Annotated in this window: 122 protein-coding genes and 1 pseudogene (1 of these 123 cut by a window edge); 80 read left to right on the top strand and 43 right to left on the bottom strand. The window is 66.7% G+C overall.

The window, feature by feature from the left end:
• Positions 1–1,088 carry the 5' portion of a phenylacetic acid degradation bifunctional protein PaaZ gene (gene paaZ, locus BST27_RS05735; protein WP_069422056.1) on the bottom strand. Its footprint begins 955 nt before the window's first position, so 1,088 of the gene's 2,043 nt are visible here — the first part of the coding sequence; its start codon is at positions 1,086–1,088; the stop codon falls past the left edge of the window.
• A 63-nt stretch (positions 1,089–1,151) separates the two neighbouring features.
• Positions 1,152–1,766 (bottom strand): TetR/AcrR family transcriptional regulator, encoded by a 615-nt coding sequence (locus BST27_RS05730; RefSeq protein WP_069422061.1) that lies wholly within the window; start codon positions 1,764–1,766, stop codon positions 1,152–1,154.
• Between the two features lie 103 nt (positions 1,767–1,869).
• Between BST27_RS05730 and BST27_RS05725 the strand changes: the two genes are divergently transcribed.
• The 7 genes from BST27_RS05725 to paaK are packed head-to-tail and all read left to right on the top strand — an operon-like array spanning position 1,870 to position 7,710.
• A complete protein-coding gene (locus BST27_RS05725; RefSeq protein WP_069422055.1) occupies positions 1,870–2,676 on the top strand; it encodes an enoyl-CoA hydratase-related protein in 807 nt (268 codons plus the stop codon).
• Positions 2,677–2,680: 4 nt separating this feature from the next.
• Complete coding sequence (gene paaA, locus BST27_RS05720; protein ID WP_069422054.1) at positions 2,681–3,586, top strand: 1,2-phenylacetyl-CoA epoxidase subunit PaaA; 906 nt, start codon at positions 2,681–2,683, stop codon at positions 3,584–3,586.
• Positions 3,583–3,879, top strand: a complete 297-nt coding sequence (paaB, locus tag BST27_RS05715; protein ID WP_069422053.1) for a 1,2-phenylacetyl-CoA epoxidase subunit PaaB — start codon at positions 3,583–3,585, stop codon at positions 3,877–3,879. The genes paaA and paaB overlap by 4 nt, the downstream gene beginning before the upstream one ends.
• Before the next feature lie 15 nt (positions 3,880–3,894).
• Complete coding sequence (gene paaC / locus BST27_RS05710; protein ID WP_069422052.1) at positions 3,895–4,800, top strand: 1,2-phenylacetyl-CoA epoxidase subunit PaaC; 906 nt, start codon at positions 3,895–3,897, stop codon at positions 4,798–4,800.
• Positions 4,801–4,804: 4 nt separating this feature from the next.
• Positions 4,805–5,311 carry a 1,2-phenylacetyl-CoA epoxidase subunit PaaD gene (paaD, locus tag BST27_RS05705; RefSeq protein WP_069422051.1) on the top strand — a complete coding sequence of 169 codons (507 nt, stop codon included), beginning with the start codon at positions 4,805–4,807 and terminating at the stop codon, positions 5,309–5,311.
• A gap of 1 nt (position 5,312) precedes the next feature.
• Complete coding sequence (paaE, locus tag BST27_RS05700) at positions 5,313–6,383, top strand: 1,2-phenylacetyl-CoA epoxidase subunit PaaE (protein WP_069422050.1); 1,071 nt, start codon at positions 5,313–5,315, stop codon at positions 6,381–6,383.
• A 22-nt stretch (positions 6,384–6,405) separates the two neighbouring features.
• Positions 6,406–7,710 carry a phenylacetate--CoA ligase PaaK gene (paaK, locus tag BST27_RS05695; protein WP_069422049.1) on the top strand — a complete coding sequence of 435 codons (1,305 nt, stop codon included), beginning with the start codon at positions 6,406–6,408 and terminating at the stop codon, positions 7,708–7,710.
• Here paaK and BST27_RS05690 read toward each other — a convergent pair.
• The 8 genes from BST27_RS05690 to BST27_RS05655 are packed head-to-tail and all read right to left on the bottom strand — an operon-like array spanning position 7,685 to position 15,049.
• Positions 7,685–8,620: a DUF1028 domain-containing protein gene (locus tag BST27_RS05690; protein WP_069422048.1), complete on the bottom strand. Its 936-nt coding sequence runs from the start codon at positions 8,618–8,620 to the stop codon at positions 7,685–7,687. The two genes, paaK and BST27_RS05690, sit on opposite strands and share 26 nt — an antisense overlap.
• Before the next feature lie 4 nt (positions 8,621–8,624).
• Positions 8,625–9,011, bottom strand: coding sequence for an SCP2 sterol-binding domain-containing protein (locus BST27_RS05685; RefSeq protein ID WP_069422047.1), 387 nt, complete (start codon positions 9,009–9,011; stop codon positions 8,625–8,627).
• Entirely contained in the window at positions 8,971–11,382 is a 2,412-nt protein-coding gene (locus tag BST27_RS05680; RefSeq protein WP_069422046.1) for a xanthine dehydrogenase family protein molybdopterin-binding subunit, read from the bottom strand. The genes BST27_RS05685 and BST27_RS05680 overlap by 41 nt, the downstream gene beginning before the upstream one ends.
• Positions 11,379–11,876 (bottom strand): (2Fe-2S)-binding protein, encoded by a 498-nt coding sequence (locus BST27_RS05675; RefSeq protein WP_232007433.1) that lies wholly within the window; start codon positions 11,874–11,876, stop codon positions 11,379–11,381. Before BST27_RS05675 ends, BST27_RS05680 begins: the two co-directional genes overlap by 4 nt.
• Positions 11,873–12,742, bottom strand: coding sequence for an FAD binding domain-containing protein (locus BST27_RS05670; protein WP_069422045.1), 870 nt, complete (start codon positions 12,740–12,742; stop codon positions 11,873–11,875). Before BST27_RS05670 ends, BST27_RS05675 begins: the two co-directional genes overlap by 4 nt.
• A 10-nt stretch (positions 12,743–12,752) precedes the next feature.
• Positions 12,753–13,556: an alpha/beta fold hydrolase gene (locus BST27_RS05665; protein WP_069422044.1), complete on the bottom strand. Its 804-nt coding sequence runs from the start codon at positions 13,554–13,556 to the stop codon at positions 12,753–12,755.
• 25 nt (positions 13,557–13,581) lie between these two features.
• Entirely contained in the window at positions 13,582–14,022 is a 441-nt protein-coding gene (locus tag BST27_RS05660) for a YybH family protein (RefSeq protein ID WP_069422043.1), read from the bottom strand.
• A gap of 40 nt (positions 14,023–14,062) precedes the next feature.
• Complete coding sequence (locus BST27_RS05655) at positions 14,063–15,049, bottom strand: LLM class flavin-dependent oxidoreductase (protein ID WP_079220120.1); 987 nt, start codon at positions 15,047–15,049, stop codon at positions 14,063–14,065.
• Positions 15,050–15,221: 172 nt separating this feature from the next.
• Here BST27_RS05655 and BST27_RS05650 point away from each other — a divergent pair, with 172 nt between their 5' ends.
• The 3 genes from BST27_RS05650 (at position 15,222) to BST27_RS05640 (ending at position 18,243) form a co-directional block, all read left to right on the top strand.
• Complete coding sequence (locus BST27_RS05650; RefSeq protein ID WP_069422041.1) at positions 15,222–15,851, top strand: TetR/AcrR family transcriptional regulator; 630 nt, start codon at positions 15,222–15,224, stop codon at positions 15,849–15,851.
• Entirely contained in the window at positions 15,848–17,071 is a 1,224-nt protein-coding gene (locus tag BST27_RS05645; protein ID WP_069422040.1) for a metal-dependent hydrolase family protein, read from the top strand. The genes BST27_RS05650 and BST27_RS05645 overlap by 4 nt, the downstream gene beginning before the upstream one ends.
• A 110-nt stretch (positions 17,072–17,181) precedes the next feature.
• Positions 17,182–18,243, top strand: a complete 1,062-nt coding sequence (locus tag BST27_RS05640) for a Glu/Leu/Phe/Val dehydrogenase family protein (RefSeq protein ID WP_069422039.1) — start codon at positions 17,182–17,184, stop codon at positions 18,241–18,243.
• 24 nt (positions 18,244–18,267) lie between these two features.
• On the opposite strand, the gene BST27_RS05635 is transcribed toward BST27_RS05640, so the two are convergent.
• Positions 18,268–18,741, bottom strand: a complete 474-nt coding sequence (locus tag BST27_RS05635) for an Lrp/AsnC family transcriptional regulator (protein ID WP_069422038.1) — start codon at positions 18,739–18,741, stop codon at positions 18,268–18,270.
• A gap of 144 nt (positions 18,742–18,885) precedes the next feature.
• Here BST27_RS05635 and BST27_RS05630 point away from each other — a divergent pair, with 144 nt between their 5' ends.
• From BST27_RS05630 to BST27_RS05620, 3 genes are read left to right on the top strand one after another with little or no spacing between them, the layout of a single operon-like run.
• Positions 18,886–20,010, top strand: coding sequence for a thiamine pyrophosphate-dependent dehydrogenase E1 component subunit alpha (locus BST27_RS05630; protein ID WP_139805028.1), 1,125 nt, complete (start codon positions 18,886–18,888; stop codon positions 20,008–20,010).
• Positions 20,007–21,011, top strand: a complete 1,005-nt coding sequence (locus BST27_RS05625; RefSeq protein WP_069422037.1) for an alpha-ketoacid dehydrogenase subunit beta — start codon at positions 20,007–20,009, stop codon at positions 21,009–21,011. Before BST27_RS05630 ends, BST27_RS05625 begins: the two co-directional genes overlap by 4 nt.
• Positions 21,008–22,219 carry a dihydrolipoamide acetyltransferase family protein gene (locus tag BST27_RS05620; RefSeq protein WP_069422058.1) on the top strand — a complete coding sequence of 404 codons (1,212 nt, stop codon included), beginning with the start codon at positions 21,008–21,010 and terminating at the stop codon, positions 22,217–22,219. Before BST27_RS05625 ends, BST27_RS05620 begins: the two co-directional genes overlap by 4 nt.
• Positions 22,220–22,232: 13 nt before the next feature.
• Here the strand turns inward: BST27_RS05620 and BST27_RS34435 are convergent, their stop codons facing one another.
• Positions 22,233–22,970, bottom strand: a complete 738-nt coding sequence (locus BST27_RS34435; protein WP_069422036.1) for a PE family protein — start codon at positions 22,968–22,970, stop codon at positions 22,233–22,235.
• Between the two features lie 122 nt (positions 22,971–23,092).
• Positions 23,093–24,706: an MFS transporter gene (locus BST27_RS05610; RefSeq protein WP_069422035.1), complete on the bottom strand. Its 1,614-nt coding sequence runs from the start codon at positions 24,704–24,706 to the stop codon at positions 23,093–23,095.
• Positions 24,707–24,804: 98 nt separating this feature from the next.
• On the opposite strand from BST27_RS05610, the gene BST27_RS05605 reads away from it, so the two are divergent.
• On the top strand, positions 24,805–25,458 hold the full coding sequence (locus BST27_RS05605) for a TetR/AcrR family transcriptional regulator (protein WP_069422034.1): 654 nt from the start codon (positions 24,805–24,807) through the stop codon (positions 25,456–25,458).
• Here the strand turns inward: BST27_RS05605 and BST27_RS05600 are convergent.
• Together BST27_RS05600 and BST27_RS05595 are read right to left on the bottom strand one after the other, a co-directional pair.
• The gene (locus BST27_RS05600) at positions 25,424–26,674 is read right to left on the bottom strand and encodes a cytochrome P450 (protein WP_069422033.1); all 1,251 of its coding nucleotides are present in this window, start codon (positions 26,672–26,674) and stop codon (positions 25,424–25,426) included. The two genes, BST27_RS05605 and BST27_RS05600, sit on opposite strands and share 35 nt — an antisense overlap.
• Positions 26,675–26,782: 108 nt before the next feature.
• Positions 26,783–27,169: a hypothetical protein gene (locus BST27_RS05595; protein WP_139805027.1), complete on the bottom strand. Its 387-nt coding sequence runs from the start codon at positions 27,167–27,169 to the stop codon at positions 26,783–26,785.
• Positions 27,170–27,613: 444 nt separating this feature from the next.
• On the opposite strand from BST27_RS05595, the gene rpsJ reads away from it, so the two are divergent.
• The 11 genes from rpsJ to rpsQ are packed head-to-tail and all read left to right on the top strand — an operon-like array spanning position 27,614 to position 33,123.
• Positions 27,614–27,919, top strand: coding sequence for a 30S ribosomal protein S10 (rpsJ, locus tag BST27_RS05590; RefSeq protein WP_003873519.1), 306 nt, complete (start codon positions 27,614–27,616; stop codon positions 27,917–27,919).
• A gap of 14 nt (positions 27,920–27,933) precedes the next feature.
• Positions 27,934–28,587: a 50S ribosomal protein L3 gene (gene rplC / locus BST27_RS05585; RefSeq protein ID WP_079220145.1), complete on the top strand. Its 654-nt coding sequence runs from the start codon at positions 27,934–27,936 to the stop codon at positions 28,585–28,587.
• The gene (gene rplD / locus BST27_RS05580; protein WP_069417617.1) at positions 28,587–29,258 is read left to right on the top strand and encodes a 50S ribosomal protein L4; all 672 of its coding nucleotides are present in this window, start codon (positions 28,587–28,589) and stop codon (positions 29,256–29,258) included. Before rplC ends, rplD begins: the two co-directional genes overlap by 1 nt.
• On the top strand, positions 29,258–29,560 hold the full coding sequence (gene rplW, locus BST27_RS05575) for a 50S ribosomal protein L23 (protein ID WP_069417616.1): 303 nt from the start codon (positions 29,258–29,260) through the stop codon (positions 29,558–29,560). The genes rplD and rplW overlap by 1 nt, the downstream gene beginning before the upstream one ends.
• A 30-nt stretch (positions 29,561–29,590) precedes the next feature.
• Positions 29,591–30,433, top strand: a complete 843-nt coding sequence (rplB, locus tag BST27_RS05570) for a 50S ribosomal protein L2 (RefSeq protein WP_069417615.1) — start codon at positions 29,591–29,593, stop codon at positions 30,431–30,433.
• 33 nt (positions 30,434–30,466) lie between these two features.
• Complete coding sequence (rpsS, locus tag BST27_RS05565; RefSeq protein WP_003925848.1) at positions 30,467–30,748, top strand: 30S ribosomal protein S19; 282 nt, start codon at positions 30,467–30,469, stop codon at positions 30,746–30,748.
• The gene (gene rplV / locus BST27_RS05560) at positions 30,745–31,251 is read left to right on the top strand and encodes a 50S ribosomal protein L22 (RefSeq protein WP_069417614.1); all 507 of its coding nucleotides are present in this window, start codon (positions 30,745–30,747) and stop codon (positions 31,249–31,251) included. The genes rpsS and rplV overlap by 4 nt, the downstream gene beginning before the upstream one ends.
• Positions 31,251–32,084 (top strand): 30S ribosomal protein S3, encoded by an 834-nt coding sequence (gene rpsC, locus BST27_RS05555; RefSeq protein WP_069417613.1) that lies wholly within the window; start codon positions 31,251–31,253, stop codon positions 32,082–32,084. The genes rplV and rpsC overlap by 1 nt, the downstream gene beginning before the upstream one ends.
• A gap of 3 nt (positions 32,085–32,087) precedes the next feature.
• Positions 32,088–32,504: a 50S ribosomal protein L16 gene (gene rplP / locus BST27_RS05550; protein WP_069417612.1), complete on the top strand. Its 417-nt coding sequence runs from the start codon at positions 32,088–32,090 to the stop codon at positions 32,502–32,504.
• Positions 32,504–32,758, top strand: coding sequence for a 50S ribosomal protein L29 (rpmC, locus tag BST27_RS05545; protein WP_069417611.1), 255 nt, complete (start codon positions 32,504–32,506; stop codon positions 32,756–32,758). Before rplP ends, rpmC begins: the two co-directional genes overlap by 1 nt.
• The gene (rpsQ, locus tag BST27_RS05540) at positions 32,758–33,123 is read left to right on the top strand and encodes a 30S ribosomal protein S17 (protein WP_069417610.1); all 366 of its coding nucleotides are present in this window, start codon (positions 32,758–32,760) and stop codon (positions 33,121–33,123) included. Before rpmC ends, rpsQ begins: the two co-directional genes overlap by 1 nt.
• An 80-nt stretch (positions 33,124–33,203) precedes the next feature.
• Here rpsQ and BST27_RS05535 read toward each other — a convergent pair whose 3' ends face one another.
• Positions 33,204–33,791 (bottom strand): TetR/AcrR family transcriptional regulator, encoded by a 588-nt coding sequence (locus BST27_RS05535; RefSeq protein ID WP_069417609.1) that lies wholly within the window; start codon positions 33,789–33,791, stop codon positions 33,204–33,206.
• A gap of 94 nt (positions 33,792–33,885) precedes the next feature.
• On the opposite strand from BST27_RS05535, the gene BST27_RS05530 reads away from it, so the two are divergent.
• The 7 genes from BST27_RS05530 (at position 33,886) to BST27_RS05500 (ending at position 42,338) form a co-directional block, all read left to right on the top strand.
• A complete protein-coding gene (locus tag BST27_RS05530) occupies positions 33,886–35,226 on the top strand; it encodes an oxygenase MpaB family protein (RefSeq protein ID WP_069417608.1) in 1,341 nt (446 codons plus the stop codon).
• A gap of 113 nt (positions 35,227–35,339) precedes the next feature.
• A complete protein-coding gene (locus BST27_RS05525) occupies positions 35,340–37,706 on the top strand; it encodes an arylsulfatase (protein ID WP_069417607.1) in 2,367 nt (788 codons plus the stop codon).
• Positions 37,707–38,357: a hypothetical protein gene (locus BST27_RS33520; RefSeq protein WP_232007173.1), complete on the top strand. Its 651-nt coding sequence runs from the start codon at positions 37,707–37,709 to the stop codon at positions 38,355–38,357.
• Complete coding sequence (locus tag BST27_RS05515; protein ID WP_372515489.1) at positions 38,354–39,283, top strand: DUF4436 domain-containing protein; 930 nt, start codon at positions 38,354–38,356, stop codon at positions 39,281–39,283. Before BST27_RS33520 ends, BST27_RS05515 begins: the two co-directional genes overlap by 4 nt.
• Positions 39,284–39,480: 197 nt before the next feature.
• The gene (locus tag BST27_RS05510) at positions 39,481–40,440 is read left to right on the top strand and encodes a DUF4436 domain-containing protein (RefSeq protein WP_069417606.1); all 960 of its coding nucleotides are present in this window, start codon (positions 39,481–39,483) and stop codon (positions 40,438–40,440) included.
• Positions 40,441–41,340, top strand: coding sequence for a formylglycine-generating enzyme family protein (locus BST27_RS05505; RefSeq protein WP_069417605.1), 900 nt, complete (start codon positions 40,441–40,443; stop codon positions 41,338–41,340).
• 56 nt (positions 41,341–41,396) lie between these two features.
• Entirely contained in the window at positions 41,397–42,338 is a 942-nt protein-coding gene (locus BST27_RS05500) for a DUF4436 domain-containing protein (protein WP_232007172.1), read from the top strand.
• Between the two features lie 46 nt (positions 42,339–42,384).
• Here BST27_RS05500 and BST27_RS05495 read toward each other — a convergent pair whose 3' ends face one another.
• On the bottom strand, positions 42,385–44,931 hold the full coding sequence (locus BST27_RS05495; protein WP_083148399.1) for a PE family protein: 2,547 nt from the start codon (positions 44,929–44,931) through the stop codon (positions 42,385–42,387).
• A 624-nt stretch (positions 44,932–45,555) separates the two neighbouring features.
• Here BST27_RS05495 and rplN point away from each other — a divergent pair.
• From rplN to rplO, 10 genes are read left to right on the top strand one after another with little or no spacing between them, the layout of a single operon-like run.
• The gene (rplN, locus tag BST27_RS05490) at positions 45,556–45,924 is read left to right on the top strand and encodes a 50S ribosomal protein L14 (RefSeq protein ID WP_003403649.1); all 369 of its coding nucleotides are present in this window, start codon (positions 45,556–45,558) and stop codon (positions 45,922–45,924) included.
• Positions 45,925–46,242: a 50S ribosomal protein L24 gene (gene rplX, locus BST27_RS05485; RefSeq protein WP_069417603.1), complete on the top strand. Its 318-nt coding sequence runs from the start codon at positions 45,925–45,927 to the stop codon at positions 46,240–46,242.
• The gene (gene rplE, locus BST27_RS05480) at positions 46,242–46,805 is read left to right on the top strand and encodes a 50S ribosomal protein L5 (protein ID WP_069417602.1); all 564 of its coding nucleotides are present in this window, start codon (positions 46,242–46,244) and stop codon (positions 46,803–46,805) included. The genes rplX and rplE overlap by 1 nt, the downstream gene beginning before the upstream one ends.
• Before the next feature lie 4 nt (positions 46,806–46,809).
• Entirely contained in the window at positions 46,810–46,995 is a 186-nt protein-coding gene (locus tag BST27_RS05475) for a type Z 30S ribosomal protein S14 (protein ID WP_069417601.1), read from the top strand.
• Positions 46,996–47,016: 21 nt separating this feature from the next.
• Positions 47,017–47,415: a 30S ribosomal protein S8 gene (gene rpsH / locus BST27_RS05470; protein ID WP_069417600.1), complete on the top strand. Its 399-nt coding sequence runs from the start codon at positions 47,017–47,019 to the stop codon at positions 47,413–47,415.
• 12 nt (positions 47,416–47,427) lie between these two features.
• Positions 47,428–47,967: a 50S ribosomal protein L6 gene (rplF, locus tag BST27_RS05465; RefSeq protein WP_069417599.1), complete on the top strand. Its 540-nt coding sequence runs from the start codon at positions 47,428–47,430 to the stop codon at positions 47,965–47,967.
• 2 nt (positions 47,968–47,969) lie between these two features.
• A complete protein-coding gene (gene rplR, locus BST27_RS05460; RefSeq protein ID WP_069417598.1) occupies positions 47,970–48,338 on the top strand; it encodes a 50S ribosomal protein L18 in 369 nt (122 codons plus the stop codon).
• Positions 48,339–48,357: 19 nt separating this feature from the next.
• Positions 48,358–49,035 (top strand): 30S ribosomal protein S5, encoded by a 678-nt coding sequence (gene rpsE / locus BST27_RS05455; RefSeq protein WP_069417597.1) that lies wholly within the window; start codon positions 48,358–48,360, stop codon positions 49,033–49,035.
• 2 nt (positions 49,036–49,037) lie between these two features.
• Positions 49,038–49,220: a 50S ribosomal protein L30 gene (gene rpmD / locus BST27_RS05450; protein ID WP_069417596.1), complete on the top strand. Its 183-nt coding sequence runs from the start codon at positions 49,038–49,040 to the stop codon at positions 49,218–49,220.
• Positions 49,217–49,657: a 50S ribosomal protein L15 gene (gene rplO / locus BST27_RS05445; protein WP_069417595.1), complete on the top strand. Its 441-nt coding sequence runs from the start codon at positions 49,217–49,219 to the stop codon at positions 49,655–49,657. Before rpmD ends, rplO begins: the two co-directional genes overlap by 4 nt.
• Before the next feature lie 72 nt (positions 49,658–49,729).
• Here rplO and BST27_RS05440 read toward each other — a convergent pair whose 3' ends face one another.
• On the bottom strand, positions 49,730–50,674 hold the full coding sequence (locus BST27_RS05440) for an LLM class flavin-dependent oxidoreductase (protein ID WP_069417594.1): 945 nt from the start codon (positions 50,672–50,674) through the stop codon (positions 49,730–49,732).
• Positions 50,675–50,715: 41 nt separating this feature from the next.
• Here BST27_RS05440 and sppA point away from each other — a divergent pair, with 41 nt between their 5' ends.
• Entirely contained in the window at positions 50,716–52,473 is a 1,758-nt protein-coding gene (sppA, locus tag BST27_RS05435) for a signal peptide peptidase SppA (RefSeq protein WP_069417593.1), read from the top strand.
• 8 nt (positions 52,474–52,481) lie between these two features.
• Here sppA and BST27_RS05430 read toward each other — a convergent pair whose 3' ends face one another.
• Together BST27_RS05430 and BST27_RS05425 are read right to left on the bottom strand one after the other, a co-directional pair.
• The gene (locus tag BST27_RS05430) at positions 52,482–53,396 is read right to left on the bottom strand and encodes a class I SAM-dependent methyltransferase (protein ID WP_069417592.1); all 915 of its coding nucleotides are present in this window, start codon (positions 53,394–53,396) and stop codon (positions 52,482–52,484) included.
• Positions 53,397–53,419: 23 nt separating this feature from the next.
• Positions 53,420–54,376: a class I SAM-dependent methyltransferase gene (locus tag BST27_RS05425; RefSeq protein WP_069417591.1), complete on the bottom strand. Its 957-nt coding sequence runs from the start codon at positions 54,374–54,376 to the stop codon at positions 53,420–53,422.
• A gap of 135 nt (positions 54,377–54,511) precedes the next feature.
• Between BST27_RS05425 and BST27_RS05420 the strand changes: the two genes are divergently transcribed.
• Positions 54,512–55,294 carry an SDR family NAD(P)-dependent oxidoreductase gene (locus BST27_RS05420; protein WP_069417656.1) on the top strand — a complete coding sequence of 261 codons (783 nt, stop codon included), beginning with the start codon at positions 54,512–54,514 and terminating at the stop codon, positions 55,292–55,294.
• Positions 55,295–55,419: 125 nt separating this feature from the next.
• Here the strand turns inward: BST27_RS05420 and BST27_RS05415 are convergent, their stop codons facing one another.
• Positions 55,420–56,067, bottom strand: a complete 648-nt coding sequence (locus BST27_RS05415) for a class I SAM-dependent methyltransferase (RefSeq protein WP_372515488.1) — start codon at positions 56,065–56,067, stop codon at positions 55,420–55,422.
• 74 nt (positions 56,068–56,141) lie between these two features.
• Between BST27_RS05415 and BST27_RS05410 the strand changes: the two genes are divergently transcribed.
• The 3 genes from BST27_RS05410 (at position 56,142) to BST27_RS05400 (ending at position 58,849) form a co-directional block, all read left to right on the top strand.
• The gene (locus BST27_RS05410) at positions 56,142–57,005 is read left to right on the top strand and encodes a helix-turn-helix transcriptional regulator (RefSeq protein ID WP_069417589.1); all 864 of its coding nucleotides are present in this window, start codon (positions 56,142–56,144) and stop codon (positions 57,003–57,005) included.
• A gap of 84 nt (positions 57,006–57,089) precedes the next feature.
• Positions 57,090–57,632: a TetR/AcrR family transcriptional regulator gene (locus BST27_RS05405; RefSeq protein WP_069417588.1), complete on the top strand. Its 543-nt coding sequence runs from the start codon at positions 57,090–57,092 to the stop codon at positions 57,630–57,632.
• Positions 57,629–58,849 carry a cytochrome P450 gene (locus BST27_RS05400; protein WP_069417587.1) on the top strand — a complete coding sequence of 407 codons (1,221 nt, stop codon included), beginning with the start codon at positions 57,629–57,631 and terminating at the stop codon, positions 58,847–58,849. Before BST27_RS05405 ends, BST27_RS05400 begins: the two co-directional genes overlap by 4 nt.
• Here the strand turns inward: BST27_RS05400 and BST27_RS05395 are convergent.
• The 3 genes from BST27_RS05395 to BST27_RS05385 are packed head-to-tail and all read right to left on the bottom strand — an operon-like array spanning position 58,829 to position 61,400.
• Positions 58,829–59,764: an MBL fold metallo-hydrolase gene (locus tag BST27_RS05395; RefSeq protein ID WP_069417586.1), complete on the bottom strand. Its 936-nt coding sequence runs from the start codon at positions 59,762–59,764 to the stop codon at positions 58,829–58,831. The genes BST27_RS05400 and BST27_RS05395 overlap by 21 nt on opposite strands.
• Entirely contained in the window at positions 59,761–60,414 is a 654-nt protein-coding gene (locus BST27_RS05390; protein ID WP_069417585.1) for an L-fuculose-phosphate aldolase, read from the bottom strand. Before BST27_RS05390 ends, BST27_RS05395 begins: the two co-directional genes overlap by 4 nt.
• Positions 60,414–61,400: an NAD(P)-dependent oxidoreductase gene (locus tag BST27_RS05385; RefSeq protein ID WP_069417584.1), complete on the bottom strand. Its 987-nt coding sequence runs from the start codon at positions 61,398–61,400 to the stop codon at positions 60,414–60,416. Before BST27_RS05385 ends, BST27_RS05390 begins: the two co-directional genes overlap by 1 nt.
• A gap of 30 nt (positions 61,401–61,430) precedes the next feature.
• On the opposite strand from BST27_RS05385, the gene BST27_RS05380 reads away from it, so the two are divergent.
• Positions 61,431–62,771, top strand: coding sequence for a xylulokinase (locus BST27_RS05380; RefSeq protein ID WP_069417583.1), 1,341 nt, complete (start codon positions 61,431–61,433; stop codon positions 62,769–62,771).
• Between the two features lie 43 nt (positions 62,772–62,814).
• Positions 62,815–63,480 carry a GNAT family N-acetyltransferase gene (locus BST27_RS05375; RefSeq protein WP_069417582.1) on the top strand — a complete coding sequence of 222 codons (666 nt, stop codon included), beginning with the start codon at positions 62,815–62,817 and terminating at the stop codon, positions 63,478–63,480.
• Positions 63,481–63,638: 158 nt separating this feature from the next.
• Here the strand turns inward: BST27_RS05375 and BST27_RS32305 are convergent, their stop codons facing one another.
• From BST27_RS32305 to BST27_RS05365, 3 genes are all read right to left on the bottom strand, one after another.
• On the bottom strand, positions 63,639–63,776 hold the full coding sequence (locus tag BST27_RS32305; protein WP_156789246.1) for a hypothetical protein: 138 nt from the start codon (positions 63,774–63,776) through the stop codon (positions 63,639–63,641).
• 81 nt (positions 63,777–63,857) lie between these two features.
• Complete coding sequence (locus tag BST27_RS05370) at positions 63,858–64,751, bottom strand: class I SAM-dependent methyltransferase (RefSeq protein ID WP_069417581.1); 894 nt, start codon at positions 64,749–64,751, stop codon at positions 63,858–63,860.
• 55 nt (positions 64,752–64,806) lie between these two features.
• A complete protein-coding gene (locus tag BST27_RS05365; RefSeq protein WP_139805025.1) occupies positions 64,807–65,742 on the bottom strand; it encodes a class I SAM-dependent methyltransferase in 936 nt (311 codons plus the stop codon).
• Between the two features lie 209 nt (positions 65,743–65,951).
• Between BST27_RS05365 and secY the strand changes: the two genes are divergently transcribed.
• The 13 genes and pseudogenes from secY to BST27_RS33515 all read left to right on the top strand — a co-directional run.
• Complete coding sequence (gene secY / locus BST27_RS05360) at positions 65,952–67,277, top strand: preprotein translocase subunit SecY (protein WP_069417580.1); 1,326 nt, start codon at positions 65,952–65,954, stop codon at positions 67,275–67,277.
• Positions 67,274–67,819, top strand: a complete 546-nt coding sequence (locus tag BST27_RS05355) for an adenylate kinase (protein ID WP_069417579.1) — start codon at positions 67,274–67,276, stop codon at positions 67,817–67,819. The genes secY and BST27_RS05355 overlap by 4 nt, the downstream gene beginning before the upstream one ends.
• 2 nt (positions 67,820–67,821) lie before the next feature.
• On the top strand, positions 67,822–68,622 hold the full coding sequence (gene map / locus BST27_RS05350; RefSeq protein ID WP_069417578.1) for a type I methionyl aminopeptidase: 801 nt from the start codon (positions 67,822–67,824) through the stop codon (positions 68,620–68,622).
• A 76-nt stretch (positions 68,623–68,698) separates the two neighbouring features.
• On the top strand, positions 68,699–69,232 hold the full coding sequence (locus BST27_RS05345; protein WP_079219830.1) for a sigma-70 family RNA polymerase sigma factor: 534 nt from the start codon (positions 68,699–68,701) through the stop codon (positions 69,230–69,232).
• A 58-nt stretch (positions 69,233–69,290) separates the two neighbouring features.
• Entirely contained in the window at positions 69,291–70,031 is a 741-nt protein-coding gene (locus BST27_RS05340; protein WP_069417577.1) for an anti-sigma factor family protein, read from the top strand.
• A 50-nt stretch (positions 70,032–70,081) separates the two neighbouring features.
• Positions 70,082–71,833: a thiamine pyrophosphate-binding protein gene (locus BST27_RS05335; RefSeq protein WP_069417576.1), complete on the top strand. Its 1,752-nt coding sequence runs from the start codon at positions 70,082–70,084 to the stop codon at positions 71,831–71,833.
• Positions 71,805–72,461: a hypothetical protein gene (locus BST27_RS05330; RefSeq protein ID WP_069417575.1), complete on the top strand. Its 657-nt coding sequence runs from the start codon at positions 71,805–71,807 to the stop codon at positions 72,459–72,461. The genes BST27_RS05335 and BST27_RS05330 overlap by 29 nt, the downstream gene beginning before the upstream one ends.
• 4 nt (positions 72,462–72,465) lie before the next feature.
• The gene (locus BST27_RS05325; RefSeq protein WP_069417574.1) at positions 72,466–73,485 is read left to right on the top strand and encodes a 3-oxoacyl-ACP synthase III family protein; all 1,020 of its coding nucleotides are present in this window, start codon (positions 72,466–72,468) and stop codon (positions 73,483–73,485) included.
• Positions 73,485–74,528, top strand: coding sequence for a pyridoxal phosphate-dependent aminotransferase (locus tag BST27_RS05320; protein WP_069417573.1), 1,044 nt, complete (start codon positions 73,485–73,487; stop codon positions 74,526–74,528). The genes BST27_RS05325 and BST27_RS05320 overlap by 1 nt, the downstream gene beginning before the upstream one ends.
• 2 nt (positions 74,529–74,530) lie before the next feature.
• The gene (locus BST27_RS05315; RefSeq protein ID WP_069417572.1) at positions 74,531–75,712 is read left to right on the top strand and encodes an FAD-dependent oxidoreductase; all 1,182 of its coding nucleotides are present in this window, start codon (positions 74,531–74,533) and stop codon (positions 75,710–75,712) included.
• A gap of 23 nt (positions 75,713–75,735) precedes the next feature.
• On the top strand, positions 75,736–76,308 hold the full coding sequence (locus BST27_RS05310; protein ID WP_069417653.1) for a DUF4389 domain-containing protein: 573 nt from the start codon (positions 75,736–75,738) through the stop codon (positions 76,306–76,308).
• Positions 76,286–76,921, top strand: a complete 636-nt coding sequence (locus BST27_RS05305; RefSeq protein WP_276014547.1) for a class I SAM-dependent methyltransferase — start codon at positions 76,286–76,288, stop codon at positions 76,919–76,921. Before BST27_RS05310 ends, BST27_RS05305 begins: the two co-directional genes overlap by 23 nt.
• Before the next feature lie 80 nt (positions 76,922–77,001).
• Positions 77,002–77,529 (top strand): annotated as a pseudogene (locus BST27_RS33515) (PPE family protein); the annotation flags it as partial.
• Between the two features lie 418 nt (positions 77,530–77,947).
• Here BST27_RS33515 and BST27_RS05295 read toward each other — a convergent pair.
• A complete protein-coding gene (locus BST27_RS05295; protein ID WP_069417570.1) occupies positions 77,948–80,467 on the bottom strand; it encodes an FtsX-like permease family protein in 2,520 nt (839 codons plus the stop codon).
• Positions 80,464–81,189, bottom strand: coding sequence for an ABC transporter ATP-binding protein (locus BST27_RS05290; RefSeq protein WP_372515487.1), 726 nt, complete (start codon positions 81,187–81,189; stop codon positions 80,464–80,466). The genes BST27_RS05295 and BST27_RS05290 overlap by 4 nt, the downstream gene beginning before the upstream one ends.
• Before the next feature lie 59 nt (positions 81,190–81,248).
• On the opposite strand from BST27_RS05290, the gene BST27_RS05285 reads away from it, so the two are divergent.
• Positions 81,249–81,749 (top strand): MarR family winged helix-turn-helix transcriptional regulator, encoded by a 501-nt coding sequence (locus tag BST27_RS05285; protein ID WP_069417569.1) that lies wholly within the window; start codon positions 81,249–81,251, stop codon positions 81,747–81,749.
• A 247-nt stretch (positions 81,750–81,996) separates the two neighbouring features.
• Positions 81,997–82,491 carry a hypothetical protein gene (locus tag BST27_RS05280; RefSeq protein WP_139805024.1) on the top strand — a complete coding sequence of 165 codons (495 nt, stop codon included), beginning with the start codon at positions 81,997–81,999 and terminating at the stop codon, positions 82,489–82,491.
• 6 nt (positions 82,492–82,497) lie between these two features.
• Here BST27_RS05280 and mmsB read toward each other — a convergent pair whose 3' ends face one another.
• Genes mmsB through BST27_RS05265 form a run of 3 tightly spaced genes read right to left on the bottom strand, consistent with a single transcriptional unit; the run spans position 82,498 to position 86,100 of the window.
• Positions 82,498–83,391 carry a 3-hydroxyisobutyrate dehydrogenase gene (gene mmsB, locus BST27_RS05275; protein WP_069417567.1) on the bottom strand — a complete coding sequence of 298 codons (894 nt, stop codon included), beginning with the start codon at positions 83,389–83,391 and terminating at the stop codon, positions 82,498–82,500.
• A gap of 9 nt (positions 83,392–83,400) precedes the next feature.
• Positions 83,401–84,561 carry an isobutyryl-CoA dehydrogenase gene (locus tag BST27_RS05270; RefSeq protein ID WP_069417566.1) on the bottom strand — a complete coding sequence of 387 codons (1,161 nt, stop codon included), beginning with the start codon at positions 84,559–84,561 and terminating at the stop codon, positions 83,401–83,403.
• A gap of 18 nt (positions 84,562–84,579) precedes the next feature.
• A complete protein-coding gene (locus BST27_RS05265; RefSeq protein ID WP_069417565.1) occupies positions 84,580–86,100 on the bottom strand; it encodes a CoA-acylating methylmalonate-semialdehyde dehydrogenase in 1,521 nt (506 codons plus the stop codon).
• A 70-nt stretch (positions 86,101–86,170) separates the two neighbouring features.
• Between BST27_RS05265 and BST27_RS05260 the strand changes: the two genes are divergently transcribed.
• Positions 86,171–87,034 carry an LLM class F420-dependent oxidoreductase gene (locus tag BST27_RS05260; protein ID WP_069417650.1) on the top strand — a complete coding sequence of 288 codons (864 nt, stop codon included), beginning with the start codon at positions 86,171–86,173 and terminating at the stop codon, positions 87,032–87,034.
• A 48-nt stretch (positions 87,035–87,082) separates the two neighbouring features.
• On the opposite strand, the gene BST27_RS05255 is transcribed toward BST27_RS05260, so the two are convergent.
• Positions 87,083–87,370 (bottom strand): hypothetical protein, encoded by a 288-nt coding sequence (locus tag BST27_RS05255; RefSeq protein ID WP_069417564.1) that lies wholly within the window; start codon positions 87,368–87,370, stop codon positions 87,083–87,085.
• 188 nt (positions 87,371–87,558) lie between these two features.
• Here BST27_RS05255 and BST27_RS05250 point away from each other — a divergent pair, with 188 nt between their 5' ends.
• A complete protein-coding gene (locus BST27_RS05250) occupies positions 87,559–88,275 on the top strand; it encodes a maleylpyruvate isomerase N-terminal domain-containing protein (protein ID WP_069417563.1) in 717 nt (238 codons plus the stop codon).
• Positions 88,276–89,273: 998 nt separating this feature from the next.
• Here BST27_RS05250 and BST27_RS05245 read toward each other — a convergent pair.
• The 6 genes from BST27_RS05245 to BST27_RS05220 form a co-directional block, all read right to left on the bottom strand.
• A complete protein-coding gene (locus BST27_RS05245) occupies positions 89,274–91,157 on the bottom strand; it encodes a PecA family PE domain-processing aspartic protease (RefSeq protein ID WP_069417562.1) in 1,884 nt (627 codons plus the stop codon).
• A 145-nt stretch (positions 91,158–91,302) separates the two neighbouring features.
• The gene (locus BST27_RS05240; RefSeq protein ID WP_069417561.1) at positions 91,303–91,800 is read right to left on the bottom strand and encodes a lipoprotein LpqH; all 498 of its coding nucleotides are present in this window, start codon (positions 91,798–91,800) and stop codon (positions 91,303–91,305) included.
• Between the two features lie 67 nt (positions 91,801–91,867).
• Positions 91,868–92,476, bottom strand: a complete 609-nt coding sequence (gene rfbC, locus BST27_RS05235) for a dTDP-4-dehydrorhamnose 3,5-epimerase (RefSeq protein WP_069417560.1) — start codon at positions 92,474–92,476, stop codon at positions 91,868–91,870.
• Between the two features lies 1 nt (position 92,477).
• The gene (rfbB, locus tag BST27_RS05230) at positions 92,478–93,473 is read right to left on the bottom strand and encodes a dTDP-glucose 4,6-dehydratase (RefSeq protein WP_069417559.1); all 996 of its coding nucleotides are present in this window, start codon (positions 93,471–93,473) and stop codon (positions 92,478–92,480) included.
• A 10-nt stretch (positions 93,474–93,483) separates the two neighbouring features.
• On the bottom strand, positions 93,484–94,341 hold the full coding sequence (locus tag BST27_RS05225; protein WP_069417558.1) for an LLM class F420-dependent oxidoreductase: 858 nt from the start codon (positions 94,339–94,341) through the stop codon (positions 93,484–93,486).
• 9 nt (positions 94,342–94,350) lie between these two features.
• Positions 94,351–95,211 (bottom strand): LLM class F420-dependent oxidoreductase, encoded by an 861-nt coding sequence (locus BST27_RS05220; RefSeq protein ID WP_069417557.1) that lies wholly within the window; start codon positions 95,209–95,211, stop codon positions 94,351–94,353.
• 245 nt (positions 95,212–95,456) lie between these two features.
• Between BST27_RS05220 and infA the strand changes: the two genes are divergently transcribed.
• The 8 genes from infA (at position 95,457) to truA (ending at position 100,452) form a co-directional block, all read left to right on the top strand.
• A complete protein-coding gene (gene infA / locus BST27_RS05215) occupies positions 95,457–95,678 on the top strand; it encodes a translation initiation factor IF-1 (protein WP_003418601.1) in 222 nt (73 codons plus the stop codon).
• Between the two features lie 36 nt (positions 95,679–95,714).
• Positions 95,715–95,828: a 50S ribosomal protein L36 gene (gene rpmJ, locus BST27_RS05210; RefSeq protein ID WP_003886927.1), complete on the top strand. Its 114-nt coding sequence runs from the start codon at positions 95,715–95,717 to the stop codon at positions 95,826–95,828.
• A gap of 459 nt (positions 95,829–96,287) precedes the next feature.
• The gene (gene rpsM / locus BST27_RS05200; RefSeq protein ID WP_069417556.1) at positions 96,288–96,662 is read left to right on the top strand and encodes a 30S ribosomal protein S13; all 375 of its coding nucleotides are present in this window, start codon (positions 96,288–96,290) and stop codon (positions 96,660–96,662) included.
• 3 nt (positions 96,663–96,665) lie between these two features.
• The gene (rpsK, locus tag BST27_RS05195; protein WP_036352831.1) at positions 96,666–97,082 is read left to right on the top strand and encodes a 30S ribosomal protein S11; all 417 of its coding nucleotides are present in this window, start codon (positions 96,666–96,668) and stop codon (positions 97,080–97,082) included.
• 22 nt (positions 97,083–97,104) lie between these two features.
• Positions 97,105–97,710 (top strand): 30S ribosomal protein S4, encoded by a 606-nt coding sequence (gene rpsD / locus BST27_RS05190; protein ID WP_069417555.1) that lies wholly within the window; start codon positions 97,105–97,107, stop codon positions 97,708–97,710.
• 84 nt (positions 97,711–97,794) lie between these two features.
• Positions 97,795–98,838: a DNA-directed RNA polymerase subunit alpha gene (locus tag BST27_RS05185; RefSeq protein ID WP_069417554.1), complete on the top strand. Its 1,044-nt coding sequence runs from the start codon at positions 97,795–97,797 to the stop codon at positions 98,836–98,838.
• A gap of 113 nt (positions 98,839–98,951) precedes the next feature.
• On the top strand, positions 98,952–99,611 hold the full coding sequence (rplQ, locus tag BST27_RS05180; protein ID WP_069417553.1) for a 50S ribosomal protein L17: 660 nt from the start codon (positions 98,952–98,954) through the stop codon (positions 99,609–99,611).
• The gene (truA, locus tag BST27_RS05175; protein WP_079220108.1) at positions 99,550–100,452 is read left to right on the top strand and encodes a tRNA pseudouridine(38-40) synthase TruA; all 903 of its coding nucleotides are present in this window, start codon (positions 99,550–99,552) and stop codon (positions 100,450–100,452) included. The genes rplQ and truA overlap by 62 nt, the downstream gene beginning before the upstream one ends.
• Here truA and BST27_RS05170 read toward each other — a convergent pair.
• Positions 100,449–101,087, bottom strand: a complete 639-nt coding sequence (locus BST27_RS05170) for a cutinase family protein (protein WP_069417551.1) — start codon at positions 101,085–101,087, stop codon at positions 100,449–100,451. The two genes, truA and BST27_RS05170, sit on opposite strands and share 4 nt — an antisense overlap.
• 32 nt (positions 101,088–101,119) lie before the next feature.
• The gene (locus tag BST27_RS05165) at positions 101,120–101,845 is read right to left on the bottom strand and encodes a cutinase family protein (RefSeq protein ID WP_079220109.1); all 726 of its coding nucleotides are present in this window, start codon (positions 101,843–101,845) and stop codon (positions 101,120–101,122) included.
• Between the two features lie 171 nt (positions 101,846–102,016).
• Between BST27_RS05165 and eccB the strand changes: the two genes are divergently transcribed.
• Positions 102,017–103,390 carry a type VII secretion protein EccB gene (gene eccB / locus BST27_RS05160; protein WP_069417549.1) on the top strand — a complete coding sequence of 458 codons (1,374 nt, stop codon included), beginning with the start codon at positions 102,017–102,019 and terminating at the stop codon, positions 103,388–103,390.
• Between the two features lie 102 nt (positions 103,391–103,492).
• Here the strand turns inward: eccB and mycP are convergent, their stop codons facing one another.
• On the bottom strand, positions 103,493–104,818 hold the full coding sequence (mycP, locus tag BST27_RS05155; RefSeq protein WP_139805029.1) for a type VII secretion-associated serine protease mycosin: 1,326 nt from the start codon (positions 104,816–104,818) through the stop codon (positions 103,493–103,495).
• 31 nt (positions 104,819–104,849) lie between these two features.
• The gene (eccD, locus tag BST27_RS05150) at positions 104,850–106,010 is read right to left on the bottom strand and encodes a type VII secretion integral membrane protein EccD (protein WP_069417548.1); all 1,161 of its coding nucleotides are present in this window, start codon (positions 106,008–106,010) and stop codon (positions 104,850–104,852) included.
• A 92-nt stretch (positions 106,011–106,102) separates the two neighbouring features.
• On the opposite strand from eccD, the gene eccCb reads away from it, so the two are divergent.
• The 5 genes from eccCb to BST27_RS05125 form a co-directional block, all read left to right on the top strand.
• On the top strand, positions 106,103–109,585 hold the full coding sequence (eccCb, locus tag BST27_RS05145) for a type VII secretion protein EccCb (protein WP_069417547.1): 3,483 nt from the start codon (positions 106,103–106,105) through the stop codon (positions 109,583–109,585).
• A complete protein-coding gene (locus BST27_RS05140) occupies positions 109,582–110,811 on the top strand; it encodes a type VII secretion-associated protein (RefSeq protein ID WP_069417648.1) in 1,230 nt (409 codons plus the stop codon). The genes eccCb and BST27_RS05140 overlap by 4 nt, the downstream gene beginning before the upstream one ends.
• 49 nt (positions 110,812–110,860) lie before the next feature.
• Entirely contained in the window at positions 110,861–111,169 is a 309-nt protein-coding gene (locus tag BST27_RS05135; RefSeq protein ID WP_069417546.1) for a WXG100 family type VII secretion target, read from the top strand.
• Positions 111,170–111,185: 16 nt separating this feature from the next.
• A complete protein-coding gene (locus BST27_RS05130; RefSeq protein ID WP_069417545.1) occupies positions 111,186–111,482 on the top strand; it encodes a WXG100 family type VII secretion target in 297 nt (98 codons plus the stop codon).
• Between the two features lie 226 nt (positions 111,483–111,708).
• A partial coding sequence (locus BST27_RS05125; protein WP_139805022.1) for a PE family protein occupies positions 111,709–113,113 on the top strand: 1,405 nt, incomplete at its 3' end.

Below are 113,113 nucleotides of genomic sequence, written 5' to 3'. Positions count from 1 at the left end.
TCCGGGTCGCCGCTGACCAAAGTCGCGGCGTCGGTGAGGAATTTCAGCGCCCGTAGCACCTCGTCCCGTTGGGCGATGCTGGCCAAGGCGCCCATGGTCACGCCCTCGGCTTCGGGGTGGCCTACGACGACGGCGGCGAGGCGGGCGGCCGTGGCGTCCACGACGTCGGCGACGAGGTCCCGCGGCACCAACGCCCGGCGGATCGCCGTACATTTCTGACCGGCCTTGACGGTCATCTCCGTGACGAGTTGCTTGACGTAGAGCTCGAATTCGGGGGTGCCGGGGGTGGCGTCGGGCCCCAGTATGGAGCAGTTCAGGGAATCGGCTTCGGCGTTGAACCGCACCCCGTTGTCGACGAGGTTGGGGTGTACGCGAAGCCGGGCCGCGGTGGCAGCCGAACCGGTGAACGCGACCAGATCGTGCTCGTCGAGTTCGTCGAGCAGTCCGTGCGGGTGGGCGCAGGCGAGTTGCAACGCGCCTTCGGGCAACAGCCCGGATTCGATGATGCGCCGCACCAATTGCTCGGTGAGATACGACGTTTGGTGGGCCGGCTTGACGATCGTCGGCACGCCGGCGAGGAACGCGGGTGCCAGCTTTTCCAGCATGCCCCAGACCGGGAAATTGAAGGCGTTGATCTGCACCGCAACACCGGGGCGCGAGCTGTAGATGTGCTGTGCGACGAAAGTTCCTGCACGACCTATGCTTTCGGTCGTACCGTCGAGGTAGATGGTGTCATTCGGCAGTTCTCGAACGGCCTTGCCGGCGTAGCTGAGCAGGGTTCCGATCCCGCCGTCGATGTCGACGGCGGAGTCGCGCCGAGTGGCGCCGGTGGCGAAGGACAACGGGTAGAACTCGTCCTTGCCGGCCATCAACAGCTTGCCCAGGGCCTTGAGGCAGCTGGCGCGCTCGGGGAAGGTGAGCGCACGCAGCGCCGGCCCGCCGACCCGACGGGCGTAGCCGACGGCCGCGGCATAGTCCAACCCCTCGGTGGAGTACCGCGCCACCTCCACCCCGGTGCTCGCGTCGGTGAGCGGGATGCCAGCGTCATCGGCCGAGGTCCACCGACCGGATACGAAACTTTGTAGCATTACCAACCGTCCATTCGTTCGGTTATTAATCGCTGCAACTTTGGCAGTCGTGGTCGGTCGCCGTCAAGAGGGGTCGATGCGCAGGCCGTCGAAGAGCACGTTGACGACGGAGTCGGCCAGTTGGTCGGCGTCGAGATCGCGGGATGGCCGGTACCACTCGATCAGCGAGTTCACCGTGCCGAAGATGAGGCGACTGGTCAGCATCGGGTCGATGTCGGGGCGCACGCTGCCTTCATCGCAGGCTTGCTGGACCAACTGGCCGACGATGTGGTCGAACTCGCGCCGGCGGGCGAGCGCGCGACGCTCGACGGGCGTGTTGCCCCGGATCCTGAGCAACACCGTGACATACGGCAGTTGCTCGACCAGGACGTGAATGCTGCGCCGCACAAGGTGTTCCAGCCGATCGATGGCCGGTCCGGTGGTTGCCTGGGGTTCTTTGGTCGCCGCGAACAAGGCGTCCAGCGCCCGATTGACCGCCAACTGCAACAGTTCGGACTTGCCGCGCACGTGGTGATAGATCGAGGATTTGCTGATGCCCAGGCGGGCGGCCAGGTGCTCCATGCTGGTGCCGTCATAGCCGCGCTGGTTGAACACCGAAACCGCGACGGACAGCAGTGTGTCGAGGTCGTAGCCGGGTCGACCGACTCGACCGGTCGAGCGCGCAGGCGGGGCAGCCATGGACACCATCATCGCATCACGGCACTGCGCGGCGGTGCACACTCGCCGCGGGTGAGTCGTGCCGCCTTGATTACCGAACGAATGGTCGGTTAATGTGGCCGACATGACTACGCACATCACCGGACACACGACGATCAGCTACGCGGTCGACGGCGGCGTCGCCGCCATCGTGTTGGATCGTCCCGGAGCCTCCAACGCCCTGAACCGCGAGCTGAAGGAGGAACTCCTGGCGGCGTTGACGCGGGCGGGCTCCGATCCTGCGGTGCGAGCGGTGACGCTGACCGCCTCGGGTCGAAACTTCTGTGTCGGCCAAGACCTGGCCGAGCATGTTGCGGGGCTACGTGCCGATCCTGCGCACGCCATGAACACCGTGGCCGAGCACTACAACCCGATCGTGTTGGCGTTGACCGCGATTGAGGTCCCCGTCGTGGTGGGCATCAATGGCGCCTGCGTCGGTGCCGGACTCGGGATTGCGCTGGCGGCCGACATCCGCGTCGCCGCACGCGGCGCCAAGTTCGGCACCGCGTTCTGCGGCATCGGGCTGGCCAGCGACTCCGGGCTGAGCGCGTCGTTGCCTCGATTGGTCGGCCGGGGCCGCGCGACCGGTTTGTTACTGCTCGGCGACACCATCGACGCCGACACGGCCCACGCGTGGGGAGTGGTGCACCGCGTGGTGCCAGACGCCGATCTCGCCGCCGAAACCGCCGCGCTGGCAGGCCGGCTGGCCGCCGGCCCGACCGCCGCGTTCAAGGCCGTCAAACAACTCCTCGCCGGCAACGCCGGCGCTGAGCTCGGCGATGTTCTGGACCGGGAAGCCGAAGCGCAGCGACGGCTCGGTGCCTCGATCGATCACTCCACCGCGGTGGAAGCCTTCGTGGCCAAGCAGCGTCCGACGTTCGTGGGTCGCTGACCCCGTGGCATCCACTGCAGTCGGAGAGCGGGTCGAGCCGCGAGACCCCATGCCGGACGGATATCGCAGCACACTGATCCGACAGATCAGCCAGCATGCGCATTCGGAGATCATCGGCATGCAGCCGGAAGGCTCCTGGCTGACCCGGGCGCCTTCGTTGCGCCGTAAGGCGATCCTGATGGCCAAGGTCCAGGACGAGGCCGGCCATGGGATCTACCTGTACTCCGCGGCCGAGACGCTCGGGGTAGACCGGTCGGAGCTGACCGCGAAGCTGATTGCGGGCCAACAAAAGTACTCGTCGATCTTCAACTACCCGACCCTGAGCTTCGCCGACGTCGGGGTGATCGGGTGGTTGGTCGATGGCGCGGCGATCTGCAACCAGGTGCCGCTGTGCCGCAGTTCCTACGGTCCCTATGCCCGCGCCATGATCCGGGTGTGCAAGGAAGAGTCGTTTCATCAGCGGCAGGGTTTCGAACTGCTGCTGACCATGATGCGCGGGACCGATGCCCAGCGGGCCATGGTGCAAGACGCCGTCGACCGATGGTGGTGGCCCACGCTGATGATGTTCGGCCCGCCCGACGACCAATCACCCAACACCGAGCAATCCATGGCTTGGGGGATCAAACGCCACACCAATGACGAACTGAGGCAACGATTTGTCGACATGACGGTGCCCCAGGCCGAGGTGCTGGGGGTACACCTTCCCGACCCGGACCTGGCCTGGAACGAGGGGCGCGGCTGCTACGACTTCGGTGCTCCCGACTGGTCGGAATTCTTCGCCGTCATCGGCGGTAACGGGCCCTGCAACGCCGAACGACTGGCCACCCGCAAGGCCGCGCATGACGACGGCGCGTGGGTGCGAGAGGCCGCCCTCGCCCACGCGCGACGGATCGCAGGGGAGGACAGATGACCGGCTTTGTCGACGCCGCGTGGCCGCTCTACGAGGTGTTCGTGCGCGCCAAGCGCGGCCTGAACCACGTACACGTGGGCTCGATACACGCACCGGACGACGCCATGGCGTTGCGGCACGCGCGGGATGTGTACACCCGCCGCAACGAGGGCGTCAGTATCTGGGTGGTGCCGTCGGCCGCGATCACCGCCTCCACTGCGGACGAGAAGGAGTCGTTCTTCGCACCGTCCAACGACAAGGTGTATCGCCACCCAACGGCTTATGCCATTCCCGACACTGTTCCGCACATCTGAGTTGGAGACCGGCGAATGAATGATCACGAGTCGGCGTATGCGGGGCTCGTCGACGTCGACACCCACGACCAGTGGGCGTTCGGGACGGGCTTCGACGACCCGCTGGCCGGGGTTGACCTCACCTTTCCGGCCGGGATCGACGGGACGGATCTGGCCACCTACTGCCTGATGCTCGGCGACGACGCCCTGATCGCCGCGCAGCGCCTGGCCGAATGGAACTGCCGCGCACCCGAATTGGAGGAGGAGGTCGCGCTGGCCAATATCGGGCTGGATCTGCTTGGGCAGGCCCGACTGCTCCTCGCGCGGGCGGCGGCCGCCGACCCCGGTCTCGTTCCCGTCTTGCCCAGCGGTTCCCCGGTGCCCGCCGAGGACGCGCTGGCGTTCTTCCGCGACGGACGGGATTTCCGCAACGTGTGCCTGGTCGAGGCGGACAACGGTGACTTCGCGGTGACCGTGTTCAGGTTGCTGGTCTTCGCCACGTTCCGTCTCGCGGTGCTACAACGGCTGCGCGGGTCAAGCGATCCGGTGCTGGCCGCCGTGGCCGACAAGGGCGCGAAAGAGGTTACCTACCATCGCGATTACGCCGCACGTTGGCTGATCGCGTTGTCGCTCGGCACCCCCGAATCCCGCCGCCGCACCGAGCTGGCGCTGCATACGGTGTGGCCGTTCGTCGCCGAACTGTTCGCCACCCACCCGGTGGAAGCCCGCATTGCGGCCGCCGGCGCGGGAGTGGACCCGGCCACGATTCGTCCCGAATTCGATGCGGTGCTGGCAGAGGTGTTGGATGCCGCCGCATTACCGGTCCCGGAGACTCGTGACGGCGTGACCGCCGGCCGCGGCGGCATGCACACCGACGCCTTGGTGGAACTCCTGGCTGAAATGCAATGTGTTGCCCGCGCACATCCCTCGGCGCGGTGGTGACCGGATGAACAGCCACACCCTGGAGCTTGCCCGGCAAGCCGCCGCCGAAGTCCGCGATCCGGAATTGCCCATGCTGACCCTCGCCGACCTCGGAGTGCTTCGCGACGTGTGTTGCCGCCACGGCCGGATCGTCGTCACCATCACGCCGACCTACAGCGGTTGTCCGGCCATGTCCGCCATCCGCGCGGATGTGGCGAAAGCGCTGTCGGCGGCCGGATTTGCCGACGCGGAGATCCGCACGACACTCAGTCCGGCCTGGAGCTCGGATTGGATCACCGCGACCGGACGGCGAAAACTCGCCCGGCATGGCATCGCCCCGCCGGGGGCGGCGCCCGCCCGCAGCAAGGGGCCGATACCGCTGACCCTCAAGACCCGCCGGCACGCCGTGCCGTGCCCGCGCTGCGCATCCGCCGACACCGAGCCGGTATCCGAGTTCGGTGCGACGCCGTGCAAGGCGCTGCACCGCTGCCGGTCGTGTCGCGAGCCCTTCGAGCGGGTGAAGGAGATCTGACGTGACCACGCTCCAACCGTCGTCCTTTCACCGGCTGCGGGTGGCAGCCGTGCAACCGCTCTGCGATGACGCCGCCGCGGTCACCTTTGCGGTCCCCGACGCTCTGAAGTCCGAATTCGCCTTTCGCCCTGGGCAATCGGTCACGCTGCGCAAGAGCGCCGACGGCAGGGAACACCGGCGCTGCTACTCCATCTGCTCACCGGCGGGCGGAGCGCTTCGCATCGGCGTGCGCGAACTGCCCGGTGGCGTCATCTCCGGCTGGTTGGTCCGCGACGTCCGCCCCGGCGACGAGGTGGAGGTGCAAACCCCGTCCGGAAGCTTCGTCGCACCTCCGGGCAAAGGCGGCCGCCATGTGCTGATCGCGGCGGGGTCGGGGATCACACCCATCCTGGCGATCGCCACTGCGGTTCTGCAGCAACCCAATTCGCACGTAGTGATGGTCTACGGAAACCGACGCGCTGATTCGGTCATGTTCGCCGACGAGCTCGCCGACCTCAAGGACCGTCACGGCTCACGGCTGGAACTCATCCACGTGCTGTCCCGCGAACACCGGGTGGCGGATTTGTTCAGCGGCCGCCTTGATGCCGAACGGATCCGTCGGCTGCTCGATGCGTTCGTCCCCGTGGCCGACGTTGACCACTTCTGGCTGTGCGGCCCGCTTGGCATGGTGCTCGACGCCCAGCAAGTCCTGGGCGAGTACGGAGTACCCGACGACCGCATTCACCGGGAACTCTTCTTCGTCGAAGAGGTTGCCCCGGCGCCGGTGAGCCGGACCGAGCCCGGCCGCACCGGGCCGCGGAGTCAGGTCACCATCGTGCTCGACGGCCACGCGAGCACACTCGACCTGCCGCGCGACACCACGATCCTCGACGCCGCGCAACGCTTTCGGGACGACCTGCCGTTCGCGTGCAAGGGCGGGGTGTGTGGCACCTGCCGGGCCAGGGTGACGGCCGGCGAGGTGGACATGCGCCGCAACTATGCGCTCGACACATCGGAATTGGCAACCGGTTTCGTGCTGACCTGTCAGTCGCTACCCACCAGCGACACCGTAACCCTCGATTTCGACGCATGAGCGCGGAAACGGAGGATCAGCGATGACGAAGCTGATCGATCGCCCCGGCTTGGACCCTATCGAAAACGCCTCGCGCGACGAGATCCAAGCGCTGCAGCTGAGCAGACTGCGGTGGTCGCTGCAGCACGCCTACGACAATGTGGCGCACTACCGGTCGGCTTTCGACGCCGTCGGTGTGCATCCTGCCGACCTGAAGGAACTGGGTGATCTCGCGCTGTTCCCGTTCACCGGCAAGGCGGATCTGCGGGCCAACTACCCGTTCGGGATGTTTGCGGTCGCGCAGTCTCGGGTGTTGCGCCTGCACGCCTCGTCCGGCACCACCGGCCGGCCCACCGTCGTCGGCTACACCGCCGCCGACCTGGAAACCTGGGCCAACCTGGTGGCGAGGTCGCTACGGGCCGCCGGGGTGCATCCCGGCGACAAGGTCCACATCGCTTACGGCTACGGACTTTTCACCGGCGGTATGGGCTTGCATTACGGCGCCGAGCGGCTCGGCTGCACCGTCATACCGATATCGGGCGGCATGACCGAGCGCCAGATTCAGCTGATCGCGGACTTTGCCCCCGACGCGATCATGGTCACGCCGTCCTACATGCTGACCATCGTCGACGCCATGTACGAGGCGGGCATCGACCCGCGCGCGTCCTCCTTGCGGACCGGAATCTTCGGTGCGGAACCGTGGAGTGAGGAAATGCGCGCCGAACTGGAAGGCACTTGCGACATCGACGCGGTCGACATCTACGGCCTCTCGGAGGTCATGGGTCCCGGCGTCGCCCAGGAATGCGTGGAAACCAAAGACGGCCTGCACATCTGGGAGGACCACTTCTACCCCGAGGTCATCGACCCCGATACCCAGGCGGTGCTGCCCGACGGCGTCGAAGGAGAACTGGTCTTCACCTCACTGACCAAAGAGGCGTTTCCCGTCATCCGGTACCGGACCCACGACCTGACCACGCTGCTTCCCGGGACAGCGCGTTCGATGCGGCGCATGCGACGGATCACCGGCCGCAGCGACGACATGATCATCCTGCGCGGCGTGAACGTGTTTCCCAGTCAGATCGAGGAACACATCCTGACCCAGCGCGCCCTCGCACCGCAGTTCCAGTGTGTTCTCGACCGCCGGGGACGGCTCGACCGGCTCACCGTTCGGGTGGAGGGTCGCCGCGGGGCCACCGCTGAGCAATGCCAGGTGGCCGCGGACGAGCTGACCCGGCAAGTCAAGAACCGCGTCGGCGTCAGTGTCACCGTGGAAGTGGTGCAACCGGGCGCGGTCGACCGGTCGACGGGCAAGGCGAAACGGATTATCGACCGGCGTCCCGCAACCTAGCCACCTCGTCGGGTGTCAGGATGCCCGCCTCGCCCAGCTGTCCCACGAACCGCCCCAGGCGCGGATTGAGTTGCGACGCTGCGGAAAACAGCCGTTGTGCCGATTCGGTTCGTCCCCACCGGGCATGCAGCACCGCGGACCAGAACGTCGCCTCTGGATTGGAATCCAGCGCCCGGGCGGCATATGCGAGCTCACCGGCGCCCGCACCGAAACCTTGTTCGCAGCGGCGTTCACCGACCACGGCGCCGTCCGGGTCGAAAACCACCCGCGACATCCGATCGAAGCCGTCGCTCAAACTCACCAGCCGGGACAGCTCACCCACGGGATCGCTGTGGTCCTCCACCCGCAAGTCGCGGATGACGCCGTCCCACGGCGCGTCGCCACCGGCGCTGCCACCACGGCCGGCGACCACCAGCAGCGCCGCGGACTGGCTGCCGCGAATGTCACCGCCGGCGTTCTCCGCGTTGGTCAAGCCGGCGACCAGGCGGTGGGAAAGATCGCCGTCGGCGTCCTCGTGGCCGCGCAGCAGGGCGGAGACCACGTCGTCGTTGTCCAGCATGTTGCCCAGGGCGACCGCTTGATCGCCAACGGCAACCCCGAACGCGCCGACGCAGCGGCGTCCGCAGTGAATCCCGATGCGTCCCTCGGCATCCAGAAAGGCGACCTGGCGCACTTCGGGGTGGGTGTCCTCATCGAGCAACTGGTCCAGTGCGTCGCCCGGCGTAAAACCCGCCCGCATCAGCGCCAGACCCCGGGGACCGTAGGAGCGCAGCGCGAACGCTTGCGTGGCCACCACTCCGACGCCGGCCTCGGCCCACGTCACCACCGAGCCCACGCCCAGGTAGTGCGACTGCGATGCGACGCCGAGCTGTCCCGTAGCGGCGTCGCGAGCCAGCAGGGAAAAGGTCACCGCGTCAGAATTCGGTTTCCGCGCAGAGCTGTTCGTAATGCCTCTTGTACTCGGCGGTCTGAGTGAGCGGCATCAGCGCGGCCAGCTTGGCGACGTTGCCGGTGACCTTGACCCGGCCCTCCATGAAAGCCGCCGTCGGGGCGAGCTCGCCGCGCAGCATCGCGATCGAGTCGGCGTAGGAGGCCGCCATGGTGCCGTCGGCAGACGGGTCGTCGCCCAACGACTGTTCGACCATGCGGCCGTCCTGAACGTCGGCGTAGTAGCGGATCTCGCCCCCGCCCGGTGCCTTGGTCAGGCGGTACTGCACCCGGACCGACGCCCCGGGGCGCGGGGTGAAGGCCTGCTGCAATTCACACTGCCGGCTCAGCCATTCCTGTGACACGTACTTCACGTGTGTACTCCTTCCTTGGATCCACTGGCGGGGCGATCTGGTCCACGACGGCGAGTAGCCGCTCCGCGGTGATCGGCAGGGTGTCGACGACCGAACACGCTCGCTCGTCGCCGAATTCGGTGCTCAGGGCGTCCCGGATGGCGTTGGCCAGCGCGGCGGGGACCGGAATGATTCCGCTTTCCCCGACGCCCTTGGCGCCGTTGGGGGAGAACGGGGTCGGCGTCTCGAGGTGGACCAGCTCGACCGGGGGCACGTTGGCCGGCAGCGGGGGGAAGTAGTCCCACAGTGACTCCACCACCGGCCGGCCGTCGTCGGTGTACGGAAGTCTCTCGTAGAGGGCCGCGCCAATGCCCTGCGCGACGCCACCGACGATCTGGGCTTCGACGTTGCCCGGGTTGAGCTGTACGCCGCAGTCGTGTCCGAAGACGAGTCGCTGAATGCTGACCGTCCCGGTGTCGCGGTCGATGTCGACCACCGCGGCCGCGGCACCGTAGGAGAACGCGAACGCGCGCGGATCGTGGGTATACGACGCTTCCAGGGACGGCTCGAAGTCGGGCGGCAGGTCCTTGGCGTGGTACGCAGCCGCGGCGACGTCCGGAAGGGAGATGCTGGCCCCGGATCCGTTACTGAACAGACCGTTCGCTTCCTCCAGGTCCGCGACATCGACCTCCAAAAGGTGTGCGGCCAGTACCCGCAGCCGGTCACGAAGCTTGCGTGCGGCCAACATCACCGACGATCCGGCGACGCCGGCGCCCCGGCTGCCGCCGCTGCCGTATCCGGTGTACGGGCAGGCCAAGGTGTCTCCGTAGACCACCGACACCGCGTCCAGATCGACGCCCACCTCGTCGGCGGCGATCTGGGCGAGCACTGTCTCGAGTCCCTGTCCCATCGGCACCTGGCCGGTCAGCACGGTCACCAATCCCGAAGCGTCCATGCGAATTACGGCTCGATCATGACCGGCGTTGTTGATCCCCATCATTGCCGCGGTGAGCGACGGGCCGAAATTGCTGGCCTCCAGATAGCACGCGACGCCGGCACCGACGAGGTGCCCGGCAGCGCGGGCGCCGGCCAGGTCATCCTGCAGTCGCGCCCAATCAACCTCGGCGGCGACCAGGTCGAGCAACTCGCCGTAACGTCCGCTGTCCAGGCACATCATTGCCGCGGTCCAATACGGCAACTCGTCGGGACGCAGCAGGTTGCGCCGGCGGATTTCGATCGGATCGATCCCCAGCCGCCGCGCGCCCTCGTCCATCGCCCGTTCGATCGCGAAAGTGGCCTCGGGCATACCGAATCCGCGGTACGCCCCGATGGGTGTCTTGTTGGTGACCACGCCCACCAGTTCGGACAGCGCGTCCGCGACGCGGTACGGGCCCAGGACCATGGCCGCGGCGACGACGCCGGTGCCCAGGCCCACCATGTACGGAGTGGCGCCGCAATCCAGCAGCACGGTAGCCCGAATCCCGGATATCGTTGCGTCGGAAGCGAATCCCACCTCCAGATCGATCACCGTGCCGCGGCCGTGCACGGTGGCGGTGAACGCCTCCGCGCGGCTCTCCACCCACCGGACGGGACGGCCGACGGCCCGTGCGGCGAACGCCACCAGTGTCTCCTCGATATAGGCGCACGCCTTGTTGCCGAATGCGCCGCCGAGGTCGGGACACTGCACCCGGACCCGGCTTTCGGGGATCCGCAGGGTCGCCGCCAGCGACGCCTTCACCTGATGCGGCGACTGCGTCGAGGTCCACACCGTGACCGACTCCCGGGCGATATCCCAGGCTGCACGCACCCCGCGGGTCTCCAGCGACATGCCCGCCACCCGGTCGTTGACGTAGCGGCCGCGGACCACCACCGCCGCGCCGTCGAGGGCCGCCACGACATCGCCGGCTTCAAAGCGGGTGCGGCCGAAGACGTTGTCGGGCCAATCGTCGTACAGCACCGGCCGGCTGGTGGCGGACGGTTCCACGATGGGCGGCAGAGTCTCGTAACAGACGTCGACGAGTTCGGCGGCGTCCTCGGCGAGATAGGCGTCGTCGGCAATGACGGCGGCGATGGGCTCGCCGACGTAACGCACCCGATCCGTGGCCAGGCACCAGGTGGGCGCCTCGCGCTGGATCTGCGCGCTCCACATCATGCCCATCGGGTCGGTCGCCGCGCGCACCTCCGCTCCGACGAGGACGGCGCGCACGCCGGGGGCCGCGGCGGCTCGCGCGGTGTCCACCGAGATGAACGCGTGCGGCTCACGGGATCGAACTATCACCAAGTGCAGTTCGCCGGAGAGGCTTTCGTCGGCAAGATAGCGGCCGCCACCCGCGGCCAACCGGGGCAGGTGCAGCCCGGGTGCCGATCTGCCGACGTGGCGTGGGCGGTTCATCGGCTCTGCTCGACGATCGCGGCGGCGACCAGTTCCTCGGCCGCGGCCAGGATGGGCGTGTAACCCGTACAACGACACAGCGACGCGGCCAGCCGATCACGCAGCTCCGCTCGCGTCGGCCGGGCACCGGCATCGACTTCGGCGAGCAACTCTTCCAGTAGCACGACAAACCCCGGCGTGCAGAAGCCGCACTGCAACGCTCGGTGCCGCACCAGACATTCCTGCACGGGCGACGGTCCCGGCGAGTGATTCAGACCTTCGATCGTGACGACGTCACAGTCCGCGGCCTGCACCGCCAACGTCAAACATGCTCGCGCGGAGCGCGAATCGATCAGCACGTTGCAGCTGCCGCACAGCCCCTGGCCGCAGCCGACGTGTGTGCCGGTAAGGCCGAGCCGATCCCGCAGAAAATCGACGAGCGACATCCGCGCTGGCACGCACGCCCGCACTGTGCGCCCGTTCACCCGCATTTCGATGTCCAGGTCACTCGTCACGGCAACTCCTGTCGGACTCGCGCCAACAGCCGAGCGATCACCCGACTCGCCAGCCTGCGGCGATGCTGCGCGGAACAGTGTGCATCGCTGTCGAATTCGAGGTCTTCGGCGAAGGCGCGGCCGGCCTCCGCCACGGCGGTGTCGTCGAGCCGTCCGCGCAGGGCGGCGGTGACCGGCTGGCCCGCCAGCACCGGCACCTGGCCCGCACCACCGACGGCGATGCGAATGTCGACGACTTCACCGTCGGTGATGCGCGCGTTGACCGCGGCGCTGAGCAACGGGGTATCGCCGGCACCCCGCAGGGTGACCTCGTCGAAGAATCCGATGCCCATGGGCCGGTGGAAGATCGCCGTGTGCAGCAACTCGTCGGGCCGTAACGCTGTTCGATGCGGACCGAGAAAGAACTCTTCCGCGGGAATCCGTCGGAATCCGGTCTTGCATCCGGCGATGGCGGCGGCGACGATCTCGCCGCCGAGAGCGAGCAGACACACACCGAGTTCGGCGGCGGGGTTGGCGTGGGCCAGGCTGCCACAGATGGTGCCGCGATTGCGGGTGGTCACCTTGCCGACCCGGGGGAGCGCTTGCGCCAGGATGCCGAATTCGCCTATCTGGGCGTACTGTTCGGCGCAGCGTTGGGTGACCGCGGCTCCAACCTGCAGGCCGCTCGGCGTCGCGTACAACCCGTGCAGGCCGGTGATGCCGGTGACGCAGACCAGGCGTCGCGGCCGGTCAAGCCGCCGAACCAACAACGGGAGCAGGCTCTGGCCGCCGGCGAGAATGCGTGTCCCCGAAGGGTCCCGGGCCAGCGCTGCGCATGCCTCGTCGACGGACTTGGCCGCCAGATAGTCGAATGAGGCCGGGTGCACTGTCAGCTCGTCACTGGCCGAGGCAGGCGTCTGCTGGATCGGTGCAAGGCAGGTGTTCGGAGATCAGGTGTGCGATCAGGCCGGGGTCCTCGAGGTGGGCCAGGTGGCCCCGCCCAGCCAGCACTTGGCAGCTGGTACCGAGCGAGTCCGCCAGCGCCGCGGCACGGTCCGGCGGACAGGTGAGATCGTGTTCGCCCGTCAGTACCAGGGCGGGTGCGCGCACTTGCCCGGCGATTTCGGTGACATCGGTGGAAAATGCCTCGCGCAGAATCGATTCCGCGACAGCCGGGTCGTTGCGTGCGGCCAGTCGCGCGGCTTCGTCCAGCAAGACGGCGTCGGTGCCGGGCGCGAAGCTGACCGCGGCCATTTTCCGAAAGAACGCCAGGCTTCCGAGGCTGCGTAGCTCGGCGGCAACCGCCTCGGGGTCGATCAGGTCCGCGACCGTCAGTGCGCCGCCGATCAACGACAACGATCGGATCCGGTACGGAGCCTCGGCGGCTAGGGCGAGACACACCGAAGCGCCGAACGACGCCCCGACCAGGTGCACATAGTGGATGTCCAACCCGTCCATGGCCGCCTCGACGTCGGCGGCGTAGTCGTCGACGCCGTACGAAGTGCCGGGTTGGGAGTTCCCGTGCCCGCGGAGATCCACGGCGACGGTCGTGCGTCCGTGCATGCGATTCATGACCGGAGCCCATTGGTGGGCTTCGCCGTTGATGTGGTGGATGAACACCACCGGTTCGGCTTCGCTGTCCTGCACTCGCCGCAGGCCCGAAAGAGTACCGGCCGGGCCGGGTATCGAAAAACGTTCCATCTCAATCACTTCCCGGGCGCCAATCTCACCGACCGCCCATCTGGTTGGGCACGTGGGTGGAGAAGTGGGCGTGCACGAGTTCCCACTTTCCGTCGCGCCGGCGCCAGATCTCGGTGGCGCGCATGCCGGCGTTGAAGCTGCCAAGGTTTCCGAAGTCGGCCTGATAGCGGCTCAGGTAGGTGACCCAGGCCGCGTCGCCGACCACCTCGACGCGTTCGTCGCGCAGGTCCGCGCTCAACGCCTGCCCACCCATCGCGGCGGACAGCATGTCCCACAGCGCGGCGATGTGGTCTTGGCCGATGTACACCGAGCCGTTGAGGTTGTACCAGACCAGCTCGTCGGGCACGGCCGTCACATGGTCGCGTAGATAGCTCGAGTCGAGTGGGCCGTTCGCATCGACGAATTCGCGATGCAGCCGCAGCACCTCCTGAGCGTCGTGATCCAGCACGGTGTTGATGTCGGTCATCTCGGTTCCGTCCTTCGGGTCAGGGCTTGCCTGTGACTACCTATGACTTGGCGGCGAGTAGGGGGCGACACTCGGACAGCTGCCGAATCAGCTCAGGCAACTGCTCGGGCGGCGCGAACGGCGCGATGGCGATCTCGTCGATGCCGGTCTCGGCGTACGCCTGCAGCGAGTCTGCGAGTCCATCGGGCGGACAGACCATCGCGACCGCGTCGACGACCTCGGGAGTGAACACCTTGATCGCTTCGAACGGACCACCCCGGTCGATCGCATCCACCAGTGCGCCGGCCGGAATCGCCCCCGCGGCAAGGTATTCGGTGGTCGCAGCGTCAAAGGTGGACAACAGCGCGGCAACCTGCGTACGGGCCTTCGCCGTGTTGTCGGTGATGAATGCGGCAACCACCGCAGAGATCCGGAAGCTCTCCCGGGGCCGCCCGGTCTCGGCGAGAATCGCTTCCACCCGCCGCACGGTGTCGGTCAGATATTTCCGGGAGGACCCGGCGCTCAGGCAGACGCCGTCGGCGTAGCGCGCGGCGGCTTCGACCATGCGGGGACGGACCGCCATGATGTCCAGCGGCGGGGGAGCGGCCAGCGGGTTGAGTTTGTACTGCTCGAACCGAAACCCCGGGAAGTCGGCGGTGAGGTCGCCGCCGGCCAGTGCGGTCGACAGCGCCCGGTGCAGCGCAACCGTCGAATTGACCGGCTTCTCAATCGATTTGCCGAGCTTGGCGATCATGTCGGGAACGCCGGTGCCGATCGCGGCGCGCACCCGGCCCGGCGCGATCTCGGCCAGTGAGGCGAGCTCCATGGCCGTCAGCCCGGGATGGCGGCCCGCGGCGCTGATGCCCATGAGCACCACCTCGAGGCGCTCGGTTTCACGCAGGAACACGGTCGCCGGCACCACCGCGTCGTGTGCGCAGATGTGCTCGGCGTACCAGAGGCCGTCGAACCCGCACTCGTCGGCGGCGCGGACCGTCGGCAGGCTGGCCAGGATCCCGCCAAACCCGGTGAACGACAAGCTAAGTCGCACGGTGACAAACCTCTGTTTCTGGGGTTTCGGGGGCTTCTCTTAGCGTTTCGAAGCTCACGTAACTACATGTGTGACATGATGTCAACAATATTGTTCCAATTAGCGTCGCGAACGTGTAAAAATAGGGTGAACATCGCGTTGTTCGACTTGATCGCGGAAAGAGGCGCCCGATTTGGCCAACCGACAGAGCGATCTGCAGGCGCGTCGGCGCGCGAACCGGCGAGACGCTCGCCGCCGGTTGCTCGACGCCGCACATAGCCTGCTGGAGCAGCGGCCGTGGGCGGAGATCTCGCTGGACGACATCACCTCCGCCGCGGAGGTGGCACGCACCGCGTTCTATCGCCACTTCGAGGACCGCCAGCACCTGCTGATGGCGATGCTCGACGACGTCGGTCTGGAGTTGGACCACGTCGCCGACGACTGGATGGCCGAATCCGATGATCCGGTCGCCGAATTGCGCCGCAGCCTGGAAAACCTGACATCGATATTCGTCGAGCACGGCAGGTTGATCCAGGCGATCTCCGACACCGCGCGCCACGACCCAGAGATCGGCGCCCTCTACCAAGCCCTCGCGGACCGACTCGCCGCGGCGACCGCGCGTCGCATCAAAGCCGACATCGACGCCGGACGCAGCCAGGTCACGGAAGCCGACGAGGTCGCCCGCGTCCTGACGTGGATGAACGAACGGTATCTGCTGGACTGCTTCGGGCATCCCCCGTTCGGCGACCCCGTCGCGGCCACCACCGCGCTGATCACGGTGTGGGTCAACACCCTTTACGGCCCGCCGCCCGCGCGGCGGTGAGCCACCGCCTGGTGGTCCGCGGGGGCCACGTCTTCGACCCGCGGTCGGGAACCGCGGCGCCCGCCGACGTGGTGATCGACGGGGAGCGCATCGTCGACGTGGGACCGGGCCTGGACGGTGACACCGAACTCGATGCCCGTGGCCAGTTGGTGGTGCCGGGCTTCATCGACTGTCACGTCCACGTCACGCTGGACGACGTCGACACGATGCGGCTGATCCAAACCCCGTTCTCGCTCCGCTTCTTTCAGGCCGTACGCAATCTTCGGCTGACCCTGCACGCCGGTGTGACCACCGTCCGCGACGCCGCCGGCGCCGACCTCGGTGTCAAGGAGGCGGTCGCCACCGGCTTGGTCGAGGGACCGGACATGCAGATCGCCATCGGCGTGCTCAGTCCGACCGGCGGTCACGGCGACGAGTGGATGCCGTCCGGCGAGTGCGTACACGCATTGTGGCCGCCGCATCCGGGTTGCCCGTCGACCGTTGTGGACGGTGTCGAGGCGATGCGCCAAAAGGTGCGCGAACTGATTCGGGCCGGAGCCGACGTGATCAAGGTGGCCACCACCGGCGGCGTGATCAGCCCGCGCAGCGACCCACGCCGCGCATATTTCGCCGACGACGAACTCGCCATCATGATGGCCGAGGCGCGCGCCGCCCGGGCGCACGTCATGGCGCACGCGCAGGGTGCCGAAGGCGTCAAGAACGCGGTGCGCGCCGGCGTTCGCTCCATTGAGCACGGCGTCTACCTGGACGACGAAGCTGTCGATCTGATGCTGGCACACGGAACCTGGCTGGTCCCAACGCTTTCCGCGCCGCACGCCATACTGCGCCAGGCACTGGCAGGTAGCGGGCTCACCGAGGCCGCCCGCAGCAAGGTCGCCGAGGTTCTGGACGCGCACGAAGCCTCGGTGCGGCTCGCGCACGAGGCGGGTGTGCGCATCGCGATGGGAACCGATGCCGGCATTGCGCCACACGGAGACAACCTGCGTGAACTCGAACTGCTCAGCGACCAGGGCCTGTCCGCGGTCGATGCGTTGCGGTCGGCAACCACGCAAGCGGCCGAACTGCTCGATCGCGGTGCCGATATCGGTGAACTGGCCCCCGGAAAGCGGGCGGACCTGGTCCTGCTGGACGGCACCGATGTCGCGGTGACAGGTCTGGCGAAACGGGTCCGCGCCGTGATTCGTCGGGGCCGGCTGGTGTCCGTGGTCGCGCCTGCCTAGCCGCGCTTCGGTGGACAAACCCCCGAAACTGCCGCGGTCTGGATGCAGTTTGTCCGGAGAATACGGACGCTTGAAGTCAATCCTGCTGCGCGCGGCTACGTTTCGCAGGTATGGACGACGCATTGCTTTGGGACGGTGAACTGACGCTGATCCGGCATGATCCGCAAACCGGCACATCGTTTGTCATCCGAGTGGATTCACTTCAGCTGGGGCAGGCCGCCGGCGGCACCCGAGCCGCCCAGTATGCGTCGCTTGCCGACGCCGTTGAGGAGGCCGGAAGGCTGGCCGCCGCAATGACATTGAAGATGGCGGTGAGCAATCTGCCCATGGGCGGGGGTAAGTCGGTGATCGCATTACCGGCCCCACGGCGATCCCTCGACGAGTCCACCTGGCGCCGCATCCTGCGGCTGCACGCCGAGAACATCGACAAGCTGAACGGAACCTATTGGACCGGGCCGGATGTCAACACCACTTCGGCTGACATGGACATCCTCAACGGCACAACGGAATTCGTCTTCGGCAGGACGGCCGACCGGGGCGGAGCCGGTTCGAGCGCCGGCAACACCGCCGTGGGAGTGTTCGAGGCGATGAAGGCCACTGCACACCATTGCGGCCTCGGCGACCTGGCGGGACGAACCGTCCTCGTCCAAGGCCTTGGTGCCGTCGGGGGACATGTCGCAACGCTGGCCGCCGAAGCCGGCGCGGTGCTTGTGGTTTGCGACGTCGTGCCCGAGCGGCTGGAGTGGGCGCGGGAATGCGGCTGGTCGGTGGTGCGGCCCGAAGCCGCCGTCAGCACACCGTGCGACATCTTTTCGCCGTGCGCCCTCGGTGGTGTCATCGACAGCGCGACCGCGGCCCAGCTTCCCGCGACCGCGGTCGTGGGGGCGGCCAACAACATCCTGGTCGAGGAGAGCGCCGGGTTGATCCTGCGCGAACGGGGCATCGTGTACGCCCCCGACTTCGTCGCCAACGCCGGCGGTGCGTTTCACCTTGTCGGTCACGAGGTGCTGGGTTGGAGTGACGAGACCGTCGCGGAGCGCACCAAGGGCATCGGGAACACGCTGGCCCAGGTCTTTTCGATCAGCGAGACGAACGGAATCAGCACCGATGCCGCCGCGCGCATGCTCGCTCGACGGCGTGCCGAAGCGGCGCGGGGCGCCATTCCCGCCTGACCGCGCCTGGGCGGCCCTGAGCGTTCAGAACAACTCCGACTGCATTCCGTCGCACTCTTCGAACATCAGCCAGGTCCGGCTGGCCCGGACTCCGGCCAAGCTGTGAATCTGCTCGAGCACCACGTCGCGCAGGGCCGCGTTGTCGGGCGTGCGGACCACGACAAGGACGTCGAAGTCGCCACCGACCAGGACGAACCGCTCGACATAACGCAGCGTCTTCAGTTTCTGGGACAACCCGCGCCAGGAGTCCTGTTGGATGGACAGCGCGATGAGCGCGGACGTCGCGAAGCCCGCCTTCTCCAAATTGATTCGCGCGGTGAAGCCTTCGATGACACCCATTCGCTCGAGTCGTTCCACGCGCGCGTAGACGTGGGTCCGGGAGACGTGCGCCCGTTGGGCGAGGGCCAGCATCGAGATGCGTCCGTCTTTGACCAGTTCCCGGATCAGTCGCCGGTCCACCTCGTCAAGTTGCACCCGGGAGGGCGCTGCCTCGGCCATGTGTCCACCGCCTCGTGTCGGTCGTCGGAAAGTTTGAACAATATGTCGGGCAAGTGCATGGCGGCAAGCAATCTGTTTGGAGATGGAGCCTGGATGTGGTCAAAAAGACCAGCACCAGCCAGGATCAATTGACAAGTAGCTGTGATGGAGGCCGTGGTGAGCGTTGTCGAGAGCTATCAGAAATACCTGCCTGCCGATGTCGCGGTGCAGTACCTCGATTCCGCCGGTCGCCCGACCCCCAGCACGGCTCGCTACCCGCGACCGGACGGTGCGCGGTTGGTCGAGATGTATCGAAAAATGGTGTTGGGCCGGCGTTTTGACGAGCAGGCCACCGCGTTGACCAAACAGGGACGATTGGCGGTCTATCCGTCGTCCCGCGGACAGGAGGCATGCCAGATCGCGGCCGCCATGTCCTTGCACCCGCGTGACTGGATCTTTCCCACCTATCGAGACTCGATGGCGCTGGTTGCCCGCGGCGTCGATCCGGTGGAAGTCCTGGCCATGTTCGCCGGTGACTGGCACTGCTGCTACAACCCCGTCGCACACCGCGCGGCCCCGCAGTGCACCCCGTTGGCCACCCAGTTGCTGCACGCCGTCGGCCTGGCTCACGGGCACACCTGCAACCGCAACGAGCTTGTCGTGCTGGCACTTTGCGGTGACGGTGCCACCAGTGAGGGGGACTTCCATGAGGCCCTCAACTTCGCCGCTGTGTTGAAGGCGCCGGTCATCTTCCTGGTGCAGAACAACGGGTTTGCGATCAGCGTGCCCCTGGCGCGCCAATCGGCGGCTCCGTCATTGGCGCACAAAGGGGTTGGTTACGGAATAGGCAGTGAGCAGGTCGACGGCAACGATCCGGTGGCCATGTTGGCCATCCTGGACGAGGCGCGGCGCTACGTGCTCGATGGAAACGGGCCGGTCATCGTCGAGGCGCACACCTACCGCATCGACGGGCACACCAACGCCGACGATCCGACTCGATACCGGGCGTCGGATGAAGTGCAGCGCTGGGCCGAGCGAGACCCGATCGCGCGACTCGACGCCTATCTGCGGGCCGTGGGCCTGATCGACGATGCCGACGTCGAGGCCATCAAGGCCGAGGCCGAAACGCTTGCGGCGACCGTGCGTACCGGAATGAACGCCGACCGGCCGGTCGACCCCGACGACCTCTTCCGGTTCGTGTTCGCAGAACCCACCCCGGCGTTACGCGAGCAGCATGCCCAAGCCCGCGCGGAGCTGGCCTCCGAACTAGAGCCAGTCGCACCGCAATGACCGTGTTGACCATGGCAGCAGCCCTCAACGCCGCGCTGCGCGACGCACTCGGCCAGGACGAGTCGGTGGTCGTGTTCGGTGAGGACGTCGGGCAACTCGGCGGAGTTTTCCGGGTCACCGACGGTTTGGCCGAAACATTCGGCAGCGAACGTTGTTTCGACACCCCGCTGGCCGAATCGGGGATCGTCGGCTTTGCCGTCGGCATGGCGATGGCGGGCTATCGCCCCGTGGTGGAGATGCAGTTCGACGCGTTCGCGTACCCGGCTTTCGAGCAGATCGCCTCCCACGTCGCCAAACTCCGCAACCGGACCCGCGGCGCATTGTCGGCGCCGATGGTGATCCGCATCCCGTTCGCCGGCGGCATCGGCGGCGTGGAGCACCACAGCGATTCCAGCGAGGCGTACTACGTCCACACCCCCGGGTTGAAAGTCGTTGTGCCGGCGACGGTATCGGATGCCTACGGGCTACTCCGGGACGCCATCGACGATCCCGACCCGGTGGTCTTCCTGGAAACCAAACGTCTTTACTTCGCCCGCGCCGACGTCGAGCTGCAACGCGGCGCGCCGATCGGGCGCGCCCGAGTGGCACGGTCGGGTAGCGACGTCACGGTCGTCGCCTACGGCCCGTCGGTCGATGCGGCTCTGGATGCCGCGGAAGTGGCCGCGGGGGAGGGTCGCAGCCTTGAAGTGATCGATCTGCGGTCCATCGTGCCTTTTGATGACGACACCGTCGCGGCGTCGGTCCGCAAGACGGGTCGCTGTGTCGTTGTGCAGGAAGCCCAGGGGTTCGCCGGGGTCGCGGCCGAGATCGCCGCCCGCGTCCAGGAACGTTGCTTCCACAGCCTGGCTGCACCGGTGTTGCGGGTCAGCGGCTTTGACATCCCCTATCCGCCGCCCCGGCTCGAACGCGTGCACCTGCCCTACGCCGACCGCATCCTGGACGCCGTCGACCGGCTGCAATGGGACGACCGGGTGGACACTCGCTGGGTGGCCGGCGCATGAGCGAACAGACGTTCCTGTTGCCCGACCTGGGCGAGGGGCTCACCGAGGCTCAAATCGTCGAGTGGAAGGTGAAGGTCGGCGACTCGGTGCTAGTCGACCAGGTGATCGTCGAGGTCGAGACCGCCAAAGCCGTCGTCGAGCTTCCGGTGCCGTTCGCAGGGACGGTGCTCGCGTTGCACGGCGACCCGGGAGCGACGTTGTGCGTCGGCGCTCCCGTCGTCACCGTCGCCGCCGTCGAACAGGCGAGCGCCGGGTCAGGCAATGTGCTGATCGGCTACGGCACCACCGCCGCGGTGTCTCGAAGCCGGCCAGGGCGGCGTCGTGCGGCGGTTCGACCTGCGGTGACCCCGGCGACGGCGACCGCGACCGCAACGACGGTCAAGGTGATCTCGCCGGCGGTGCGGAAGTTGGCCCGCGACAACGGTGTCGACCTCGTCGAACTCTCAGCGACGGGCCCGGGCGGTGTCATCGTCCGCGCCGACGTCGAGGAGGCCCGCGCCGCCGTCGGGAACGCCGACGGCGAACAACGCGTCCCGATCACGGGGTTGCGCAAAGTTATCGGCGCCAAGTTGTCGGTCAGCCGTCGGGAGATTCCGGACGCGACGACCTGGGTCGACGTCGACGCCACCGCGTTGCTCGATGCCAGGAGACGCATCGCCGCGGCGACGAAACAGGACGTGAGCCTGCTGGCGCTGCTGGCCCGGTTCGCGATTGCGGCCTTGCGTGAATTTCCCGAGCTCAATTCGTCGGTGGACACCGCCCGATCGGAGATCGTCCGCTACCGACACGTCAACCTCGGGATCGCCGTGCAGACCCAGCGAGGCCTGCTGGTCCCCGTCATCAAAGGAGCCGACACGATGGACACTGTCACGCTGTCGGCCGCCCTGGCGCAGACCGTGCAGGCGGCACGGGACGGCAAACTTCCTCCGGCGCAGCTGTCCGGCGGGACCTTCACGCTGAACAATTACGGTCTTTTCGGCGTCGACGGTTCCACCCCGATCATCAATCACCCCGAGGTGGCCATCCTGGGTGTCGGCCGCATCGTCGACCGGCCCTGGGTCGCCGACGGCGAACTCGCGGTGCGCAAGGTGACCCAGGTGTGCGTCAGCTTCGATCACCGCGTGTGCGACGGGGGCACGGCAGCAGGGTTCCTGCGACTGTTCGCCGACCTCGTCGAGAACCCGGTTGCAGCGTTGGGACGGTGCTAGGCGCTCGCACCGATCAGTTGGCCGCCTCGCCCTGCGGGGCGACAACGCGCGCCGTCGGCACGGCAGCGGCCGCCGGTGTCGCTGCTCGCGCCGCCAAGGCCGCCGGCAACGGTGTCACCGGCGCCGCCGTGGCGACTTCGGCCTCCACTGGCTGGGTCGCCGCAAGTGCTTGGATCGGCTGCGCGGCCGGTCCCGCGGGGGCTGCTGCGCCGGCGGGAGCCGTCGCTCCGGTGGCTGCGACCCGTCCCAGCGGTGCGACTGCCGTTGCCGCGGCCACACCTCCGGTCGGCGCGGCGGCCGGCGTGACCACCTGCGCCGAAGCCGGGGCGACTGGTGTGGCGTTGGCTGCCAGCGTTGCGCCCGCCGCCGGTGCCGCCTGGGCGCCACCCGTCGGAAGCGCCCCCATCGCGGCCTGCAGGGGGGCGCTGACCGCCAACCCGGCTTGCGATGCGGCTTGTACGGCGACGTTGTTCGCCGTCTCCGCCAAGGCGTATTGCTCGCCACCCATGGTCATCAGGTGCACGAACTGTGCGTGAAAAGCTTCGGCCTGGGCGCTGAGCGCCTGATAGGCCTGAGCGTGCGCGGAGAACAGCGCCGCAATGTACGCCGAAACCTCGTCGGCGCCGGCTGGCAATGCGGCAGCGGTCGGTACCGCCGCGGTCAGGTTGGCGTCGCTCAACGCCGAACCAATTCGCGCCAGATCCGATGCCGCGGCGGCAACGTATTCCGGCTGCGCGTGAACATAAGACATCTGGGCCCCTAGCTAAGGATGTCTGGCTTCCGCCGGTCCCCCACAGGCGGAGTCCTCCCCAGCGGATATTAGCTTGCCGACGGGTCGGCGCGAGGCGTTTTTGCCGATGCTTCGTAACCGGGCTATCGGAAGCGCGCGACGAGTTTCCGGACCGGGCGGAGTTGGCGCCCGTCGCGTCCGGGTCCCCACGCTCCGATCAACACCGCCGCCACGCCGACCAGCACCGCAATGGCTGTGGTGGATGAGTGCATCGCGGTCAGGAACGCGGTCTTGCTCAGATCGGCCAGTTGCTGTCCCTCAGGTCCCAGCTTGCCGGCGATTTCGACAGCCTTGGCCAGCGAGTCTGTTGCGGGGCCCCGGACGGCCGCAGGAAACTGCGCCAGGTGGGGTGCCAGTTCCTGCGTGTAGCGCCCGGCCAGTATCGATCCGGCGACGGCGATGCCCACCGCACCGCCCATCTCGCGCGCGGTGTCGTTGACCGCGGAGGCCACGCCCTGCTTTTCGTCCGGAACCGCTCCCATGATCGCGGCGGTGGTGGGCGCCGTGCAGAGTCCGATGCCCGTGGCCAGGATCAAACAAGGCCAGGCGAACTCGAGATAGCTGGAGTGCAGCCCGAGTCCCTGCATGCACCAGAAGCCCACCGCCATGGTCGCGGTGCCCAGGAACAGTACGAGGCGCAGTCCGAGCCGGGGGACGTACCACGATGACAACGCCGAAAGAATGCCCAGTGGCACCATGAACGGGCCTAGCGCCACGGCGGTCATCAACGGCGAGTAGCCCATGATTTGCTGGACGTATTGCATGGCGAGGAAGAAGAACCCGAACGTGCCGCCGAACATCAGGACGATCGTCGCCACCCCGGTCGTGAAGGCCGGGTCACCGAACAGGCGCACATCCAACAGCGGCTTTGGCCGCCGCAGCTGGACCACGATGAAGACCGCCGTGATCACCGCACCGGCGACGATTCCGCCCCAAACGAACGTGTCGCTCCAGCCCCGGTGGGGTGCTTCGAGGATGGCGTAGACCGAAATCGCCACCGCCGTGCCGATGAGCGCCGCGCCCGGCCAGTCGACGCGCGCGGCGTCGTGATCCCGCGAGGGGGCGACAGTGCAGGCCAGCGCGAAGACAATCAGCGCAATGGCGGCCAGGGACCAGAAAATCGCCTGCCAATTCCAGAAGTGCAGCATTGCCCCGGAACCCAGCATGCCCAAGACGCCGCCGGAACCGGACACGGCCGCCCAGATGCCAACGGCCTTGGCTCGCTGCTCTTTCGGGTAAGCCACGGTCAGCAGGGACAGCGTCGACGGCATCACAAATGCGGCGCCAACCCCGGCCACTGCCCGGCCGGCGATGATGTGCATCGGGTCGTGCAGTAGCGCCGGTGCGATCGAGCCAAGCGCGAAAACCAGCAGGCCGGCCAGCAGCGCGCCTTTTCTGCCATATCGATCGCCGATCGCGCCGGCCGGCAACAACAGACACGCCAGCGCCAGGGTGTATCCGTCGACCATCCAGGTCAGCTGGGTCTGCGTGGCCCCGGTTGCCTGGGCCAGATCGCCCAACGCGGTGTTCAAGGCCGTCATCGATGCGACGACGAGACCGACACCCACGCACGCCACTGCGAGGGTCCAGGTTCTGGCTTGTGAAGCGACGCCGGCAGAACCGCCAGGAACAACGCCGTCTACCGGCCCGTCTACTGGCTCAGTACGCTGGTCAAGCCGATCAAGGGCATGAACCATGGGTGGTTCGCCTCCTCCCCGGGGCGGACTAGTTTTCGAGACTAATAGTCTCGTAGGTAGACCAGTAGTCTGGTTTCCAAACAGGGAGGTGCGTCACAATCAGCGAGGGGAACAACGTCGATCCCCGCCCGGCGCGGTCCAGGGCGCGTTTGCTGGAAGCCGCCGCAACGCTGCTCACCACCGGGGGGCCGAGCGCGGTGACCGTCGACGCGGTCACGCGCGCAGCCAACGTCGCACGGGCCACCCTGTATCGCCACTTTCCCAGCGGCAACGACCTGCTCGCCGCGACGTTCAACAGCCTGATCCCGCCGGCTCCGATGCCCCCGGACGAGGGTTCGCTGCGGGACCGGCTGCTCGCGGTAGTCCTGGCGCAGGGCAAGTTCATCGCCGAAGCACCCGCTGTGATGACGGCCATGTCGTGGTTGGCGTTGGGCCCCGACCTTGCGGCGATGCCGGAGCCCGAGAACGCCCGCGGCGACAGCGCGATCAACACGCTGCGCGAGCGCATCGCTCAGCAGTATGCGGCGCCGTTCGATGCGATATTCGACAGCCCAGCGGCAGGCGAGTTGGGACTCAAGCTGGGAAGTGTGGACCGATCCCGGGCGATCGCCCTGCTGATCGGCCCGCTGGTGCTGGGGCGGCTGTCCACATTGCCGAACTTCGACTATCGGGAGTGCGCGCGGGCGGCCGTGGACGGCTTCCTCTACGTGCAGGGGATCAGCGCAGCGAATACCGGATCGGTAAGTGCTTGAGCCCACCCACGAAGGTGGTGGCGACGAGTTCGGGCTGGCCGTTCAATTCGATGGACTTGAGCCGCGGCAGGAGCTCGGTGAAGAAGCTGCTGATCTCCATGCGGGCCAGTGCCGCACCCAGACAGAAATGGATCCCATAGCCGAACCCCAAGTGCTTGTTGGGATTCCGACCGACATCGAAGCGGAACGGATCGTCGAACACCTCTTCGTCCCGGTTGGCGGAGACATAGGACAAATAGACGGACTCGCCTTTGGCGATGGGCACTCCGCGCACCGTGGTGTCCTCGGCGGCGGTGCGCATGAATTCCTTCACCGGCGTCACCCAGCGGACCATCTCCTCGGTGGCCAGCGGCATCAGGTCGAGGTTGTTGGTGAGTCGTTCGAGCTGGTCTGGGTTCTCGATCAGGGCCTGCAGCCCGCCGGCAATCGTCGCACTGGTGGTGTCGTGTCCGGCGGTGGCGATGATCACGTAATAGGACGCGGTGTCGAGATCGGAGAGCGGTTCGCCGTTGATGCGTGCGTTGGCGATCGCCGACGCCAGATCGTCGGTCGGATTGGCTCGACGGGCCGCCGTGAGGTCGTTGAAGTAGGCCAAAAATTCCAGCAGAACGTTCAGTTGTTCTTCCGGCGTGGTGCCGCGCCGAAACTCGGTGTCGTCACCACCAAACAATTCCTGGGTCAGGCGCAGCATCCGCGGGAAGTCCGATTCGGGCAGGCCCAGCAGGGAAAGGATGACGTAGAGCGGGTAGTGCTGGGCGACCTCGGTGACGAAGTCGCATTCGGGTCCGACCGACAGCAGCTTGTCGACGTGGATTTTGGCCAGCTCGTCGATGCGGACCTTCAGCGCCCGCATGGCTTTGGGGCGAAACCAGTCCGCTCCGATCGCCCGGACATCCCGGTGATGGGGATCGTCCATGTGGACCAGCGTGCGCAGCCCCATGCCCGCGTCTAGCAGCGAGTGCGACAGATCGTCGGCCTCGGCGGTCGCGAGCAGCGGCCGCGGCGCACTGAGGAACAGGTTGTTGGCGCGCTCGATCTCCATCACGTCGGCGTGCTTGGTGATCGCCCAGAACGGGCGAAACGGGGGACGGTCGACCCACGACACCGGCGCCTTGGCGCGCAGGTGCTTCATCGCCGCGTGCAGCCGCGCCTCATCGGCGTAGGAGGTCGGGTCGGCGAAAATTTCGGCTGCTGCATCGACGATTCGTGTGCTCACCTGCGCTCCTCGGGCTTGTCCTGGGGTCTGCTTCCATACTGCTCGGCGATGGAGAGTCGATGACGAGCCGATGGGGACGGGCTGAGGATGGGCTGGGCACGTCCCGGCTCAGTCGCCGGTCCGGTCCCTGATCCGCTGCCTGACGGCTTCCTTGCCGGTGGCCAGTGTCGCCGAGCCCCGGCGGGTTGCGCTCCACCTGAATTCGTTGTTGACGATCCAACGCACGTACAGCAGTTCGGAATGCTCCAGCAGTTGAACGGCTTCCAAAATGGGCTCCCGCACGGGTCGCGCAGGCTTTATCAGGCCAGGTTGTTCCGGATAGCCGCGGAACATCCACGCGGTGAAGTCGGCCAATCCCAGCTCCGGCACCCGCCGGGCTACGGCCGGGTCGAAGGCGGACATGAGCTCGGCGGCGAGCTCAGCCGGCGGTGCAGTGTTTATCCAGTCGATCATCGGCTGCGCGGGGTCAGGTTCACCCGGATTCGGCCCAAGCACGGGTGGAGCCTAACCGTGGGTCCGGGTGCCCGCCCAGGATGGTCTATCGGCGCAGCTAGTGTGGGGTTTAAGTGGCGTGAGGCCGACGTGTTTCACCCGGCGGCCCGGCGCGGCGGCACCGATGACCCGGGATTTGGCCTAGGCGGTGATCTGGGGCATACTGTTCAGGTTGCCCTGCGCCAGGTTGCTCCTGGACGGGCATACGACCAGCGCCCACCAGGGGCGCGTCCGGTCCCATCCTTGGAGCGCGACTATTTCGGTCGCCTACAAGGCTGCGTGCGGGTGACACACCCGAGCGCGGGGGAGCGGGTGGACCACGACAGGTAAACAGCGGCGCAGTATCCGGCGCGACGCTCGACCGGCCCGTAATCGGGCGGCGAAGCGTGCCGGGGGGCACCAGGTCCGGTGACGGACTTCAAGTGTGGGAGATGAGGTAGGAGAAGCGTGGCGGGACAAAAGATCCGCATCAGGCTTAAGGCCTACGACCATGAGGCTATTGACGCGTCGGCGCGCAAGATCGTCGAGACCGTCGTACGCACCGGAGCCAGCGTCGTGGGGCCGGTGCCGCTGCCGACCGAGAAGAACGTGTATTGCGTCATCCGCTCTCCGCATAAGTACAAGGACTCGCGGGAGCACTTCGAGATGCGCACCCACAAGCGGCTGATCGACATCCTCGATCCGACGCCGAAGACCGTTGACGCATTGATGCGCATCGATCTTCCGGCCAGTGTCGACGTCAACATCCAGTAGGAGCTTGGGCAGCGATGGCGAGAAAAGGCATTCTGGGTACCAAGCTGGGCATGACGCAGGTATTCGACGAGAACAACCGAGTCGTGCCGGTGACGGTAGTCAAGGCTGGGCCGAACGTGGTGACCCGCGTCCGGACCCCAGAGCGTGACGGGTACAGCGCCGTGCAGTTGGCCTACGGCGAAATCAGTCCGCGCAAGGTCACCAAGCCGGTGACCGGCCAGTACGCGGCCGCGGGCATCAACCCGCGCCGGCACCTGGCCGAGTTGCGGCTGGACGACCCGGAGGCGGCGGCCGAGTACGAGGTCGGCCAGGAGCTGACGGCGGAGATCTTCGCCGACGGCACCTACGTCGATGTCACCGGCACCTCCAAGGGCAAGGGCTTCGCCGGCACCATGAAGCGGCACGGCTTCCGCGGTCAGGGCGCCGCCCACGGCGCCCAGGCGGTGCACCGGCGGCCGGGTTCCATCGGCGGTTGCTCGACCCCCGCGCGGGTGTTCAAAGGCACCCGGATGGCGGGCCGGATGGGCAACGAGCGGGTCACCGTCCAGAACCTGCTGGTGCACAAGGTCGACGCCGAAAACGGCGTCCTGCTGATCAAGGGCGCGGTCCCCGGCCGCACCGGCGGACTCGTCGTGGTTCGCACCGCGATCAAGCGAGGTGAGAAGTAATGGCCGCACAGGGGTCAAACAGCCTGAAAATTGACGTCAAGACGCCGGCCGGCAAGACCGACGGCTCGATCGAGCTGCCGGCCGAGCTGTTCGACGTTCCGGCGAACATCGCGTTGATGCACCAGGTGGTCACCGCCCAGCAGGCGGCGGCCCGGCAAGGTACGCACTCGACGAAGACTCGTGGCGACGTCAGCGGCGGTGGCCGCAAGCCGTACCGGCAGAAGGGAACCGGTCGCGCCCGGCAGGGCTCGACGCGCGCTCCCCAGTTCACCGGTGGCGGCATCGTGCACGGTCCCAAGCCGCGCGACTACAGCCAGCGCACACCGAAGAAGATGATCGCCGCCGCGTTGCGCGGGGCGCTGTCGGACCGGGCACGCAACGGGCGTATCCACGCGGTCACCGAAGTGGTGGAGGGCCAGACGCCTTCGACCAAGAGCGCCAAGGCATTCCTGTCCTCGCTGACCGATCGCAAGCAGGTGCTGGTGGTCATCGGGCGCAGCGACGAGACCGGCGTCAAGAGCGTGCGGAACCTGCCCGGCGTGCACGTCCTGGCGCCCGACCAGCTCAACACCTACGACGTGTTGCGGGCCGACGACGTGGTGTTCAGCGTCGAGGCGCTCAACGCCTATATCTCTGCCAACACGGCTACTGCAGAGGAGGTTTCGGCCTGATGGCGACCATCGCTGACCCTCGTGACATCATCCTGGCCCCGGTCATCTCCGAGAAGTCCTACGGGCTGCTGGACGACAACGTGTACACCTTTGTGGTGCACCCCGATTCGAACAAGACGCAGATCAAGATCGCTGTCGAGAAGATCTTCTCCGTCAAGGTCGCATCGGTGAACACCGCGAATCGGCAGGGCAAGCGCAAGCGCACCAGGACCGGCTACGGCCAGCGCAAGAGCACCAAGCGCGCCATCGTCACCCTGGCGCCGGGCAGCAAGCCGATCGACCTGTTCGGAGCACCGGCCTAGCCGCCGAGCGAGAGAAAGATCTGATTAGACATGGCAATTCGCAAGTACAAGCCGACCACCCCCGGTCGTCGTGGCGCGAGCGTGTCCGATTTCTCCGAGATCACTCGCTCACACCCGGAGAAGTCGTTGGTTCGCCCCCTGCACGGTCATGGCGGCCGGAATGCGCACGGTCGCATCACCACCCGGCACAAGGGTGGCGGCCACAAGCGGGCCTACCGGGTGATCGACTTCCGTCGCAACGACAAAGACGGTGTCAACGCCAAGGTCGCGCACATCGAGTACGACCCGAACCGCACGGCACGCATCGCGTTGCTCCACTTCCTGGACGGGGAGAAGCGCTACATCATTGCCCCGAACGGACTTTCGCAGGGTGACGTGGTGGAGAGCGGCGCCAACGCCGACATCAAGCCCGGCAACAACCTGCCGTTGCGCAACATCCCCGCGGGTACCTTGGTGCACGCCGTGGAGTTGCGTCCGGGCGGTGGCGCCAAGCTGGCGCGCTCGGCCGGGTCGAGCATCCAGTTGCTCGGCAAGGAGGGCAGCTACGCCTCGCTGCGGATGCCCAGCGGCGAGATTCGCCGAGTCGACGTGCGCTGCCGCGCAACGGTGGGCGAGGTCGGCAACGCCGAGCAGTCGAACATCAACTGGGGCAAGGCCGGTCGTATGCGGTGGAAGGGCAAGCGCCCGTCCGTCCGCGGTGTGGTGATGAACCCGGTCGACCACCCGCACGGTGGTGGTGAGGGTAAGACATCCGGTGGCCGTCACCCGGTCAGCCCGTGGGGCAAGCCGGAAGGCCGTACCCGCAAGCCGAACAAAGCGAGCAACAAGCTCATCGTCCGTCGCCGTCGCACCGGCAAGAAGCACGGGCGCTAGCGCCAGGCATGTGAGTCGAGGGAGTAGCCAACAATGCCACGCAGCCTGAAGAAGGGCCCGTTCGTCGACGACCATCTGCTCAAGAAGGTCGACGCGCAGAACGAGAAGAACACCAAGCAGGTCATCAAGACCTGGTCGCGCCGGTCGACAATCATTCCGGACTTCATCGGCCACACCTTTGCTGTGCACGACGGGCGCAAGCATGTCCCGGTGTTCGTCACCGAGGCGATGGTTGGTCACAAGCTGGGTGAGTTCGCGCCGACGCGCACCTTCAAGGGACACATCAAGGACGACCGGAAGAGCAAGAGGCGATGAGTACGGCTACTGAATATCCCTCTGCGACAGCCAAGGCACGCTTCGTGCGGGTGTCGCCGAGAAAGGCGCGCCGGGTGGTCGACCTGGTACGCGGCAAGTCGGTGGCGGACGCGCTCGACATTCTGCGCTGGGCGCCGCAGGCCGCCAGTGAACCGCTGGCGAAGGTGATCGCCAGCGCCGCGGCCAACGCGCAGAACAACAACGGCCTGGACCCGGCGACCCTGGTGGTGGCCACCGTCTACGCCGACGAGGGTCCGACCGCCAAGCGCATCCGCCCGCGTGCCCAGGGGCGCGCCTTCCGGATTCGCCGGCGCACCAGCCACATCACGGTGGTGGTGGAGAGCCGTCCGCCCAAGAACGAGAAGTCGGCGAAGTCCTCACGGGCGCGCCGCGCGGAGGGGAGCAAGGCCGCCGCCAAGAAGGCTCCGGCATCAAAGGCTCCCGCCAAGAAAGCACCCGCGAAGAGTTCTGAGACTTCTGAGGCGAAGGGAGGCTCAGACTAGTGGGCCAGAAGATCAATCCGCACGGTTTCCGGCTGGGTATCACCACCGACTGGAAGTCCCGCTGGTACGCCGACAAGCAGTACGCGGACTACGTCAAGGAGGACGTCGCGATCCGCCGGTTGCTGTCGTCCGGACTGGAGCGCGCGGGAATCGCCGACGTGGAGATCGAGCGGACCCGCGACCGGGTGCGCGTTGACATCCACACCGCCCGTCCCGGCATCGTGATCGGTCGCCGTGGCACCGAGGCCGACCGGATTCGCGCGGATCTGGAGAAGCTCACCGGCAAGCAGGTGCAGCTCAACATCCTCGAGGTGAAAAACCCCGAGTCGCAAGCACAATTGGTGGCCCAGGGCGTTGCCGAGCAGCTGAGCAACCGCGTGGCCTTCCGTCGTGCGATGCGCAAGGCCATCCAGTCGGCGATGCGTCAGCCCAACGTCAAGGGCATCCGGGTGCAGTGCTCGGGTCGCCTCGGCGGCGCCGAGATGAGCCGGTCGGAGTTCTACCGCGAGGGCCGCGTTCCGCTGCACACGCTGCGGGCGGACATCGACTACGGCCTGTACGAGGCCAAGACCACCTTCGGCCGTATCGGCGTGAAGGTGTGGATTTACAAGGGCGACATCGTCGGTGGCAAGCGCGAACTGGCCGCCGCCGCGCCCGCGGGCGCCGACCGTCCGCGTCGTGAGCGTCCGTCGGGCACCCGTCCGCGTCGCAGCGGTGCGTCCGGCACCACGGCGACCGGAACCGACGCCGGCCGGGCCGCCGGCGGTGACGAAGCCGCCGCCGCTCCCGAAGCCGCCGGGTCGGCCGTTGAAGCGCAGAGCACGGAGAGCTGAATCATGTTGATTCCCCGCAAGGTTAAACACCGCAAGCAGCACCATCCCCGCCAGCGCGGTATCGCCAGTGGCGGCACCTCGGTGAACTTCGGCGACTACGGGATCCAGGCGCTCGAGCACGCATACGTCACCAACCGGCAGATCGAGTCCGCTCGTATCGCCATCAACCGGCACATCAAGCGTGGCGGCAAGGTGTGGATCAACATCTTCCCGGACCGGCCGCTGACCAAGAAGCCTGCCGAGACCCGGATGGGTTCGGGTAAGGGCTCGCCGGAGTGGTGGGTGGTCAATGTCAAGCCCGGCCGGGTGCTGTTCGAGCTGAGTTACCCCAATGAGGCGATTGCCCGGGCCGCGCTCACCCGCGCGATCCACAAGCTGCCGATCAAGGCACGCATCATCACCCGAGAGGAGCAGTTCTGATGGCAGTGGGAATTTCCCCTGGCGAACTGCGTGAGCTTACCGACGAAGAGCTGATCGAGCGGTTGCGCGAGTCCAAGGAAGAGCTGTTCAACCTGCGCTTCCAGATGGCCACCGGCCAGCTCACCAACAACCGCCGGCTCCGTACGGTGCGTCACGAAATCGCGCGTATCTACACGGTGCTGCGCGAACGAGAGCTGGGTCTGGCTTCCGGGCCGGACGGTACCGATGGCGAAGGCGATGGTAAGGATTCGTAATGGCAGAGGCTAAGACTCCCGCGAAGGCCGCTCCGAAGCAGGCGGCGACCAAGGCGGCCGCGGACGCACCCGCAAAGGAAAAGGGCCCCAAGCACACCCCGGCCAACCCGAAGCCGCGCGGTCGGCGCAAGACGCGCATCGGTTACGTCGTGAGCGACAAGATGCAGAAGACCATCGTGGTCGAGTTGGAAGACCGTATGCGGCACCCCTTGTACGGCAAGATCATTCGCACCACCAAGAAGGTCAAGGCGCACGACGAGAACAGCATCGCCGGTATCGGCGACCGCGTTTCGCTGATGGAGACCCGGCCGTTGTCGGCGACCAAGCGCTGGCGGTTGGTGGAGATTCTCGAGAAGGCCAAGTAGCGGTCAAGTAGCTCTCGCGAGCAGACGCTCAGCCCCCGTTTCGGACCGAAATCGGGGGCTTATGCGTCTGCTCACCTTATTTACTGGGCTTTACTGGGCCGCCCGGTGAGCTCCGGGCCGATGCGATGCACGAAGTTGCGCAACCGTTCCAGCGTCGCGGTCTCCGGATCGCTCAGGCGGAGTTGCAGCAGTTCCAGACCCGAGGCGTACAGAATGCGCGCGGTGTAGTCGGGGTCGTGGAGTTGGGGATAGATGCGCAGCAACTCACTCCGCAGGAACTCACACACCAAGTCCTTGGACTGGGCCAGTCGGGTGTGCAACTGCGGGGGAGCGCCCTGGGGCGGGAAAAGGAACAGCCGCCAGGTCGCCGTGTGAGCCTCGATGGCGGCCAGCACCCCGTCGAATGCCCGAACCAGTGGCTGGTTGTCCGCGCTCGGTTCGCCCAATCCTTCGATCGCCTCGGCGAATTGGGCGCCGGCGCACGCCGCCTCGCGGTCGATCAGCGCGACGAACAACGCCGGCAAATCGCCGAACAGCTGGTAGATCAACGACCGATTGATGCCGGCCTCTTGCGCAATGCGCGCCGGCGTCGCCGCGTGGAACCCTTCGGCGTCGACGATGGCGTGGGTGACGTCCAGGATCTGCTCGCGCCGTCCTTCGGCGGTCATCCGCCGTCGGTGGGTGCTCACAGTCACACTTGACAGCATAACTAACAGATTGTGAGTATTAACTCACTCAGTGTTAGTTATCCGGAAGGCCGCAATGGTTGCGTATTACCCTGAGCTCGCGAAGCGGGTCCGAAGCCAATCCGATCTGCAGCCCGGCCTTTACGGCGACTTTGATTTCGAGCAGCAGCCGCTGCGACTGGCCACCGAGCCCGGCGTCGAATCCTCGTTGCCGGCCTGGGTCGCCGACCGCGACACCATTCTGGAGGACGAGCGGGTCCTCGAATTGATCAGCACTGCCACCATGCTCGGCGATGTGGTGGCGGATCCCTATGCGGCCCTTATGGGTAAATACAGCGTCTCGCAATTGATCGGCATGCTCAAGACCGCGTGCCGCGAGGGAGTCGAGGCGGTGCCGGACGCGCCGCCGGAACTTGCGTCGTTCATCGCTGCGATGGAAGACACCCCCGAGTGGATCGACTTCGACCTGGTACGCGAAGGCGCTCGACAGGAACGCATCCCATCGGCGCTGCTGGCGCCCTTCATCATCCGAGGGGCCTTCATCGCGACGTTCATGAATACCTACGCCGCTCTGCCGATGGCCCTCACCGGCGCGCTCACCGGCAAGCGGGCCGCGCGGCGCGTGAACGAGACGGCCAGCTTCTTCGCCGTCACCACCCTGCCCGGTGCGCTCGACCGGTATGGCCCCGGTTTTGAGGCCGCCGCCATGGTCCGGTTGATGCATTCGATGGTGCGCTACAACGCGCTGAAGAAATCCGACAAATGGGACGTTTCCATCTACGGCATGCCAGTGCCGCAGGTCGATCAGATGCCCGCCGGAATGATCGGCCAGTACCTGTTGGCCCGCCGGGCGCGCCAGCAAGGGCGAACGAAGTTCACCAAGCAAGAACGGGCCGTCGTCGAGTTCGCCAGGTATCGCTGCTTTCTGCTGGGTCTGCCCCCGGAGCTGTTGCCGTCGGAACCCGACGACATCATCCACGTCATGCATGCGCGCGCGGCCCTGCTGCGCGACGGGTTCGACGACATCTGCCGGGAACTCGTCGAGGGCACGATGGCGGCATATCTGCGGCCCAACGACTCGTTGTTCGACCGGTGCGCCGACGCGGTCGAGAAGAGTTTCAGCAAGCTGACATTCGTGCGCACCTTCTGCAACGGCGACCGCGAGATCGCCGAAGCGATGGGCGTGTCACTGGGGTCAATGGATCTGATCCGCGTCGCTCTCACCGCGCCCTTTATCATCGGACGCTTCACTGTGGTGAGCCAGGCCAGTCGCATCCCCGTGCTTGCCGATGTCGTCGACGCGTATGTCATCGGACTGCTCAAGCTGCGCCTGGCGACGTACGGCAAGCCCGAATTCGTCACTGACGCAGCGCACTACACGCCGACCCCACACCGCGCACCCGCGGTTCCGGTGTAGCTGACCCGAACCGCATAGCGGGCACTATAGAAATCCTCAGCTTTTTTGGCTCCGTCGCGTGTAATGTCCACGGACGTTCGGTAAGTCCATCACGGGAATGAGGTTGGTGGGAGATGGCTGAGAAGCCGGGGTCGACGGAGTTTCAGGGCAAGATCGAACTGGATATTCGCGATTCGGAGCCCGATTGGGGGCCGTACGCCGCGCCGACTGCGCCGGAGAATGCGCCCAACGTCCTGTACGTGGTCTGGGACGACACCGGAATAGCCACCTGGGACTGTTTCGGCGGCCTGGTGGAGATGCCGGCGATGACGCGTATCGCCGAACGCGGCGTACGCCTGTCGCAATTCCACACCACCGCCCTTTGCTCACCGACCCGGGCATCACTGCTGACCGGTCGCAACGCGACCACCGTCGGCATGGCCACCATCGAAGAGTTCACCGACGGCTTCCCTAACTGCCACGGCCGCATTCCTTTCGAAACCGCGCTGCTGAGTGAAGTGCTCAACGAACGCGGGTACAACACCTACTGCATCGGCAAGTGGCATCTGACGCCGCTGGAGGAGTCCAGCATGGCGGCGACCAAGCGGCACTGGCCGACCTCGCGGGGATTCGAGCGGTTCTACGGCTTCCTGGGCGGGGAGACCGACCAGTGGTATCCCGACCTGGTGTACGACAACCACCCGGTGACTCCGCCCGGCACTCCCGAGGACGGCTATCACCTGTCAAAAGACTTGGCGGACAAGGCGATCGAGTTCATTCGCGACGCGAAGGTGATCGCGCCGGACAAGCCGTGGTTCAGCTACGTATGCCCCGGCGCCGGCCACGCCCCGCATCACGTCTTCAAGGAATGGGCCGACAAGTACGCCGGCAAGTTCGACATGGGTTACGAAAAGTACCGGGAGATCGTGCTGGAAAGGCAGAAGGAGCTCGGGCTCGTCCCGCCGGACACCGAGCTTTCGCCCGTCAACCCCTATCTCGACGTGAAGGGGCCCAACGGCGAGTCGTGGCCGCTGCAGGACACGGTGCGGCCCTGGGACTCGCTCAACGACGAAGAGAAGAAGTTGTTCAGTCGCATGGCCGAAGTGTTCGCCGGCTTCCTGAGCTACACCGACGCGCAGATCGGCCGCATCCTGGACTACCTCGAGGAATCGGGTCAGCTCGACAACACCATCATCGTGGTGATCTCCGACAACGGGGCCAGCGGCGAGGGTGGGCCGAACGGATCGGTGAACGAAGGCAAGTTCTTCAACGGCTACATCGACACCGTCGAAGAGAGCATGAAGCTGTTCGACCATTTAGGTGGGCCGCAGACTTACAACCACTATCCGATCGGTTGGGCGATGGCCTTCAACACGCCCTACAAGCTGTTCAAGCGTTACGCCTCCCACGAAGGCGGCATCGCTGATCCGGCGATCATCTCCTGGCCCAACGGAATTGCGGCCCGAGGTGAAATCCGGGACAACTACGTCAATGTCAGCGACATCACCCCGACCGTTTACGACCTGCTCGGTATGACCCCGCCGGAGACCGTCAAGGGGATTCCGCAGAAGCCACTTGACGGTGTGAGTTTCAAAGCGGCCCTGGATGATCCGGCAGCCGACACCGGAAAGACGACGCAGTTCTACACGATGCTGGGAACCCGGGGGATCTGGCACCAGGGCTGGTTCGCCAACACCGTGCACGCGGCTACACCCTCCGGGTGGAAGCACTTCGAAGCCGACCGGTGGGAGCTGTTCCACATCGAGCGCGACCGTAGCCAAAGCCACGACCTGGCCGCCGAGTACCCGGACAAGTTGGAGGAACTCAAGGCACTGTGGTTTTCCGAGGCCGCCAAGTACAACGGCCTGCCGCTGTCTGATCTGAACATCATCGAGACGCTGACCCGGAAGCGGCCCTACCTGGTCACCGAACGAGCCAGCTACGTTTACTACCCGAACTGCGCCGATGTCGGCATCGGCGCCGCGCCCGAAATTCGCGGGCGGTCCTTTGCTCTCGTGGCCGACGTGACCGTCGATACCACCGGCGCCGAAGGCGTGTTGTTCAAGCAGGGCGGCGCACACGGAGGGCACGTCCTGTTCATCCAGGACGGGCGCCTGCACTACGTGTACAACTTCCTCGGGGAGCGTCAGCAGCTGGTCTCGTCGGATGCTCCGGTCCCGCTGGGCAGACACCTACTGGGTGTGCGGTACAACCGCACGGGGACCGTGGCCAACAGCCACACGCCACTTGGCGACCTCACGCTCTACTTCGATCACAATCCGGTCGGCACGCTCGCCGACGTGACGACACACCCGGGAACGTTCGGATTGGCGGGTGCGGGAATCACCGTTGGACGTAACGGTGGCTCCAGCGTGGCCAGTCGCTACAAGCCACCCTTCGTGTTCACCGGTGGAACGATCGCCAAGGTCACGATGGATCTTTCCGGTCGGCCCTACGAGGACGTGGAAACCGAACTGGCGCTCGCCTTTTCGCGTGACTGAATGACAGCGAGACGGTGGCGTGTCGCCCTTGGGATGGCCGTCCTGGTCTGGCTGCCGGCCGTCGGTTGCGAGCACATCGGCGGCGGATCGGACACCGCGCAATCGCGCCCTGATCCAATAGAGCCCGTGCCTGGGATCGCGGCGACCAGTTCCCAGCACATACCGCCCAACGCGACCCGCTGCGTCGTCACGCCGGGCGACGGGGAGGAGATCGTCGCTGCCGTCGCCGATCCCACCGCGCCGAGGATCACCATGAGGGTTCCCGACGGCTGGGCAGCCGAAGAGGGGACGGGCGATATCGCGCTGGTGATGTCGGGTCCGCACGCCATGTCTGCGACGGTGCGCATTGCACCGACTGACCCCACGCCGGAAAGCGCATTCCTGCGCTACACCGCGGCGCTGGGCGGTGCGATGCAACGCCTGAAGTTCGTCGTCACCGGCGCACAGTTCTGCGGCTACAGCAGCGAGATACTGAGCGGGATCCTGCGCGGTGAATCAACCAGGATCGACTTCGCCGACCGCATCACCCACATCCGGACCAACACCAACCACTTCCTGGTGACCATCCACGTCGAGGCACCTGCTGACACAGCCGACTTCGGGGCGGCAAAGGCGGTCCTGCTGCAAGACTTCGGCGTCGTCATACCGTGAAAGGCGAAAACCCCCCCGTGACCGCCGACGTGACCCAAACGCCACCCGGATCGCGACGAAGCCGCATGCTGACCACCGTCGGGCTGCTGCTGGCCTTCCTCGTGGTCTATGCGCTGTCCCTGGTTGGCGTGCACCTGCTGGGCAGATCCGGCCTTCCGTTGCCGCCGGTCGACATCAGCAAGTATTCGGCAGACGACACGATCGTGCAGTTGCGCCTCGGCGAGCTCAAGCCCGTAGCGGACCGGCTGTCGGTGAGCGTTCTCGTCTATCCCAAGGAATCGTTGTACGACAAGACTTTTGGTGATCTGACCACCGATGCCGTGGTGCGTCTGTACCCGGCCAACGACCTGGGGGACTTGCAGTACCCGGTGGGAAAGGTTCCCGGACAGGTCGCAACCAGCATCGAAGCCCGCGGCACTCCGGCCAATTGGCCATTCGACACGTACACGACGGATGTCATCTCGGCTGATGTGTTCACCGGTCAGGGCAAAGACCGCCACGTCGATACTGCTCGCGTCGAGGTGGTGGGGGCGTTGGAAGGTTGGGACGCCACCGTCACCCGCGTCCACGACTCGGACAATCCGGACCCGAACAGCGCCGACGACGTGGTCATCACGCTGCACAGGGCCAAGGGCACGCTCATCTTCGATGCCGGAATATGCCTGGTGTTGGTCGCGCTGCCCACACTCGCACTGTGGGTGGCCATCCCGATGGTGTCGGGTAAGGCCCCGTTCCTACCGCCGTTTGCAACGTGGTTCGCCGCGATGCTGTTCGCCATCGTCCCACTGCGCAACTTTCTTCCGGGCTCGCCGCCGCAGGGCTCGTGGATCGACCAGGCGCTGGTGTTGTGGGTGTTGATCGCGCTCGTCGTTGCGATGTTCCTTTATGTCCTCGCGTGGCACCGGGATCGAAAGAAGAAGACCTGAGCGTTGGGTCCTGTGGTCCGAAATATGGTTCGACAAACAGTGATTCGTTGCTCTTGATCCGCATCGACGGGCTGGCGGGCTGATGGTCAAACGCTTGAGATTGATCGCACCCTCGCGCGGGCGGTAAGGGTCCGCTACCATCGCATCGGGCATTTGCATCTACCAACAGACTTCACGAGCGATGGGCTGGTTGACCGATGACCGCTAGTGCTCCGCCTCCACCACCTTCACCGGCTTCATCCTCAACACCGTTTTCTGAGGCTGTCGAACATACCGCGCCACCGCCCCGCCGCGGTGCGCCTCGCGGCTTGGTCGTGCTGGCGATTGTGTTGGGCTTCCTTACCGTCTACTGCCTGTCGCTGTTCGGTTTCCACCTGTTGTCCAAGTCCGGGGATGCGCTTCCGCCGCCGGATTTGGGCACTGTCGAAGACACCGTCGTGGTGGTCCGGTTGGAGGAGATGAAGACCAGCCCGAATCCGCGTCTCTCGGTGAAGGTGCTGGTGATCCCCGAGGACGACATGTACGACAAGCGTCTCCAAGTCCTGAAGACCGACACCGCCGTCCGCTTCTACCCGGAGAACGACCTGGGCGATCTGCTCTATCCGGCGGGAAAATCGCCGGCGCAGGTGTCCACCACACTCGAGGCGCACGGTAGTCCCGCCACCTGGCCGTTTGACTCCTATCGCACCGACCCCATCTCCGCCGATGTGCTCGTGGGGCAAGGCGACGATCGCAAGTACATCCCTGCGCGCGTGGAAGTGACCGGGAAGTTGGAGAATTGGGACGCTACGGTCACGCGTGTCCATGATCCCGCGGACACCGATAACCCGGACAGCCGCGATGACGTCATCATTACCCTGCGCAGGTCGAAGACCCCGCTGATCTTTGACCTGGGGCTGCTGCTGGTCCTTTTCGCGTTGCCCACCTTGGCGCTCGCGGTGGCGACCCAGATCGCATTGGGCAAGCGGAAATTCGCGCCGCCGTTCGTCACCTGGTTCGCCGCGATGCTGTTCGCGGTCATACCCATACGCACGTTCCTGCCCGGCGCACCCCAGCCGGGCGCGTGGGTGGACCAGGCCCTGGTGCTCTGGGTGCTGTTCGGTCTGGTCGGGGCGATGGGTTTGTATATGTGGAGCTGGTACCGGCAATCTGACTAGGTGCTGACCGAACTGGTTGACCTTCCGGGCGGAACCTTCCGGATGGGATCTACAAGCTTTTATCCGGAAGAGGCCCCGATCCACACCGCGACGGTGCCCCCCTTCGCGATAGAGCGGCACCCGGTGACCAACGCACAATTCGCTGAGTTCGTCGCTGCCACAGGCTATGTGACGGTCGCCGAGCAACAGATCGATCCGGCGCTTTACCCCGGTGCGGATCCCGCGGACCTGGTCCCGGGGGGTCTGGTCTTCCGACCCACGCCGGGTCCGGTCGACCTACGCAACTGGCGGCAATGGTGGGAGTGGGTGCCAGGTGCTCACTGGCGTCAGCCATTCGGCCCGGACAGCGATATCGCCGACAAGGCCGACCACCCCGTGGTGCAGGTGGCGTATACCGACGCCGCGGCCTACGCCCGCTGGGCTGGGCGGCGGTTGCCCACCGAGGCCGAGTGGGAATATGCGGCGCGGGCCGGCAGCACCTCGGATTACGCCTGGGGTGACGATCCGCAGCCCAATGGCCGGCTGATGGCCAACACGTGGCAGGGCAAGTTCCCCTACCGCAACGACGGTGCGCTCGGCTGGGTGGGGACTTCGCCCGTCGACACCTTTCCGCCGAACGCATTTGGGCTGACCGACATGATCGGAAACGTGTGGGAATGGACGACGACCGAGTTCTTCGGACATCACCGGCCTGACCAACCGCCGAAGGGCTGCTGCACGCCGTCTGGCCGCCCAGATCCGACTGTCAATCAGACCCTCAAGGGGGGGTCACACCTGTGCGCGCCGGAGTACTGCCACCGCTACCGGCCGGCCGCGCGTTCGCCGCAATCCCAGGACAGCGCGACCACTCACATCGGATTTCGCTGCGTGGCGGATCCCGCCAACCAAGAAGACGGGTAGCGGTGGTCTGACGAGACGGCCGTCCGCAAGCCCGCCGGTTGCTACGATCTGACCTCGTGTCGGTAGATGCGCGGCCGGGCGGCGAGTCGCCTGCCGACCCTGAGCCGGCACCGGCCAAACCGGGGCAAGTGCAGTCTGATCACAGGCACATGTCGGTGCGTCAGCACCTCGTGCTCGATACGTCGATCATCGTCGGTGTCGCGCTGGCCTGGATTCTCTTGATACTGAGCTACCACTGGTTTGCCCAGCCGCCGCTCCCCAAGGTGGATCCCCACACAACCGCCGAAACGGTGGTCGTGCTGCACCTACAGGATCTGAACACCACGGAGCAACGCCTCGGCATGAAGGTGTTGTTGAAACCCGACGCAACGATCCTGAATCCACGCCTGCACCGATTGACTGCCGACACCGCGGTGCGGTTTCCGTCGCAAGAGGATCTGGGGGAACTGCAATATCCGAAAGATCAAGCGCCGCAACCATACGACGCGACAGTGGAGGCTCGGGGCGATCCCCTGCACTGGCCCTTTGACACCTACACCACCGACCCCATCCGGGTTCAGTGGCTCGCCGGGGCGGGCGAGTCCCTGCACTACGAGAACGCTCGCGTCGAAGTGGATGGCGTGGTCGACGGCTTCGATGTCTCTCTAGAACGCGTCGGGGACGACCCGAACGACCCTGCCGACGCGGTGATCATCAAATTGAGCCGGGCCACCGGACCGCTTTTCTTTGACATCGGAATCTGCCTGGTGCTGATCACGCTGCCGGCGTTGGCGATGTTCGTTGCCATCCAAATGGTCACCCAGCGCCGGGCATTCGTGCCGCCGTTCGGCACCTGGTATGCCGCGATGCTGTTCGCGGTGGTGCCGTTGCGCAACTTCCTTCCGGGTTCGCCGCCGACGGGCGCGTGGATCGACCAGGGGCTGGTGATCTGGGTGTTGCTGGGCCTGGCCGCGGCCATGGTGATTTACATCGTGGCGTGGTATCGGGACAAAAATTGATAGTGGAACAGCCGGGCGGATCGGCCTCGGCCTAGAGCCAACCTGCCTACCTGCCGCCGCCGAGGCCGCCCGTGCCGCCCGTGCCGCCGGTGCCACCGGCAGCACCCGTAGCCGGGTTGCCGGACGTGCCGACATTGCCCACGGCGCCGACGGTTCCGTCCCCGGTTCCGCCGTGTCCGCCGGAGCCGCCGAATCCGCCGTCGCCGGCCGGGCCCTTTGTCGTGCCGGTGCCGCCCACCCCGCCGACGCCGCCGGCACCACCGGCACCACCGTTGCCGCCACGCAGGCCGGTGCTCGGCATTGCGTTGCCGCCCGTGCCACCGACGCCACCGACACCGCCCTGCCCGCCCGCGCCGCCGACCGCGCCCGGGCCGGTCGCGTTGCCGCCCACACCACCCGTTCCGGCGACGCCGCCCTTGCCACCGCCCCCGCCGCTGAAGATTCCGTTTCCAGGCGAGCCGGACCCACCGGCCCCGCCCGTGCCGCCCGTGCCGCCGGAACCGGCGATGTTTTGCAGGATTCCGCCAGAGCTGGCACCACCGGTTCCCCCGGCGCCGCCGACCCCGCCGTAGCCTCCGGTCAGGCTGCCCTGGGTACTCGACTGGGTGATGTCGCTGCCGCGGCCGCCGTCGCCGCCTTGCCCGCCGTTGCCGCCGGTCGCGTACAGGTCGCCGGTTCCGGCGGCGCCGCCGGTCCCGCCCTTACCGCCGGCGCCGCCCTGCACGCCCGTGTATGTCCCGCTGTCGATGTAGTTGGGCTTGGCGGCGCCGCCGGTCCCGCCCTTGCCGCCGTCGCCGTTGTAGCCCGCGCCACCGACCCCGCCGTTGCCGCCGAAACCGCCCGCGCCACCAGATCCGTTGATTCCGTTCGCGCCCCCAGCGCTGCCGCCGCGGCCGCCCTGACCGCCCTTACCGCCGAAGCCGCCGTCGCCACCGAGTGCGCCCGCCGAGGTAGCGGCGGATCCGCTGCCCCCGGCCCCGCCGTCGCCACCGTTACCCGCCTTGCCACCGTCGCCGACCGTGCCCCCGACACCGCCGGTGCCCGCCACGCCGCCGGTTCCGCCGTCACCGCCGGCCCCTCCCTGGCCACCGCCGCCGGCGCCGGTCCCGATATCCGCGCCACCGGTGCCGCCGGTACCGCCGGTACCGCCGGCTCCACCGGCACCGCCGGAGCCGTTGAAACCGCTGGCGGTTGAGTTGCCTCCGGTGCCGCCGTTACCGCCGTTGCCGCCGCGATAGCCATCGGCCGCAAGGCCGCCGCCCGGCCCGCGCGAAGCGCCGACGTCGCCTGCGCCGCCCGATCCGCCGTTGCCACCGTTTCCGCCCACGCCGGCGTTGCCGGCGCTGCCGCCAAATCCCAGCAGTCCGCTGGCGCCGCCCGCACCGCCGACTCCGGCGTCACCGCCGGTTGCGCCATGGCCGCCGTTCCCGCCAACCGTGCCATAGCCCAGGCCGACGCCTCCCGTCCCGCCATCACCTCCGGCGCCGCCGTTACCACCCAGGCCGCCGACCCCGCCGCGGCTGAACAGGCCGTGAGCGGCACCGCCGACGCCGCCCGCGCCGCCGGTGCCGCCGGCGAAGCCGTCGCCACCGGCCCAACCACCAGCTGCCCCCGCAGCGCCAAACCCGCCGACACCACCGTTACCGCCGGCCCCGCCGACGCCACCGGAAGAGAAGGCGAAGGCCCTGCCGGCGCCCCCGGCGCCACCTGTCCCGCCGGTCCCGCCGACCTGGCCTGGCGCCCCGGCGGCACCGTCACCGCCGGCACCGCCCGCGCCACCGTTGCCGGCCAGGTAGCCGCCGGCACCTCCGGTGCCGCCGGTCCCGCCGGACCCGCCGGTTCCGAGACCGACGCCCCCGGCGCCGCCGGCACCGCCGTTGCCGAACAGCAATCCGCCCGCGCCGCCGGCGCCGCCGGCGAACCCGGGCGCTCCGACGCCGCCGACACCGCCGGTCCCGAACAGGACCGCGGAGCCCCCGGTGCCCCCTGCGGCGCCGGCCCCGCCGACGCCACCGGCGCCGCCGTTGCCGAACAGCAACCCGCCGGTGCCGCCCGATCCGCCGACGGCGCCGCCCGCACCGGCACCTCCGGCCCCGCCGTTGCCGATCAGCCCGGCGGCCCCGCCGTTGCCGCCGCGACCGTCGTAGCCGTTGCCGCCGTTGCCCCACAACAGGCCGCCGGGTTGCCCGTTGGGGCTGGCCGCGGTGCCGGCGGCGCCGTCGCCGATGAGTGGACGCCCGAGCAAGAACTCGGTCGGCGCGTTGATCGCGCCGAGGACCGACCGTTCGAGTTCCTGTAGGGGCGCGACGTTGGCGGCTTCGGCGAGGCCGTACGCCGACCCGCCGGAGGCCAATGCCCGCACAAACTGATCGTGGAACAGCGCAACATCCCTGGTAAGGGCCTGGTAATCGCGCCCGAAACCGTCGAACAGCGCCGAGATCGCCACTGACACCTCGTCGGCCCCGGCGGCCAGGACTTGGGTGGTGGAACCGGCCGCGGACGCGTTGGCCGCGGCGATCGCAGCTCCGATTCGGCTCAACTCCCCGGACGCCGTCGCCAACGTCTCGGGTACTGCAGTCACAAAAGTCGACATGGGACTCCGCTCACCGGCATGGGCTCGACGCCGAAAGGCTGGCTCAGTAGCTCTGGCTAAGTAGCTGCGGTCACAGTGTCACGGTTGGACCGGTGCACTTCGTCACCGAATTCGGTTGACCGCCAACGCGGTGGACGTCCTGCGATGCCCCGCACCGGGCGGGCCGCCGCACCGGCCACACTCACTCCGCGACGATCCCGGCAACGCTTGGTTATGCGCTCTAGCTGCTGTTGAGCACGGACAGCAATGCTGGACTCGAGGGGTGCCGCGCCCGCAGAGAGTTCGCGCAGCGCACTTTCGGCGAGCAGTGCGACCGGGAATGCGTACCGGGCTTTTCCATAGAAACACGGTGACGCGAAACATCAACGAACTGACGGAAAACGGCGGCTCGGGTGGCGGCCGCGATGGCAGTGCCTCGCCCGGGGATGGGCAATGTCACTGCAGGGAGTCTTGCAGGGTGGGCGAATTTGGCGCTGGGCTGGCCGTCCCCTAGACTCTAGGGGTTGCCTTGGGCAGACCTCGGCCGGTTCACCGGCCCCGCGTGCCCTACGACGACAAACAGACCGCGCACGTCAGGTGAGTTTCTCCTGCCGTGCACACGTCAGAAACAGGTCAGGAGATCTAGTGATTCAGCAGGAATCGCGGCTGAAGGTCGCCGATAACACCGGCGCCAAGGAGATCTTGTGCATCCGTGTGCTCGGCGGCTCGTCGCGACGCTACGCCGGCATTGGTGACGTCATCGTCGCCACCGTCAAAGACGCCATCCCCGGCGGCAACGTCAAGCGTGGGGACGTCGTCAAGGCGGTCGTGGTGCGCACGGTCAAGGAGCGCCGCCGTCCCGATGGCAGTTACATCAAGTTCGATGAGAACGCGGCAGTGATCATCAAGCCCGACAACGACCCGCGCGGGACGCGCATCTTCGGGCCGGTCGGGCGGGAACTGCGCGAGAAGCGGTTCATGAAGATCATCTCGCTCGCCCCGGAGGTGTTGTAGATGAAGGTCCACAAAGGCGACACCGTGCTGGTCATCGCGGGTAAGGACAAGGGCGCCAAAGGCAAAGTGCTGCAGGCTTACCCGAGCCGCAACCGGGTGCTCGTCGAAGGTGTCAACCGGATCAAGAAGCACACCGCGGTCTCGGCCAACCAGCGCGGCGCGCAGTCCGGCGGCATCGTCACCCAGGAGGCGCCGATTCACGTGTCGAACGTGATGGTCGTCGACTCCGACGGCAAGCCCACCCGGATCGGTTACCGCGTCGACGAGGAAACCGGCAAGCGGGTTCGCATCTCGAAGCGCAACGGCAAGGACATCTGATGACTACTGCAGAGAAAGTTCAGCCGCGCCTCAAGCTGCGCTACCGCAACGAGATCCGGGACGCGCTGCAGCAGCAGTTCAACTACGCCAATGTCATGCAGGTCCCGACGGTGACGAAGGTCGTGGTCAACATGGGGGTCGGCGAGGCCGCCCGCGACGCCAAGCTGATCAACGGCGCCGTCAACGACCTGGCGCTGATCACCGGTCAGCGGCCGGAGATTCGCCGCGCGCGCAAGTCGATCGCACAGTTCAAGTTGCGCGAAGGCATGCCGGTGGGTGTGCGCGTGACGCTGCGCGGCGACCGGATGTGGGAGTTCCTCGACCGGCTGACCTCGATCGCGCTGCCGCGTATCCGCGACTTCCGCGGCTTGTCGCCCAAGCAGTTCGACGGGGTGGGCAACTACACCTTCGGGCTGGCCGAGCAATCGGTGTTCCACGAGATCGATGTGGACAAGATCGACCGGGTCCGCGGCATGGACATCAACGTTGTCACCTCGGCGACGACCGACGACGAAGGACGAGCGCTGTTGCGGGCCCTCGGCTTTCCCTTCAAGGAGAACTGAGCAGATGGCAAAGAAAGCACTGGTCAACAAGGCGCAGCGTAAGCCGAAGTTTGCGGTGCGCGGCTACACCCGCTGCAGCAAGTGTGGTCGCCCGCGCGCGGTGTTCCGCAAGTTCGGGCTGTGCCGGATCTGCCTGCGCGAGATGGCGCATGCGGGCGAGTTGCCCGGCGTGCAGAAGAGCAGCTGGTGACAGGACGCGGGGACTAAAACCATGACGATGACGGATCCAATCGCAGACTTCTTGACCCGTCTGCGCAACGCCAACTCGGCGTACCACGACGAGGTGACCCTGCCGCACTCCAAGATCAAGGCGAACATCGCCCAGATCCTGAAGAACGAGGGGTACATCAGCGACTTCCGCACCGAGGATGCTCGGGTGGGCAAGTCGCTGGTGGTGCAGCTCAAGTACGGGCCCAGCCGCGAGCGCAGCATCGCCGGCTTGAAGCGGGTGTCCAAGCCCGGCCTGCGGGTGTACGCGAAATCGACCAACCTGCCGCGAGTGCTCGGCGGCCTTGGCGTCGCAATCATTTCGACGTCCTCGGGTCTCCTCACTGACCGTCAGGCAGCCAGACAGGGCGTGGGCGGCGAAGTCCTCGCATACGTTTGGTGAGAGGGAAGAACCATGTCTCGCATTGGTAAGCAACCGGTCCCGGTTCCCGCCGGGGTCGACGTAACGATCGACGGTCAGAACGTCTCGGTGAAGGGGCCCAAGGGCACCTTGGAGCTGACCGTGGCCGAGCCGATCAAGGTCGCGCGCAACGACGATGGTGCGATCGTGGTCACCCGTCCCGACGACGACCGGCGCAACCGCTCGCTGCACGGGCTGTCCCGCACCCTGCTGGCCAACCTGGTCACCGGTGTGACGGAGGGTTACACCACCAAGATGGAGATCCACGGCGTCGGCTACCGCGTCCAGCAAAAGGGCAGCAATCTGGAGTTCGCGCTCGGATACAGCCACCCGGTGGTGATCGAGGCCCCCGAAGGCATCACGTTCGCGGTGCAGGCACCGACGAAGTTCACGGTCTCAGGGATCGACAAGCAGAAGGTCGGTCAGATCTCGGCGAATATCCGTCGCCTGCGCCGTCCCGACCCCTACAAGGGCAAGGGCGTGCGCTACGAAGGTGAACAGATCCGCCGCAAGGTCGGAAAGACAGGTAAGTAGTTATGGCGCAATCTGTTTCGGCAACACGACGGGTTTCCCGGCTGCGTCGGCACGCGAGGCTGCGCAAGAAGGTCGCAGGCACCGGGCAACGCCCCCGGTTGGTGGTGCACCGCTCGTCGCGGCACATCCACGTGCAGCTGGTCAACGACCAGAACGGCACCACCCTGGCCGCCGCCTCCTCGATCGAGGCCGATGTGCGTGGCCTGGACGGAGACAAGAAAGCCCGCAGCGTGCGGGTCGGGCAACTGATCGCCGAGCGCGCCAAGGCCGCCGGCATCGACACCGTGGTCTTCGACCGCGGCGGTTACACCTACGGCGGACGGATCGCGGCTTTGGCCGACGCCGCCCGCGAGAACGGATTGAGTTTCTGATGAACGGAAGGACCGCATAATGGCGGAGCAATCGGCTGGCGGCCCGACAGACAGCCGTGGCCAAGACAGCCGTGACAGCCGCGACTCGCGGGACGGGCGTGGCCGCCGCGACGGTGGCGGGCGCGGTGGCCGTGATCGGGACGGGGACAAGAGCAACTACCTCGAGCGGGTCGTCGCCATCAATCGCGTCTCCAAGGTGGTCAAGGGTGGTCGGCGGTTCAGCTTCACCGCTTTGGTCATCGTTGGTGACGGCGCAGGGATGGTCGGTGTCGGCTACGGCAAGGCCAAGGAAGTTCCGGCGGCGATCGCCAAGGGCGTCGAGGAGGCTCGCAAGGGCTTCTTCCGGGTGCCCCTGATCGGCGGCACCATCACTCACCCGGTGCAGGGCGAGGCGGCCGCCGGTGTGGTGCTGCTGCGTCCGGCCAGCCCGGGTACCGGTGTGATCGCCGGCGGCGCGGCGCGTGCGGTGCTGGAATGCGCTGGGGTGCACGACATCCTGGCGAAGTCACTGGGCAGCGACAACGCGATCAACGTGGTGCACGCCACCGTCGCCGCCCTCAAGATGCTGCAGCGCCCGGAGGAGGTGGCCGCTCGCCGCGGTCTGCCGATCGAGGACGTTGCTCCCGCCGGCATGTTGAAGGCGCGACGGGAAAGTGACGCGCTGGCCGCGGCCGCTGCGCGCGAGGGAACGGCATAACCATGGCAGACCTGAAGATCACCCAGGTGCGCAGCACCATTGGTGCGCGCTGGAAGCAGCGCGAGACCCTGCGCACACTGGGTCTACGAAAGATCCGGCACTCGGTGATCCGCGAGGACAACCCCCAGACCCGCGGGCTCATCGCGGTGGTGAGCCACCTCGTAGAGGTGGAGGAGGCCAAGTGACTATCAAGCTGCACGACCTGAAGCCCGCGCGCGGGTCGAAAACCCCGCGCACCCGCGTCGGTCGCGGTGAGGGGTCCAAGGGCAAGACCGCGGGCCGCGGTACCAAGGGAACCCGGGCCCGCAAGAACGTGCCGACCACCTTCGAGGGTGGGCAGATGCCCATCCACATGCGGCTGCCCAAGCTCAAGGGCTTCCGCAACCGCTTCCGCACCGAGTACGAAGTCGTCAACGTCGGTGACATCAACCGGCTGTTCCCGGAGGGCGGCACCGTCGGTGTCGACGAGCTGGTGGCCAAGGGCGCCGTCCGCAAGAACTCGCTGGTGAAGGTCCTGGGCGACGGCAAGCTGACGGTGAACGTCGCGGTGACCGCGCACAAGTTCAGCGGCAGCGCCCGCGAGAAGATCACCGCCGCCGGCGGCTCGGCCACCGAGCTCTAGTTTTTCCGCCGAGCAGACGCAAAGGCCCCGGTTTCGTGCCCGAAACTGGGGCTTGCGCGTCTGTTCGGCGTCCTAAGTGAGGTGCGGGATCACCTCTGCGGCAAGGCGTTCCATTTGCTCGCGGTCTTCGGCGACCGTGGCCCCAACGGGGTTGAGTAGCAGTAGCTGCGCCCCCGCGGCTGCCACCTCCTGCAGCCCGCGGACCACGTCGTCGGGGGTTCCCGACACCGACACCGACTCGATACCCGACATCTTTCCGTAGATGCGACGCAGTCCCGCCATCACGCGTTCGCGGGCCCGGTCGGCATCGTCGTCGATCATCAGATAGACCCGTTTGCCGATGGTGAACTGCGTCGGGTCTTTGCCCTGGGCGGCGAGTTCGCGGCGCACGGTCTGCACGGCACCGGCGAAATCAGCGGTTGTCGAGGATCCCGCGCCCATGAACGCATCACCGTGGCGCACCGCCCGGGCCAGGGCCTTGGGCGCGTGCGCTCCGAACCAAATCGGCGGGTGTGGTCGCTGCACCGGTTTGGGCTGGATGGGCAGGTCGTCGACATCGCGAAACCGGCCGTGGAAGGTCACCCGCGGTTCGTCCGACCAGGCCGCCTTCATCAACTGCAGCCCCTCGGTGAAGTAGCTGACGTAGCTGTCCTGGTCGACACCGAAGGCGGCGAACTTGCGACGACCGCCCCCGGGTGCGACGCCGATGTCGAGCCGGCCGTGGCTGAGCCGGTCGATGGCGGTCACAGCCGAGGCCAGTTGCAGCGGGTCGTGCAGCGACGTCACCAGCACAGCAACGCCCAGGCGCAACCGCTGCGTGCACGCCGCCGCATACGCCAACAGCTCCAGTGGGGCCAACAGCGGTGTGTCGCCGATGATCTGCTCGAGTGTCCAGCCGCCTTCGAAACCGAGTTCCTCGGCGCGGCTCAGATACGAGCGAAGCCCGTCGATGTCGAAGCCGGCGGGGCCGTTTGGGGTTCCGGAATCGAGCTGGGGGATCGAGATGCAAAACCTCACCCTGACCACGGTACGGCGGCCGGTCGGTAGGCTGGCTTATTATGCTTGCCTTTCTGGATTTTCTGCCGGGTGTAGACGACATGCGCGCCTTGGCCACTCGCGTCGACACGGCGCGTCACCACGGCGTACCTAACGGCTGCGTGCTCGAGCTCAACCTGCGGTCCATTCCACCGGAGACGACGGGCTTTGACCCGTTCACCCTGTTCTCCGGCGGTGACAGGCAGATATCACTGCGCGCCGCGGTCGCCGCGATTCATCGCGCGGCCGAGGATCCTCGCGTCGCCGGACTGATTGCCCGCGTCCAGCTTCCGCCTTCCCCGGCCGCGGCAGTTCAGGAGTTGCGGGAGGCCATCGCGGCCTTCAGCGAAGTTAAGCCGTCCCTGGCCTGGGCCGAAACCTACCCGGGCACCTTGTCCTACTACCTGGCTTCGGCGTTCCGCGAGATCTGGGTGCAGCCCTCGGGTGAGGTGGGGTTGGTCGGTTTCGCCGGCACCGCGATGTTCCTGCGCGACGCGCTGGACAAGGCGGGCATCGAGGCGCAGTTCGTCGCCAAAGGCGAATACAAATCTGCGGCAAATGTTTTCACCGAAGACGGCTTCACCGAGGCGCATCGTGAAGCCGTCACCCGGATGTTGGCGAGTCTGCGGGAACAGGTATGGCAGGGCGTCGCGAAGTCGCGCAACCTCGACGTCGCCGTTCTTGACGAACTGGCCGACCGGGCACCGCTGTTGCGGGACGATGCGGTGGCATCAAAACTGGTGGACCGCATCGGCTTCCGCGACGAGGCCTACCTACGGATCGCGGAATTGACCGGCACCAAAGACATTTCACCGGAGTCGATCGACACTGACGACAAGTTTCCGCGAATATCTCTGGCGCGCTACGCCAGTTCGGCCCGACCTAGGCTGGCACCGCCGGTGCCGTCCGTTCCGGGGCGTAAGTCCAAGCCGACGATCGCCGTCGTGACCGTCGAGGGTGCGATCGTCAACGGGCGGGGTGGGTCGAAGGGCCTACCGATCGGCCCCTCCAACGCGGGCGGTGACACCATTGCCGCTGTCCTGCGCGAGGTTGCGGCCGAGGAGTCGGTGTCGGCCATCGTGCTGCGGGTGGACAGTCCCGGCGGTTCGGTCACGGCGTCGGAAACCATCTGGCGCGAGGTGAAACGAGCGCGCCAGCGCGGGAAGCCGGTGGTGGCGTCGATGGGCGCGGTCGCGGCGTCCGGTGGCTACTACGTCTCGGTGGCCGCCGACGCTATCGTGGCAAACCCGGGCACCATCACCGGCTCGATCGGGGTGCTTACCGGCAAGCTGGTGGTGCGCGACCTCAAGGACCGCTTGGGTGTCGCCTCAGATACGGTGCGCACCAATGCCAATGCCGACGCCTGGTCCATCGACACGCCGTTCACGCCGGAGCAACAGGCGCACCGGGAGGCCGAGGCGGACCTGTTCTACAACGACTTCGTCGAGCGTGTCGCCGAAGGCCGAAACTTGAGCGTGGAGGCCGTAGATGCCGTGGCGCGGGGCCGGGTTTGGACCGGAGCCGATGCCCTCGAACGCGGCTTGGTGGACGAGCTCGGTGGCTTTCGTACCGCGTTGCGCCGGGCGAAGGTGCTGGCCGGGCTGGACGAGGACACCGAGGTTCGCCTGGTGGGTGTGCCGGGCCCGTCGCTGTTCGATCTGGTGCGACCGCGAATCTCGGTGGAAGCCTTGGTGACCCGCTCGATCGCCGGGCTGATCGGACAGGCGGAAGAGACGCTCACCGGCGCCAACGTGCTGTGGCTGGGGGAGTCGCGCTTCTAAGGCTTGGGTCAGCTGGACAGGGCGGCGCTGATGAAGATGATCTCGCCCAGTGGGTCGTCGTCTGCCGGTGCGGGAACCGGGATGCCGTTGCGCTTGAACAGCTCAGTTCGGGTCACACCCTCGACGTCCCAACCCTTGCCGCGCAGATAGTCGACGACGTGGTTGCGCTCGCCGGGGTACACCAACGACGCCATGTCGATGTCCACGCCGAAGTCGCGGAACGAGCTGCTCATCTCCCGTGCCCGGTCGACGTCGAAATCGACTATGCCCGGCACGAATTCGGTCGCTATGGTGCTGCCGGGGGCACTGAGGGCGGCGATGTTGTCGAACAATCGGTCCTGGGCCTCGGGCGGCAGGTAGATCAACAGCCCTTCGGCCAACCAGGCCGTCGGCGCCGTCGAGTCCAGGCCGGCCTGTTGCAGCGCAGCCGGCCAGTCACCGCGCAAGTCAATCGGGATGGCGCGCCTGGTCGCGGTGGGCTCGGCGCCGATACCCGCCAAAGTCGTTGTCTTGAACTCGATCACCTTCGGCTGGTCTAGTTCGTAGACGACGGTCCCATCCGGCCACGGCAGTCGGTAGGCGCGGGCATCCAAACCGGAAGCCAATATCACCGCCTGCCGAACTCCACCATTGGTGGCGTTCAGGAAGTAGTCGTCGAAGTACTTGGTGCGCACGGCCATTCCATCGATCATCGCCTGCGCGCGAGCCGGGGAACTGTTGTCGAACGTCGCGAGATCCAGCTCGCCATCCATCATCTTGATGAAGAAATCCACGCCGACCGCACGCACCAGGGGGTCGGCGTAGGGGTCGTTGATCAAGCCGCGAGGATCTTTGGTCGCCATTGCGCGACCGGACGCGACCAGCGTCGCCGTGACTCCGACGCTGGACGCCAGATCCCAGTTGTCGTCGTGAGTGCGTGCCATGAAAGTAACCTTATGCGTGCCCGCTACCCGGTCCGTTTCTCGGTAAGCGTGCCGCTCACGTAGAACAGGTCGGGCATCGGCACGTCTTCCTCCTCGATGGGCGGAAGACCGTTCGCGGCCAACAGGTCCCGAGCGTTGTTCTCGGTCAGCGACCATCCGCGGTCGGCCAGGTAGGCGGCGGCTACGTTGCGGTCGCCGAAGTACACCAGCCCGGTCATGTCGAAATCGAAACCCTGCGAGCGCCACCGCTCGGAGATGTGCTTCATGCGCTCTTTCATCCGCTCCTCGTGGTCAGGGTCGATGTTGCGGATGCTTTCGGTCGCGATCCGGCTGCCCGGTGCACTGAGTTCGGTGATCGTGTCCAATAGCCGGTCCTGCGCGTCCGGCGGCAGGTAACCCAGCAGGCCCTCGGCGCTCCACGCGGTCGGTTGGCCCGGGTCGAACCCGGCCGCCCGGAGCGCGGCGGGCCAGTCCTCACGCAGATCGACGGCCACCGTGCGACGGTCTGCGGTGGGGGAGGCGTTGAGTTCAGAAAGGGTGCGGGACTTGAACTCGATCACCTGCGGCTGGTCGATTTCGTAGACGACAGTCCCCGCGGGCCAGTCCAACCGATAGGCCCGCGAATCGAGCCCGGACGCCAGGATGACTACCTGCCTGATACCGGCGCCGGTCGCGTCGAGGAAGAACTCGTCGAAGAACTTGGTGCGGATGGCCATGTTGTCGGCCATGCGTGCCATCGAGGTATTCGGCTGTTCCGCGTCGTCGATCTCGGTGGGCGTCAATTCCCCGGTCGCCAACCGGGTAAGCATGTCGACACCCACCGCCCGGACCAGCGGTTCGGCGAACGGGTCGTTGATCAGTGCATTTTCGGCCCGGGAAGCGACCGCGCGGGCCGCTGCGACCATCGTCGCGGTGACTCCGACGCTGGATGCCAGGTCCCAGGTGTCGCCCTCATATCTCGCGGTGCCACTGGACGCCATCTACTTCCCCCAATTCTGGACGCTGATACTTAGCTTACGTAACAAGCATTCGAGCGCAATTAGTTCCAACCCGGGTCGACCGTGGCTACCTTGATGGGCATGTCGCAAATCACTCCGGGCGAAGGGTCCTTTGAGGTGGCCGGCAAGCGGGTGCTCATCACGGGTGCCTCGTCGGGAATTGGAGCCGCGCTGGCCAGGCAGTTGGCGGCGCAGGGCGCGGTGGTGGGGCTGATTGCCCGTCGCGAGGACAGGCTGGCCGATGTCCTGGCTGACTGCAAAAGGAGCTCGCCGGACTCGCAGATGTGGGTCGCCGACCTGGCCGACACATTGCATGATGGCCCGCTGGCTTTGCGTGCCTGGCATGGGATGGGGGGTATCGATGTGCTGGTGAACAACGCGGCGATCCCGAAGCGGCGCTCGGTGACAGAGCTCAATGTCGTCGAGGTGGAGACGGTGATGCGGGTCAACTTCATCGCTCCGATGCGGCTGACCCTGGCGCTGCTGCCGCGGATGCTGGCGCGCCGTTCGGGCCTGATCGTGAATGTGTCGAGTGTGGCCGGCCGGATGGGCATACTCCACGAATCGGCCTATTGCGCGAGTAAATTCGCGTTGTCTGGGTGGAGTGAGGCGATCGCGGCGGACTTGAAGGGCACCGGGGTCTCGGTGAAGTTAATCCAGCCGGGCCCGGTCGACACCGACATCTGGGATCAGCCGGACAACGACGAGCCGATTTATCAGGGGCCCAAGGTGCCACCCGAGGAGGTGGCCGCGGGCGTCATCGCCGCGATGGGCAGCGACCGGTTCGAGCACTATCTGCCCGATCTGAAGGCGGTCGTCGATGCCAAGAACGCCGACCTCGACGCGTTCATCGCGGGCGCGGCCGCCATGGCTGCCGAGCCGAACAGCGACAGGCATTGACGTTCCGATGAAGGCTCAATGAATGCGGCGTGCCACCGGAACCCTTCGAGGTCGATGATGACGTCAACCCGCTGGCCGAAGAATGTGCGCCGCACCCCAACGCGCATTGCGAGAAGTGCCCGACCCTAGCCGGAACGGATGGCTCGATAGTAGGCGAGTTGTCCGAATACGCGGTGCCGTTGGGTGGCGACCTGTGTGCACTCGAATCCCACCTCACCAAACAACCGGGGGATCGCGTCCCCGAGGTTCCCGGCGGTGAGGTGGTTGTGCCGCATGAACCGCGACGCGAGGCCGCCGCGCTCGGCCGGGTCGCCGCCGATGTCGACCAGGTGTAGTCGGCCGCCTGGACGCAGCACCCGGAAAGCCTCTGCGGCCGCATCGGCCTTCGCATCGCTGTCCAGATGGTGCAGCATCATCGACGACAGCACCCGGTCGAATTCCCCGTCGGCAAACGGCAAGCGTTGGGCGTAGGCGCGCTCGAGGCGGATCCCGCTGAGTCCGCGCACCTTTCGTTGTGCCCGGCGTAACGCCAACGGATCCGGGTCGCTGCCGATCACTTCCGCCGCGGGCTGAGAACGCTTAGCACGGATCGTGAGATTTCCAGTGCCGCAACCGATTTCCAGAACGTGCTGCCCGGGGGCGAGTTCGGCCTGCTCGATGAGTTTTCGGTAGACACCGTCGAGGCCCAAGAGGCGCGCGAGCAGGTCGTAACCGGGCAAGAACGCATCGTGGCCGGCGGCTGGCAGGTAGTCATGTGGATGATGTTTGGTCACGCTATCCATATTTATACGCAGCTGAGTCGAGTAATTGGGCGATTATTGCGCATACTTGGACTATTTTTGATTAAGTGACGCACGCCGCTCGGTTGATCCGCTACCGCGGTGGCGTGCCGGTGTATCAATACCGCACCGACCCGGACATACCCCCGGTCTCGGTGCACCGACGACGCAGCGGCGACGCCGACGACCTCGCGGAGCGCGGCCGGCACATCCATCACTTCCCGGCCCTGTGGTACGTCCCCGCCGCCGGGCAGGTCTACGTCGCGGCCGCTGGTGCGGTGCTCGACCCCGCTCGGATGAACCAGCTGGATGAGGGGGTCGCGGTGTTCTTCGACCCCGCCGCTCTGGGCGAAGACGCCCGGTCACCGTGGCCGGCGTGGCGGGCGCATCCGCTACTTTTCCCGTTCTTGCACGGACATTCGGGTGGGATGCTGCGCTTGGACGTGCCCCTGGCACGCCGAGCGGCGTGGGACAACGCGATCCGATCGATCGAAACCGAGTTGGCCGGGGGAGAGGAAGGCTACCGACAGGCCGCGCTGGCGCATCTGACGCTGCTATTGATCGAGCTCGCTCGCCTGGCCCGCGACGTGGTGGACGATCTTCGGCGTAGCGGAGAACCGCTACTGGCAGAAGTGTTCGCTGTGATCGATCGTCGGCTCGGTGAGCGGCTGTCGCTGCGTGACGTGGCCCGCGACCTCGGCGTGACGCCCGGACACCTGACCACCGTCGTGCGGCGGCGCACCGGCCGCACCGTCGGCGATTGGATCATCGAACGGCGGATGGCCGAGGCTCGCGGCTTGCTGGCCACAACGGATCTATCGGTCGCTGAGGTGGCCAGCCGGGTCGGGATCGCCGATCCCGGCTATTTCAGCAGACTCTTCAGCCGGGTGCACGGCGTCTCGCCGCGGCAGTGGCGTGCCAGGCAGGGCTGACGCTGTTGACAGGGTTCTCCGAACGCTGTTCTAATCAGAACACCGTTCGAATTCAGCCACTGTTCGAAAGTGGGATGACGCACCATGGAGGCTGCGCCCAGGGCACCGGTGCTGCGCTACGGCGCACTGGATCGCGCCCACCTGACCAAGCACCTCTACCAACTGGCCAAGCGCGTCGGCGTCGATCGGGTCACCATGCGCGCGCTGGCCGCGGAGGCCGGCACGGCCCCGTCATCGGTGTACTACCACGTGCGCGACAAGCGTGAATTGCTCGACCTGCTCATCGAATCGGTGCTCGCGCAGATCGAGGTGCCGCAACAGGGGGACTGGGAATCGCGGTTGATCGCGCTGTACACCAACGCCAGGAAGGTGCTCGTCGACGTGCCGGGAATCGCCAGCCTGCTCCAGGAGCACCCGCACACAACCGCGGCCACCGAGATGGACCGGGCCGCGCGCGCCATCCTGCGCGAATGCGGGCTTCGCAAAAGGCAATTCGAAGCGGCACACGCAACCTTGTACATCCACCTGTTGGGTTCGGTGCAGCTCGCACAGAGCGACTGGGCATTCGGATACGGGTTGCGCCTGATCCTCGGGGGGCTGCGCGATGAGATGGGGGCCAACTCGTGACAACGGCGGTCGACCTCGCGCAGCCGGCGATCTGGGCGTCCCGATTCCCCGACGATCTGTTCGCCGAACTGCGGGCCCAGACCCCGGTCTTCCACCAGCGACTCACTGACGACGTGAAATTGGCGGTGGGCCGCGAATTCTGGGTGTGCACCAAACACGCCGACGTCGCCCGGGTGCACCGGGATTACGAGTCGTTCACCGCGACCCGTGGCCCGTTGATCCAAGACGTGCCGTTGTTCGACGCCTATCCGGCCATCGTGAGCCTGGACCCGCCCGATCACACCGTGCGTCGCAGGGTCATCACGCGCGCGTTCACCCCGCGTGCGGTGGCCAAATTGGAGAACGGCATTCGCCACCGCGCGAAGGCGCTGGCCGGCGCATTGCTGGACGCCGGCGGGGGAGATTTCGTGGATCTGGCTGCCGGACTGCCTATCTCGGTGATCGGTGACATTGTGGGCATCCCCGAATCGGACCGGCCGCACGTGTTCGGCCTGATCGAGTTGGTGGTGAAAACCACGGGCGGACAGATATCCGTGCCCGACGGTGGCGACATCCAGCCGTTCCTGGAGTTGTTCCAGTACGCCAGCGCGCTGACGGCCCGCAAGCGTGAGCATCCCGAGGACGACATCTGGAGCGTGTTGTGCACCACCGAGATCACCGACCAATCGGGTGAGAGCTTCCTGCTGCCGTCCAACGAACTCGAGATCTTCTTTTTCGTTCTCGGGCTGGCGGGGGCGGACACCACACGAAATGCGTTGTGCGACGGCATCCGGGCCTTTGTGTCCAACCCGGATCAGACCGCGATCTATCGGTCCGACCCTGGGGCGCGGCACACGGCGGTCGAAGAGGTGATCCGGTATTCCACGCCGATCATGTTCTGGGTGCGGGGCGCGACCAAAGATGTCGTGTTGGGGGACACGATGATCCCCGAGGGTGCGCGCGTGGTGACGATGTTGCGCTCGGCGAACCGCGACGAGGACGTGTTCGCCGACCCCTACCGCTTCGACATCCGCCGGGATCCCAACCCGCACCAGTCATTCGGCGGCGGCGGTGCCCATCACTGCCTGGGCGCGATGCTGGCGCGTGCCGAGGTCAGGGCCGCGCTCGACGAAATCCTGTTGCACACCAACGACATCGAGATCGGTGAGCCGACCATGACGTTGCCCAGCCTGACCAACAACATGACCGTCTACGACTCACTGCCGATCCGCCTGTAGCGGCTCGATGTCTAGCCACTGATCGACGTCGAAGTGGTCGTCGACGGCGCGCAACCTTGCGCCGCCACGACCGGGATAGTGCGCGGGGATGACGGTGGCCCCGGTGCTTGCGGCCTCGGTGAAGATGCGGTGGCGGGTGGCCGCCGCCGCGGACGCGTCGACGTCGAATGCGCACGCGTCGGTCGGTCGACGCACCTGTAGCGGGCTGTGCGTGAGGTCGCCGACGAAGACCGCCGGCTCGCCCGCGTCCAGCCACAGCACCGAGGAACCGGGCGTGTGTCCCGGCGCCGGCCGCAGTCGTAGCGACGGGCTGATCTGGTAGTCGTCGGACCATTGCACGACCTGTCCCGCCTCGTCGACCGGTGCGACGCTGTCCTCGAACACCAACCGATCGCCGCGCTGCGCGAGCTCCTCCTGTTCGTTGCGCGGCGACTGACGCGCGCCGGCCCCGTCCGGGTGAAAATGGCGGTAGTCGGGCGCGGGCACCAGGTAGCGGGCGTTGGGAAACGTCGGCACCCAGGCGCCGTTTTCCAGCATCGTGTTCCACCCGACGTGGTCGGAGTGGACATGGGTATTGATCACCACGTCGACGGCGTTGCGGTCCACGCCCGCCGACCGCAACCCTTCTAAGAACCCGGTCCGCAGGTGATCCAACGGCGGCATGTGCGGGCGTGACCGGTCATTGCCGACACCGGTGTCCACGACAACGGTCAGCCCGTCGACCTCGATGACCCAGCTTTGGATCGCGATGTGCCACAGGTCCGCATCAGGGTCGAAGAACTCCGGAACCAGCAGGTCGGCGTGGTCGCGCCAGCCCGACGCGGGTGTGTGCGCGAACAGTCGGACCGGTAGATCCCATCGCAGTTCCAGGACTCGGGTCACGCTGGCGCGACCAAGTTGGACCCGGCCCGTCACTGGTGGGCGCGCAGGTAGCTGTAGACGCCGGCGAAGTTCCGGTTGACGTCCTCCGGAATCGGCACTGGGCCACCGAGAGTCCTTGCCCCCCAAACTATTTGGGCGGTGCGCTCGACCAGCGCGGTGATGTGCATGACCTTGTCCGGCCGGGGGCCTACCGCCACCAGACCATGGTTGGCGATCAGCGCGGCGCCCCGGCCCTCCAGCGCCTTGACCGCGTTCACCCCAACGTCGGGTGTGCCGGACGCGGCGTACTCGGTGCAGCGCACGTCCCCGCCGCAGAACACGGCGAACTCGTCGACGCAGGCGGGGATCGGCTGGTGCGCGATGGCGAACATGGTCGCCCACACGGGATGGCTGTGGATCACGCTGCCGATGTCGTCGAAGGCGCGGTAGCACGCCAGATGCAACTGCATCTCGGTCGACGGCATGCGACCCTCTTTGGCTTGCAGCACGGCGCCGTCCGGATCCACCAGGACCAGATCGTCGAGCGCCATGTCGGCGTAGTCGACCGACGAGGGCGTGATGACCAGATTGCCGTCGGAGCGCCGGGCCGAGATGTTGCCGGCCGTGCCCTCGACGAGACCGCGGCGCAGCATGTCCTTGGCCGCGGCCAGCACTGCTGTCTCCGGGTTCTCCACGAATTTCATCAGCCCAGCACCTCCGGGTTGAGGATATGGACGGGCGCGTTGCCCGTCAGCAGCGCCTCTAGATCGTCGGCAACCAGCTGCGCCTGCCGCGCTTCAGTGTTCCACGTGGCACCACCGATGTGCGGGGTCAGTACGACGTTGCTCATCCCCACCAGCGGGTGGTCGGTGGGCAGCCATTCACCGACGAAATGATCCAGCCCGGCCGCGGAGACCTTGCCCGAGCGCAGCGCCGCGACCAGCGCGTCGGTGTCGTGCAGCTGAGCGCGCGCGGTGTTGAGGAAGACGACGCCGTCACGCATGGCGTCGAACTGCTCGGCACCGATCATGCCGACGGTGTCGTCGGTGACCGGCGCATGCAGCGATACGACGTCGGACTTGGCCAGCAACTCGTCCAGGCTGTGCTGAGCCTCGTCGTTATACGGATCATGCGCGATCACCCGCATGCCCAATCCGGACAGCCGCCACCGCGTCGCGCGACCGACGGCGCCCAGGCCCACCAGGCCGGCGGTGAGCCCGTTGATCTCCCAGCCGCGGAACCGCTGGTAGGGGATGGAGCCGTCGCGGAAGATGTTGCCGGACCGCACGTCGGCGTCGGCGGTCACGACGTGGCGGGTAACCGAAAGCAACAGCGCCACCGTCAGTTCGGCAACCGCGTCGGCGTTTCGGGCCGGAGTGTTGAGCACCGGAATTCCGGCGGCGGTGGCGGCGGCGATGTCGACGTTGTTGGGATCCCCGCGAGTGGCGGCGATGGCGCGCAGACCCAGTTCCAGCACCGGGCCCTTGACCGAATCGCTCTCCACCACGAGGATTTCGGCCGCTTCGGCGGCGATCCGCTCGGCCAGTTGCTCGGCACTGTAGATTCGCAACGACCTTTGATCGTGCTCGCTTATCCACGGGTCGTACACCACGTCGGTCAACTGCCGGAGTTTGGCGAATCCCGGCCCTCGCAACGGGGCCGTCACCAGGGCGCGCGGTCGAGGAGTCACGTACGCCAATGCTGGCGTACCGTTGCCCGCGTGTCACGTACTGATGTCACACTCGGCATCGATATCGGGACCACCGCGGTCAAAGCGGTAGCCGCCGACGAAAACGGTCGCGTGACCGCGCGGGCGCGGGTCGCCCACCAGCTGCGCGTGCCGGCCCCCGACCAGCTCGAGCACGACGCCGAGGAGGCCTGGCGCCGCGCGCCGCTCGCGGCCGTGGAGCGGTTGGTCGAAACACGGCCGAGCGCCGTGGCGGTGTCCGCGATGGTGCCCTCGATGACCGCCGTGGACGACGACGGGCGGCCCCTCACCCCGGGACTGCTGTACGGCGACAGCCGGGGCTGGGCGCCGGGCGCCGCGGTCGAACAGCCGCTCCCGGCGGTGGGCGAGGCCACCGAGTTTCTCCGCTGGACGGCCGCCCAGGCACCGGACGCGGCCGGCTACTGGCCGGCACCTGCGGTGGCCAACCACGCCCTGGGCGGTCAGGCGGTGATCGATTTCGCAACCGCGATCACCACCCTTCCCCTCTTCGACGGAACCGCCTGGAATACGGACGCATGCGCCGATTGCGGTGTGGCCGTTGACCAAATGCCCCGCGTGGAAAAGTTTGGCGCGGCCGTGGGAGAGGTGCCTGCCAGCGGTTCGGTGCTGGCGGTGGGAGCGATCGACGCGCTGTGTGAACAATTGGTCGCCGGTGCCGACAACGAGGGCGATGTGCTGGTGCTGTGCGGCACCACTCTGATCGTGTGGACGACCATCACCGGGGTGCGGCAGGTACCCGGCCTGTGGACCATCCCGCACACGCTGCCCGGCCTGAGCAAGATCGGCGGCGCCAGCAACGCCGGGGGGCTGTTTCTCGATTGGGTCAATCGGGTTGTGGCGCCGGGGGTTTCGCGAGACCTAGATCCGAGGCGGGTGCCGTTGTGGCTGCCCTATATTCGCGGCGAGCGCACGCCGCTGCACGATCCGCATCGTCGCGCAGCGTTGCACGGGCTGGACCTCACGCACGACGGCACGTCGCTGCGCCGGGCCGCCTACGAGGCATCGGCCTTCGTGGTGCGACAGCTCATCGAGTTGAGCGGGGCGCCGGTGGCGCGCATCGTTGCCTCCGGTGGAGGCACCCACGTGCAGCCGTGGATACAGGCCATCGCGGATGTGACCGGCAGGCCGGTGGAGGTGTCTGCTGTTGCCGAAGGTGCCGCATTGGGGGCGGCCTTTCTGGCTCGGATGGCGGTCGGCCTGGAGTCGTCGATCACCGACGCCGCGCGCTGGGCCCGCATCGGGCGCACGGTCGAACCTCAGCCGGCCTGGGTGAGCGCAACCAAGGACCGCTATCACCGGTTCCTGGAACTCAGTGGATCGAGGCTGGCTTAACGATCGTTGCACAGCGGCGGCCGTGGCGTTCTACGCTAGTGCAATGACCGACCACGACCAGACCGCTGTTCGTCGAGAGATTGCCGATGCTTTGCTCGCCGCGCTGGAGCGCCGGCATGAGGTGGCCGACGTCATCGTCGAAGCCAAGAACAAGGCCGCCGCGGTGGAAGAGATCGTGAAACTGCTCGGCACGTCGCACGCCGCCGCCGAGGCGGTGATGAGTATGTCGTTCGATCAGCTGACTCAGGATGCGCGCGCCAAGATCCTTGCCGAACTAGAGGATTTGAACAAGCAACTGAGCTTCGCGCTCGGCGAACGACCCGCGAGTTCCGGCGAGACCCTGGAGCTGAAAGCGTTTTCGCCCACCGCGGACCGCGACATCTTCGCGGCGCGCACCGAGGACATGAAGGCGGCCGGCGACGGATCGGGTCGAGCAGCCGGATCGGTCGACGACGAAATCAAGGCCGCGATCAAGCGATTGCATGACGAGGAAGCCGCGTGGTTCGTGGCCGTCGATTCCGGCGAAAAGGTCGGATTGGTGTTCGGCGAACTTCTGCAGGGCGAGGTGAATGTTCGGATTTGGATTCATCCGGAACACCGCAAGAAGGGTTACGGCACTGCCGCCCTGCGCGCATCGCGCGCGGAGATGGCATGGGCCTTCCCCGCCGTCCCGATGGTCGTGCGCGCACCGGCGGCCAAGCCCAGCTAGACCGGCGCCGTCGCAGCGAAACTCATTTGCCCGCCCGTACGGGCTCATGATCAAGCCCGTCAATCATTGGTGCGCCCCGGCAGTCCACGTGCAGCCTTGTGGCGGGAGGTTGTCTGTTCTTGCCTGAGCCTCAGTTGAGGCTCGCCTGACGCTAGCTGCTAGCCGCCGTGGAAGCCGTGGAAGTCGTTGTGCCCCTTGGAGAAACTGCAACTGAATAGGTCATCTCCGTGGATGGGTTCGAAGGATTCGGGCTTCGGGCGCAACGTCCCGCCGGAAAAGCCGCAAGGGAGACGCATTGGCCGCCAATGTGTTTCGGCAACCTGCGATGTCGAGTTTCCGAACGGAGCCGTGCTGCCCGAGCGTCGGCGGGGACGACTCTAATTCTTGGTCGCGGTCACCGCGACGATGTTGCGCAATTGGCCCGCCTCCTCGTCCGGAAAGACGCGCCCGTAGTCGGTGAACAGGTCCCGGCGCTGCCGGGTGGTCACTTGCCAACCCCGATCTGTCAGGTACTCGACGACATTGCTGCGTTCGCCGTCGTAAAACAGGCCGGACATGTCGATGTCGCAGCCCAAGTTCGCCCAGCGCCGGCTGAACTCCCGGGCGCGTTCGCTCATGGTCGTCGAGGTGTCGGGATTGAACTCGGTGGCCACCCGGCTCCCGGGTGCGCTCAGCTCGGTGATGTTGTCGAAGAGCCGGTCCTGGGCTTCGGGTGGCAGATACATCAGCAAGCCTTCCGCGCTCCACGCGGAGGGTCTTCCGGGGTCGAAACCGTGGCGCCGCAAGGCGGCCGGCCAGTCGTCACGCAGGTCAATGCTGACCGTTTTCCGGTGGACCGACGGCACTGCTCCCTGCCGTGACATGGCTTCGTTCTTAAAGGCGATCACCTCGGGCTGGTCGACCTCGTAGACGACGGTGCCGCGCTGCCACGGCAGCCGGTAGGCCCGGGCGTCGAGACCGGCGGCCAAAATCACCGACTGGCGGACGCCGTCCCCCGCGGCGGCGAGAAAAAACTCGTCGAAGAAGCGGGTGCGCACGGCCATCGAATCCTTCATCAACTGCAGGTCGCGTTCGGTGCCCTCGACCCGCTCGCCGTTGACCAGGCGGGTGAAGTAGTCCAGGCCCACCGCGCGCACCAGCGGCGCCGCGAACGGGTCGTTGATCAGCGGGTCGGCATCTTCGGAAGCCAGGGCGCGGGCGGCCGCGACCATGGTGGCCGTCGCGCCCACGCTGGAAGCCAGATCCCAGGTGTCTTGGTCACTGCGAGTCATGGGGTCTCCCGACCTTCCTTCTGTATTTAGGGCTGCTTTGGGAGCCGTCAACGACTCAGGTCAGCTCGGCCCAGACGTAGGCCACCCGGCCGAACGGGGCATCATCGCCGTCGATCGGAGGCAGTCCGTGTTCGGCCAGCAGCTCGGCGTCATCGGCGGTGACGGTCCGCCAGCCGTGGTCGCCAAGATACGAAGCCGCATCCCTGCGCTGGTCGAAATACACCAGCGCCGCCATGTCGAGTTCCAGGCCGTGCCGTCGCCACCGGTCGGAAACACGATTCATGCGGCCCCGGAGTTCCTCTTCGTTCAGCTCGTTGATGTCGAGCAGGCCTTCGGTGGCGACCCGGCTGCCCTTCGCGCTCTGGGCGGTGACCTGGTCGAGCAGCCGGTCCTGGGCCTCGGCCGGCAAATAGCCCAACAGGCCCTCGGCGATCCAGGCCGTGGGCTGGGCGGCGTCGAAACCGGCGGCCTTCAGCGCGGCGGGCCAATCGTCACGCAGGTCAACCGCCACAGTGCGGCGGTCCGCCGTGGGGCTGACACCCAGGTCGGTCAACGTCGCCGTCTTGAAGGCGATCACTTCGGGCTGATCGACCTCGAACACGGTCGTGCCGGCCGGCCAGGCCAGCCGGAAGGCGCGCGAATCGAGGCCGGCCGCCAAGATGACCGCCTGCCGGATGCCCGTAGCCACCGCGTCCAAAAAGAAGTCGTCGAAGAACCGGGTGCGCAGCGCCATCGCGTCGGCGAAGCTGCGCAACCCCCTGGCCTCGTCCTCGTCCATCTCCGCCGGGTCCAGCTCGCCGCCGGCCATCCGGGTGAAGAAGTCCACACCCACCGCGCGCACCAGCGGCTCGGCGAACTGGTCGTGCGCCACCGCGTCGGGATTTCGATTCGCCGCGGCCCGGGCGGCGGCGACCATGGTGGCCGTCAAACCCACGCTCGATGCCAGGTCCCAGGTATCGCCCTCAAACCGCGCGCTGCCCACTTGCGTCATTTATGCCCCTGACGTGTCGTAACCCATTAATTAGCAAATATAATGAAGCGCACACGGGGTCGTCAGCCTGGCGGCCTGGGAAAGACCTGTGCAAACTAGCTGTTAGTCTCGTACACGATTTGACGCGCTGGAATTGGTCGGGCCGTACGTCCTGGCCTGCGGGAGTGGGCGCGTGATGCAGGAATACCCCCGCTTCGCAGGAGGAAGATTTGCTTTCGGCTTTCATCTCATCGCTGCGAACAGCCGACCTCAGACGGAAGATCCTCTTCACGCTCAGCATCGTCATTCTGTATCGCGTAGGCGCGTCGCTGCCGTCGCCCGGCGTCAATTTCAAGAATGTGCAGCAATGCATCAACGAGGTCAGCGGCGGCGAGTCCGGACAGATCTACTCGCTGATCAACCTGTTCTCCGGCGGCGCACTGCTGAAATTGACGGTTTTCGCGGTGGGCGTCATGCCCTACATCACCGCCAGCATCATCACGCAGCTGCTCACCGTGGTCATTCCCCGCTTCGAAGAACTGCGCAAAGAAGGCCAGGCCGGCCAGGCCAAGATGACGCAGTACACGCGGTATCTGGCCATCGCCCTGGCCATCCTGCAGGCCACCAGCATCGTGGCCCTGGCCGCCAATGGCGGGCTGCTGCAGGGCTGCACTCAGGACATCATCGCCGACCAAAGCATCTTCACGCTTGTCGTCATCGTGCTGGTGATGACGGCGGGAGCCGCCCTGGTGATGTGGATGGGCGAGTTGATCACCGAACGCGGCATCGGAAACGGCATGTCGCTGCTGATCTTCGTCGGCATCGCGGCCCGCATCCCCGCCGAAGGCAACCAGATCCTGGAAAGCCGCGGCGGGTTCACCTTCGCCGCGGTCTGCGTGGCCACGCTGGTCATCATCGTCGGCGTGGTGTTCGTCGAGCAGGGCCAACGCCGCATCCCGGTGCAATACGCAAAGCGCATGGTGGGCCGGCGGATGTACGGCGGAACCTCGACGTATCTGCCACTCAAGGTCAACCAGGCGGGCGTTATCCCGGTGATCTTCGCCTCGTCGCTGATCTACATCCCGCATCTGATCACGCAGCTGGTCCGCAGTGGCAGCGGCGGTGTCGGCCACAGTTGGTGGGACAAGTTCGTCAACACCTACCTGACCGACCCCAGCAACCCGGGTTACATCGCCATCTACTTCGGGCTGATCATCTTCTTCACCTACTTCTACGTGTCGATCACGTTCAATCCCGACGAACGCGCTGACGAAATGAAGAAGTTCGGCGGCTTCATCCCCGGCATCCGCCCGGGCCGTCCGACCGCCGACTACCTGCGTTTCGTGCTAAGCCGAATCACCCTGCCGGGCTCGATCTACCTGGGCGTTATCGCTGTATTGCCGAACCTGTTTCTGCAGATTGGCAATACCGGCGGAATCCAGAACCTACCCTTCGGGGGTACCGCGGTTCTGATCATGATCGGCGTCGGTTTGGATACGGTCAAACAGATCGAGAGTCAGCTCATGCAGCGCAACTACGAAGGGTTCCTTAAGTGAGAATCGTTTTGCTGGGCCCGCCCGGAGCGGGGAAGGGAACGCAAGCCCAGAAGCTGGCCGAGAAGCTCGACATCCCGCATATCTCCACTGGGGACCTCTTCCGTCACAACATCCAAGAGGGCACCAAGCTGGGTCTCGAGGCCAAGCGCTATCTGGATGCCGGGGACCTGGTGCCCTCGGAGCTGACCAACGCGCTCGTCGACGACCGGCTGAACGATCCCGACGCCGCCAACGGCTTCATCCTGGACGGCTACCCGCGTTCGGTGGAACAGGCCAAGGCGCTGCACGACATGCTCGAACGCCGGGGCTGCGACCTCGATGCGGTGGTGGAGTTCCGGGTTTCCGACGAGGAGCTGCTGAAGCGGCTCAAGAGCCGGGGCCGCGCGGACGACACCGAAGAGGTCATCCTCAACCGGATGAAGGTCTATCAAGCCGAAACAGCGCCGTTGCTGGACTACTACAGCGATGAGCTGAAGACCGTCGACGCGGTCGGATCCCTCGACGAAGTGTTCGCGCGCGCGTTGCGAGCACTGGGCAAATAGCTGTGCGTGCCCTGGCACGGCTGCGGGGCCGCAAAGCCGTACCACAGCGCACCCCCGGCGAACTCGATGCGATGGCGGCCGCCGGTTCGGTGGTGGCCACCGCGCTAGAGGCGGTCCGTAAGGCCGCGGAGGCTGGCGTGTCCACCCTCAGCCTCGATGAAATCGCCGAGTCGGTGATCCGCGAAGCGGGCGCCATCCCGTCGTTCCTCGGCTATCACGGGTATCCGGCATCGATCTGCGCCTCGGTCAATGACCGGGTGGTCCACGGCATCCCGTCGGCCACCGAGTTACTGGCCCCCGGAGACCTGGTGTCCATCGACTGCGGCGCCGTGCTGGACGGTTGGCACGGGGACGCGGCGATCACGTTCGGGATCGGCAACCTCATTCCGGTGGACGACGCGCTCTCGCAGGCCACCAAGGAATCGCTGGAGGCCGGCATTGCTGCAATGGTCGTCGGCAACCGGTTGAGCGACGTCTCCCATGCCATCGAGACCGGCACCCGTGCCGCCGAGGCCCGTTATGGACGGTCATTCGGGATCGTGGACGGCTACGGAGGCCACGGCATCGGCCGCCAGATGCACATGGATCCGTTCCTGCCCAACGAGGGCTCGCCCGGACGCGGGCCGCTGCTGGCCGTGGGCTCGGTGCTGGCCATCGAACCGATGCTCACCCTGGGAACGGGCAAAACGGTGGTGCTCGACGACCAGTGGACGGTCAAGACGGCCGACGGGTCACGAGCGGCGCATTGGGAGCACACCGTGGCGGTAACCGAGGACGGACCGCGCATACTGACTGTGGCGTGACTCTAGCTTTGCCGATCACCAGGCACGGTTGAACTAATCGCCTACTCGACTCGTGTCACTTTGCGGAGGTGGTCGAGTGGCTGAGGTAGCCGGCGGAGCGGCTGCAGAAGCCGCATTGATGAAGGCGCTCTACGACGAGCATGCCGCGGTTCTGTGGCGTTACGCGCTGCGTCTGACGGGCGATACGGCCCAAGCCGAGGACGTCGTCCAGGAGACGCTGCTGCGGGCGTGGCAACACCCGGAAGTTATCAACGACACACAACGGTCGGCGCGGGCCTGGTTGTTCACGGTGGCGCGCAACATGATCATCGACGATCGACGCAGTCCGCGGTTTCGCAACGTCGTCGCATCGACCGACGTAGACGGCGCACCGGAGCAGTCCACACCGGACGAGGTGAATGCCGCCCTGGACCGGCTGCTGATCGCTGATGCAATAGCCCAGCTGTCCGCGGAGCACCGGGCCGTGATCATCCGGTCGTACTACCGCGGCTGGACGACCACCCAGATAGCTACGGATCTTGGAATCGCGGAAGGAACAGTGAAGTCGCGCCTACACTATGCAGTGCGGGCGTTGCGGCTCACTCTGCAGGAACACGGAGTCACAAGATGACACCCGAACAGCCCATCCGGGTGGTCTTCGGCTCCGAATGCTTAAGGGGTGACGGGAGATGGACGACATGACGACGCCGCTGCGTGCGCTTGGCCCGCCGGTGGACCACAGCTACGCGACGTGGGACGCCGCGTATGTGCTGGGGTCGCTGTCGGCGACGGAGCGACGCGAATATGAGGCGCACATGGCCGAGTGCGCGGCTTGCCGGGCCGCTGTCGCCGAAATGAGCGGTGTGCCCGGACTGCTTGCGAAGCTGAGCCGCGAAGACGTGGCCGAGATCGACGAGTCCTTCTCGGCCGCTGGGGTTGGCCCGGCGACACCGCCGGTGTCACCCACCTTGTTGCCGGCCCTGCTGGAAGCGGTGCGCAGAAGGCGTCGGCGTACTCGGGTGGTGGCGTGGGTCGCCTCGGCCGCGGCAGCCGTGGTGCTGGCGTTCGGCGTGTTCGTCGGCATCCAGGGGTTCTCGACACCGGCGCACGAGGTGACGGCGTCGGCGCAACCGATGGCTCAGGTCGGGACTTCCCTACTGGCGTCGACGGTGACGGTCACCGGCCAGCATTGGGGAACATTCATCAACCTGAAGTGCGTGTGCCTGGCACCGCCGGACGCGCCGCACGACACGTTGGCCATGGTGGTCGTCGGTCGCGACGGCAGCCAATCCCGGTTGGCGACCTGGGTCGCGGCACCAGGCCACACCGCGACACCGGCCGGAAGTACCGCGCTGCCAGTCGACCAGATCGCCGCCGTGCAAGTGGTTTCCGCTGACACGGGCAAGGTGCTGTTGGAGCGCTCACTGTAGCTTCTTGAACGGGCGGTGAACCTTAGGTCGCGGCCCGTCGTATTACAGACATGCCCAGGACGCACCGGGTGGTCGACCACATCGTCGAATACCTCGCCGAAATGGGAGTCGACCACATCTTTGGTGTGGATGGCGCCAACATCGAAGATCTCTACGACGCGGCGCATTTCCAGTCGTCGATCACCGCGGTGTTGGCCAAGCACGAGTTCTCCGCCGCCACCATGGCCGACGGTTACAGCCGCAGCGGAGCCGGTCTGGGCGTGGTGATGGCCACCTCCGGTGGCGGCGCACTGAATCTGGTCGCGGGACTGGGCGAGTCGTTGGCAAGCCGTGTTCCGGTGTTGGCGTTGGTAGGTCAACCCGCCACCGCGATGGACGGTCGGGGCAGCTTTCAGGACACCAGCGGCCGCAACGGGGCATTGAACGCCGAGGCGGTGTTCTCGGCGGTGTCGGTCTGGTGTCGGCGGGTGCTCACTGCCGCCGACATCGGCTCCGCCCTGCCTCGTGCCATCGCCGCGGCACGCGCCGGCGGTCCCGCGGTGCTGTTGTTGCCCAAGGACATTCAGCAGGGCTATGTCGAGATCGGTCACCCCGGCGAACGCTTGCCCGACCGGCGGCCCGCGGGCGACCCGAAAACCATCGCGCGGGTACTGCGCAACGCGGGCGGCCCGGTCACCATCATCGCGGGCGAACAGGTCGCCCGTGACGACGCCAGGGTCGAGCTCGAAGCGCTGAGAGGGGTGCTGCGGGCACGCGTCGCGACGGTTCCCGACGCCAAAGACGCCGCCGCCGCAACGGGTTTCGGGTCACCGCTACTGGGGGTGACCGGAGTGATGGGTCACCCCACCGTGGCCGAAACGCTGGCCGCCAGCGCGGTGTGTCTGGTCGTCGGGACTCGGCTGTCGGTGACCGCACGCGCCGGGCTGGAGGAGGCGCTGGCGTCGGTGCAGACGGTTTCGATCGGGTCCGCGCCGCCGTATCTTGCCTGCACTCACGTGCACACCGAGAATCTGCGCGACTCATTGCGGATGCTGACCGCCACCCTTTCGGAAGCGATGACCGAACGGCGTTCGTCCAACGGGTTTCACGTGCCCTGCAGCGCGCCCTTCGGCGAGGTTGGAGGGTACGGCGACAAGGAACTGACGACGCCACCATTGACCGCCCCAGGTGTGCGCTACCGCGACGCCATGGCGGTGCTGGACGGCGTGCTGCCCGACGGCACCGACATCGTCGTCGACGCCGGCAACACCGGTGCGGCCGCGATCCATTACCTGCCGGCTCGCCGAGGCGGCAGGTTCACGGTCGCGCTCGGCATGGGCGGCATGGGCTACAGCTTCGGTGCCGGCATCGGAATGGCGTTCGGGCGCGCGAACAGCGGCCGTCCCGACGGCCGCACCGTCGTAATCGCCGGGGACGGCGCGTTTTTCATGCACGGCACCGAGGTACACACCGCCGTGCAATACCAGCTGCCGCTGACCTTCGTCCTGTTCAACAACAACGCCCACGCCATGTGCGTGACCCGCGAACAACTCTTCTACGACGACCTCTACAGCTACAACCGATTTCGGGCGAGCAAGCTGGGAGCCGGGCTGGCCGCGATGTTCCCCGGACTCACCTCCGTCGATGTGGCTGAGCTCGATCACTTCGCCGACGCGCTGCGGGCGGCGTTGGACGTCGACGGGCCCGCGGTGGTGAGCGTCGAGTGCGCCGCCGACGAGATCCCGCCGTTCGCACCGTTTCTCGCTCGGACAACCGAAAAGGAGAACCAAACCGATGTCATTAAAAGCACTGCCAGCGCTTGAGGATATCGCCGTTTCGATCGACGGCGTGATCCGCGTCGAGACCACCCCTCGCGAGCGGGCCACCCCAATCATCATGGAGATGATGCGGTCGGTGTACCCGCACGATCAAGTCTTCGGCGAGTACTGCACCGTCAACGATTTCATCGACTGCCCGCCCGACGAGCTGTTCGCCTACCTGGCCGACACGCGCAGCCTGGAGGAGTGGACCTACAGCCTGCGCGGGTTCACCAGTACCGAGGATCCCGGCCTGTGGCTGGCCCATGACCGGCTCGGTTCGGAGACCAAGATCTACACCCGCACCGTGGCCAACAAGCAGGCCCGGACCGTCGACTATCACTGCGCCTGGGATCAGGGCGAGCACCTGTGGATGATCTACCTGATGCGGGTGATCGACGCCCAACTGGTGCTGAACAAGCCCGGTTCCGTTGTGCTGTGGACCAATTGCCATCACCCGTTCTACGACAGCAACCCCTACCCGGAAACCGCGCCGCCGCAGCGACCGGTATGGGTCGGCGACTTCTGGGACATGTTCGGTGCCGGCCATCTGCTGGAACTGAAGAACCTCAAGGCCATTGCGGAATACCGGTACCACAACGGCCTGCCCGTCACCCCAGACTGGATGAGGTGACACAGTGAACCCAGTCGCCGTCAGCCTGATTGACGTCTCCACCTACCTACCGGGCGAACCGATCGGCGCGGACTATTACGCGCAGTTCGCCGAATCAGACGACCTGCGAGACAATCTCATGTTTCGCGCACCCAAGTTTCGTCATCACGTGGCCCAAGACGAGAGTGCCGCCGACATGGTCGAGCGTGCCGCGCAAGGCTTGATCGAGCGCCACGGTCGCGACGTCATCGAAAGCGCCGACGTGTTGATCACCCACACTCAAGTGCCGGACATGGCGTTCTACGGCGAGGGTGGCGGCATTGCGCACCGGCTGGGCATGCGCCCGTCCTGGGTGCTCGATCTGCACAACGGTGGTTGTGGCGCATTTGTGTTGGCGCTCAACGTCGCCCGCAAGCTGCTGTCGACGGGGGAGGGCCGCACCGCGGTGATCGCCGTTGCCCAGAATGCCGCCGGAGAATTCTTCGATCAGCCCGGGATCCGGCGGAAGGCGCAGTCGGCCGTTCCGGGTGACGGGGCCGCGGTCGGCTTGGTCACGCTGTCGGACCAGTCGCCGATTCTGGGTATCGAATGCCGCACCTACGGCGAATACGCCGGCGAGATGACGCTCTCCTTCGACCCGCCCCGCAAGTGGTGGCAGGCCGGCCCCGGCGAGGGCAGCATCGGGTTCACCGACAGCAAGATCACCAAGGTGCTGGCCCGTGGCAACCGGCTGGTACCCGAGGTGGCCCTTGCCGTCTGCGATCGAATCGGCCTGCGCGCCAAGGATATCGATCTGTTCGTCAGCAACCAGCCCAACCGGGTGTTCCTGCGCAACTGGCGCGAGGCGCTCGAGTTGCCCAAGGAACGCCACCAGGACACGTTCGACGAGTGCGGTAACCTGTTCGGCGCGGGCATTCCGGTGAACCTGGACCGGGCCATATCCGACGGCCGGGTCAAGAACGGCGATGTGGTTCTGATGGCCGCGTTCGCGCATGCCGGTGACTTCGCCGGCGCCGCGGCCGTGCGCTGGGGTGGGCGACCCTGATGCAGCCCGTCCCGAGTGTGGTCGACGACGGGATACCCGGTGTGCTGCCACACGCGATCGATCCTTTTGCGTTGTCGCTCAACGAGATGCCTTTCCCGCCGCTGCCGGCGGTCCGGACGGCCTTGATTCGCTCGGTCGATGCGGCCAACCGCTACCCGGAGTTGCTGCCAGAACGGCTGCGCCGGTTGATCGCCGGTCATGCCGGAGTACACCCGACCCAGTCGGACCAGGTGGTGGTGGGTGCCGGTGCGACGGGCGTGATCCTGCAGGCACTGCATGCGCTGACCGCACCGGGCGATCGGATGGTCATGGCGGCCCCCACCTTCGACGGATATCCGATCTTCGCCGAGATGGCCCGACTGGTCTCGGTGCATGTCCCGCTCGACGAGCACGGTCAGCACGATCTTGACGCACTGGCCGACGCGGCGACCGACGCTCGGATGGTGGTCTTGTGCCGGCCGCACAACCCGACCGGCACCATCGAGCCCAGGGCTGCGGTGCTGAGATTCCTGCGGCAGGTGCCGACGGACACCGTCGTGTTGCTGGACGAGGCGTACATCGAATTCGTCGCACCCGAGCATCGGCTCGACGTTTCGGAGTTGATCGAGCGATTCCCCAACGTGGTGGTGGTGCGAACCTTCTCCAAGGCGTACGGCCTGGCCGGATTGCGCATCGGCTATGGCCTCGCCTCCGTCGAACTCGCCCGGGCGCTACGAGCTCAGCAGCCCCCCTTCGGCATCGCGATCACCGGCCTGTTCGCGGTTGCGGCCTCCTACGACGCCGAAGACCAACTGCTGCAACGGGTTCAGTTGATCACCGCCGAACGGCGGTATCTGCGCAAGCGGCTGGGCGCCCTGGGGATCTACACCACGGACGCGCACGCGAACTTCGTCTATCTGCCGTCGAGGGGTCGGCAGTGGGGCGGGGAGTTGACCGGCAACGGGCTGCGGGTCCGGGTGTATCCCGACGGCGGTGCGCGCATCACCGTGGGCAGCCGGGCGTCCACCCAGGCGGTGTTGGCCGCGGTGGGGAGGCCGGCTTGAGGGTGCTCGTTGTCGGCGCCGGCGTCGGCGGTGTTTCCGTCGCCCGGGGTTTGGTGCGCGACGGGCACGACGTCACGGTGTTCGAGCGGCGACCGGATGTGGAGGCGGGTGGGGGTGCCGTCACCATCTGGCCCAACGGGGAGACGGTGCTGGGGCAGCTAGGCGTCGACATGGACGGGGCCGGCCAGGTGTTATCCACCGTGCGGGTTTTGACGTCCAGCGGCCGCGCGCTCGCCACGTTCGACGTGACCGCAATGGTGCGGCGTTGGGGTGCACCGGTTCGGATGGTTCCACGCCGCGTGCTGCTGGAGCGCTTGCTGAAGGGCTTTCCCGCCGAACGCATCCGGTGCAACTCCCGGGTGGTGGCGGTGGTCAGCGGGCGCTCAGCGGGGCGCGGCGTCCGGGTCGAGTTCGACGACGGCCGTTCGGCCGAGGGCGATCTGCTGATCGGTGCGGACGGCCTGCACTCGACGGTGCGAGCCGTGGTCGGCGGCGGGCACGCGAAGCCGACCGGGTGGTGCAGTTGGCAGGGGTTGGTGACGCTGCCGGACCTCACGGAAAGGCATGTCGCCCAGGTGATTATCGGCAACCGTGGTAACACGGGGCTGTGGCCGGCCGGTGAGTGCGACGTGCAGTGGTGGTTCGACCTGCCGTGGTCACACGACTTCGTCAGGCCGCACCGCCCGATCGAGATGATCCGGGCCCACTTCGCCGGATGGTCCGAGCTGGTCGATCGAGTCCTGGCCGCCCTGACCGACGAAGACCTCGCGCCTTCGCCATACCCGCACTATCGCCACCCGATCCCCCCTCCGGCGCGAGGTGCGGTCACGCTGCTTGGCGACGCCGCGCACACCATGCCACCGACGCTGGCCCAGGGGACAAATCAGGCGCTGCTCGACACCATGGTGCTGTGCAAGGCGATCTCGGACGTCGGCGACAACACCAACGCCCACGACCTGTCCGGCGCGCTACGTCGGTACGAAAGATCCAGGCGGCGCAGGGTCAGGGCGGTGTCCAAGGTCGCGTCGCTGCAGGTGTCGCACAGTGAGTCGGTGCTCACACCGGCGGCGATGATCTCGGACCGGCTCCATACCTGGGCGTTGCGGGCATTTCTGAGTGGGACCAGTCACCGCCGGATGTCGGCGCAGATCAGCCGCGACCTGTTGGCCGGGGGTGTGCGGTGAGCGAGCAGGCCGATCTGGTGCGCGTGCGCGGCGGGATCGATGCGCCGTCGCGCTGGCTCTGGTTGGTCAAGTGGTGTGTGCTGGCCGTCCCGCACTACCCCATCCTGATCGTGCTCTACCTGGTCTATCCGATACTGACTTTCGTTGCCGGCGTTGCGATTTTGTTCACCGGACGGTATCCGCGCCCCATCTTCGACTGCAACGTCGGAGTGCTGCGTTGGTCGTGGCGCGTCATGAATTTCCGATTCCCGATGAACACCACCGACAAGTACCCGCCGTTCACCCTCGCCGCCCGGCCGGACTATCCCGGCGACCTCGAGGTCGACTATCCGGAGCGGCTGACCAGGTGGGTGGTGTTGGTGAAGTGGCTGCTGGGCCTGCCCCAAATAGTGCTCTGCTGGGCGATGGAGCCGCTGCTGCAGGTGCTGTGCGTCATCAACGCGGTGTGGCTGTTGTGCACCGGGACGATCAACCAAGGCATGTTCGATCTTCTGATGGGCATTGTCCGATGGCGGTATCGGGTCGCGGTCTACGTATCGCTGATGCGCGACGAGTATCCGCCCTACCGATTGGATGCTGGTAATTACGTGCGGTAATCCGTTGTTCCCCTATGTATATCGGCTCGGGATGCCGGTGTTCGACCGATTGTTCTACAACCGGTATCGCCGAGCGGCGATCGCTGATGCGACCGGCCGACTGCTGGTCGTCGGACTCGGTCCCGGCGCCGACCTGAAGTTCCTGCCGTCGACGGTGACCTCGGTTGCCGCAGTCGAGCCGGTGTCCGCATTCCGGCGGGCGGCGTCGCGTCTTGCCGCTCGACATGGCATCACCGCCGACATCGTCGACGGGACGGGCGAGTCGATCCCGTTCTCCGACAACAGCTTCGACTCGGTTTACGTGGGGTTGGTGTTGTGCTCGGTCGATGATGTCGCCGCCACGCTGGGCGAGATCCGGCGGGTGCTGGTTCCCGGCGGCAGGTTGGTGGTCCTCGAACACGTCCGCGGCGGGGGTCTGGTGGGCCGACTGCAGGATCTGATCGCCACGCCGTGGTCCTGGCTGTCCTCCGGTTGCCATCCCAACCGTCGGACGGTCGACGCCATCGCCGCGGCGGGGTTCGACACGTCGCGACTGCGCCGCATTGCCCGGACTCCGGTGCCTTTTCCGTGCAAACCTCATCTGCAGGGATTTGCCACCCTAATCGTCAATTAACCGGCGCGTGAATACGCAACAATCTTGAATTCATTGCGCACAGAGGTATAAAATTTGATTTGCTTGAACAGGGGGCTGTCATGGTTGATTTTCCAATGCTGCCGCCGGAGATTAATTCGGCGCGCTTGTTTTCCGGTGCGGGTTCGGCCCCGATGCTCGCGGCCGCCACGGCCTGGAACGGATTGGCGGACGAATTGTCCGCGGCGGCGTCGTCATTTTCGTCGGTGACGTCCGGGCTGGTGGATCAGGCGTGGCAGGGTCCGGCCGCGCAGTCCATGGCGGCCACCGCGTCTCCTTACGCGGGGTGGCTCAACGCGGCCGCAACGCAGGCCGCGGGGGCGGCCGGGCGGGCGCAAGCGATTGTCGACTCGTTCGAGGCGGCGCGGGCGGCGACGATTCATCCACTGTTGGTGGAGGCCAACCGAAATGGCTTGGTGCAGTTGTTGATGTCGAATCTCTTCGGGCAGAACTGGCCGGCCATCGCGGCCATGGAGGCCGACTACGAGGCGATGTGGGCGCAGGATGTCGAAGCCATGGCGGCCTATCACGCCGGGGTCTCGGCGGCCGCCGCGCAATTGGCTCCGTGGCAGCAGTCGTTGCGCAACCTCGCCACCCAAGTCGCCGGATTCCTGGGCTTCAACCCGATCACCAACCCGGTGCCGGGAGATCCGTCCTTCGAGAGTCAGACCCAGACGTTCGGGCCGTTCACCCTCACCGCTCTTGGTGACGCGGCCGATAATGACTTTGTCGGCTTAAAGATTTCGAGTCCGTTCTTCACCAATACTTTGACTTCGGGATTTGAATCCTCGACCGGCTTGGGTGCACCCGGACAGACAATTAACAACTTCCAGAGTCCGGTCCTGCCGTTCTTGAATAGCGGCATCGCCCTGCCCTTCACCGATCCGCTGGCCCCCCTGTTTATTGCATTGCTTCCGGTGGGTTTCTGATTTCACGCTGCACGGCGAGCAGACGCAAAATCACCCCGAGAAGGCCCGCCGCGGGTGATTTTGCGTCTGCTCGGCAGGCTTACTCGACGCTGACGGCCTCGATGATGTTCAACCGCGCGGCGCGCAGGGCGGGTGGCAGCGAGCCGAGCAGGCTCAGCACCAGCGCACCGACGGTGAAGACGAGCGCCATGTAGCTCGGCTGGAAGCCCACCTGGAAATTCATCGTGTCCCCGCTGACGAGGCTGAACAGCCACTGGTCCGTCAGGCCGAAAATCAGGCCCAAGACCCCGCCGACGACACCGATGCCCGCGGCCTCGGCCAGGACCATCCGGAGCGTGAAGGGGCGGCTCGATCCCATGGCGCGCAGGACACCGATTTCGCGGCGCCGTTCCAGCACCGACAGCGTCAGTGTGTTGAGCAGCGCGACCGCGGCCACCAGCACCACGATGATCCAGACGGCGTTGGCGATGAACATGCTCTGGTGTAGTGGCGCTTCCAGGCCGGCGAGTTCGGCGTGGCCGTCGTACACGTGGTAGGGGTTCGGTACGGCCCCGCGGACGTCGGCCAGCAGTCGTTCCGCGTTGACGCCGGGTCCGGCGGTGATTTGCAGCGTGGTGGCCGCCGGGCGATCGAACCATGCGCGCAGCTGTTCGAGGCTGATACCGACGGTCCCGATGACGGTCGAAAAGAACGGCACCAGGGCCAGCACGGGTACCTGCTGCACGCCGTGCGGCGTTTGCAGGCGCAGCGCGTCGCCGACCCGGACGTCCAGGGTTTTACCCAGATTCTGCGAGAGCACCACGCCGCGGCCGGCCAGCACGTCGTTGCGCACCTTCGCGTCAAGCGCGCGGTAGAGCGCGTCGGCGGTTCCAGGGGAGAACCCGTCGAGCAGTACCCGGGTGCCGCCGACCACGGCGAAGGCCAACGCCCCCTCGGTGACGCGGGCCACCCCCGGGACCGCGGCCACCGTCGCGGAAAGGCCCTGCGGCAGAACGCTGGTGGGGTAGCGGTCCGGCGGATCCGCGCTCACCCACACCGGGACATCCGCGACCGGGGCGAAGATGCCGCGAGCCGACCGGATCATGTCGTTGTTGGTGCCGGTGATCGCCACGGTGGTGACCACGGCGATGAGCACCGTCATCACCGTTGCCCAGACCCGTCGCGGTGCGCGCTCGATGGTCGCCGCCGCCAATGCCCCGACCGACCCGAACACCCGCGCTGTTGCGGCGGTGGCTCTGACGATCGGCACGGTAAGCGCGAAGCCGAGCGCGATCTCGGCGCAGAACACCGCCGACATCGCGATGAAGGCCAACGCCCCTCGTTGGTTGGCCACCACCGCGATCGACGCCGCCAGAACGGCGACCGCTGCCAACCCGCACGCGACCCGCAGCCAGCGGGGCACACGGTCGGCGGCCGACACCCCGACCGGCGCCAGCGCCTCGATCGGTGACACCTTGTACACCTGCCGGGCGGCCATCGCCGAGGCGGCCACGCTGGTGAGCGCGGTGGCCAACACGGCGAGCGGTATCGCGTAGGGGGGCAGCCAGTATTCGATGCGGGCTTCCAGTCCCTGGGTGATCGCGGGTGGCAATCGGCCAATTGCCATGCGGCCCATCAGTATTCCCAGCGCTGACCCGATCGCTCCGCTGATCAGGCCGAGGATCGCGGCTTCGGCAAGCATGTCGCGCACAATGGTGGCCCGCCGCCCGCCGATCGCGCGCAGCATCGAGATGACGGGTCGGCGCTGGGTGATGGCCATGGTCGCGGTGGTGTAAACAAGGAAGGCGCCGACCGCCAATGCGACCATGGCGCCCATCAGGCCCATGTAGTTCATCAGCTTGACGCCGTCGCCCGCCCGGGCGCCACGCATGCTCGGTTCCGCGACGAGCGCCCGTCCCTGCACGGCTGCGGTGACCTTGGCGCGGACGACAGCGAGGTCGGTGCCCGGTTTGGTGGTGATCAGGATCGAGTCGAGTTGTCCCTGTCGCCCGGTGACGTTCTGAGCCAACGCAAGTGGGGCGAGGACGTAGTGCCCTTCGTTGAGGGCTGCCAGACGCTTGCCCGTGAGCACCTCGGTGACGGTGACCGAACCCGAACCCAGCTGGAAGGACTCGCCTTTGGCGTGGCCGACGCCCGGGCCCACCCGAACACCGTTCGGTGCCGGAGTCGAGCTGGGGGCCGGTCCAGCCAAACCATGCTCGACGACGGCATCTTTCAGAGCCCCCCGCAACGCGGCGACGTTCGCGTCCGCGCCCAGCAGCAGGACCGGTCCCGACGCCGTGGATGCCGAGGTCCGGATCATCGGCACCGCGTTCTCCACACCGGGCACCGCGGCGACGTCCGCCCTGATGCTGTCCGGGAATCCTGCATCGGTGATGCCCGAAACTTCCAACTCGGCGACACCGGCGATGCCATGCGAAAGCCGATCGACCGACTCGCTGATCGAACCGAAGATGCCGAAGATGGCGACCAGATACATTGCGGAGACGGCCATTACGGCGATCGAGGCGAATGTGCGCCGCCGGTGCACCGCGAGCTCGCGCAGGCTGAACAGCCGCAACCGGCTTGCCGCGGCCGCGATCCCCGAGCCGGGTCTCACTGCGGGACCGCCGACAACTCGTCGGAGCCGACTCGGCCATCCTGCAGCGTGATCACCCGGTCCGTCGCCGCCGCGGCGTCCGCGTTGTGGGTCACCATCACCACCAGGCGGCCGCGGTCGGCGTCGTGCGCCATCTCGGCCAACAGCGCCAAGATCGAGGCGCCCGTGATGGAGTCGAGGTTTCCGGTCGGTTCGTCGGCCAGGATCAGCGGGGGATCCATCATCAACGCGCGGGCCACGGCGACCCGCTGCATTTGCCCGCCGGACAGTTCGGCGGGTCTGTGGTCGATCCGATTGCCCAGTCCGACCCGGTCCAGCAACCGGATGGCATCCGGCTTGGCCTTGCGCAACCGGACGCCGTCGAGCAGCCGCGGCACCGCGACGTTCTCCCAGGCCGACAGGGTCGGCAGGAGGTTGAAGAACTGGAAGATGAAGCCGACGCGGTGATGGCGAAACTCCGACCGCTCCTCGTCGCTGAGGCGGCCGATCTCGTCGCCGGCGAAGGTGATCGACCCCGAATCGGGGGAGTCCAATGCGCCGAGCAAGTGCAGCAATGTGCTCTTGCCCGCCCCCGACGGGCCCACGATCGACACGAAGTGCCCGCCCCGGAGCCCCAGGCTGATCTCATCGAGAGCACGGACGGTCTGACCGCCTACCCGGTATTGGCGCACCACATCGCGGAGCTGGATGTCCAACCCATCGCTGGGTGCGTCGCGACCCATATGGGGTACAACGAGGCTCGGCCCGGGCCGGTTCAGCGCAACTAGTGGTAAGAAAGGGCGTGGCCGCCTCGCCGAAGCCTGATCCCATCGCGGCCGCCCGCGCCAACTGGGAGCGCGCCGGGTGGTCCGACGTGGCGCAGGGCATGGTCGCGGTGACGTCTGTCATGCGGGCGCATCAGATTCTGTTGGCGCGCGTCGAGGCCGCGCTACGGCCGTATGACCTGAGCTTCTCCCGATTCGAATTGCTGCGATTGTTGGCCTTCAGCCGTACCGGCGCGTTGCCGATCACCAAGGCGTCCGACCGGCTGCAGGTGCACGTCACCAGCGTCACGCACGCGATACGCCGCCTGGAGGCAGACGGGTTGGTGCGGCGGGTGCCGCATCCCACCGACGGCCGAACCACGCTGGTAGAGATCACCGACCTGGGTCGCTCCACCGTCGAGGACGCCACCGTCACGCTCAACGAGCAGGTGTTCGCCGACATCGGTATGTCCGAGGAGGAATCGCGGGCGTTGGTGTCGTCCATCGAGACGCTGCGCCGCAACGCGGGTGATTTTTAGGCCGGTCATTATCCGAAATGCGAAAGACAAGTCGGGTAGTGTCCGCCTAGCGAATTTCGTCCTAGGAGGCAGAACGATGGTGTTGCGGGCACGCCTGGTCGCCGCTGTGTTGCTCATTGCGGTTCTCGCGTCGGCGGGGTGCTCACGGTTCCTCGGCCGAGCCTTGCATCATTCACAACACGCCTCCCCGCCGGCGGCGACCGCATCGCCGGCCCCCGGAGCCCCGGTGCCGTCGCAAGGGGGAGGTGTGACCATCTCGACCGGCCCCGGCGTGCCTTCCAGCGTCCAACAGCAGTGGACCACCGAGAACCTGACCAAGGCTTTCAAGGCGATCAACGCCAGGATCGGCGCCAACCCGGCCGACTACCTCGAGGTCACAGTTTCCTTGACCGCGGTACAGGTGAAGGCGATTGACCCCAAGAAGCGGGAGAACGTCGATGAGTACGAGTACCGCGGCACAGGGGGCGTAGAAATCTCGCCGGTCGATGTCAGCCACAACGAGCCGGGAGCTATCGAGGAGAGCAAGTTCTCGAGCGACACGGTCAAGCCGGAAGTGCTCAGTGCCATCTTGAATTCCGCCATCAAGGATTCTGGGGTCGAGGACGCGAAGGTCAGCTCGTTGACGGTGGACAAAACCTTTGCCAACGATCCCGAACCCCATATCTCAGTGCCGGTCAGTGGCCCCCGCGGCTCAAAAGTGTTGCAATACAACCTTTCCGGCGAGCTCACCCGGGTAATCTGAGTTCGCTCAGCTGCCGCGCAGCGCCTCGATCACGGCGCTGAAGTCCTTGCCGGCGTTGGCGGCGTCGGACTCGATGAACGCGGCGTAAATCTGGGCCGCATGGCTGCCGAGCGGTGCCGACGCGCCCGTTGCGGCGACCGCGTCCATGGCCAGACCCAGGTCCTTGTTCATCAAGGCGGCCGCGAACCCGGGCTTGAAGTCGTTGTTCGCCGGAGAAGTTGGAACCGGACCTGGCACCGGGCAATTGGTGTGCACCGCCCAGCAATTGCCGGTCGCGCCGGTGATCACGTCGAACAGCGACTGCGCCGACAGCCCGAGCTTCTCGGCCAGCACGAAGGCCTCGCCGATCGCGATCTGCTGCACGGCCAGCACCATGTTGTTGCACACCTTGGCGGCCTGCCCCGCGCCTGCCGCGCCGCAGTGAATGATCTTGCCGGCCATGGGTTCCAGCACCGGGCGGGCCCGTTCCACCGCCGACTCCTCGCCGCCGACCATGAATGCCAGCGTCCCGGCTACCGCGCCTTTTACGCCACCGGAGACGGGGGCGTCGACTTGCTGCATGCCGTGGGACTCGGCCAGTGCGTGGGCTTCGCGGGCGTCGTTCACCGAGATCGTGGAGCTGTCGATGAACAACGCGTTCTCGCGGGCGGCCGGAAGGACCTCGGCGTAGCAACGCTTCACCACGTCACCGTTGGGCAGCATGGTGATGACGACGTCGGCGCCGGCCACTGCATCGGCGGCGCTGTCGAACAGCGTGGCGCCGCTGGCTGCTGCGGCGGCGGCGGCCGCCGGCACCGGGTCGAATCCGCGCACGGCGTGCTTGGCCGCAACGAGATTCGCCGACATCGGACCACCCATGTTGCCGAGCCCGAGGAACGCGACCGTCAGATGCTCAGTCACCGCGTCCTCCTAAGCGCTTGCCCGGAACCGTGCGGACTCGGCCCGGCCGATGACGACCCGCATGATTTCGTTGGTCCCCTCCAGGATCCGGTGCACGCGCAGGTCGCGGACGATCTTTTCCAACCCATATTCACGCAGGTAACCGTAGCCACCGTGCAATTGCAGTGCCTTGTCGGCGACGTCGAAGCACGTGTCGGTGACGTAGCGTTTGGCCATCGCGCACAGCTCGACCTTGTCGGCATCGTTTTCATCAAGCGCAGTTGCCGCCCGCCACAACATCATTCGCGAAGTTTCCAGCCCGGTGGCCATGTCGGCCAGGGTGAACCGGATGGTCGGCTCGTCGAGCAGGCTGCCGCCGAAGGCCTGCCGGTCGCGCACGTATGAGCCGGCCTTCTTGTAGGCCGCCTGGGCGCCACCCAGTGAGCAGGCCGCGATGTTGAGTCGGCCGCCGTTGAGGCCGTTCATCGCGATGCCGAAGCCGGTGCCCTCGCCTTCGGCGCCGCCCAACATCGCGTCGGCGGGGACGCGGACGCCGTCGAGGATCACCTGCGCGGTGGGCTGGGCGTTCCAGCCCATCTTCTCTTCCAGCGCGCCGAAACTCAGTCCCGGCGTGCCCTTTTCGACGATGAACGCGGAGATCCCGCGCGGGCCCTCACTGCCCGTTCTTGCCATCACCACGTAGACGTCGGACGCACCGGCACCGGAGATGAATTGCTTGACGCCGTCGAGCACGTAGTCGCCACCTTGCTTGACGGCTCGGGTGCTCAGCGCGCTGGCATCCGATCCGGCACCGGGCTCGGTGAGGCAGTAGCTGGCGATGGCGTCCATGCTGGCCAGTCGGGGTATCCAGCCCTTGCGTTGCTCTTCGGTGCCGAAGCTGTCGATCATCCACGAGCACATGTTGTGGATGGACAGGAAGGCGGCGGTGACGGGGTCGGCGATGGCCAACTGCTCGAAGATGCGCACCCCGTCGAGGCGGCGCAGTCCGCTGCCGCCCACGTCGTCGCGGCAGTAGATGGCCGCCATCCCCAGCTCGGCCGCCTCGTGCAGCACATCGGTCGGAAAGTGGTGGCTGGCATCCCATTCCAGTGCGTAGGGAGCCATCCGCTTCTCGGCAAAGGCGGCCGCCGTTTCGGTGATCACCCGCTCTTCGTCGGTGAGGGTAAACATAAGTGTCCGCCGATTTCGTTAATTCATTGTGGGGATGACGAATTCGGCGCCATCCTTGATGCCGGAAGGCCACCGCGACGTGACGGTCTTGACCTTGGTGTAGAACTGGATCGACGCGGTGCCGTGCTGGTTGAGGTCGCCGAAGCCGGAACGCTTCCAGCCGCCGAAGGTGTGGTAGGCCACCGGCACCGGGATCGGCACGTTGACGCCTACCATGCCGACCTGTACCCGCGAGACGAAGTCGCGGGCGGTGTCGCCGTCGCGGGTGAAGACCGCCACGCCGTTGCCGTACTCGTGCTCCGAGGGCAACCGCAGGGCTTCCTCGTAGTCATGGGCGCGGACGATGCACAGCACCGGGCCGAAGATCTCGTCGGTGTAGATCGACATGTCGGTGGTGACGTGGTCGAACAGGGTGGGCCCGATGAAGAAGCCGTTCTCCAAGCTGGCGTCACCGTAGGCGAGGTCGTCGCTTCTGCGCTCGCGCCCGTCGATGACGATCTCGGCACCCGCCTCGACGCCCTGGCCGATGTAGTCGCGCACCCGGGCCAGCGCTGCCTCGGTGACCAGCGGGCCGTAGTCGGCCTTGGGATCCAGGCTGTGTCCCACCCGCAGGTTGTTGATGCGCTCAATCAGCCTGGCGCGCAGCCGTTCTGCGGTCTGCTCGCCGACGGGGACCGCGACGCTGATCGCCATACAGCGTTCGCCTGCGCTGCCGTATCCGGCGCCGATCAACGCGTCGACGGCCTGGTCGAGGTCCGCATCCGGCATGACGATCATGTGGTTCTTGGCGCCACCGAAGCACTGCGACCGCTTGCCGTTGGCGGCGGCGGTCGAATAGATGTAATGCGCGATGTCCGAGCTGCCGACGAAGCCGACGGCCTGGATGTCGGGGTGGTGCAAAATGGCGTCGACGGCTTCCTTGTCGCCGTGAACGACCTGGAATACCCCCGGCGGCAGGCCGGCCTCGAGGAACAACTCGGCCAGTCGAACCGGGACCGACGGGTCGCGCTCGCTGGGCTTGAGCACGAACGCATTTCCGCAGGCCAGGGCTGGGCCGGCCTTCCACAGCGGGATCATCGCCGGGAAGTTGAACGGGGTGATGCCGGCAACCACGCCCAAGGGCTGGCGCAGGGAGTAGACGTCGATGCCCGGCCCGGCACCTTCGGTGTAGTCGCCCTTGAGTAGGTGCGGGATGCCGATGCAGAACTCGACGACTTCGATGCCGCGCTGAATGTCGCCGCGGGCGTCGGCCAGCGTCTTTCCGTGCTCGAGGGACAGCAGCTCGGCCAACTCGTCGATGTTCTTGTTGACCAGGTCGATGAACCGCATCAACACCCGGGCGCGACGCTGCGGATTCCAAGCAGCCCAGCCCTTTTGGGCCTCGACGGCGGAGGCCACCGCGGCGTCGATATCGGCCTGCGACGCCATCGGCACTTTCGACTGGACCTCGCCGGTGCTGGGGTTGAAGACGTCAGCGGTGCGGGTGGACTGCCCGGTGGTGCGCTGCCCGTCGATAAAGTGCGGAATTTGAGTGGTCATGGTTGTCCCAACCGGGTAGGAAGTATCGGAGATACTTGCATATCCTAGTAACGAGGGGAAGGCGATGCAAATGAGGCTGTCGGGCGTCGGCGTGTGGAGTGGGTCGTTGCGGTACGGCGACAGCGGCGAGGCGGCCGAGGCGGCCGCGGAACTGGAGGAACTGGGCTTCTCGGCACTGTGGATTCCCGACGTGAGCGGCGCCGGGCTCCTCGAAGCCGTGGAAAACCTGTTGGGCGCCACGAAGCGCGCGGTGGTCGCGACCGGAATCCTCAACATCTGGATGCACGAGCCCGCCGAGGTGGCCGATTCGTTTGCCCGGTTGACCGCCGACCACGGCGACCGATTCCTGCTGGGCATCGGCGTCAGCCACGCCCGGTTGATCGACGCCAAGGAGCCCGGCCGCTACCGCAAACCGCTGGCCGCGGTGACGGCATTCCTGGACGGATTGGACGCCGCGGAGCGTCCGGTGCCCCGGGACAGTCGGGTGATCGCCGCCCTGGGTCCCAAGATGTTGCGCTTGGCGGCCGAACGCGCCGCCGGCACTCATCCCTACCTGGTGTCACCCGAACACACCGCGCAGGTCCGACAGGAGTTGGGCGACGGACCCTTAGTGCTACCGGAGCAGACGGTGATCCTCTGCGAGGATCGGGAATCGGCCAGGGCCGTCGGAGTCGGCTGGTTGCGCAACTATTTGTCGCTGCCAAACTACGCGAACAACCTTCGCCGCCTTGGCTTTTCGGACGAAGACATCGATACCGTGAGCGACCGCCTGTTCGACGCGATCATCGCGTGGGGAGATGAGGACGCCGTGCTGCGCCGGATCGAGGAACACCGGTCGGCCGGCGCCGACCACGTGTGCGTCCAGGCGTTGGATGCCGACCCGAGGGCGTTTCCCCGCGAGCAGTGGCGGCGAATCGGTGCCGCGCTGCGGTAGCCGCCCACTGCACCAGCCGGTCGTGACGGGGTTGCCCCGTCTGCGGCGTCACAGTGCGTGACAGGGAATCGGGTTGTTCGCGCACCAATTCGGGTCGTTCGGAGGTGGCCGGTACCCGGGCGGGAAGAAGGTGCCAATTGGATGCACGCTTCCGTCCGGGTTCAGTTCGTAGGCGTGGCAGAGGGTCATGTCCCAACTGACATCGGCATTCGGTAGGGGTTGGCCGGGGCACCAGGAGGGGAGTGCCTGGGCGGTGCCTGCCAGCGCCAGCCCTACCAATCCCATTCCGCCCGTGGTCAATACGGTGGCGGCAAGCGCCGTGATTTGTCGCTTCATGCCGACAGCGTGCGCCGAAGATCTTGCAGAATTCTTGCGTCGGTGGATTTAGGTGGGCAGCAGGTCGAAAACGATGACGCCGGCTGGGTCGTAGGATCCGAAGATCGGCATCAGGGTGTACGGGTAGGTGTCGTGCACCGTGCTGGAACGATCACGTCCGAGCGCCCGGGCCGCCGTACGCTTAGCGGGTGAAAGGGGCAACCAAAGCCGATATTCTCGCCGCGCTCGATGACAGCGGGAAGCGGTTCGTCTCGTTGGTCCGGGGGCTCGATCCGGATCGCGCCGCGCGGCCGGTACCTGGGCTTGCGTGGACGGCCGTGGAGACTGCGGCGCACGTTGTGACCGTGCTGGGCAGGCTGCTTGGCGATCGTCGACGCGCTACCACTAACGGCGGGGTTGCAGAGCTGAATGCGACCTGTCTGTCGGAGTACACGGACCGAGCCATAAACGATATCGCCGACCGGCTCGAGGCAAATCTGCGTACGGTGATCGACCGCGTCTACTTCAAAGTCGATTTCGACCGGCAGTATCCCTTCCACGGTGGATCGACGATCTCCGGCGGTGGTGGGGCTCGTTGGATCTTGTGCGAACTGCTCGTCCACGGCTACGACATCGCCGCTGCCACCGGCAACGAGTGGGAGATACCGGCCGCGGCGGCATCCATCGCGATTCGTGGCCCGGCTGAGTCGATGAATCGACTGGTTGAGAGCAAAACCTCTACCCGACATCGGGTGCATCTGGGAAACGACGACACCGTCGAATTCGTCGCACCCTCGGCACCCCGGCCTGCCGGTGACGAGTCGATCGACGCGCAACCCGACGAGTTGCTCCTGGGGTTCTTCGGAAGGATTGAAGTGTCCGATCCGCGTCTGGCGGTGGTTCTGGCTGATCTGCCGCACATGTAGGTAGCTCTGGGCGGACCTTCAGCCGAGGACCGCGCGGAGATTGAACGAGATCAGCGGCGCGGTGAGCATTTCGACCACCTTGCCGCCGCCGCGAGCCGGAACTGTGTAGCCGCTCCGCGCTGCCGCATTTTCCATCTCTTTTCCAATAATCAAGGCAGCTCGGTTTCCGGCGCTAACGGCGGCAAAAACGGTCCCCCTACTTCTGCAGGAGCTGGTGCCGGAACTGGCAGACCTTCGCCGGGAAGAACGGGAGCACTCGAAAATCCGGCCGGTTGCATATGGTCTTTGCACGCATTCGGAACGGGGACCATATACCATTTCCAGGCACCGGGTGGATTTGGTGCCGGTGCCATGCTGTTGTCGGGGCACCGCCACGTACAACTGACACCGCCGACACCCGGGCCCCCGAGGCCGAGGGTCGCGCCCCCGGCAAAAGCCCCGCCCACGTCGACAGCTACGCCGCCCGCCTCACAGTGCATATGTGATCCATTGATTTCAGTGGGCCAATCACAGTAAGCCCCCTGGGCAAGAAAAACGTTTGATCCGGTGAGGACGGCTGGGTAATCACACAAACCGGCGTGAGCACTCGGGGAGGGGGAAATGACTATTGTGCTGGATACGATTATCGGAACGAGCCAGACTTTATTCATTGGCTACTCCACCTGCGTTCTCATACTGTCAAAATCGGACCCGGGAATTTCGCGGCCATCCTGTCGGAACGGACTTCAGCACTTGTTCCAACGTTTTGTGGGTGGACCCGTATAGCCCTGCCGGGCGTCCACCGAATCCGCTATCGGAGGCAAGCGAAGCCGCGTAGGCCGATACGCCGCCAGCCACATGCATCCCCCAAGTTCTCCGCCGTTACCAACAACTTCGGTCAACTTCGGCGATGTGTTACGTAATGAGCTCGCGCGTGGCCCCGCGTAGGAGACGGGGCATCCGATCGCCCGTCGTAGCGTCGTCGTTGTCTCGGCATCAAGCCGGTGGTGGCAGCAGTTTTAAGTGGGCAGCAGATCGAAGACGATGGTCCCGACGCCGGTTGGGTCGTAGGAGTGGTAGATCGGCATCAGGGTGTACGGGTAGTTCCCGGTGTTGAAGACACCGCCGGATCCCAACGCCGCGGTCACCATCGTGGCGCTGGTACCACCGAGCGTTATCTGCTCGTAGATCAGCGTATCGCCCACCATGACATAGATTTTCGTCCCAGCCGGAAGTGTCCCGCCCACGGGGATGTGCTGTAGTTCCGCGGGCAACAGGTTGAGGGGTATCGCGCCGTTGACGCCGCCCGTGTCGACGGCGCCTTGCGTCACCGTCTGGAAGCCGGTGTCGTTGATCCGCAACAGCAACTGGTTGGTGAACGGTGATCCGGTGGCGCGAGCGAATTCGGTGAGTGGGTTGTCGCCGAACTGAAAATAGCCTTGAGGCTGATTCACCAGGATTCCGTGGGCGAGGACGCCCGGCAACTGCTGCACGGCGGTGAATGTGAAAGCCGGGTGGTTTGCGTTTGCCCCCACGCCGATGAGGGTTTCGGGTGCCACCGGTGTTCCGTTGTGCACTTCGGAGGTGATGACGCCAATGGTGGTCGGCTGCGTCATGATTCCGTTCCCGAAGTTGACCGCCGCTCGGTATTGGTTGTAGGTGACGACGGTCTCGTCGCCGGGGCCGCCGAAGTTGTAGACGAGCCCGGTCTGGATCGGCGCGCCAAGGGCCGCCAGATCGACGTCCTGAGGCGCGAAAAACAGGGCGTTGGATCCGGTGTCCACGCTTGCCCGGACGAACGGCCCGCCGTCGACGGAGACCTGCAGCGTCGGGCGAGTCCCGTGCATGGTGAGCTGGACGGCCGCCGCGCCGCCGTCGGCGCCGGTGGCCCCGGCGTGGCCCAGCCAGTGGCCGCCCGCGCCGCCGACGCCTCCGATGCCGGAGATGACGCCGCCGACACCCCCGGCGCCGCCGTTGCCAACCAGGTGCCCGCCGTTGCCGCCGAATCCGCCGTTTGCGAAGGCCCCGCCCATGCCGCCGGTGCCGCCGTCGCCGAACCACAGCGCGCTGCCACCGCGGCCGCCAGTTGCGTAGGGGCCGCCGATCCCGCCGGCGCCGCCATTGCCCCACAGCAGGCCGCCGGTGCCGCCGGTGCCGCCGGTTCCGCCGGAAATGGTGACACCGGCGGGGGTGACCACGAACGTCCCGCCCTGACCCCCGGTGCCGCCGTCACCGAAGAGCAGCGCATTTCCGCCCGCGCCGCCGACTGCGGTCCAGCCGCCCAGCCCGCCGGTCCCGCCGTTGCCCCACAGCAAGCCGCCGGTGCCGCCGGCCCCGCCGGTCGCACCGTACCCGCCCATACCGCCCGCGCCGCCGTTACCGATCAAGCCGGCCGGTCCGCCGGCACCGCCCGGCACGCCGTCGGTGACGCTGGCGCCGCCGCGGCCGCCGTTGCCCCACAGGATTCCGCCCGCACCCCCGGCCGAACCGACTCCGGCGGCATTGGTGATCCCGTCGACGCCGTCCCCGATGAGCGGACGCCCCAACACGACGTTGGTGGGCAAGTTGATCAGCATCAGCACGTCGTGCTCGATGGCCTCCAGCAGCTGCAGCAGCGTCACCTCGTCCGCTTCGGCCGCCGCATAGGCGCGCACGCTCGCCTCGAGGGTTTGCACCAACTGGGTGTGGAAAGCCGCACCCTGGCCGCTGAGCGTTTGAAAGGCCGCTCCGTGCTGGGCGAACAGCGCGGCGATGGCGGCCGACACTTCATCGGCGGCGGCAGCCGCGATGGTCGTCGTCGGCACCGCCGCCGCCGCGCGTGCCGAACGGATTGTCGCGTCGAGGTTTTCGAGGCTTGTCACCGCCTCAGTGACGGCTTCCGGTGCCACGATCACGAACGACATAGCCCACTCCCACGCTGATCAGGCGGTCCGCACCGCTCTCGCGTTTCGGAGATAGTAGCTATTTACGGGCGCGTAAGGGCCAAGTTGACGACGTCTTTACACACTCCTTGCACAAGTGCCGCCGAATCTGCCATCGGCTCCAGACTTAGGGGCAGGTGACGTCGACTTCGAAGGGCTTGGTCACCAACTGCCCGGCGTTGTCCACACCCGTCGCAGTGCCGGTCACCCGGTAGCTGTCGCCGTTCTTGGTCGCCGTGGCACTGTTGCCGGGTGCACCGTCGGTGAAGCTCAGGACGACGCCGTCGACGTTGCCGAACCCGGCGCTGTGCACTGCCGATCCGTCTTGTTCGAGTCCGACGATGACGCCGGTGATCGGGTCGCCGATTTGGATGGAGAACCTGCCTTCGTAGCCGCTGCACACCACGGGGCCGGCGGTGTTCAGCGGTTGGCCGCCGATCAGGACGCGGGTTTCGCCCGCTGCCGCGGGAGTGATGGTTGCCGATGCGGAGCTGGTAGTCGCGCCGGCGACCACGGTGGTCGGCGTGTTCGACGATGTGGGGGAACCCTTTTCGCCGCCGGAACAACCGGCGATGGCCGCCATGAGGGACACCGCGCCGACAGCGATCACCAACTCAAGTTTCATCGACCTCTCCTTCGCGAACAGGACTGCGCACCCGCAACGGGCGGATCTAGTGAAACAGAATGTCGAATCAGTCGCCGCGCAACTGCGCGACGAACGCCCGGGCGTCCTCCCACTTGGGCAGCAGGCCGGAGGCGATCACATCCTCGAATGTCGGGGCTGCGGCGTCGCGGTCGGACAGGCTCGGAGCGGCCCCTTCGACCAGTGGCCAGTCGATGGCCAGGGCGGGATCCGTGGCCCGGATGGTGTGTTCGCGCTGCGGGTTGTATTCCGCCGAACACAGGTACATCACCGTCGAATTGTCTTCCAGGGCAAGGAAACCGTGGCCAAGTCCCTCGGAGATGTAGATCGACTTGTGGTTCTGTGCGTCGAGCCGGACTCCGTCCCACTGGCCGAATGTCGGTGAGCCAACCCGGATGTCGACCACGACGTCGAAGATCGCCCCGGTCACGCAGGTCACATATTTGGCCTGGCTGGGCGGCAACTGCGCGAAATGCAGACCGCGCAGGGCTCCGGCCGACGACACCGAGCAGTTGGCCTGCCTGATGTCCAAGGGGTGACCGGTGAGTTCGCGGAAGCCGTGGTCGGTGAACCACTCAAAGAACAATCCGCGGGAATCGGGATGGATCTTCGGCGTTATCTCCCAGGCGCCGGGGACTTTGAGTTCGCGTGCTTGCATCCTATTGACCGCGCTTTTCGTACTGAGCTTCCGCGGCGTCCTTTATCGGGCGCCACCACGGTTCGTTGTTGCGATACCACTCGATGGTGCTGCGCAAGCCCTCTTCGAAGTCGGTGTGCTTTGGCGCCCAGCCCAATTCGTCGTACAGCGTGGACGGATCGATGGCGTAGCGCAGATCGTGGCCCACCCGGTCGGTCACGTGGTCGAAGTCGTCGGGATCCCGGTCCATCAGTCGCAGCAGGGTGCGCAGCACGGTGAGGTTGTCGCGTTCCCCCTCCGAGCTGATCAGATAGGTCCGCCCGATCTGACCCTTTTCCAGGATCCGCCGGACCGCACTGTTGTGGTCCTCGACGTGGATCCAGTCGCGGACGTTGTGGCCGGTGCCATACAGCTTGGCGCGCCGACCGGTGAGGACATTGGTGATCTGACGCGGGATGAACTTCTCGATGTGCTGATACGGCCCGTAGTTGTTGGAGCAGTTCGAGATCGTCGCGCGCACGCCATAGGACCGCACCCAGGCCCGCACCAGCATGTCGCTGCCGGCCTTGGTCGCCGAGTACGGACTCGACGGGTTGTAGGGCGTGGCCTCGGTGAACCGTTGGGGCTCGTCAAGGGCGAGGTCGCCGTACACCTCGTCGGTCGAGACGTGATGCAACCGCACCCCGTGGCGGCGTACCGCTTCCAGGATGGTGAAGGTGCCGATGACGTTCGTGTGCAGGAAAGGCTCGGGATTGTCCAGCGCGTTGTCGACGTGGGATTCGGCGGCGAAGTGGATGACGGCGTCGGACTCGGCAACCAACTTGTCGACCAGTTCGGCGTCGCAGATGTCGCCCTCTACCAGCCGAATCGAGTCCTCGACGTCGGCCAGCGACTCCCGCCGGCCGGCGTACGTCAGCGCATCGATCACCGTCACCGCGTCGTCGGGATATTCGCGCACGGTGCTGTGCACGAAGTTCGCGCCGATGAACCCGGCCCCCCCGGTGACTAGGAGTCGCATGGGTCAAACCCTAACGGGTAAGGCCGAGCGGTCCCGCTAGTTCCTCCAGTACGGACAGCACCTCCTCATCGCCCGAGCGTCCCACCACCTGAATCGCCACATGGTCCGCCCCCGCTTCGAGGTGCTCGTCGAGGCGATGCGCGATCGCCTCGGGAGTGCCGTAGGCCACCACCGAGTCGATCAGCTTGTCGCTGCCGGGCTTGGCCACATCGGCCTGGGTGAACCCGAGGCGCAGCCAGTTGTTCACGTAGTTGGTCAGGCCCAGGTAGAAGTCGACGAACTTGCGACCGATGGCGCGGGCCTCCTCGGCATCCGTCGTCAGCACAACCTTGTGTTCCGGCGCCAAGAACACCGAGTTGCCGACCAGTTCGCGCGCCTTGGCCGTGTGTTCCGGGGTGGTCAGATACGGATGAGCGCCGGCGCTGCGGGTCGCCGCCAGCCGCAGCACCTTGGGGCCGAGCGCGGCGAGCACCCGTCGGCTGGTCGGCACCCCGGCGGCGTCGAGTTCATCGAGGTAGGACACCAGTGCGTCGTAGGGCTTGACGTACTCCTTGGTGTGCTCCGGATGGCCGGCGCCGACACCCAGGAGAAATCGTCCCGGGTAGGCGTTCTCGATCCGGTGATAGGACTCGGCGACGGCCGGGGCTGCCGCCGTCCAAATGTTGACGATTCCGGTCGCAAGCTGCAGTGAGGTTGTCTGCGCCAGGGCCGGCTCCGCCCACGCCAGCTCCGCGGGAGGCGAGTAGCCGATCCAGGCCGCCCCGTAGCCGAGTTCTTCGACCCCCGCCGCGAACTCCGGAGTGATGGAGGGACCCGTCCAGACACCGAATCGGCCGAGGTCGGGTTTGAGCGAAACGCCGCCAGTCATCTGCCGCTCCTATCGGTTGAGCCCGAGTGCGTCGGCCAGTTCGGCCAGCGCTGGAACCAGGTCTTCGCTACGGGCCAGGACCTGAACGGGCACGTGGTCGGCGCCGGCCTCGAGGTGCTCCCGGAGCCGGGCCGCGATGGCATCGGTCGTCCCGTAGGCGACAAGGGCATCGACCAAGCGGTCGCTGCCCGGCGCGGCGATGTCGTCACCGGTGAAGCCCAGCCGTTTGAAGTTGTTCAGGTAGTTCGCGAGGTCGAGGTAGATCTGCAGGGCTTTTCGACCTACCGTGCGGGCCTTCTCGGCATCGGTGGTGAGCACGACTTTGTGTTCGGGCGCCAAGAAGGCTTCCGGGCCGATCAGTTGCCGCGCCTGCGCGGTGTGCTCCGGTGTGGTCAGGTAGGGGTGCGCGCCGGCGGCGCGCTCTGCGGAAAGCTTCAGCACCCGCGGTCCGAGGGCGGCGACCACGCGACGATTGGCGGGCACACCGTATTCGTCGAGTTGGTCCAGGTACTCGGTCAGCGCGTCATAGGGCTTGCGGTATTGCGAGATCGCCTCCGGATGACCGACGCCGATCCCGAGCAGGAATCGGCCCGGGTACGCCTTGTCGATGCGGTGGAAGGACTCGGCGACCGGCTTGGCGGCGGCCGTCCAAATGTTGACGATGCCGGTCGCGACCTGCAGCGTCGTCGTCGCCTGAAGAATGGGTTCCACCCAGTCCAGCTCGGCCGGCGGTGAACCGCCCACCCAGACGGCCCCGTACCCCAGGGCTTCGATGTCCTTGGCTTGCTCGGGTGTGACCTTGCGTCCGAACGATCCGAAGCGACTTCCTAAACTGACGGGGTCGGGTTTGCGCACAGCTGAATCGGTCATGGTTGGACCAACTTGGCGGACTCCGGTCGTATTCCTGCCGTATTCCCTCGGCGTTTTGCGGCAGTGCCTCCGGGCGGGTATCGTGGACCAACGGTGCGGCGTCCGTGCCGGCTCTTGGCGTGCCCTGTCTGAAATCTGCGGATTCGTTCGCGGAATTTCCACCACCGGCCCACGTTTTAGTAGTCCGGAGGCATGCTGCGCCGATACAGCGTGCACTGACAACAAGTGAGGATCGCCAGAAAGTAATGGCAAAGAAGGACGGTGCCATCGAGGTCGAGGGTCGCGTGGTCGAACCCCTGCCCAATGCGATGTTCCGCATTGAGCTGGAGAACGGTCACAAGGTGCTCGCCCACATCAGTGGCAAGATGCGGCAGCACTACATCCGCATCCTGCCCGAGGACCGGGTGGTAGTGGAGTTGTCTCCCTACGACCTGTCCCGCGGCCGCATTGTGTACCGCTACAAGTAAGCCAACATCCGAGAACGAGAACAGGACCGAACTGCCGTGAAGGTGAACCCCAGCGTCAAGCCGATCTGTGACAAGTGCAGGGTGATCCGTCGGCATGGACGGGTCATGGTGATCTGCCAGGATCCCCGCCACAAGCAGCGACAAGGTTGATCACGGCGGCGATCGCAAGCACGGCACAGCCGGGCGCAGCGGGTCGCCGCCAACAGCAGGGCGGCGATCGCAAGCGCGGCACAGCCGGGCGCAGCGGGTCGCCGCCAACAGCAGGGCGGCGATCGCAAGCGCGGCACAGCCGGGCGCAGCGGGTCGCCGCCAACAGCAGGGCGGCGATCGCAAGCGCGGCACAGCCGGGCGCAGCGGGTCGCCGCCAACAGCAGGGCGGCGATCGCAAGCGCGGCACAGCCGGGCGCAGCGGGTCGCCGCCAACAGCAACGGCCCGCCGGCCCGCGAAACACAACAGAATGCAGACCTCCCAGCACCACTGAGCGGCTGGCATCTAGAGAGATGGGCTAGCTCAGCTGCGCCCGGACGGAGGCCGGGCCCCGCAGATCCGTACGGACTGCGGGAACGGACTGGGAAAAGACCTCCGCTGAGAAAGAGGAAACGCCACCTATGGCTCGACTAGTGGGCGTCGATCTCCCGCGCGACAAGCGCATGGAGATCGCGCTGACGTACATCTACGGCATCGGTCGTACCCGTTCGAACGAGATCCTTGCCGCCACCGGCATCGACAAGAACCTGCGTACCAAGGACCTCACCGACGACCAGCTGACGCATCTGCGTGACTACATCGAAGCGAACCTGAAGGTCGAGGGTGACCTGCGCCGTGAGGTGCAGGCCGACATTCGCCGCAAGATCGAAATCGGCTGCTACCAGGGCCTGCGGCACCGCCGCGGCCTGCCGGTGCGCGGCCAGCGGACCAAGACCAATGCGCGGACCCGTAAAGGCCCCAAGCGCACCATCGCAGGCAAGAAGAAGGCCAGGTAACCGATGCCACCGAAGAAAGCCAGTGCCGGGGGGCCCAAGAAGGGCCAGAAGACCCGCCGCCGGGAAAAGAAGAACGTCCCGCACGGCGCCGCGCACATCAAGAGCACGTTCAACAACACGATCGTGACCATCACCGACCCGCAGGGCAACGTCATTGCCTGGGCGTCGTCGGGTCACGTCGGCTTCAAGGGCTCGCGCAAGTCGACGCCGTTCGCCGCGCAGCTGGCCGCGGAGAACGCCGCGCGCAAGGCCCAGGAGCACGGCGTGCGCAAGGTCGATGTGTTCGTGAAGGGCCCGGGCTCGGGCCGCGAGACCGCGATCCGTTCGCTGCAGGCCGCCGGCCTGGAGGTCGGCGCGATTTCTGACGTCACCCCGCAGCCGCACAACGGCGTCCGCCCGCCCAAGCGACGCAGGGTCTAGAGGGTCGAGGAGGAGAACTTTCATGGCTCGTTACACCGGACCCGTTACCCGCAAGTCACGCCGGCTGGGCACCGACCTCGTCGGTGGCGACCAGTCCTACGAAAAGCGGCCTTACCCGCCCGGCCAGCACGGCCGCGCCCGGGTCAAGGAGAGCGAATACCGTCAGCAGCTGCAGGAGAAGCAGAAGGCGCGCTTCACCTACGGCGTGATGGAGAAGCAGTTCCGCCGCTACTACGAAGAGGCCGTTCGCCACTCCGGCAAGACCGGTGAAGAACTGCTGCGCATCCTGGAGAGCCGGCTCGACAACGTCGTGTACCGCGCCGGGCTGGCCCGGACCCGTCGGATGGCCCGTCAGCTGGTCACGCACGGTCACTTCCTGGTCAACGGCGTGCGCGTCGACGTCCCCAGCTACCGGGTGTCGCAGTACGACATCATCGACGTACGGGACAAGTCGCTGAACACCGTGCCGTTCCAGATCGCGCGGGAGACGGCGGGTGACCGCCCGGTCCCGAGTTGGCTTCAGGTCGTCGGCGAGCGTCAGCGGATCCTGATCCACCAGCTGCCCGAGCGCTCGCAGATCGACGTCCCGCTCGCCGAGCAGCTGATCGTCGAGTACTACTCGAAGTAACGCAGACCTCCGGCGCTGCGACCGCAGCGGCGGACACCTAACGGCATCAAATAGCGGGTGCCGAGAAGGAGAAGAAGAAACACCATGCTGATTTCTCAGCGACCCACCCTGTCGGAGGAAGTCCTCACCGACAACCGGTCCCAGTTCGTCATCGAGCCGCTGGAGCCGGGATTTGGTTACACCCTTGGCAATTCGCTGCGTCGCACGCTGCTGTCGTCGATTCCCGGCGCCGCCGTCACCAGCATCCGCATCGATGGTGTGCTGCACGAGTTCACCACCGTGCCCGGAGTCAAGGAAGACGTCACCGACATCATCTTGAACCTCAAGAGTCTGGTCGTGTCCTCCGAGGAGGACGAGCCGGTCACCATGTACCTGCGCAAGCAGGGGCCGGGTGAGGTCACCGCGGGCGACATCGTGCCGCCGGCCGGTGTCACCGTGCACAACCCGTCCATGCACATCGCCACCCTGAACGACAAGGGCAAGCTGGAGGTCGAGCTCGTCGTCGAGCGCGGCCGCGGCTACGTCCCGGCCGTCCAGAACCGCGCGTCCGGCGCCGAAATCGGCCGTATCCCAGTCGATTCCATCTACTCGCCGGTGCTCAAGGTCACCTACAAGGTGGACGCCACCCGTGTCGAGCAGCGCACCGACTTCGACAAGCTGATCCTGGACGTGGAGACCAAGAGCTCCATCACTCCTCGCGACGCTCTGGCCTCGGCCGGCAAGACGCTGGTCGAATTGTTCGGCCTGGCACGCGAACTCAACGTCGAGGCCGAGGGCATCGAGATCGGGCCGTCGCCGGCGGAGGCCGACCACATCGCGTCGTTCGCGCTGCCGATCGACGACCTGGATCTGACCGTGCGGTCGTACAACTGCCTCAAGCGTGAGGGTGTGCACACCGTCGGCGAGTTGGTGTCGCGCACCGAGTCCGACCTGCTCGACATCCGCAACTTCGGTCAGAAGTCCATCGACGAGGTGAAGGTCAAGCTGCACCAGCTGGGCCTGTCACTCAAAGACAGCCCGCCGACCTTCGACCCGTCGGAGGTCGCTGGCTACGACGTCGCCACCGGCACCTGGTCCACCGAGGGCGCCTACGACGACCAGGACTACGCCGAAACCGAACAGCTGTAACGTTCGGTGACGATGCGGCCGTGCAGCGGCCGCTGAGGAACCGGACACATGCACCACCGTCCGTCCCGGCCCTACCTGATACGGGGGTCGGCCCCCATTGAGGAGAAGTTGCAATGCCCAAGCCCACCAAGGGCCCTCGCCTCGGCGGGTCGTCTGCACACCAGAAGGCGATCTTGGCCAACCTGGCTACGTCGTTGTTCGAGCACGGTCGGATCAAGACCACCGAGCCGAAGGCCCGGGCATTGCGGCCGTACGCGGAGAAGCTGATCACCCATGCCAAGAAGGGCACGCTGCACAACCGGCGTGAGGTGCTCAAGAAGATCCGTGACAAGGACGTGGTGCACGCGCTGTTCGCCGAGATCGGTCCGTTCTTCGCCGACCGCAACGGCGGCTACACCCGCATCATCAAGGTCGAGCCACGCAAGGGCGACAACGCGCCGATGGCCGTGATCGAACTGGTGCGGGAGAAGACGGTCACCTCGGAAGCCGACCGGGCCCGTCGGGTGAAGTCTTCGAAGAAGGCCGCGCCCGTGGCCGCCGCGGCGGCACCGCAGGCCGCGGTCGAACCGGAGGCGACCGAAGGCCCCGCGGCCGACGAGGCCGCCGAAGAGGCGACCGAAACCAAGGCGGAGGCGACCGAGGCCGAGGAGACGGCCGCGGCTGCTCCGCAGGCCGCCGTCGAGGAGGCATCGGACGACGAGTCCAGCGAGTCTGGCGAGGCCGCCTCCGACGAAGACGCGTCCGAAAAGCCCGAAGAGGCCTCTGAGAATTAGCGAGGACGTCCGTCTGCGGCTCGATATCGCCTACGACGGAACCGACTTCGCGGGCTGGGCGATCCAGGCCGGCCAGCGCACGGTCGCAGGCGTACTCGACGAGGCGCTGACGACGATTTTCCGCACCCCGGTGCGGCTGCGCGCTGCCGGACGTACCGATGCCGGAGTGCACGCCACCGCGCAGGTGGCCCACGCCGACGTACCGTCGGAAGCACTGCCGCGCGCCTATTCGCGGTCGCCACGCCCCGGCGACGCGGAGTTCGTCCCGCTGATACGGCGGCTGGCCAGATTCCTGGCTGAGGACGTTCGGGTCATCAACATCACCCGTGCGCCAAAGGATTTCGACGCCAGGTTCTCCGCGTTGCGGCGGCATTACCGGTACCGGTTGTCGACGGCGCCCTACGGTGTGGAGCCGCAGTTGGCGCGTTATGTCACCCCGTGGTCTCGCGACCTGGATGTGGCTGCGATGGCGGCAGCCTCGCGAGAACTGTTGGGACTGCGCGACTTTGCGGCCTTCTGCCGGCACCGCGAGGGTGCCACCACGATCCGCGAACTGCAGCGGCTGGACTGGTCGCGAGACGGTCACCTGATATCGGCCCACGTCACCGCTGACGCCTTCTGTTGGTCGATGGTGCGGTCACTGGTCGGGGCGCTGCTCGCGGTTGGTGAACATCGGCGCCCGCCGGAGTGGTGTGCCGAGTTACTCACTGCGACAAGCCGATCCAGTGATTTCGCGGCCGCGCCGGCGCGCGGGTTGACGCTGATCGGGGTGGACTATCCGCCGGACGACCAGCTTGCGTCGCGCGCACTGATCACGCGGGATCTGCGCACCCCGAGTTAGAGCCGGGCTGCGATGAAACTCGCGGCCTGATTGGTAAATCCGGGAACGTAACCCAAGTGCGCCTTCCACTGATTGCCGTCGGAGCAGATCGGGTCACCCTGGTTGCAGAGGTCGAGAATCTTGTCGCCGAAGCGCGGGCTCAGGGCGGTCAGCAGACTGCCGGCGCGAGCAGACGGATTGCCGAAGAGGGTGACCGCAGCGACGTGGTCGGCCGCTTCGGCGGGTAGCGGCTCGTCGAAGCCCAGACCGGCGATCGGTGCGGTTGTGACGATGTCGATCACCGCAGCGCCCTGTGAATATCCACCGAGCACCAGCCTGGTGCGGGGGCACGCGGTGGTCATGTGCTTGATGTGCGCGCTGGCGTCGTTCGCGCCCTCCCGCGCGGCGAGAAAGTTCTTGCTGGCCGGATAGTTGACGGCGTACGCCGCAACGTTTTTGCGGGTCCTCTGCTTCAGTGAGCTGACCAGCGCGCTCCCGACGCGTCCCACTCCCGGAGGTTCGCCGGTGCCGCGGGCGAAGACCACCTCGACGTCCGGACAGCCCGCGCCGTGGGCTTTAGGAGCATTCGATGCGGGGGTCAGGGCAACCGCCAAACTGGCCGTCGTGATGACGACGGCTGCCCCGACCCGCCTCATGCCACGGCATATTACGGGCTATTGCGCGTATGTCAGTGGACCGCCGCGACCACTCCCGCCCCTGGCAGGGCGGTGCTGGGCACGGGTGGAACCGGGGCGGGCTCCTGCGGGGCCGGAACCTGCGGTACATACCCGGGCGGCATGTGCGGGACCCCGACGAGCGCCGACAGCTTGGACGCGACGAAACTCGCGGCCTGGGTGGTGTAGACGGGGACATAGCCCTCGGTGTGTCCGCTCCACTCGTTCCCGGCGCCGGCGTGGCAAATCGGGTCGACGGGGTTGCAATAGTCGATCGCCTTCGAGCCCAAGAGGGCGCTCTTGGTCGGCAGCGACCCACCGGCGCGGTCGGCGATGTCGCCGAAGGTCACGACCGCGGCGATGTTGTTCTGGTATTCGGGCGGCAGCGAGTTGCCCCAGTTGATGCCGCCGATCGGCACGCCGGCGACGATGTCCATCACCGAGGCGCCCTGTGAGTAGCCGCCCAGCACGATCTTGGTGTCAGGGCAGGACGACGCCGTGGACTTGACGTGATTGATCACGTCGTTGGCGCCGTCGCCGCCGTGCAACTGCAGCTTGCTGGCGGCGTAGTTCACGCCGTACGTGTCGATGGTCATGCCGCTGGCCTGCTGACGCAGCGCGTCGACGAACGCATCGCCGACGCGTCCCAGGCCCGGTGGCTCGTTGGTTCCTCGTGCGAAAACGACCTCGGCGTCCGGACAGTTGTCCGCGGAGGCAAGGGGTGTCTGGCCGGTTCCCATGGGCACAACTAGCAGCCCGACTGCCGTGCCCAGGGCAGCAAAAAGCCGCGATAATGCCTGATTCACCCCGAAATTCTACCCACCGCGCTCACGGCCCAAACCTGTGTGAAAGCTGCGTGCTTGTGGATAAACGGGCTATAAAGTGCTGCTCAGGGCCTAGCGTAACGGGCGGTGAGGACGTCCCGATTGCACGTCAGCGGCCACCGGTTCCTGCTACGGCGCCTGGAATGCGCGTTGCTGTTCCACCACGTCGATGTGCTCCATGAATCGCTGCGCGCCCGGACGAGGGCGCTGGCGCTCGGCTGCGTGTTGACGGTCGTCGCCGCCGCCGGATATGCGTTTGTTGCTTTGCTACGGCCCGATGCCGGGCTGGGCGGTGCGCAGATCGCGTTGGGGCAGGAATCTGGGGCGCTCTTCGTCCGGGTGCGGGATGTCTGGCACCCGGTGCTCAACCTCGCCTCGGCGCGGTTGATCGCGGGCACCGACGCGAATCCGAAACCGGTGCACGATGCGGCCTTTCGACACACCAAACGTGGTCCGCTGCTGGGCATTCCGGGGGCGCCGCAGCTGCTGGCGTCGCCATTGTCCGATTCCGAGTCGATGTGGACGATATGCGACTCGGCTGGGAAGACGACGGTCCTCGTCGGCCCGGTGGGGGAGCGCGACGGCCGGGTGGCAGACGATCAGGCCCTGCTGGTCACGGCTAGGGTGGGTTTGCCGGCTCAACTGCTGTACCACGGCCGTCGGGCTGCGGTCGATCTCGCCGATGGTGCGGTGCAGCGGGCGCTGCGGCTGGACCGGCGGGCTCCCCACGTCGTTTCCCCGGCGTTGCTGAACGCCATCCCCGAGGCGCCGCCGATCAGCGCGCCTCGAATTGTTGGCGCCGGTGGGCGCTCGGCCGCGGTGCCCGCGTTTCGGGTGGGCACTGTGCTGCGTATCACGCGCGCCGAAGGCGACGAGTACTTCGTCGTGCTGGCGGGTGGGGTGCAGCGCGTCGGCCAGGTCGCCGCGGACTTGTTGCGCTTCGGCGACTCGCAGTCCGCCGCGAACGTGGTCGCCGTGGCGCCCGACGTGATCCGCGCCGCGCCCGTCGTGGACACCCTGCCGGTCGCAGATTTCCCGGAACGGGTGCCGCAACTGGTCGACGGCGCATCCGTGTGCGTGAGCTGGGCTTCTGGGCACGCTGGATTGCTGCTGGACCGTGGTGTGCCGGTGCCCGACGGGCAGCAGCCGGTGACGTTGGCGCAGGCCGATGGTCCCGGTCCAGCGCTGGACGAGGTCTACCTGCCGCCGGGCCGCAGCGCATTCGCATCCGCACGCGGTCTCTCCGGTGAAGGTCGTCGGTCCGCGACGCGTTATCTGGTGACCGACACCGGAGTCCGCTACGCCATCGGCGATGACGAGGCGGCGCACGACCTCGGTCTGACCGCTCCGGCGGTCCCGGCGCCGTGGCCGGTGCTGGCCATGCTGCCCGCGGGGCCGGAGCTTTCCAGGGCGAAGGCATCCGTCGCCCGCGACACGATTGCCTTAGCCCCGCCGCGTTGAGACTGCAGTTTTGGCGGCGTCTTCTCGCACTTCTTCGCCCTACACGCAGAGTGATGCGACGCCCAGCACAACCAGACCCACGGTGCAACTGGCGCTCGGCATTCAGTCGCCCGCGACGCGCTTTCGCCTGGGACGTATTAACCCGACGGCGACCAGCGCAACCACGCAGCTCGCTGCGCCGAGCAATGCGACGTTACGGCCGCGTCGTTCCGGCTTCTCGCGGGTCTGTGGATCTGGGGGTGGGAGCGGTACCGCCTTGGCCGCGACCGGTTGCGGCATCGGGCCGGTGCTGATGGCGGCCAGCGGATCGACGACGCCGTCGCCGACCAAGGCGTCCCATCCGGCGGGCGGATGATGCGCCGTCGACTCGATACGCTGCATGACTTGCCGGGCGGTCAGCTCGGGGAACCGGGCCCGAAGCAATGCGACCAGTCCGCTCACCAGTGGAGCGGCATAGCTGGTACCGGCCAACGGTCTCGACCCATGTTCTCCCGCAACGGCATTGACGATTCCGCCACCGGTCGGGCTGAGGGACGTGACGCCCTCTCCGGTGGCCGCGACATCCACCCACGGTCCCGCGAGGGTGAACGCTGACGGGGCTCCGTCGGCGTTCACCGAACCGACGGTCAGGACGTAGTCGTCGTACCAGGCCGGGCTGACCGCGACGGTGACGGTTTGGCGGGTGGCGTCCGGGCGCTGCGCCGGGCAGTGTGCGTCGTCGGCCGCGTTGCCGGCGGCGGCAACTACGACGGCGTTCTTGCTGTCGACGGCGTAGGCCAGCGCGGCGCCCAGGGCGCGGTCGTTGAGCTCGTTGGTGGCCGGGACGCAGGCAACCGTGGAAATGTTGATCACCGACGCGCCGAGGTCGGCGGCGGTGCGGACCGCCTTGGCCATCGTGTCGACGTCACCCACGCCGCCGGCTGACCGGTCGCTGGTACGGGCGTATTTCCCGCTGGACTGGCGGATGCTGATGATCGTTGCGTCGGGTGCCACCCCGCTGAACTGGTCCGCCTTCGGATCGGGTGCAGCAGCAATGATTCCGGCCACCAGGGTGCCGTGCGCATCGCAATCCTGGGTGCCGTCACCGGTGGACACGTAGTCACCTCCGGCGATGAGATTTTGGAGTCGGCGGTGGCTGGCGACGCCGGTGTCGATGACGGCGACCCGCTGACCGCCGCCCCGGGTGAATTGCCACAGCCGCGGCAGGTCGAAATCCGCGAACTGAACGGGTGCGCCGGCGCCGGCGAGGGTGGCGTCTGCGCGCACCACCGCGCATTCCTCGCGCTGCACGGTGGGCTGCGGTGGTGCGGGTAATGCCGGTCGGGGCAGCCACTTTCCGTCGACAGGTTGCGGTGCGACCGCGTGTGCCGCCGACGGTAACGCCCATTGGGGCAGTGCCAGCAATGCCGCGACGAGCAGCAACCGCACTGCTCGGGCAGCAGCGGTAGCGGGCCTCACGTCAGGCCCAGTCGCGAATAGCGGTGAAGGCCCCGCAGTTCCAAACGGTCAGTGGCACCAAACTGACCAGCGCCAGGCACTCGAGCAACTCGACGACCCGTCGTGCGACAGGCGACAGCGACATGGCTTTGGTGGGAGCAACGAAGCCCAGGCACATGGTCGCAACCGCCAATGACGCCGCCACCGCAGCCACCCATTGGCCCGGGGCCAGACCCTTGACCTCGACCGCGACGAATGTTGTTGTGATCACCATCATTCCGCCGATGGTGGCAATCACGCCGATCGAGCGGGTGCGCAACAGCAGTAAGGAACCGGCTATCGCGCCAAATCCGACCGCGGCCCATTGCGGACTCGTCAGGACGGTGATGATGGCGCCAGCGGTCGCAGACGCGGAGAACGCGGCGTGTAGGGCGGTTAGCCAGTCGCCGGCACGGATTGCCTTGCTTGCAACATGATCGCTGGTATCGAGGTCACCTACGAGTGACAGGCGGGGTGACAAGCCGCTCAGCATGATGGAGATCCGCGGCGACAGCTCCAACAGGCCGAAGCACGCCAGAGTAGCCAGCGAACCGATGGCGGTCGGCGGCGACGTCGTCAGGACACCCGCCAGCGCGGCAACCGCGACCAACGCCGCGCAACACGCCACTGCCCGCAAAATAGCTTCGCCACAGCCTGTTACCCGCATCGCAAGAACCGAAACTGCCGTCGCCGCCGCCGCGGCGAGCAGGACGCGCGGCGCGCCCGCAGCCCCGGGGACGGCGAACAACCCCGCCAACGCCGCGAAGACCGTCGCAATGATTCCGAGGGTGATCCGCGTGGTCGGCCCACCCCGCTCGGGGTCATCGGCTTCAAGCGTCGCCGAAACAACTTCCGGCACATCATCACAGTGACGGACGGGTGGCGCAGGTGAGGATTGGGACAAAACCAGCACTGAGCCATCCCGAATGCCCTGCTGCGCCAACGTGGTCGTGCTCGGCAATGCGGGCGCACCCGGCAGTGACAAGTGGTAGCGCCTTGCGGTCTCGGCGGCGCGGATCCCCAGAATGCCGATAATCGAAGGGATCAACGCGGCGATTGGCAGTGCCGCCGGAAGTGTCAAATCTGCGGAGGCGGCGGCGGAGTGGATGGCAACCCGGCGCAACTCGCTGTCGAAAGCGGACACTGTTGTGACGCTAGCGATTTTGCGGGGCTCGGGTTAACGGCTATCCACAGGTGAATTGCGGCGGATTCGGACGCTGCATATGTTCCCGCAGCATGATCGAGGTTGCCGCGCCGCCGCCGGTTTCGCCCCTTGAGTCCACCGGCATAGCGGCGCGCCTGCTGCCACTGGTCATGTCCGTCGCAACGCTTTCAGTCATGACCACGGCGCTGCTTTCTGGTTCACCGGTCACCCGCAACCCAACGTTTATGGCCGTTCCGGTGATGATGCTGGGCTCGCTGGCAGTGGCGGCGATGACGGCACGCGGCCGGCACCGCGGCCTCGAGGATGACCGCATCGACTACCTGAGCTATTTGAGTGACTTGCGGCGCACCGTCGCCGAAACCGCCGCGAAGCAGCGATCATCGTTGGCCCGGACTCATCCCGGTCCCGACACGCTGTGGACGCTGATCGGCGGGCCGCGAATGTGGGAGCGGGGATCCGCCTCCGCTGACTACTGCCGGGTGCGGGTCGGCGTCGGTACCGTGCCGCTGGCAACGCGTCTCCTCGCACCGCAATTGCCGCCCGTGCATCGGTCAGATCCGGTGACGGTGACCGCGTTGCGGCAGTTTCTGCGGGCACACTCGACGATCGCCGATGCGCCGATCGCGATCCCGCTGCGAGAAGCGGAGACGGTGATCATCGACGGTTCGACATCCCGGGTACGAGGGCTAGTGCGCGCGATGGTTTGCCAGCTGGCCGTGTGGCACGCGCCGGACCGGTTGCTGATCGCGGCAGTGATCGATGATCGGCATCGCGTGCACTGGGAATGGCTTAAGTGGTTGCCGCACAACCAGCATCCGGGTACCAGCGACGCGGCGGGAGCCGCGCGGATGGTGTACCCGACTGTCGCCGAGGCCGAAAGCGCATTGGCCGGCGTCACGACGCCGCTGGTGGTGATCGTGGACGACGACGAGCGGACCGAAAGTGTGCGGGGTGCGACCACCATCGTGGTTGGCGCGGGCGGCGCCCGTGCGCCGGTGCGGGTTCGGCGGCTCGGTCAGGACGAAACGCTGGTCCGGCCAGACGACATGGACGTCGTTGACGCCCTGGTGTGTGCACGACTGCTGGCCGCACACCGTCCCGACGATGCCCGCGGATTCTGGTGCGACCGCACCGGTGGCGATCGCCTTCGCGTTCCGATCGGCACGTCCGCCGACGGCAAGCCCGTCGAGTTGGACATCAAAGAACCCGCAGCACAAGGAATGGGACCTCACGGTCTCTGCATCGGGGCAACGGGCTCGGGCAAGTCGGAATTGCTGCGCACGATCGCACTCGGCATGATGGTGCGCAATTCGCCGGAAGTCGTCAACCTGCTGCTGATCGACTTCAAAGGGGGCGCAACCTTTCTCGACTTTGGACGGGCGGCGCATGTGGCGGCAGTCATCACCAACCTCGCGCAGGAAGCGCCGTTGGTGGCCCGGATGTGGGATGCGCTGGCCGGCGAGATGCACCGGCGACAGCAGCTGCTTCGGAGCGCGGGCAATTTCGTCAGCGTCGCCGACTACGAACGCACCCGCCGATCGGGTGCCGAATTAAGACCACTGCCAACGTTGTTCATCATCGTCGACGAGTTCTCCGAACTGCTCAGCCAGCATCCCGACTTCGCGGACGTGTTCGTCGCAATCGGCCGGCTGGGCCGGTCCTTGGGCATGCACCTGCTGCTGGCCAGCCAGCGGCTCGACGAGGGCCGGCTGCGTGGACTGGAAGCCCACCTGTCTTATCGCCTTTGCCTGAAGACGCTGTCGGCCAGTGAATCACGCGCGGTGTTAGGCACTCCCGATGCATATCACCTGCCGAACAACCCGGGCGCCGGAATCCTGCGTGCGGCGACCGGCGAAATGGTGCGCTTCCAGGCGACATGTGTTTCGGGTCAGGTGCAGCGGAGTGCCCCCCGGGCTCCTGCCCCAGCCGCGGTGCGGTTGTTCAGCACGCATGGCACCGGGATTGACGCGCAAACCACCGGACCGACTGTCCTGCAGAAAGTTTTGGACCGGCTATGCCGACAGGGGCCGCCCGCGCACCCCATTTGGTTGCCGCCGCTCGACGACGCACCGGCGCTGGCCGATCTACTCCGTGACGGTGGCTTTGCCGCATTGTCCGTACCGGTTGGGATCGTCGACCGGCCGTTCGAGCAGACCCGCACACCGTTGCTGGTCGACTTGTCCGGATCCGCAGGCCATTTGGCGGTCGTGGGGGCGCCCCGAGCGGGTAAGTCAACGGCGCTGCGCACATTGATCATGGCGCTGGCCGCGACGCACGATCCGGGCCAGGTGCAGTTCTACTGCCTGGACTTCGGCGGCGGCTCCCTGGCCTCGCTCGGTGTCTTGCCGCATGTGGGTGCGGTCGCGGGTAGGGCGGCGCCCGAGCTTGCCCGGCGCATGGTCGGCCAGCTGGAATCGATCCTGCAGGCCCGGGAAGTCGGCTCCTCCGAGGCCCCCGGCCGCAGCGAGGTGTTCCTCGTCGTCGACGGCTGGTCCGCTTTAGGTGGTGAGTTTGCCGCACTTCAGGAATCGATCACTGCACTGGCAGCGCAGGGTCTTGCGTATGGCGTGCACGTAGTGCTGTCAGCGTCGCGCTGGGCCGAACTGCGCCCGGCACTGAGAGATCAGATCGGCACCCGCATCGAGTTGCGCCTCGGCGACCCTGCCGATTCCGAGCTGGACCGCAAGCAGGCGCGGCAGGTGCCCGGTGGCAAACCGGGCCGCGGTATCTGCCAAGAGGGCCTCCACATCATGATTGCCCGGCCCGAGTTGAAGGGGATTGGATTCCGTTGTGGTGGTGGTGAAGTGGCGCCGCCGATCGCCCTGCTGCCCGCACAAGTGGCTTACGACGACATCGTCCGAGGTGCGAATGAGGCGGGCCGTGGCCGCGACATCCTGCTCGGTCTCGAGGAACGCCGACTGCGGCCTGTTTCGGTCGATCTGGGGCATCACCTGCTGGTGCTGGGCGATAGCGGGTGCGGCAAGACGGCCGCTTTGCGGACCCTGTGCCGCGAGATTGTCCGGGCCGGGAATGCCCAGTTGTTCCTCGTCGACTTCCGACGCGGCTTGCTCGGTGTCGTCGAACCGGACCACCTTGGCGGCTACGCCATGTCGCCGCAAGCCCTCGGCGCGGTGATGCCGGGTGTGCTGAAGTTGCTCCAGGCGCGGGTGCTGCCCCCCAATGCGAGCCAAGCGCAGCTACGGGAAAGGTCTTGGTGGTCCGGGCCGGAGATCTATGTGGTCGTCGACGACTACGACATGATCACCGTAGCCAACCCATTGCATGACCTGCTCGAATACCTGCCGCACGCAACAGATCTCGGACTGCACGTGATCGTCGCGCGACGCAGCGGAGGCGCGGCGCGGGCGCTGTTCGAGCCGTTGCTTGCGGCCTTGCGTGACGGCGGGTGCCTGGGTCTGATGATGAGCGCTCGCCCGGACGAAGGCACGTTACTGGGCGCCGGCCGCCCGCGTCCGCTGCCACCGGGACGCGGCGTTCTCGTCGCACGTAACGGTACCGAGCGGCTCGTCCAGGTCGCTTGGTGCCCGCCGTGAGCATCCATCGGGCGGTCATCGAAGCGGGTCCCGGCGCGCTTCGCCAATTGTGTTGCAACACATGCGCGGTCGTTGACGCCGAGATCGTCGACGCCGCTCTGGGCGTCATCGACGACCCAGTGGCGCTGGTGGCGGAGCAACCGATGGCCGTCGTCTCGCTTTGGTCCGACGCACTGTCAGCCCTGTGCCGCGACCACCACGAGGGCGCGATCATCGTGCACCCATCGTGGTGGTCCCCGACCCGGGTGGACACCGTCACGCGGGCCGCACGAACGCTGACGGGCGAAGTGAGTGCGCGGCCGCGGTCATGGCTTCTGGCCCGCGCTCAGCCGGGCGTGGGGCCTGAAGCGTTGGCGATGGTCGAACTCACCGACGGGTTCGCCGTCGTATCGGGGTACTCGAAGACCGCCGCGGTGCGTCGACGCGGGGACGCCCGGGTCGTGGCCGAGGAGGTCGCCCGCGTCGTCGCCAAAATGACAGGCGCGACGGCGGTGGTGGTCGATGCCGCGCATGGTGTCGCCGACGCGCGGGAGCTCGCGACGCTGATCGCCGCCGCGATACGCGAAACTGCCGGCCGCACGGCGATGGAAGTCGGCGACGCCCGGTTGCGGCGGCTGGCCAGGGAGATTCCGCCAACCCCCCGCGCCTCGCATGTCGAAACCCCCAGATCCCGCGCCCGGGTGAAGGCGCGGCTGGCGGGCGCCGGCGTGGCGCTGGTCGTCGCGGGGCTGGCGGTATTGTCGGGGCTGGCCCAGACCCCGGAGCGTCACCAAACTGCGCCTTCCGCAGTGCAACTGCCGGCCACCTATCTGGTCGAGGGACGGGTGGCGCTGACCGTCCCCTCCGACTGGCCGACACAGCGTGTCGCGGGCGGGCCCGGCTCGGACCGGATTCTGGTGACGTCACCGTTGGATCCCGAGACGGCTCTGCACATCACCCAGTCGCCGGTACCTGGCGAGACGCTGGCGGACGCCGGCGCCCGATTGCAGCGGGCGATCGAAACGGAACCGGCCGGCGTGTTCGTCGACTTCAACCCTTCGGGCTCGAGCGCCGGACGGCCCGCGGTGACATACCGCGAAGTGCGCCCGGACCACGACGTGTGGTGGACGGTGCTGCTCGATGGGGAGTTGCGGATCGGCGTCGGCTGTCAAAGCAGGCGCGGCAGCCAGGATGCCGTGCGCGAGGTGTGCGAGCAGGCGGTCCGCTCGGCTCACGCGGTCGAATGAAGCGCAAATTGAATGGAACCAAACCAGGCCCGCGGTGGTCGTAATAGGCATGAGCACACTGAGCACCGACTTCGAGCTGATGCGCTCGGTAGCCGCAACCACCGACACCCGCAACGAAGAAATCAGGGCCATGCTGCAGGCGTTCATCGGGCGGATGAACGCCGTGCCGCCGGCGGTCTGGGGTGGCCAGGCCGCGGCGCGGTTCCGGGACGTTGTGGAGCGGTGGCATACCGAATCGACGCGGCTGTACCACGTCTTGCAGGGCATCGCCGCAACCATCCGGACCAACGAAGCCACGCTGCGCGAGGCCGCGCAGAACCATGCCCAGCGCATCGCCACCGTAGGCGTGGATCTCTGAGCGGGGGAGCACGACCATGGAACCGGTCTTGTCGTACAACTTCGACGCCATCGAGTATTCGGTCCGCCAGGAGATCCACACCACATCCGCCCGGCTCAACGCCGCGCTGGAGGACCTGAGGTCCCAGATCGCGCCGCTGCAGCAGTTGTGGACGCGCGAAGCGGCTGCCGCCTACCAGGCCGAACAGCTGAAGTGGCACCAAGCGGCCAGCGCACTCAACGAGATCCTTCTTGAACTGGGCAATGCGGTCCGCGACGGCGCCGACGAGATGGCGAGCGCCGATCGCCGGGCGGCCGTCGTCTGGGGCCGGTAGCCGCAGCTCACAGGCCCTGTGCCGCCCCGACGGATGGAGAGCCGTCGGGGCGGCACAGTTGCGTAATTTGTTTATTTTTTGACCGCAGCCGAAAACGCGCGCTTCCAGCTGATGGGCTGCGACAAAACCCTTCCGAACTACTCCGCTGAAAGTGTGTCCAAGGTCACATGCGGCGCGTAGCATCCCGAATCATATGGGGTTCGTTTGGGCCTCTTTGGAGGCTCACATGTCGTCTTTCCTCTTCACAACTCCCGACGCCCTGGCCGCCGCATCCTCGGAGTTAACTGCGATCGGAACCGCGATCCGTGCAGCCAACGCGGCGGCGGCGGGTTCGACAACCCAGGTGTTGGCCGCGGCCGGGGACGAGGTGTCGGCGACGATCTCGGCTTTGTTCGCCAGCTACGCCACGGAGTATCAGGCGATCACCGCGCAGACGGTTCTCTTTCATGAGCGGTTTGTCCAGGCGTTGACGTCGGGCGCGGCCAGTTATGCGGCCGCCGAGGCCGCCAGTGTGGGTCCTCTGCAGCCCTTGCTTGACCTGATCAACGCCCCGACCAACGCATTATTCGGGCGTCCGCTGATCGGCGATGGCGCCAATGGTGCGCCGGGGACGGGGCAGGCCGGTGGGCCCGGCGGGTTCTTGATCGGCAACGGCGGCAACGGTGGATCGGGCACCACCGGAGCCGGTGCGGGCGGTACCGGCGGGGCCGGCGGAGCCGCCGGTCTGTTCGGTAACGGCGGGATCGGCGGGACCGGGGGGGCCGGTGCTGCCGGCTTCGACGGCGGTACCGGTGGCGCCGGCGGTGCCGGGGGATTCGCCGGTGGTTTCGGAGGCGCCGGCGGGACGGGTGGGGCAGGTGGGGCCGGCACCTCCACGTTGGCTGCCGGCACCGGAGGGACCGGCGGCGTCGGCGGCGCCAACATGGCGCCCATGTTCTGGAGCGCCGGTGCCGGGGGCGCCGGCGGGATCGGCGGGACCGGTGCCCCCGGCGCCAGCGGCGACCTCATCACGCATGGCACTAACGGCTTAGGGGGCGGCACCGGCGGGGTTGGCGGGGCCGGCGGCAGCAGCTACGGATTGTTCAGCAACGCCGGCGCCGGCGGGACCGGCGGCATGGGCGGGACCGGCGGGACCGGCGGGAACGGCGGTATTGGGTTCGGCGGCGGCGGCTTCGACGGTGGTGACGGCGGCGTCGGTGGGAACGCCGGCGCAGGCGGTGCCGGTGGATCCGGCGGGTTACTCGGAACCAGCGGTCACGCGGGTGCCGTCGGCGTTGGCGGTACTGGTGGTCTTGGTGGCACCGGTGGCACGGGTGACATCGGCCCGTCGCCCAGTGGTACCGGCTATCAGGGCGGCAACGGCGGCAAAGGTGGCGTGGGCGGCCACGGCAGCACCGGCGGCCTCGGTGGCGACGGCGGTCAGGGTGGCACCGGTGGTAGAGGCGCGGACGGCGTCACCGGCGGCACCGGCGGCACCGGCGGCCTTGGCGGGTCGTCCGGGGCCGGCGGCACCGGCGTCGACGGGGGCCTCGCCGGCAACTACGGCACCGGTGGCCAAGGCGGAACCGGCGGCGCCGGCGGCGATAACAGCACCGCTTTCACTCTCAACGGCAATAAGCCCGGGCTGGGCG

Origin of the sequence: Mycobacterium intermedium (assembly GCF_002086275.1) — a bacterium.
Taxonomy (GTDB): Bacteria; Actinomycetota; Actinomycetes; order Mycobacteriales; family Mycobacteriaceae; genus Mycobacterium; species Mycobacterium intermedium.
Note: the sequence above shows the minus strand (reverse complement) of the source record. Positions and strands in the feature narration are given on the sequence as shown.

Coding starts and splice junctions, on each gene's coding strand:
- BST27_RS05730 (WP_069422061.1), bottom strand. CDS start 1,766: ATGGCTGCCCCGCCTGCGCGCTCGACCGGTCGAGTCGGTCGACCCGGC.
- BST27_RS05725 (WP_069422055.1), top strand. CDS start 1,870: ATGACTACGCACATCACCGGACACACGACGATCAGCTACGCGGTCGAC.
- paaB (WP_069422053.1), top strand. CDS start 3,583: ATGACCGGCTTTGTCGACGCCGCGTGGCCGCTCTACGAGGTGTTCGTG.
- paaC (WP_069422052.1), top strand. CDS start 3,895: ATGAATGATCACGAGTCGGCGTATGCGGGGCTCGTCGACGTCGACACC.
- paaD (WP_069422051.1), top strand. CDS start 4,805: ATGAACAGCCACACCCTGGAGCTTGCCCGGCAAGCCGCCGCCGAAGTC.
- paaK (WP_069422049.1), top strand. CDS start 6,406: ATGACGAAGCTGATCGATCGCCCCGGCTTGGACCCTATCGAAAACGCC.
- BST27_RS05680 (WP_069422046.1), bottom strand. CDS start 11,382: ATGAACCGCCCACGCCACGTCGGCAGATCGGCACCCGGGCTGCACCTG.
- BST27_RS05665 (WP_069422044.1), bottom strand. CDS start 13,556: ATGGAACGTTTTTCGATACCCGGCCCGGCCGGTACTCTTTCGGGCCTG.
- BST27_RS05660 (WP_069422043.1), bottom strand. CDS start 14,022: ATGACCGACATCAACACCGTGCTGGATCACGACGCTCAGGAGGTGCTG.
- BST27_RS05640 (WP_069422039.1), top strand. CDS start 17,182: ATGGACGACGCATTGCTTTGGGACGGTGAACTGACGCTGATCCGGCAT.
- BST27_RS05635 (WP_069422038.1), bottom strand. CDS start 18,741: ATGGCCGAGGCAGCGCCCTCCCGGGTGCAACTTGACGAGGTGGACCGG.
- BST27_RS05630 (WP_139805028.1), top strand. CDS start 18,886: ATGGAGGCCGTGGTGAGCGTTGTCGAGAGCTATCAGAAATACCTGCCT.
- BST27_RS05625 (WP_069422037.1), top strand. CDS start 20,007: ATGACCGTGTTGACCATGGCAGCAGCCCTCAACGCCGCGCTGCGCGAC.
- BST27_RS05620 (WP_069422058.1), top strand. CDS start 21,008: ATGAGCGAACAGACGTTCCTGTTGCCCGACCTGGGCGAGGGGCTCACC.
- BST27_RS34435 (WP_069422036.1), bottom strand. CDS start 22,970: ATGTCTTATGTTCACGCGCAGCCGGAATACGTTGCCGCCGCGGCATCG.
- BST27_RS05610 (WP_069422035.1), bottom strand. CDS start 24,706: ATGGTTCATGCCCTTGATCGGCTTGACCAGCGTACTGAGCCAGTAGAC.
- rplC (WP_079220145.1), top strand. CDS start 27,934: ATGGCGAGAAAAGGCATTCTGGGTACCAAGCTGGGCATGACGCAGGTA.
- rplD (WP_069417617.1), top strand. CDS start 28,587: ATGGCCGCACAGGGGTCAAACAGCCTGAAAATTGACGTCAAGACGCCG.
- rplW (WP_069417616.1), top strand. CDS start 29,258: ATGGCGACCATCGCTGACCCTCGTGACATCATCCTGGCCCCGGTCATC.
- rplB (WP_069417615.1), top strand. CDS start 29,591: ATGGCAATTCGCAAGTACAAGCCGACCACCCCCGGTCGTCGTGGCGCG.
- rpsS (WP_003925848.1), top strand. CDS start 30,467: ATGCCACGCAGCCTGAAGAAGGGCCCGTTCGTCGACGACCATCTGCTC.
- rplV (WP_069417614.1), top strand. CDS start 30,745: ATGAGTACGGCTACTGAATATCCCTCTGCGACAGCCAAGGCACGCTTC.
- rplP (WP_069417612.1), top strand. CDS start 32,088: ATGTTGATTCCCCGCAAGGTTAAACACCGCAAGCAGCACCATCCCCGC.
- rpmC (WP_069417611.1), top strand. CDS start 32,504: ATGGCAGTGGGAATTTCCCCTGGCGAACTGCGTGAGCTTACCGACGAA.
- rpsQ (WP_069417610.1), top strand. CDS start 32,758: ATGGCAGAGGCTAAGACTCCCGCGAAGGCCGCTCCGAAGCAGGCGGCG.
- BST27_RS05535 (WP_069417609.1), bottom strand. CDS start 33,791: ATGACCGCCGAAGGACGGCGCGAGCAGATCCTGGACGTCACCCACGCC.
- BST27_RS05530 (WP_069417608.1), top strand. CDS start 33,886: ATGGTTGCGTATTACCCTGAGCTCGCGAAGCGGGTCCGAAGCCAATCC.
- BST27_RS05525 (WP_069417607.1), top strand. CDS start 35,340: ATGGCTGAGAAGCCGGGGTCGACGGAGTTTCAGGGCAAGATCGAACTG.
- BST27_RS33520 (WP_232007173.1), top strand. CDS start 37,707: ATGACAGCGAGACGGTGGCGTGTCGCCCTTGGGATGGCCGTCCTGGTC.
- BST27_RS05510 (WP_069417606.1), top strand. CDS start 39,481: ATGACCGCTAGTGCTCCGCCTCCACCACCTTCACCGGCTTCATCCTCA.
- BST27_RS05495 (WP_083148399.1), bottom strand. CDS start 44,931: ATGTCGACTTTTGTGACTGCAGTACCCGAGACGTTGGCGACGGCGTCC.
- rplX (WP_069417603.1), top strand. CDS start 45,925: ATGAAGGTCCACAAAGGCGACACCGTGCTGGTCATCGCGGGTAAGGAC.
- rplE (WP_069417602.1), top strand. CDS start 46,242: ATGACTACTGCAGAGAAAGTTCAGCCGCGCCTCAAGCTGCGCTACCGC.
- BST27_RS05475 (WP_069417601.1), top strand. CDS start 46,810: ATGGCAAAGAAAGCACTGGTCAACAAGGCGCAGCGTAAGCCGAAGTTT.
- rpsH (WP_069417600.1), top strand. CDS start 47,017: ATGACGATGACGGATCCAATCGCAGACTTCTTGACCCGTCTGCGCAAC.
- rplF (WP_069417599.1), top strand. CDS start 47,428: ATGTCTCGCATTGGTAAGCAACCGGTCCCGGTTCCCGCCGGGGTCGAC.
- rplR (WP_069417598.1), top strand. CDS start 47,970: ATGGCGCAATCTGTTTCGGCAACACGACGGGTTTCCCGGCTGCGTCGG.
- rpsE (WP_069417597.1), top strand. CDS start 48,358: ATGGCGGAGCAATCGGCTGGCGGCCCGACAGACAGCCGTGGCCAAGAC.
- rpmD (WP_069417596.1), top strand. CDS start 49,038: ATGGCAGACCTGAAGATCACCCAGGTGCGCAGCACCATTGGTGCGCGC.
- sppA (WP_069417593.1), top strand. CDS start 50,716: ATGCTTGCCTTTCTGGATTTTCTGCCGGGTGTAGACGACATGCGCGCC.
- BST27_RS05430 (WP_069417592.1), bottom strand. CDS start 53,396: ATGGCACGCACTCACGACGACAACTGGGATCTGGCGTCCAGCGTCGGA.
- BST27_RS05425 (WP_069417591.1), bottom strand. CDS start 54,376: ATGGCGTCCAGTGGCACCGCGAGATATGAGGGCGACACCTGGGACCTG.
- BST27_RS05405 (WP_069417588.1), top strand. CDS start 57,090: ATGGAGGCTGCGCCCAGGGCACCGGTGCTGCGCTACGGCGCACTGGAT.
- BST27_RS05390 (WP_069417585.1), bottom strand. CDS start 60,414: ATGAAATTCGTGGAGAACCCGGAGACAGCAGTGCTGGCCGCGGCCAAG.
- BST27_RS05375 (WP_069417582.1), top strand. CDS start 62,815: ATGACCGACCACGACCAGACCGCTGTTCGTCGAGAGATTGCCGATGCT.
- BST27_RS32305 (WP_156789246.1), bottom strand. CDS start 63,776: ATGCGTCTCCCTTGCGGCTTTTCCGGCGGGACGTTGCGCCCGAAGCCC.
- BST27_RS05370 (WP_069417581.1), bottom strand. CDS start 64,751: ATGACTCGCAGTGACCAAGACACCTGGGATCTGGCTTCCAGCGTGGGC.
- BST27_RS05365 (WP_139805025.1), bottom strand. CDS start 65,742: ATGACGCAAGTGGGCAGCGCGCGGTTTGAGGGCGATACCTGGGACCTG.
- BST27_RS05340 (WP_069417577.1), top strand. CDS start 69,291: ATGGACGACATGACGACGCCGCTGCGTGCGCTTGGCCCGCCGGTGGAC.
- BST27_RS05335 (WP_069417576.1), top strand. CDS start 70,082: ATGCCCAGGACGCACCGGGTGGTCGACCACATCGTCGAATACCTCGCC.
- BST27_RS05330 (WP_069417575.1), top strand. CDS start 71,805: ATGTCATTAAAAGCACTGCCAGCGCTTGAGGATATCGCCGTTTCGATC.
- BST27_RS05320 (WP_069417573.1), top strand. CDS start 73,485: ATGCAGCCCGTCCCGAGTGTGGTCGACGACGGGATACCCGGTGTGCTG.
- BST27_RS05305 (WP_276014547.1), top strand. CDS start 76,286: ATGCTGGTAATTACGTGCGGTAATCCGTTGTTCCCCTATGTATATCGG.
- BST27_RS05290 (WP_372515487.1), bottom strand. CDS start 81,189: ATGGGTCGCGACGCACCCAGCGATGGGTTGGACATCCAGCTCCGCGAT.
- BST27_RS05270 (WP_069417566.1), bottom strand. CDS start 84,561: ATGTTTACCCTCACCGACGAAGAGCGGGTGATCACCGAAACGGCGGCC.
- BST27_RS05265 (WP_069417565.1), bottom strand. CDS start 86,100: ATGACCACTCAAATTCCGCACTTTATCGACGGGCAGCGCACCACCGGG.
- BST27_RS05260 (WP_069417650.1), top strand. CDS start 86,171: ATGAGGCTGTCGGGCGTCGGCGTGTGGAGTGGGTCGTTGCGGTACGGC.
- BST27_RS05255 (WP_069417564.1), bottom strand. CDS start 87,370: ATGAAGCGACAAATCACGGCGCTTGCCGCCACCGTATTGACCACGGGC.
- BST27_RS05245 (WP_069417562.1), bottom strand. CDS start 91,157: ATGTCGTTCGTGATCGTGGCACCGGAAGCCGTCACTGAGGCGGTGACA.
- BST27_RS05240 (WP_069417561.1), bottom strand. CDS start 91,800: ATGAAACTTGAGTTGGTGATCGCTGTCGGCGCGGTGTCCCTCATGGCG.
- rfbC (WP_069417560.1), bottom strand. CDS start 92,476: ATGCAAGCACGCGAACTCAAAGTCCCCGGCGCCTGGGAGATAACGCCG.
- rfbB (WP_069417559.1), bottom strand. CDS start 93,473: ATGCGACTCCTAGTCACCGGGGGGGCCGGGTTCATCGGCGCGAACTTC.
- BST27_RS05225 (WP_069417558.1), bottom strand. CDS start 94,341: ATGACTGGCGGCGTTTCGCTCAAACCCGACCTCGGCCGATTCGGTGTC.
- BST27_RS05220 (WP_069417557.1), bottom strand. CDS start 95,211: ATGACCGATTCAGCTGTGCGCAAACCCGACCCCGTCAGTTTAGGAAGT.
- infA (WP_003418601.1), top strand. CDS start 95,457: ATGGCAAAGAAGGACGGTGCCATCGAGGTCGAGGGTCGCGTGGTCGAA.
- rpsM (WP_069417556.1), top strand. CDS start 96,288: ATGGCTCGACTAGTGGGCGTCGATCTCCCGCGCGACAAGCGCATGGAG.
- rpsK (WP_036352831.1), top strand. CDS start 96,666: ATGCCACCGAAGAAAGCCAGTGCCGGGGGGCCCAAGAAGGGCCAGAAG.
- rpsD (WP_069417555.1), top strand. CDS start 97,105: ATGGCTCGTTACACCGGACCCGTTACCCGCAAGTCACGCCGGCTGGGC.
- BST27_RS05185 (WP_069417554.1), top strand. CDS start 97,795: ATGCTGATTTCTCAGCGACCCACCCTGTCGGAGGAAGTCCTCACCGAC.
- rplQ (WP_069417553.1), top strand. CDS start 98,952: ATGCCCAAGCCCACCAAGGGCCCTCGCCTCGGCGGGTCGTCTGCACAC.
- BST27_RS05170 (WP_069417551.1), bottom strand. CDS start 101,087: ATGAGGCGGGTCGGGGCAGCCGTCGTCATCACGACGGCCAGTTTGGCG.
- BST27_RS05165 (WP_079220109.1), bottom strand. CDS start 101,845: ATGGGAACCGGCCAGACACCCCTTGCCTCCGCGGACAACTGTCCGGAC.
- eccCb (WP_069417547.1), top strand. CDS start 106,103: ATGATCGAGGTTGCCGCGCCGCCGCCGGTTTCGCCCCTTGAGTCCACC.
- BST27_RS05135 (WP_069417546.1), top strand. CDS start 110,861: ATGAGCACACTGAGCACCGACTTCGAGCTGATGCGCTCGGTAGCCGCA.
- BST27_RS05130 (WP_069417545.1), top strand. CDS start 111,186: ATGGAACCGGTCTTGTCGTACAACTTCGACGCCATCGAGTATTCGGTC.